The sequence below is a fragment of the Microbulbifer maximicatervae (SeqCode) genome (genome assembly GCF_052467615.1).
This window is the reverse complement of record NZ_CP174319.1, coordinates 4549204-4664546: the sequence shown is the minus strand read 5'-3', so window position 1 is coordinate 4664546 and position 115343 is coordinate 4549204. Positions and strand designations below refer to the sequence as shown.

Genomic DNA, 115343 nt, shown 5'->3' with positions numbered 1-115343 from the left:
TAAAAGTAAAGTTCCTGCAAAGTATCGATGAACCATTTCCGGCCAAGTTTTACTAACATCTACCGGAGAGTCCGGAAAAATCATATTGGCCGTTTTAATTTCTTTTATATCATTCGGCCAGGTGAGATGACCATAACAACCAGGCCAGTCTGGACAGCCCAAACCGGCATCCACCAGCCTAGTAAATGCACCTAGAACAACAACTACGACAGCTAGTATACAGGCCGCCCAGGTAATGATATGTCGCCAATTCTTAGGGGTTTTTTGTTTAGACACTACTGAAAATCTCCGAATAATAATCTTATTGCTCGTAGGAGTACTTCAATAATCTTTTTATATCTTTAAGTAATTGGTTTCCGCTATGCTGCCGATCATAGGCCATCATTGCATAACCCTCCTGATCAACCAGCAATGCCTTGGTTGAAGTTACACCGCCATGATCAGTTTTCTGTACCAACTGCTTAAAGTTTTCATCATCCAAATTCACTATTTTTAGTTTCGGATGCTCAGTTTGTATTTGTTCTTGTCGTTTTTCATCCAAACTATCACCAACCACCAGTAACCTCTCAACCCTATGAGCTTTTTCCCCCAGCCGAATATGAACCTGCCTACTTATATACAAGAGATCTTCACAATCTTTACCACAATCACTGTCACTTAATATTAGATATCGCCATTTTGATTCTCCCTCTTGTGCCAGGGATTGCTGTTGTCCTTGAAAGGTGATTTTTATTTCAGTGATATCAAATGGGGGCTGCAATAATTCACCTTGATTAATCGTCTCTTTAGGCATGCCTAAGCCCGTATAGTAAACGACATAGGCAGCTGTAATTGGGAGTACGACGGATGCTAGCACTGAGAGTCCTTGAATGATTTTATTCGCTGGCTTCCTTTTGCTCAGATTTCTTTCAGGTGAAACTGGCTGACTATTTGATTTCATTTTAAAACTCCTTTTTCAAACTTCTACTCAATCTACGACGTAATCTAAAAATAATATTTGTGGCTGAATAAGCCCATAAAAGCCAGACAGCTATTGCCATCGTGAACCACTGGAAAGCATACGCTTGATGTTTTTCAGGGCCACTATTGAAAAAATTCCAATCAGTAATTAAAGCTGCACCTGAATCCGCAAACAAACGGATCGACCATCCACTGTTAACTAAGCCTATAGTCTCAATGAAATTTGAATTTATTTGTTGAATTCTATTATTAAAAACCGGGTCTAGACTAACACTCAAGGAGGTTTCAGTATCGATAGGGTATAAGTAGCCCTGAAGTGATTTCACATCAAGTGAAGCTGTTACTTCAGGTAAGCTATCTCGGTCGCCAGTAGAGGGAATCCAACCTCTATTGATAAGCCAATCAGTACTTTCTGTTGAAAATACTTGTAGTACTTCATATCCAACACGACCGTTTCTTGTTCTGTTATCCAGAAAATATATTTCCTTCTGGAAAACTCCCGCTAAAGTTACAGACGCATACTCTTGATAAGAGCTTAGATTTGAGATTTCCTGCGGTTGCAGAGAGAGCCTACTCTCTACCTTTTGTATAAGTTCGACTTTCTGCTTTGCTCTATCAAGCTGCCACAATCCTAAAAAGATAAAAAGGATGAATGCACCCAGAGAAAATATCGTGATGGGCCAATTGCGAATCAGTGGTAAACTGATATCTTTCGCAGAAGCTGATGGAATATCTACTATCATGCGCAACTACATAAATAATGGAAAATAATAAAATGTGGCTAAAGATTGTTATTGTTGTCCTATTCCTTTCCGTACTTGCCAGTCTTTCAAGTGCACTTTTTTTTCTACTTAGAGATATGGGAACACCTCAATCCAAGCGCACACTCTACGCATTAGGTATTAGAATACTCCTAGCGTCACTCTTACTTCTTGCCATTTGGTACGGCTTTGAAAGTGGCATTTTGGCAAAAACGGCACCTTGGGCTGATAAATATTAAGAAAACAAAGGCTTTCTATTAATACGATAGAAAGCCTTGCCCACATTAAGCACCTAGAACATATACAAATATAAACAGCCCGACCCAAACTACATCGACAAAATGCCAATACCAACTTGCTGCTTCAAAGCCAAAGTGATCATCAGGTCTAAAATGATTGGCTATCACAGACCTTAACAACATGATCAACAACATAATTGTACCGAGTGTGACATGGGCACCATGAAATCCGGTCAGCATAAAGAATGTTGTACCATAGATTCCTGACTCAAGTGTTAACCCCAGGTGTTGATAGGCTTCGTAATATTCTTTACCTTGTAGAAAAATAAACGCCCCACCCAATACTACAGTGATTGCCAGTAATATATTGAAATTTTTTCTTTGATTCTTTTTCAGGAAAACATGTGCGAAGTGTACAGTTACACTGGAAGTGAGAAGGATGATGGTGTTCCATAGTGGTAAGTGCCATGGGTCTATCACATCTTTAGGCCCCATAAATTTTGCCGTTTCTCCGTTTGCTGCGGCGTCAGGAGTCACATATAGGGGCCAGCTACTTTCGAATCCCTCCCAAAGCATATTGGAAATTCCACGATCACCTTCACCACCTAGCCAGGGAACTGTAAAATTGCGTATGTAATAAAGTGCTCCAAAGAATGCAGCAAAAAACATCACCTCAGAAAATATAAACCAGCCCATCCCCCAAACATATGATCTCTTTAACTGTTCACTGTTGAGCCCTGCCATATTCTCCTTGATTACGGCAGCAAACCAAAACCACAAAACTGCGGCCATCGCTAACGCACCGGTGAAGAAAATATAAGAGCTTCCTCCATTAATCCAATTTGCTGCGCCGAACGCTATTAGGAATAGACCTATCGTCGCAAAAATTGGCAGCCTGGATTGTTCGGGCACGTAATAACTGCTTTCACTAGCCATAATTTTTATCCCTCTCGCTCGGGGTCGATATCATTCTTATCGGTTTTATTGGCAAACCTTTCCGTTACATCAAACAACGTATAGGAAAGCGTTACAGTATTAACACTTGCGGGAAGATCTGGATCCACAATAAAACGTAGTGGTAATTCTGCAGTCTCTCCCGCTTTTAATTCTTGCTGGTTGAAGCAAAAACACTCTGTTTTATGAAAGTACTCAGCAGCTTTGAAAGGAACCATACTGGGAATTGCCTGACCAACCATATCCCTAGATGTCTTATTTTCTGCAATAAAAACAGTATCTTTAATTTCTCCAGGGTGTACTTTCAAAGACATCACACTCGGGCGAAATTCCCATGGCATATTTTCATTATTGTTTGCCACAAATTGCACTGTGACCAGCCTATTTTTATCAACCGCAGCTGGCACAGCTTCATAACGACCACCGGTTTTACCATTGAGTCCTGTGATTTCACAGAAGACATCGTAAATAGGCGGCATAATGAAAATTGCAAATACCAGCATGCTGGTCGCCACGGCCAGCAGCTTGATAGTTACCTTTGCATTTGCTCCAACTTTCATAGGTTAGCGTACAACCGGTGGCGTACTAAACGTGTGATATGGGGCAGGGGAAGCAACCGTCCATTCCAGTCCCTCAGGATCATCCCAAACCTGATCGGATGCTTTTTTCCCGCCCATTACAGTTCGTACCACATTAAACAAAAATACTATTTGTGCAGCGCCAAACAGGAAGGCACCGATACTGGATATTTGATTGAAATCCGCAAATTGCAGTGCGTAATCAGGTATCCGACGTGGCATGCCGGCCAAGCCAACAAAGTGCATTGGGAAGAAAGTTACATTGAGACCAATAAATGCCAGCCAGAAATGTACCTTGCCCATAACTTCGCTATACATATGGCCAGTCCATTTGGGCAACCAATAGTAAACACCAGCAGTAATTGAGAAGATTGCACCAGGAACCAGCACATAGTGGAAATGGGCAACCACAAAGTACGTATCGTGATATTGGAAGTCTGCAGGCGCAATCGCTAGCATCAGACCAGAGAATCCACCGATGGCGAAAAGAATGATGAATGCAATTGCAAAAAGCATCGGGGTTTCAAATGTCATGGATCCCCGGAACATGGTGGATACCCAGTTAAAGATCTTCACTCCTGTAGGTACAGCGATCAGCATTGTGGCGTACATAAAGAACAGCTCACCAGCAATCGGCATTCCCACGGTAAACATATGGTGCGCCCATACGATAAAGCTCAGGAATGCAATTGCTGCGGTGGCATATACCATCGAGCTGTATCCAAAAAGAGGCTTACGAGCGAAGGTGGGAATAATTGCAGAGATAATGCCAAAGGCCGGCAAAATCATGATGTAGACTTCCGGGTGTCCAAAGAACCAGAACACATGCTGGAATAAAACCGGATCACCGCCACCGGCTGCACTGAAGAAACTTGTGCCAAAATGAATGTCCATCAACATCATGGTCACTACTCCGGCTAACACCGGCATTACCGCAATCAAAAGGTAAGCAGTGATCAGCCAGGTCCATACAAACAACGGCATTTTCATCAAGGTCATACCAGGAGCACGCATATTCAAAATGGTAGCGATAATGTTGATCGCACCCATGATGGACGAGGCACCCATAATATGAATGGCAAAAATGAAGAAAGTTACGCTGGGTGGTGCATATTCCGTTGAAAGTGGCGCATAAAATGTCCAGCCGAAATTAGGCGCTCCCCCTTCCATAAATAAAGTCGATGCCAACATTGCGAAAGCAAAGGGCAAAATCCAAAAACTCCAGTTATTCATTCTTGGCAGTGCCATATCTGGCGCACCAATCATCATCGGTATCATCCAGTTAGCCAACCCCACAAAAGCCGGCATAACTGCACCAAATACCATGATCAGACCATGCATAGTGGTCATTTGATTGAAAAATTCCGGCTGTACAATTTGCAAACCGGGCTCGAATAATTCAGCGCGTATAACCAATGCCATACATCCGCCGAGCAGGAACATCGCAAAACTAAACCACAAATACATAGAGCCTATATCTTTGTGGTTGGTCGTATAGAGCCAACGCTTTATACCGGGCTGAGGACCATGTGCCATTCTTAAATTCCTCCGGGCGCTTACTGCTTATTCTTAAAGTTGAGGATATCTACGGGTTGGACGGTATCACCCATCTCATTGCCGAAAGCGTTTCGCTGGTAAGTAATTACCGCAGCCAGATCCACTTCTGATAGCTGCTCACCAAAAGCCTGCATTGCGGGGTTTACCGTAGAACCGTCGATAACGATATCTAAGTGGCCATTGAGGGGACCGGTAGCAATTTTTGATCCAGCAATTGCCGGGAATACTCCGGGTACTCCCTGCCCGTTCGGCTGGTGGCAGGCGGCACATGTGCGTGTATAGACTTTTTCACCCTGAGCAAAAAGCTCTTCGAAGGTAAATGTCTTCGCTGTAAGTTCACGCATTTTCATGGCTTCTGCTGCACGAGAACTTAACCAGGCATCGTATTCCGCCTGTGGCACAGCTTTCACAACAATAGGCATAAATCCATGGTCTTTTCCGCACAATTCAGCACACTGTCCGCGATATATTCCCGGCTCCTCAATACGCGTCCAGGCATCATTGATAAAACCGGGGATAGCATCTTTTTTAACGGCTAGATCTGGGACCCACCACGCATGTATCACATCATTGGCAGTAATCAGGAAGCGGATTTTTTTCTTGATAGGAACAACCAGGGGCTCATCGACTTCTAGGAGGTAGTTAGCACCCTTAGGCTGGAGGTTATCAATTTGAGCTTTTGGAGTGGACAAGCTGGAAAAGAATGAAACATCAGTGCCCCGATATTCATATTTCCACTTCCATTGATAACCGGTGATTACGATATTGAGATCTTCTTCCTCAGTATCGTAAATATCATAGAGCGTTTTGGTGGCCGGAATCGCCATCAGAATCAGGATGACGGTGGGAATAATAGTCCACACCAACTCCACAACCGTGCTCTCATGAAATTGGGCCGCTTGGTATCCCTTACTTTTGCGGTGCCGCCACATGCTGTAGAACATGATGCTGAACACCAATGCCCCTATAGCCACACAAATCCAAAAGATCAGCATGTGTAGCTCGTAGGTGGTCTGGGCGACTTCTGTCACCCCCTGGGGCATATTAACCCCCCAGCGCTCAACGTCCTGCTCATTCGCTAACACCGCTTGTGCAGACAGCGAAGTAGCCAGCAAGGCGAACAGCCGATCAAAGCCTTTCAACATCGCCTACAGATCTCCGTGGTTGCGGGTCTCTCAGGGAAACCCGTAATTTTTATTTTGGCCACTGGCCTTCACGGATAAGCGAATTTTACCTGTATCAACTGCCTAACAGGATTAATTCCACACAAAATTTGTGGACATACTGTAGTAACACAAGACTACATACACTGGGCGAGGAGACCACCTCGCGTTACTGCCGTCAGTGCAACTTGTTATTCTTAGTAAAAGATTTTTTACTCCAGATGCCGTCGTCCGGAAAGGTACAACCAACAACCAGTTTCTTTATTTGTCGCAACTACTGCAGGTACAAAAGGAACACATCGACACGAAAAAGTCAATCGGGATCATTTTTGAATAACGTTGCTGCTTTGTGAAAAAATTCGGTGATTAACAAATAAATTTAACCTCTTTGATAGGATACTTTTCCACAAGTAGAAAAAATATCGCTCCAAATAGAGACATCGCAATTTATTTGGTGAAAGATGACAACTAATCAAGCATTAATAATGCTGCCAAGAGAAGTATAAATTCTCGGGTTCAAGTGCCCCTGATTGCTTTTACACAGATTGACAACGATTTTAATCTCTAATACTAAATTCTGACTGCTTCACACAACCAAGGCAGATTAGTTTCAATAAGCTTGAGGATTATCAGGCAGATCAATACAGAATCCTGTACTATCTACACTCAATCAAAATGATTTTTCCGCCAAATATTTCGTTTCGATTTTGTAAGCGTTACGAAATGAATTGCTAATAGCAGTATTGGGAGACCGATTTAGGAAAAGGATCTTATCAGCTCTGTACTGTTACCATTGGTAGAATCCGCCTGCACAGCTTTTCTTTTTCCGATTTTGGCTAGAAGCCAATCTATCCGTTAGTTGTTATGACTTATGCCTTCTTCTACAAAACTTGAATCCCAACCCATGTCTCGCGTCTGGAATCTGGCTTGGCCAATGATACTGAGTAATATTTCAGTGCCCTTACTCGGGATAGTAGATACCGCAATTCTTGGTCACCTCCCATCTGCAGAGTACCTATCCGGTGTAGCTATCGGGGCTAGCGTAATGTCGATGCTTTTATGGGCATTTGGGTTTCTGCGCATGGGTACTACCGGACTGGTGGCTCGGAGTACAGATCTTGGGATTCAATGGTTAGTACGTGCACTAGTATTAGCCATGGGGTTGGGAATCATTCTGTTTATTGCTGCCTCTCCTTTAATCTACTATATCGTTGAGTGGATGAATGCCAGTCAGGAAGCACAACCCCACGCACTGGCCTACCTACAAATACGTCTGTTATCTGCCCCCCTGGCTCTGGCAAACTTTGCCATTCTGGGTTTTTTTATTGGTCGACAAGATAGCCGTGCGCCTCTATATATACTTTTCGCTGCCAATCTACTGAACATAGCCCTCGATTTCCTATTTATTCTTGGCCTGGGCCTAGGGGCAAAAGGTGCAGCAGCGGCAACCGTACTCGCTGATATTTTTGCATTTCTACTGGGTCTATATCTTCTTTCCAGGGTTCATGTTGATATCTGGTCTTATATACGCAAAGAAATTGGGCAGAAGAAACTTCTCCCCTGGATCGATTCATCCCCATGGATCAATCTTTTAAAGATAAATACAGACTTATTTATAAGAACCTGTTTGCTCTTGCTAACACTCACTTTTTTTACTGCCCAAGGGGCAGCCCAAGGTGATAATGTACTTGCTGCAAATGCTATTCTTATACAGTTATTAATGATGACTTCCTATGCACTGGATGGTTTTGCTCATGCTACCGAGGCCTTGGTTGGGGAATCCATGGCAAAGAGATCAACGGCTCTATTCAGAAATACCGTTCGCAGTGCAGGTTTGTGGGCCCTGGGAAGCGCTGTCCTGATTACGCTGGTACTAGTTTCAGGGAAACCCTTGATTCTATCCTTATTTACAGATATCAAACCAGTAATCCACCAAGCGGAACAGGTATATTGGTGGCTCTGTGCACTACCTTTATTAGCGGTTTGGAGCTATCAGCTCGATGGTGTTTTTATCGGTGCTGGGAAAAGTCGCGATATGCGTAATACTATGTTTATAGCCTCAGTACTGGTTTTCTTTCCCGCCTGGTGGTTTACAAGGAATTGGGGGAATACAGGCATATGGTTCAGCTTGTTTTTGTGGATCGGAGCACGATCTTTAGGACTCGTAGTATATTTTCAATACTACACTGTAACCAATTCCTGGATACGTAAATTACAGTAAAACTGTGGCAGGATATTTAGAGTTATTTTTTAATGTATAAATAACAGAATATGACAAATTTTGCGATTGAGAAATTAACTATTTCAGTCAGGATTACTCACTATCAAAATAGTAAATCTCTTATGATGCTACAAACACATTTAAAGCTATAATCTCAGGTTGGTAAATAATGAGCGGGCAAAGCAACAAATATTAAAACCCGCTCATATTTTTAATAGCTTGAAGACTGTACCTGTTTTTGCACTAGAATTTGCTTAAAATTTCCATAAAACGCTCCCTCTCCCTGTATAACAGCGCCATATAGGTCTTCAACCTTCTGCTTTAATTCTTGGCTATAAAAATATAGGCTGCCGTTTCGGACACTGTAGGACTTTGGATTCTCAGCCATGGTTTTGTAAAAAAGGGATACTCTTTCCAGATAGGTATCTGCCTGCTTTTTGGAAAAATTACCTTGTTGGTAATTATCTAAAACCTGCGAACTGATTTTTTGAAGAGTTAATTCGCGCTCTTTATCTGAAAAACGAAAGGCTTTTAATTGCGTGTTGATATCTCGCTTTAGGTCTTTCATATAGCGAGCTGCAGCTTCTGCTGATTCATATAGTGCGTGAATAGTCTTTTCCCGCTTCCGCAGAGCACCGCGATCTTTCAAGGTATATATATTGGAGATCTCCTTTTCGGAGAAATCGCCCAGGGGGCGAAAAATAGTGACATGTTGCAAATTACTATTTCTTGTGAGCTTGTCACAAATCTTTATTGCATGTCTCCACTTTTCAAAAGACTCCCCTTTAAGGATTTGATCGGGTAGGGCTTTTACCGCAGCTCCCAGTCTATTTTCCTCTTCAATGTAATAATCTGGATGGGCTTTCCAGTCATTAGCCTGTAAACGGAATAACGTAAGTATCCCCTGATTCACACAGCTCGTTAGTAGATAGGCAACTTGTTCTCTCTGCCGTTCTGTATTTTTTCGATGGCGATCAAGGCCATAGAGACCTATGATCGCAACCGCAATAAAAACCACCAGTATAAAAAATATTTTTTTCACTTTTTACGGCTACTTGTGGGTTGGATAAGTTTCACTGGCTCCTCGTGAATATCTTTCTCTGTATCTTGGTTAACACGAGTAGACAGTTCTGTTGGCGCTGACTGCAATCGAATTTCATCCTTAAACCCACAGGCAACACATTCCCTATAATTTTTCCCATCCTTGTGATAGTTAATAATTTTATCCATTTCGCTACAGCGGGGGCACACAGCCCCTGCAATAAAGCGTTTTTTAACGATCTTACCAGACTCAGCCGAATCTTCTTTCTTCATCATGACTACTACTCAATATTTCATGATTGACTTATCCGTTACACAGGACTGATATTCAGCTCTTGCTGCTCGATACCAGAGTGACGCAATAGGGCATCAATTTGCGGCTCTCGTCCACGGAATTGAACAAACAGCTCCAACGCATCACGGCTACCACCCTGTTCCAAAATACTGTGCAGAAATTTATTTCCCGTCTCTCTATTAAAGATACCATCTTCTTCAAATAGAGAAAAAGCATCTGCCGAAAGCACTTCTGCCCATTTATAGCTGTAATATCCTGCGGCATAACCACCAGCAAAAATATGGCTAAAAGCATTTTGGAAGCGGTTTTCTGCGGCGATAGGCACAACAGCAACCTCTGCTCGTACCTGATCCAGTAAAACCTGAACTTTATCGGCGGTCAATGCCTCTTCGCAGGCATGGAGGCGAAAATCAAAAAGTGCAAACTCCAACTGGCGTACTGTAAACATGGCAGACTGGAAATTTTTCGCTGCCAGCATTTTATTCAGTAAAGCTTCGGGAAGAGCCTCTCCAGTTTCGAAATGTGCAGAAATTATGGAAATAGCCTGGGGTTGCCAACACCAATTTTCCAGAAATTGGCTGGGCATTTCCACCGCATCCCAAGCAACACCATTAATACCAGAAACTGCTGCCACATCAATCTGTGTCAGCATATGGTGGAGGCCATGGCCGAATTCATGGAATAAAGTGGTTACTTCCGTGTGGGTTAAAAGTGAGGGGATATCACCTGCAGCCGGACTGAAATTACATACTAGATAAGCTATAGGCAACTGGAGTCCGTTGAGCGTGTGGCGACGACTACTTACTGTATCCATCCAGGCCCCGCCACGTTTTTTCTCACGCGCGAACGCATCCAAATAGAAACCAGCTATCTTTTCGCCATCTCTCAGCAGCCAAAAGAACTGCACGTCGGCATGCCAAGTAGCAACGCTGGTATCTTCTTCAACTGTGATTCCGAATAATTTGTCCACCACAGTAAAGAGGCCGTCAACGACTTTGGCGTAAGGGAAATAGGGCCTCAATTCCTCTTGGCTGATGGCGTATCGCTGCTGTTTGAGCTTTTCTGCGGCCCAGGCCACATCCCATGGTTGCAACTCTTCAATACTGAGTTGGTCTGCAGCAAACGCTTTCAGCTCAGCCATTTCTCGTTGGGCAGCTGGCCTGGCTCGTTCTGCCAGATCCTGTAGAAATTCCAAAACCCGCTCTGTATTTGGAGCCATTTTGCTGGCCAATGACAACTCCGCATAGCTGTTCATTCCCAGTAAACTGGCCTGTTCAGCGCGCAATGCGAGAATTGCCTCCATCACTTCGGAGTTATCGTATTCACCTGCCTGGGGACCAACTTCGGATGCTCGACAAACAAAAGCCAAATGGACATCCCGACGCAGAGATCTATTTTCAGCGTGGGTCATAACAGCGAGAAAGCTGGGCCCCTCTAAGGTAATCAACCACCCATCGAGGCCTTTTGCCTCAGCTGCATTCCGTGCAGCGGCAAGAGCAGTTTGAGGAAGCCCCTGAAGCTGAGCTTCATCATTCGTATGCCAGGTCCAGGCATTAGTTGCATCGAGGACATTGTTGGCAAATTGGCTGGATAACTCCGCCAAACGCTGACTGTTAGCGGCAAACTTTTCACGGGCCTCTCCTTCAAGGCCTACACCACCAAGTTCAAAGTCTCTGACTCCCAGCTCCAAAGACTTCTTGCGTGCCTGTGGCCAGTTTGCAAATTCGGGCGACTGCATTAATTGGAGGTACAGGTCGTAAAGTTCGCGATTTTGCCCTTGCTTTGTCCAGTAAGCCGTCACTTTGGCTAAAGCGGCCTCATAGGGCGCCCGCCAGGGGCCACTTAGAACGCTATTCAGGTGACTGACTGGGGAGAAGGCTCGATTTAGCTGGTCTTCCGCCTGTTCCAGAGGCACCAGCGTATTATCCCAGCTGGGGGTCTCCAATCCCTGTTGAAGGGTTTGCTCACACGTTTTAATCAGTTCGGCGATGGCGGGTTCCACCTGCTCGGGCTCGAGATTATCAAAAGGCGGCAGCAGCGGGATATTCAACAGTGGATTGGACATATAAGACTCTGTGCTCGAATTAGGATAAAGCTATGATAGAGGATTCATTGTACAGGAGCTTATTTATGTCCCCACTGCGCAGCCACGATGATTCCCACGGCGAGAAGTTTCCAGAACTTGGCGACAGCGTATATATCGATCCGCAATCCGCAGTCATTGGTGACGTTACCTTGGGGGATGATTGCTCCGTATGGCCCATGGCCGTTGTGCGCGGTGATATGCATAAGATCCGAATCGGCGCGCGAACCAGTGTACAGGATGGGGCTGTTCTCCATATCACCCATGCGGGACCATTCAACGCCGACGGTTGGCCGCTGACTATTGGCGAAGATGTCACTATCGGTCATAAAGCCTGCCTGCACGGTTGTACCATCGGCAACCGGATCTTAATTGGTATCGGATCTATTGTTCTCGACGGAGCCATTATTGAGGACGATGTCGTACTGGCAGCCGGAGCACTGGTTCCGCCCGGTAAAACCCTGGAGAGTGGTTATCTCTATGTAGGCGCCCCCTGCAAAAAGGCGCGCCCCCTGTCTGACAAGGAAAAGGCTTTCTTTAAGTATTCCGCTGAAAACTACGTGAAACTGAAAGATCAGTATCTCCTTAAACAGCAACCATAGTGACAGCCGGCTCCCCGCTATGCTTAACCTGAATATGGACCAGCTGCATATTTTTGTGCGCTCCTGTGAAGTCGGATCTTTTTCGGCGGTTGCTCGCGAAGTGGGCCGGGCTCAGTCTTCTGTAAGCAGCTTGATTCAAAATCTTGAACTCGACCTGGGGCTGACTCTCTTTAACCGCGAAGGGAAATATCCCCAACCCACCGACGCCGCTTTGGCATTACTGCCATTAGCACGTCAATCGTTGGGGCAGTTGCAGCGCTTCCAACAGGCGGCAAATTCCTTCCAGCGGGGAGAAGAGCCCCAGCTCAATATATTATTTGAAGAGCTGGTAATGCCGGATCGACTCAACGATATGCTGGTAACTTTCAGCGAGCGCTTCCCGCATACTGAGCTTCAGCTCGGCAGTGTTACTGGGAAGGAAGCGGTCCAGCAGGTGGCACATGGTGGAGCCGATTTTGCCTTTGTCACCTCCAGGGATTCCTATCCCAGCTCGCTGGATACCAGTAACCTGGGACAACAGCGGGTACTTAGCCTGGCCTGTCCGGAACATCCCCTGGCCCGGAAAAAACAATCCTCATTGAATGAAGCGGCCCAGCACCGACAGATCACCACAGCACCAGAATCCCAAAGGTACCGTTGGCAGCTCTCTGCACAGACTTGGCGAAGTGATTCTCTGCTACAGGCCCTGGATCTGGCATGTAAGGGGGTTGGGTGGGTCAATGCGCCCTACGAACTGGCCCGCCCCTTTTTAAAAAGCGGCAGGTTGGTTGAGCTCAACTTAACCGGTTCTCTCAATACCTGGAGCCTCGGTGTGGATCTGCTCTGGTCCAAGCAGACGCCACAAGGCTTAGCTGCGCAATGGTTCGCCCGAGAGGCCCGGCGACTCTACGGTAACTTTTACAGCCCACCTATCGAAATATCCGATAGAAACTAATTTTTACCTATCAGGCTTTTACATAAGACTTGGCGTTGTAGGCCGATGGTCTGTGACTCAATCCGACTTGATTAGGAGCCAAACTATGTCCAAACAGCAATATCTCCAAGAAATGGAGGCCTTCTCCCAAAAGTACCGCTATGACATGGACTACTTGCGCGAGTTTCTTCAGGGCTCTCCTGAAGGCTTTGAAAAATTTAGAAATTTTCAGCCCCTATCCATGCACAGGGAGTTTTTACCTATTGATGTTTTTTGGGTGAGTAAGATAGCGGCAATGCAAGTAGCTGATTGCGGCATGTGCCTGCAACTGAATGTGCGTATGGCCCTAGAGGCTGGTGTTGAACCCCACTTGGTGAAAGCTTGTATCCAAGGCGGCAGCGGCCTGCCTGAGAACTTGCAGGACATTTTTGATTTTGCAACAGCCGTGGCCAGCTACAAAACAATCGACCCGGTTCTCAACGAACGGATAGGTGCACAACTGGATAACCGGCAGAGAATCGAGCTGGGGGTCAGCGTCGCTACCGCGTCAGTCTTCCCCACGATCAAGCGGGCTATGGGATATACCCAAAGCTGCAGCTTGGTTGAGATCGAATTTAAACAGTGATGTGGTAGGCCTTGGCAACCAAGGCCTCCTCACTATTTACCCTGTAGACGCAGCAGTGCCGATGCACCTATGCCGCCAATGGCACAAGCCAAAACGATAACCAGGGGCGTCATTTGTCCCAGTACCAGAGCACCGTAGTCATAACCTCTCTGCGGCAGAAGATACAACAACATCAACCCTGCCGGCACCAGGGATAAGAGGAAGCCCCGTATTAACCAGGCGTTGCGCAAAGGCAACAAAAACAGCAACCCGAAAACTCCACCCCAAACTACGCGCTGGTACAGGTAGGCATTGCTCAGGGATGGCGCCAAATCTACCCCTAGAAACTGGGTAAAGCCATACCGCCCCATGGCCCATAGCCCCACGGCATAGCAGAGCCCACCGAAACACCCCACAGCAAAACAAATCGACAGGTTTCGCACAATATCACGCACAACGCTTTCTCTCTTTTAATTATCGGTTGTCTGATTGAGGTCCCGGCGCAACTTGGCCATGATCGGCGCTGTTTCAGGACGTACACCACGCCACAGTAAAAATGACTCAGCGGCCTGCTCTACCAACATCCCAAGGCCATCAGCACTCTCTGCGCCCTGTCCACGCGCCCATTGTAAAAAAGGCGTTGGCTCGGCGGCGTACATCATGTCGTAAGCTTTACCAAGACTGGCGACACAGCCTTCAGGAAGCGGCGGCAGCACACCGCCAAGGCTTGCGGAACTCGCATTGATAATCAGGTCGTAGCAGCCTCTCAATTCCTCCAGGCCGCCACCACTTAATTCTCCCAACTGGGAAAATTCTGCCGCAAGCTGTACCGCTTTTTCTGCGGTGCGGTTGGCAATATGTAAATGTGCTGGTTTTTCCGCAAGGATTGGCAGCAATGCTCCCCGGGCGGCTCCGCCAGCTCCCAGCAAGAGAACTTTCCGATCCTTGATTTTCCAGCCCAAGTTGGTGCAAATATCAAATACCAGGCCGGCCCCGTCGGTGTTATCGCCGAGAATCTTTCCACCTTCAGTCAGTGCCAAGGTATTCACCGCTCCCACTGACGCAGCCCGCTCGGTCAAGTTATCCGCCATCTCAAATGCTTGCAGCTTGAAGGGCACCGTCACATTAAGGCCACAACCACCCTCAGCAAAAAAAGTTCGCGCGTAATTAACAAAGCCATCCAGGGGGGCAAGCAGTTTACTGTAATCGATATCCTCGCCTGTTTGCGTGACAAAGGCTCGGTGTATCTCCGGTGAGAGGGAGTGCTCTATAGGGTTACCCACCACCGCATAGCGGTCACTCATGATTCCGCCCTTTTGCGCTCTCTCGCTGCCTCACGAATCTTGGCACTTTCATCGACAATTATTAAACCGTCAATTTTGAGGCCGTCGGCAGCTTCGGTGACTAAATAGCGGGTTTGTGAGCTGTACAGCTCTACCGCCTTTTCTTCCCCCTGCGGGTGTAACAAGGTCCAGCGCAAGCTCGCAAGGGTGCTGTAATTATTCAGCTCTATCACCTCGGTAACAGTGCCGAGAATCTGACAGACACCAAGGCGTCGATAAGCATTGAGGAGCTTAACCACCTGCTGGATAAATTCATCCCGTTCTACAGTGAGCTTTACGCCATCTTCCCGGTAGTAGTGCAGTGGGAAACGATAAAAGTCAGCAATCTGCTCAACATCTCCCGTTTCAAAATGCCGCCTGTAATCGAGAAACAGGGAGTTGATTCCTTCCAATCGCGATGGGTGCACAACAAACCTCCATTGTGACAAATTGCTTGGCTATACCCAGTCTCTGTGTGGCAGAAAATCAGTGTATAGCTTCTCTTCCGCAGATCCCGGCTCTGGTTGCCAGTCATACTTCCAACTCACCAGTGACGGCAAGGACATCAGAATGGATTCTGTACGCCCACCACTTTGCAATCCGAACAGAGTGCCACGATCAAAGACCAGGTTGAATTCCACATAGCGCCCACGGCGGTAGAGTTGGAATTCACGCTCGCGCTCACCGTAAGCAGCCTCTTTGCGCTTCTGTACAATGGGTAGATAAGCCTCCAAGTAACTATCGCCAACAGCGCGCATAAGCGCAAAAGCATTGTCGTAGCCACCTTCGTTAAAATCATCGAAAAAGAGTCCGCCGACTCCCCGAGCTTCATCCCGATGCTTCAGGTAGAAATATTTGTCACACCACTGCTTAAAGCGAGGGTATACCTCGCTGCCAAAAGGGTCACAGGCCTGCTTGGCCGTTTGGTGCCAATGTACGACATCCTCGTGATAGCCGTAATACGGGGTCAAATCATAGCCACCACCAAACCACCAGATGGGCTCAGCTCCTGGCTTTTTCGCCACAAATAGACGCACGTTTGCATGGCTAGTGGGCACGTAAGGGTTGCGCGGGTGAATGACCAGGGAGACGCCCATTGCTTCAAAAGAACAACCGGCCAGTTCGGGGCGATTAGCCGTGGCCGAAGGCGGGAGTCCATCCCCATAAACATGGGAAAAGTTCACTCCGCCTTTTTCGATCAGATTCCCCTCTTCCAGCACTCGAGTTCGACCACCGCCACCACCGGGCCTGTCCCAGTTGTCCTCACGAAATGACTGACCGTCTTCTTCGCTCAGGGCATTGCAAATACGGTCTTGTAGGCCGAGTAGATAGGCCTTTACTTCCTTGGTATCGATATCACTCATAGGCGAAAACTACGTCTCTGTTTGAGGTTAGGCACCCGCCCTCAGCACACGGCCGCTTTGCAGATCGCGAATTTCACTGGGGGCGCTGCGGCCGCCGGTCGAGCCGCCTCCGACAAAGTCGAGGTCGCGGCCGAAATAGCGTAGTACCTGGTACTTATTACGGGCGGGCTGAGACCCGGCCGGGTTTGCTGAAGTGGATACGATAGCACCGCCAAAGGCGCGTGTTAACGCAGCAGTAAACGGGTGATCGGTGCAGCGCAGGGCCACAGATTTATGTACCCCACAGACCCAGGCAGGAATTAAGCCCCGATGGGGTACGAGCCATGTCACCGGTCCCGGCCAGCTGCAATCCAGCTGTTCCTCTTGCTGATCACTAAGGTTTCTAAGGAGCGGATCAAAATGTCTTCTGTCACCGGAGACCAGGATCAAACCCTTCTCAAGTGGGCGATGCTTGAGTTGTAGCAAGCGCCTGACAGCCAGCAGGTTATTGGGGTCGCAAGCCAATCCCCATACAGATTCAGTGGGATGGGCAATAACACCACCCGCTGCCAGGGCGCGGGCAGCCTGTTTTACGGAAAGCGGTGAGTACTTCATTTTAACGCTAGTCTTACTTCCCTTTACGCAGTTGCAAATCTTGTTGATAGGGAATGTCGAATGTCTCCAGAACAACTTCCACTACAGGCAGATGGGAGTCCGAATCCATTGAAGTCGCAACACAAGGCTCACTCAATTCAACTCTCTTTACTATCGAAGCGGAAGGACGCTGGCAATCTAGCGGATTGCATTGATTGACACAAGATATTGCTTTATGACCTAGCCAAGTTGCTCAAAAAAAATCCATCCGCTTTTTTCCAAGCTTAAGTACTTCATGGTTCTCGCTGGCATATTGGCGCCTAACCTTCAATTCAGCCACCACCAGCTTCCCAGCACTATCAGTCGCCGACGCTCCCGAAATCTAGTCCTCTCCAGCTCGGGGATACCTAACGATTTTAGCTTCCTCCTATACTGGTCTTGATCTCGACTATTCTCAGATAGCGCCAAAGCCTTCTTAAAACTACGCTGATAACCCTTGGCTCCGGACTTTAGGCGCGCCATTCCCAGTAGAAAATGAAAACGATGGTCTTCCTTCTTTATCGAAATTGCATCTTCAGCCTTATTGGCCGCCAATTCATACAACTCATCTTCGTAAGCTGTAAGCGCTTGACCGTACCAATAGTAGGGGTCCTCCTGCCTATAATCATGTAGTTTTGCTGACAGAACATTTGCCATTTGAAGGTCACCCTGAGCTCGGAGAACTTTCTCCAGATTGCTCAACGAAACCAAGTTTGCTCCATCAAGCTTCAACGCTATAGCGTAAGAACTAATTGCTTGTTTGACCAAACCCGCTGAACGATATATAGCCCCCAAATTATTCCAAAGATCTGCTTCCTCTGGCGCCAGTAACATTGACTTTCGAATATAAAGAAAGGCGTTTTTAAAATCTCGATCCGCAAGAAACTCCATAGCCAGGTTACTATAGAATTTTGCAAAGGCTGCCTTATCTTCCAGCTCTTTTTGATTATATTCTGGATTGTAATCCGTAAAGTTAAAATCCAATATGCGTTGTCTACTACCAGTATCAGCTACAACATTAATGTGCTGGTAAATAAAGGTCTGTTGGCTCTCCAAATATCTCACTTCTGGAACAAAAACCTCATTGAATTTAGCATCCACCCCAAGTTCACGAATCATTGCAACTAAAAAGGCACTAAAAGCCATGCAATTTCCTCTCTGCTGATCAAAAACTTGTGCAGCATTGAGCGTGGCATCTGCATCGTAGAGAATTGAAAAATATTGGCTCTGCAATTTATTTATCAGAGCATCCAACCTATCACTTTTTTTTCTGGTACTTATCGATTTTAAAAACAACCTCATATCATTATTCAATGCCAGGATATCAATATCAGGCAAATCAGAGTTAGTTATAGGGGAACTCCAAAAATATATACCACTAAGCAACTGTTCATCTGAAAATTCTTGAGAAATAGATATATCTGTTTTTTTTATTTGTGTAGAGCAGCCTCCCAAAACTAGAAAAATAAGGGTTAAAGCTACTTTGATCTTTTTCATAAGCATGCCTTTAATACAGTATTAAATACCAATCCAGCAGGATATATTTTTAACACAAAAGGCAAGCAAATGAATTACGTATCAAAACAGCAGATTCAGTTGCTGACCATCGCTAACTTGACGCCCGCGGCATAGTCCGGATGCACCTTGGAAAAGTGTGCCAATTGTCGCTGAATTATTTCATCCGATACACCCGCCATCGCTTCTGCAATATTGTTATATAAGCGCTGTTTTTGTTCATCGTCGAACAAATCAAAGAGCGCTCGAACCTGACTGTAATCGTCATTACCTTTGCGGTGGTCATATCTATCTGCCGCACCGGATATTGGTAACGGGGGTTCTTTCGCTTTTGGGTCCTCCTCTGGCCCAGAAAAACTATTCGGCTCATAAAAAGCATCCGGATTGCCACTGCGGATACCCGTACTATTCATTTCACCATCCCGATAATAATTATGGACAGGACAACGCGGTGCATTCACTGGAAGACTCTCATAGTGAGTTCCCAAGCGGTGACGATGTGCATCGGCATAAGAGAATATACGCGCCTGCAGCATCTTATCCGGCGAGAAACTGATACCCGGTACGATATTGGATGGAGAGAAAGCTGCCTGCTCTATTTCTGCAAAATAGTCTTGCGGGTTGCGATTCAACTCCATGGTTCCCACCTCGATAGGTGGGTAATCACCGTGGGGCCAAACCTTGGTGAGGTCAAAGGGGTTGTAGCTTGTTTTGCCAAGGTCTGCCTCGGGCATGACCTGAATTTGGAATGTCCACTTCGGACATTCCCCATTTTCTATCGCGCTGTACATCGCCTCCTGGTAACTCTCCCTCGAGCGTCCAATCACAGCTTCAGCTTCCGTATTGGTAAAATACCTATGTCCCTGCTGAGTCTTAAAATGAAATTTGACCCAGAAGCGTTCTCCACTGTGATTCCACAGGGAGAAGGTATGGGAGCCATAACCGTTCATATGCAATGGAGATATGGGCAAACCACGATCGGAGAATAGTATGGTCACCTGGTGAAGGCTTTCAGGGCTCAACGACCAGAAATCCCACATGGCCGTGGGGGAGCGCAAGTGAGTGCGTGGATGCCGTTTTTGTGTGTGAATAAAGTCCGGAAATTTGTAGGGGTCTCGTACAAAAAAGACCGGCGTATTGTTGCCGACCAAATCCCAATTGCCCTCCTCCGTATAAAACTTCAGTGCAAAACCACGAACATCCCGTTCCGCATCAGCTGCACCCAATTCACCGGCCACGGTTGAAAAACGGGCCAACAGTGGGGTCTCTGCCCCCGGCTGCAAAACCCGGGCACAGGTGTAGTTAGAAATATCAGCGGTTACCCTCAAAACCCCATAGGCGCCCCAACCTTTGGCATGTACCGCCCGCTCGGGTATACGCTCACGATTTTGATGCGCCAGTTTTTCGATAAGCTGATAATCTTGAATCAATAGCGGGCCATCTGGCCCCGCTGTAAGGCTGTTTTGATTATCGGGAACCGGAGCGCCGGCATCAGTGGTGAGTTTGGGTTTATCCGCCATAATTAGACTCCACTTTTGGAATCCACTGAGTATTAACGCTGCTCCAGAGCAGCGCGAATTGATCGGCGGCTACACCATCAACAAGGAGTTTCTGGTTAACTCTCTTCGTAACTTCCCAGTAAGACCTTTAGAGACTCACTGACTCCTCACAGGTTTTAGCCAGTTTTTTCCCATCCATATAACGGCTGCCCTTCATTGTTAACTGGTAAGACCCTGTGAGTTGCTCCACCAGGCCCTGTAACTCCAATTCCATCAATACAGCCATCAATTCACCCGCCTCAACCCCGGTATCACGAGACAATAGCTCGATACTCCGAGGCCCTCCGGCAAGCGCCCTGATGATATGTTGCTGAAGCTCGGGCAGTGGTTTACCGGGGGGGAGTTCAGTGGGTGTGGGCTCTGCCAGTAAACCGCCGAGCTGGCCGGCTACATCTGCGCTGGTTTCAACCAGTGTCGCACCTTCTTTAATCAGGTGGTGGCAACCCCTGGCCATTGGATTGTGGATAGAACCTGGAATCGCAAAAACCTCTCGATTCTGCTCCAGCGCCAAACGCGCCGTAATCAGAGAACCTGAGCGCATCGCTGCTTCTACCAGTAATACCCCCATTGAAAGGCCACTGATAATCCGGTTCCTCCGAGGAAAATTCTTTGCCTCAGCATTGCTGCCAAGAGGCAATTCGCTTATTAGAGCACCGCCTGCAGAGAGAATGTCCTCCGCCAGGGGGCGATTGTGTTTTGGATAAATGCGGTCAACTCCACTACCCAAAACTGCGATCGTGGAGCCCGCTCCCTGCAGCGCCCCTCGGTGGGCTGCGGCATCCACACCCAAAGCCAGCCCGGAAGTGATAGCAAATCCGGAACTTGCCAATTCCGCGGCGAAGGCCCGGGCATTATCCAGACCCGCCACAGTCGCCCGACGGGCACCCACCATCGCTACCTGTGGTAGATTTAGAGCACTTTTTTCACCACGGATATAAAGCACAGGCGGGGGGCGCGAGGTCTCCGATAAAAGGGCGGGGTAATCGGGATCGCTGTGACAAACCAGCTGCACGCCCAGGTCTGCGCAGCGGGCTCGCTCACGCTCAACCCAATCAGCGAGCTCACTGACGGCAGATCGACTGGAAAATTCCCGCCACTGGTTTTGGGCCCGCGGTGATAACTTTTGCAGAAGAGGTTGAGGAAACTGCTGGAGAGCCTCTTCGGCAGTGGCAAAGTGCTCCAGTAATTGCCAGTAGCGAGCCGGGCCAATTCCCTCGAGACGCAGCAACGCCATAGTAGCGGTCAATGCATCCATGCAACTTACCATTTTCTGTTTTGATAGTTGTGCGGCAGGGCAAACAGCAACACCTGCCACGAGATTTTCTGGGATCGCTTAGGGGTTGCGCACCATATCCATCACTGCCAGCGGGCGACGAGCGTCCAGTACCAGGGCTAGGCTCATTTTTTCAAAGGTGCGGAACACCATCAACTCACCAGCGCGGGTATCCGGAAGCTTCACTACGTCACCAGCAATACGGTCACGCACTGTTGAACCCGCTTTGTATATCGCCAGGACATTACCCGGCAGCAGTCCATCCCGATCACCGACATTGAGAATTACGACATCAAATTTACCAATTTGAGTAACCCCTTCATCGACTCCTAGAATCAGGCTATCGATAGCGATAGTGGGCGCGCTGGGGTGGAACAGGGCTTCAATTGAGCGCTCCTCCACCGGCATCAACCGATCATCGAGGCGAACCTCACGGGCAGTGCTGCGCACGCCCATAGTCGCAACGGAAAAGTTCGGGTTGTTGTCTGGGTCCAACTGCAGCAAGTCGACAGAACCTACACCGAGGGCTTGTCGACCGAGGACTTCACCGGATACAGGGTCTGTATAGACCGGGCCGGGGCGATAAATGCCATAAGACGGCAGTGGAGCACCAAAATTACCGCGCGCATAGATGGTGTCACCCGCTCCCATCAGAATGTGGTCATCGGAGCCGGAAACAATGTAAGGAGTACCTTCAAAAGCACCGGGCTCCACAATACGGGTACGGGATAAGAAAGCATTAATCGCATCCAGCGGAATCGCCGAGATCGCGTCTTCTACCGCCTCGCGACGGATCGAGGGCGACAACCGATTACCATCAATCCCCGGGGATAGTTGATACGCCCGGGGGCCGCGCTGCAGTTGTAATTGTGGCTGGCCATCGATGTAAACAAGGCGCAGGCTATCTCCTGGATAAATCAGGTGGGGGTTTTCCACCTGTGGGTTCACTTGCCAAATCTCCGGCCAGTACCAGGGTTGCACCAGAAACTGACTGGAAATATCCCAGAGCGTATCGCCCTTTTGCACCACATAAGCGTCGGGGTGACTGGGGTTCAGGCGAACCTGATCCTGTGCTTCGACACCAAGGGCAACCGCTAACATCGAGATCGCGGCCAGGATAATTTTTTTCATGGAAGCATTCCTATGCTCTTTATCGCTATAATTCTCAGCGCCGGGCCACTCCCGTGAAGGGAGCGAGACCGGACCCGGGCGCATAGCGCCAGCAAAAACAGGGGTCCACTCGGTAAATTTTGAGCGCGATCATAATGTTATCAGCGCACGTTCAACGAATACTAGAAGTTTGTCACAGGTGTTATGGCTAAACTCGAGATACTGGAATTTCCCGACCCGCGCCTGCGCGAGGTCGCTAAACCCGTCGCTGAAGTGACCGACGCCCACCGCCAATTGCTCGACGACATGTTTGAAACCATGTACGCCGCGCCCGGCATCGGCCTCGCCGCCATCCAAGTCAATGTGCAGGAGCGCATTGTAGTGGTGGATATCTCTGAAGACGGCAATGAACCACTCGGGTTTATCAACCCCGAGATCGAAGTGCTGGACCCGGAGATCCACCAGTACGACGAGGGCTGCCTGTCAGTTCCCGGTTTCTACGAAACGGTGGAGCGCCCGCGCAAAGTGCGTGTTAAAGCCCTGGACCGCAATGGCGAACCTTTTGCCCTTGAGGCCGAGGGATTGTTGGCGGTCTGTATCCAACATGAAGTCGATCATTTGGACGGCAAGCTGTTCGTGGATTATGTCTCGCCACTGAAGCGCAACCGCATCCGCTCCAAGCTGGAAAAATCCCAGCGCCGCCGCGCCTGATCTGCGCCAGCCGCAGGAGCCTGGAGCTGCCGCCTTACGGCAGCTCTCCCACCCCCATTACCTGAGAGCAAGTCAGTGAATATTATTTTTGCCGGCACACCGGACTTTGCCGCCGTGCACCTGCAAGCGCTGCTCGACAGCGAGCACAATGTCATTGCCGTTTACACCCAACCGGACAGGCCGGCTGGGCGCGGTAAGAAATTGCTCGCCAGCCCGGTGAAACAGCTGGCACTCTCCCACAATATCCCGGTGTACCAACCCCTGAGCCTGCGCGACGAGACGGCCCAGGCGGAGCTCACTGCCCTTGGAGCGGATATTATGGTGGTGGTGGCCTACGGCCTGATACTACCGCAGGTGGTGCTGGATACCCCGCGTCTGGGCTGTATCAATGTGCACGCCTCTTTGTTGCCGCGCTGGCGCGGTGCGGCACCGATCCAACGCGCGGTGGAAGCGGGTGACAGCGAGAGCGGTGTCGCCATTATGCAAATGGAGGCGGGCCTGGATACCGGCCCAGTTTTGGTGGAAAGCCGCTGCGCGATTACTGAGTCCGATACCGGTGGCAGTTTGCACGACAAGCTGGCGGAACTCGGCGGCCCATCCCTCCTCCAGGCCTTGGCTCTACTGGAAAGTGGCAGTGCCAACCCTCAGGTACAAGACGATACCCAGGCTAACTACGCCAACAAAATTACCAAGGAAGAGGCGCAGATCGACTGGCAGCGTCCCGCTGCTGAACTGCATCGATTGATACGCGCTTTTAACCCCTTCCCAGTGTGCTGGAGTACTTATCGGGACAAGAAGGGCGAGCAGCGCCTGCGTATCTATAGCGCCGCCATCGAACAAGGCTGCCACAGTGATCAGCCCGGTACCATTCTCTCCAGTGACGACGAAGGTATTTTAGTGGCCTGCGGCCGCGAGGCCCTGCGCCTCCAATTAATACAGCTACCGGGTAAAAAAGCGCTTCCCGCAGCAGAAATTTTGAAAGGCTACCGGGAGCAATTCGCCCCGGGTACCAAACTGGGATAATTATGAGCAGAGATGTACGCGCCGAGGCCGCCCGAGTTATCGCCTCACTGCTGGAAGAACGTGGCTCGTTGGCAAGACTTCTGCCTGCCGCCGAGGACAAAGTCGAGGAGCGCGACCGCCCTCTGTTGCGGGAGCTCTGTTACGGCAGTGCCCGCACGGCACCGCGCCTGCAATTGATCGCCGCCAAGTTACTGCGTAAAAAAGTCTCGGATATTGAGATCAATGCACTGATCCTGCTGGGCATTTACCAACTCGAGTACACTCGCATACCCGATCACGCCGCCATATCTGCAACCGTCAATGCCGCGCGCAGCCTCGGTCTGGACAGAGCGACCGGGCTGATCAACGGGGTGCTGCGCAACGCCCTGCGCAACAGTGAGCAGCTTCAGCGCAAGCTGTCCGGCAATCCACAGTTCAGCTCTATGCACCCGGCCTGGTTACAGCAGCAGATTAAAGCCGCCTGGCCTGAGAAGGCGTCAGACATCTTCCGCGCCAACAATGCCAACCCACCCATGACCTTGCGGGTAAATACTGCCAAGATCTCGCGCGAGGACTATTTACAACAGCTCGATGAAACCGGCCTCTCCGCCGAGCCCTGTACTATTTCCCCGGTCGGTATCACCCTGGTTGAGCCGGTTTCAGTCACAGTGCTACCGGGCTTTGCCGAGGGCTTGGTCAGTGTTCAGGATGAGTCCGCACAATTAGCGGCGCTGCTGTTACAGCCGCAGGAAAATGCCCGGGTGTTGGACGCGTGTGCGGCACCTGGAGGCAAGAGTTGCCACTTATTGGAGCAGGAATCCAGCATTCAGCTGAGCGCGTTGGATATTGAGGAGGACCGCCTTGTGCGGGTCGAGGAAAACCTCGAGCGCAACGGGCAGAGTGCCGAGCTTATTTGTGCCGATGCCACGTCTCCGAATGAGTGGTGGAACGGGCAGCAATACGACCAGATACTACTGGACGCACCCTGTTCGGCAACCGGGGTAATTCGCCGTAACCCGGATATCAAACTATTGCGCCGGGAAGAAGACATTGCCGAGTTAGTGGCTTTGCAGGGCAAGATCCTGCGCGCTCTGTGGCCCCTGGTTAAACCGGGTGGGCAGTTGCTTTACGCCACCTGTTCCAGCCTACCGACGGAAAACAGCGAAGTCGTCGCAGCGTTCATTGCGGAGACAGAGGATGCGAGCGACAATACCCCTGAACTGCTAAACGATAAGCCCTGGGGCGAGAAACAAGTTGCCGGTATGCAGCTTCTACCCCAAACCGGCGGCGGTGACGGTTTCTACTACGCTCTGCTGAGCAAAGCTGAATAACGACGTCGCTAGTCGCGAGTCTCATCCGATATGAAAATTGTCATTCTCGGCGCCGGCCAGGTGGGCGGCTCTCTAGCGGAGGCCCTGGCCTCCGAGCGCAATGATATTGTCCTGGTGGACAGCGACGAGAAAACCCTGCGCGAACTGCGCGACCGCATCGATATCGGCGTGGTACTGGGCCACGCCTCTCACCCGGATATTCTGATGGAAGCCGGGATTGAGGATGCGGATATCCTGGTTGCAGTCACCAATAACGATGAGACCAATATGGCGGCCTGCCAGATTGCGCACTCTCTGTTTCGCGTCCCCACCAAAATCGCCCGGGTACGGGCCTCCTCCTACCTGCAATACCCGGAATTATTCGATACCCAGGCCATCCCTATCGATGTACTGATCAGCCCGGAGCAACTGGTTTCAGAGTATATCTCCCGCCTGATGGAACATCCCGGAGCCTTGCAGGTATTGGATTTTGCCGGTGGTCGCGTACAGCTGGTAACTGTTTTAGCCGTTCAGGGCGGGCCTCTGGTTGGGCACCAACTGCGCTATTTGCGCGAGCATATGCCCAAGGTAGATACCCGGGTTGCTGCGATTTATCGCCGCAACCGGCCAATTATTCCCCAGGGTGATACAGTGATTGAAGCCGGCGATGAGGTGTTCTTTATTGCCGCGCGAGCAGATATTCGCGCGGTAATGAGCGAACTGCGTCGATTGGAACACGGTTATAAACGAGTGGTGATCGCCGGCGGCGGCAATATTGGTTTGCGCTTGGCCACCCGGCTGGAGAATCGCTATTCGGTAAAAATTATTGAGCAGAGCCACGAGCGCTGTGTATTTTTATCCGAGGAGCTGTCCCACACCATTATCCTGCACGGCAGCGCCTCCGATCAGGAGTTGCTGCTGGAAGAGAGCATCGAAGATACCGATGTTTTTCTTGCCCTGACCAATGACGACGAGGCTAATATCATGTCGTCACTATTGGCCAAGCGTCTGGGCGCACGCAAAGTGATGACGCTGATCAATAACCGCGCTTATGTGGACCTGGTACAGGGCGGTGAAATCGATATTGCCATCTCACCGCAGCAAAATACGATCGGCAGCCTGCTCACCCATGTGCGCCGAGGGGATATGGTCAACGTCCACTCCCTGCGTCGAGGTGCAGCTGAAGCCATTGAGGTTATCGCCCACGGTGACGAGCGCACATCCAAGGTGGTGGGGCGCAAGATCGAAGATATCGACTTACCCGAGGGCGCCTCGATTGGCGCCATAGTACGGGAAACGGAAAATGGCAGCGAAGTTTTGATGGCACACGATGATGTCATTGTGCAAAGCGATGACCACGTGATTGTCTTCCTTATCGACCGCCGCCAGACCCGCCATGTAGAACAGCTGTTCCAAGTTGGTTTTGGCTTTTTCTGAGCAAATAATATTTTCGTTTTCCGGCGATAACGGTCTCCGCCGTCCAGATAACATTGCAACAAATAACGATAGGCTGATAGGCGCCAATGCGAATTGCGGTAATTGCGCGAGTTTTTGGAATTCTCTTGACGGTGTTCAGCCTGACTCTGCTGCCGCCGATTGGCGTATCCCTTTGGTATGAAGATGGTACTCACAGTGCATTTGTCGCAGCTTTCGTCATCACTCTGATCACCGGCCTGTTCATGTGGCTGCCAGTGCACGATTTGCGCGAAGACCTGCGCACCCGGGACGGGTTCGTAGTGACATCTTTGTTCTGGCTGGTACTGGGCAGCTTCGGTGCCCTGCCCTTTATTATCAGCCCACAGCCTGACTTGAGTATCACCGACTCTATTTTTGAATCCATCTCGGGGCTAACAACCACCGGCGCCACGGTGATTACCGGGTTGGACTCACTGCCTCCTGCCATTCTCTACTACCGCCAGCAGTTGCAGTGGTTTGGCGGTATCGGCGTAATTGTTATCGCCCTGGCCATCCTGCCGATGCTGGGTATCGGTGGTATGCAGCTGTATAAGGCAGAAATTCCCGGCCCGGTAAAAGATACCAAATTGACTCCGCGTATTGCCGAGACAGCACGGGCACTAATTGTTATTTATGTGATTCTTACAATCCTCTGTGGCATCGGCTACTGGTGGGCCGGCATGACGGTATTCGACGCCGTTGGCCATGCGTTTTCCACTGTGGCCAATGGAGGCTTTTCCACCCACGATGCCAGTATGGGTTTCTACGCCCACAACCGCGCGATCATGATTATTTGTATCGTGTTTATGTTTACTGCTGCCATTAACTTCGGTCTGCATTTCTTCGCATTTCGCAACAGGACCCTCAGCCACTATTGGCGCGACTCAGAATTCCGCTTCTACGTTATGTTGATTCTCGGTGCCGGCCTGTTGATCAGCTGTTACCTGTGGATATTGAATATCTTCTCCCCCGGCAACAGCCTGCTACACGGTTTCTTCCAGGTGGTCTCGATCAGCACCACTGCCGGATTCGCCTCGGAAAATTTCTCAGCCTGGCCAGTATTCTTACCCTACGTCCTCTTGCTGTTAGGTATTCTCGGTGCCTGCGCCGGCTCAACCTCGGGGGGCATTAAGGCGGTGCGGGGTATGCTGATTATGAAGTCCGGTATGCGCGAGCTGAATCGCCTGGTACACCCCAATGCGGTTATCCCTATCAAGATCAACCGGAAAATTGTCCCCGATCGAGTTACCGACGCTGTGTGGGGCTTCTTTGCGGTCTATGTTTCATCCTTTTTTATCCTCGCCATTATCGTCATCGCCACCGGTGAGGACTTTGTCACCTCCGTCACGACAGTAGCCTCCTGTCTGAGTAATATCGGACCCGCCCTCGGCGAAGCCGCTGCCCACTATGGTGCGGTTAATGAAGTCGCCAAATGGTTTCTTATCCTGGCGATGCTGATGGGACGCCTGGAAATATTTACCCTGCTAGTACTACTTACCCCGGCTTTTTGGCGCCACTAACTACACAAGATGTCATGGCCACGCTAACGCGTGGCAATATTTTTTAATTTCTGCCACAGTTGCTGTTTACAGGAAGTAACTAATAAAAACAGGCTGTATGAGCAGAGATACTAGTGCGCTGCTCGGTCAACTCAAAATTGATCGGGAAACAGCGCCCGAACCCAGTTCCCCATCGCGCAAAGTTATATTGGCGGCATCTGTCGGCCTAGTTACTGGCATAGTTATAGGCCTTGCCGGCGCTTCTCTATTTGCAGAAGACAGTACACCAGTGCTCCCCCAAAGTAGCGAACCTCAAGCCAAGACTCTCAGCTTAATTCCCAAGGAGGAGAAATTTCACGAGACCATTCTTAATGCTTCCGGCTATATCACACCGAGGCGCATGGCTACGGTCTCTGCTGAAGTAATGGGCCTGATCAGTAGTGTGGATGTCGAAGAGGGAATGCAGGTCGAGGAGGGGCAGGTTCTGGCCCGCTTGGATGATGCCAAAGCGCGGGTCGCGCTGGATTTTGCCCAGGCACAAATTCAAGTGCTTCAAGCCAAGGAAGCGAGTATTCACGCGAAGTTAAAAGAGGCTGAACGCCAATATCGGCGTTTTGCCGGACTTCGAGACAAAAATTATTCCAGCAAAGCGCAGCTCACCCAAAGTGAATCCTCGGTAGAGGGGTTACGGGCAGACTTAAAAAGTGCCCGCGCCAATATTCAAGTCGCCATTCTTGAAGCTGAGAGGCAGCGAGAACGCCTGGCAGATCATATTATCCGCGCGCCTTTTGCCGGCGTAGTCACGACAAAAAATGCACAACCTGGCGAGATAGTTGCCCCCAGCTCTGCCGGCGGAGGTTTTACCCGTACTGGAATCTGTACCATCGTGGATATGAATTCACTCGAAATCGAAGTGGATGTGAACGAGGCCTTTATCGGCCGGGTCGCCAAGGGACAGAAAGTTAACGCAAACCTGGATGCCTACCCGAACTGGGACATTCCAGCTACCGTTATCGCCATCATTCCAACGGCCGATCGAGCCAAGGCGACTGTCCGGGTGCGAATCGCTATCGACGACAAAGATGCTCGAATCCTGCCGGATATGGGCGTTAAGGTGGGCTTCCTCGCAGGCGAGGCCGCAGCTCCCTAGCAAACACCAATAAAAACACAACAGTATTTATAAGAGGGAATTTGAGATGTCAGAGGAAGTGTTGTTTCAGCTGAAGGATGTCAGCAAAAGTTTTACCAAGGGCAAAGAGACCATTTCCATTTTTGAATCCCTGAATATGGAAATTGATCGCGGTGATTTCGTTGCCATTATGGGGCCTTCGGGCTCCGGTAAAACAACGCTGTTAAATATGTTGGGCGGCGTCGATCAACCCAGCGGTGGAGAGATATGGTTTGACAGCGAGCGCATTGACTCCCTCAATGAAGGCGCCCTAACCCGCTGGCGAGCGAGAAATATTGGTTTCATTTTCCAATTTTACAATTTAATGCCGATGCTCAATGCCCAGCGTAATGTAGAGCTGCCGCTACTGCTGACAAATCTCTCCAAATCTCAACGCCGCCATAATGTGGAAACCGCACTGGCCCTGGTGGGATTAAGTGATCGGGCAAAACATATGCCCAGTGAAATGTCCGGCGGCCAACAACAGCGTGTTGCCATCGCTCGCGCCATCGTTTCCGATCCAAAACTGATTCTGTGTGATGAGCCCACCGGTGACCTGGATCGGGCCACAGCAGATGAAATACTGGAAATGCTGCAATTGTTAAACCGCGATCACGGCAAAACCATCGTGATGGTTACCCATGATCCCGCGGCTGCAAGATACGCCAAGCGCACCCTGCATCTGGATAAAGGACAATTTGTGCAGAGGGAAATAGTGGCATGAGTGATTTTTATTTGGTTTTTAAAAATATGACAAGGAAGCCCTTGCGGCTATTCCTTACTTGCTTTGCTATTTTTATTGCCTTCTTGATTTTCGGTGCGGTTACCAGCCTCAAGTCCGCATTAAATTCCAGCGTGGAATTATCCGCTGATAATCGCCTGGTGGTATTCAATAGAATCAACTTTACCCAGTCACTACCCATTGCCTACGTGCAAAAGGTTGCTGCCGTTGAGGGAGTGAGACATGTAACTCATCTCAACTGGTTTGGCGGTTATTTTCAGGAACCCAGCCGGCAGGTCGTTTCAATGGCTGTGGATCCAGAATCCTATTTAAAAGTCTATGAAGAAATTGTTATTCCCGAGGAACAAAAGCAGGCCTGGTTTAACAATCGGCAAGGGGCCTTGGTTGGGGAAAAACTCGCGCAGATTTACGGCTGGAAAGTGGGCGATAGGATTCCTTTATCCTCCAATATTTTTTCACACAAAGATGGTGGCTACACCTGGGAATTTGTGATTTCCGGGATTTTTAAAGGGGATACGGAACAGTACGATACACGCCAATTATTGTTTCATTATAAATATTTTATGGAGACACAGACTTTCGGTGGCGACTGGATTGGCTGGATGGCACTAACAACCGATGATCCCGCCATCAATGAAAACGTCGCAAAAACTATCGATGACAATTTTGCCAACTCACAGAGTGAAACCGATACCAGTACCGAAAAAGCCTTTAATAAAGCCTTTATTGAACAAATCGGAAATATTGGCTTAATTATTTTTTCTGTGGTGTTTACTGCCTTCTTCACCATATTGGTAGTGGTTGGCAACACTATGGCGCTGGCTATTCGCGAGCGTACCGGGGAAATCGCCGTATTAAAAACCCTGGGTTTTTCCAGCACCCGTATTTTCCGAATGGTGCTGTCGGAGTCCCTGTTAATTGCCTTTGTCGGCGGCCTTTCCGGCCTGGCCGCAGCTTGGCTGCTGGTCGAAGGAGTAAAAACCTTCCTTGCCCGCTTTTTGCCCAACTTGATTTTGGATGGGGATATCGCCCTGCAAGCCATTCTATTTATGTTGTTGTTGGGTCTGATTACCGGGCTGATGCCAGCCTTTCAGGCTCTGCGACTTAACATAGTAACTGCATTTAACCGACAACAATAAACTGGTGCCCCACTGAAACTACACAATGGTTTTCACTGGGGAAACCTTAAAGGAGAAGAAATTATGGGTTCTCTTATTGCACAAATTGTTTCGGTAACCCTGATGAATCTGGGCAGCCTGCGTCGGCGCCTGTGGATGTCACTGGCCATGGTATTTGCCTCGGCAGTTGTCGTCGCAATCCTGCTGGCGTTTCTCGCTATGGCCAAGGGCTTTGAGGCAACCATGAGTGGGGCCGGCTCCAGCCAGATCGCAATCCTGATGCGAGAGGGGGCTGCCAGTGAAATCAACTCTGTAATCCTGCAGGACCAGGTCAACCTGATTGCGGAATCGGCCGGTGTTGCCAGGGATACGAACGGCCCGCTGGTATCACCGGAGCTCTACGTTATTGTCGATGGCCTGAAGAAATCCACCGGCACCGAAGCCAATATCCCCCTGCGCGGTCTCAATGAAACCGGCATGGCCATGCGCAATAACATGCGTATGGTGGAGGGGCGAATGTTTACTCCCGGCACTAACGAAATGATTGTTGGTGAAGGGGTATTGCGTGAATTTAATGGTTTCGAAATCGGTAAAGAAGTGCGTTTTGGCAAAAACTTGTGGACAGTTGTTGGGGTCTTTTCCACAGGGGGTAATATATTTGAGAGCGAGCTGTGGGCAGATATCAAAATTATCCAAAGTCACTACAACCGCGGCAACAGCTACCAGTCAATCCGTTTGCAATTGGAGAATAACGGCGATCTCAAGCCCATTCAGGAAACCATCAAACGCGAGCCCCGCCTGAACCTGGAAGCGCAAACCGAACAGGAGTACTTCGCCAGCCAGGGTAAACAACTGCAATATATCGCTACTTTTGGCTGGATTATCAGCTCTGTGATGGCGCTAGGCGCACTGGCCGGGGCGCTCAACACCATGTATACCTCGGTAGCGGATCGGGCTCGTGAAATCGCTACTTTGCGCGCGTTGGGATTCAGCAACTTCTCCGCGTTCTGCGGCACTATTGCTGAGGCAATGGTTTTAGCTGTTGCCGGCGGGCTTTTGGGTTCCCTGGCTGCTTACCTGTTTTTCGACGGTCTCAACACCTCAACTCTGGGAGGCAGTTTTACCCAGGTGGTGTTCAGTTTTGAGATGTCCCCAGACCTGTTTGTGCAGGGCGCCGTATTGGCGCTGGTGATCGGTTTTATCAGCGGCTTCTTCCCAGCCTGGCGCGCGGCACGCATGCCGGTTGTGGTCGCTTTCCGGCACGCGACTTAAATAATTTTATGTGGGGGCTTCTATGAAGAGCCCCTACTTTTTCTTGCGGTAAATTTTACTCTTGCCTTCCGGCTGTTTCCTGAAGCGCTTGTATTCCCACTGATATTGCTCTGGTGCCTGGGCAATACAGGCCTCCACTCCCCGATTCATCGCCGCCAGGGAAACTTTCTGCTCATCGCTATAAATGGCCTTTTCCGCAGGGACAAATACCAGCTCAAAACCACCTTCAACGCGCTTGCCGAAACCAAACACCACATGGCAATTAGTGCGCTGTATCAAATTGTGAACCAAGGTCATCGTCAATGCCGGGCGCCCAAAGAAAGGGACAAAATCACCGCCCATATCCGGCTCCTGATCGGGAAGTATCAGGGCAAAATTACCGGCTTTGAGAGCCTTAAGTAGCGAGCGAACCCCATGTACGTTGGTGGGAACCATCTTGCCACCGGTCACTTCCCGCCCATTGCGAATAACCGGGTCCAAAGCTTCAATTTTGGGAGGCTGGTATAGCACTGTGCAGGGAGCCAGGGTGCCTACATGCAAGCCAAAAATTTCCCAATTGCCCGTATGCGGCATCAGTACAATTGTGCCGGTCCTGCCTTCTTCACTCCCGTCGAGCAAGTGCTGGTTGCGCACTCCCACAATCGCATTCTTACTTTTGGCCCAGGGGGTGTTCCATAGGGTCGCCATCTCAAAGCCGGTCATTGCAGTACTGATCACGCTCTCTCTGGCGAGCCGTTCGCGCTGCTTTGGGTCCATGGCCGGATAGCACAACTCCAGGTTTATACGGCTCAGACGCAGCCCCTCAGAGCGCGTCCACACAGCAATTTTGCCAACGAGTAAACCGAGGCGTCGCGACCAAGACAACGGCAGTTTGCCAATGATTTTCAGTGCCCCTACTGCAAGGCGCCCTTTAATATCCACTGAATTACTTCCTATCCACAAAAGCCATTTTGAGACGGCTATCTAGTTCGAGAATGAACATTGACACCTCCGAAGCGGCTATAGCGCTTTAAGCACAGGAGCCGCTGCCGCTATAATTGCGTCCCTTTGCCCACAGCAGATACTGATCCGGAGATAGCGGTGTCCAAGCAATACGATCTCAGTACCTTTCAGGGACTCATTTTTGCCCTGCAGGATTATTGGGCGCGCCAAGGGTGCGTCATTCTACAGCCTCTGGATATGGAAGTGGGCGCCGGCACCTTTCATCCAGCGACCTTCCTCCGTGCCATAGGCCCGGAAAACTGGAATGCGGCCTATGTACAGCCCTGCCGCCGCCCTACCGATGGCCGCTACGGTGAGAACCCCAACCGCCTTCAGCACTACTACCAATACCAGGTAGTAATGAAACCATCCCCGGACAATATCCAGGAATTGTACCTCGATAGCCTTCGCGCCATGGGCGTAGATCCCGCTGTCCACGATATTCGCTTTGTTGAGGACAACTGGGAATCCCCAACCCTGGGCGCCTGGGGCCTCGGCTGGGAAGTTTGGCTGAATGGTATGGAAGTTACCCAGTTCACCTACTTCCAGCAGGTTGGCGGCCTCGAGTGCTACCCAGTTACCGGCGAGATCACCTACGGTCTTGAGCGTATCGCCATGTACCTGCAAGGTGTCGAGTCTATCTACGATTTAGTGTGGACCCGCAACCCGGATGGCAGCCCCGTCACCTACGGCGACGTTTTCCATCAGAACGAAGTGGAAATGTCCCACTACAACTTTGAACACGCCGATGTGGAGTTCCTGTTCGCGACCTTCGATCACTGCGAGCGCGAGAGCACACGCCTGATTGAGCTGGGCCTGCCGCTCCCCGCTTACGAGCAAGTTATGAAGGCCTCCCACGCCTTCAACCTTCTGGATGCCCGCCACGCCATTTCAGTGACTGAGCGCCAGCGCTATATCCTGCGCGTACGAACCCTGGCCCGCGCCGTGGCACAGGCTTACTACGATGCGCGCCGCGCCTTAGGCTTCCCCATGGCCGATGAAGCACTGCGGGCAGATATTTTGGCGGAAGACATCGAGCAAGAGGAGAAGCAGTAATGGCTCAGGATTTTCTGGTAGAGCTGGGCACCGAAGAGCTGCCGCCCAAGGCGTTACACAAATTAATGAACGCTTTCGCCGATGGTATTACCCAGGGCCTCAAAGGCGCCGAGTTGTCTTTTGGCGAAGTTAAAACCTACGCAGCCCCCCGTCGCCTGGCCGTAGCAGTATTCGGTTTGGCAGATAAGCAGCAAGACAAACAAATTGAAAAGCTGGGCCCGGCTGTCAAAGCCGCTTTCGATAAAGAGGGTAAGCCCAGTAAAGCCGCTGAGGGGTTCGCCCGCAGCAACGGCGTAGCTGTTGAAGAGCTGGGACGCAAAGAGACCGACAAAGGCGAGCGCCTGGCCTTTATCAGCGAGCAAAAAGGCGCTGAAACCGAATCCCTGTTAGCGGGCATTGTCGAGAAAGCATTGGCGCAACTGCCAATTCCCAAGCGTATGCGCTGGGGGGCGCGCCGCGAGGAGTTCGTGCGCCCGGTGCACTGGCTCGTCATGCTGTTTGGCAACAAGGTAGTAAACGGTGAAGTGCTCGGCTTAAAAGCCGGTAACACCAGCCGCGGTCATCGCTTCCACTGCAATCGCGAGCTGGAGATCCACTCCGCTCACGACTATGCACAGGTTCTGCGCGAACCCGGTTACGTAATGGCCGACTTCGCCGAGCGCCGCGAAGCCATTCGCGCCCAGGTGATCGCCGAAGCCAACAACGTCAATGGTGAAGCGGTCATCGATGACGATCTGCTCGACGAAGTGACTGCACTGGTTGAATGGCCTGTCGCCCTCACCGGTCGCTTCGAAGAGCGCTTCCTGGAAGTACCTGCTGAAGCCCTGATCTCCTCCATGAAGGAGCACCAGAAATATTTCCATGTGGTAGATGAAGATGGCCAATTGCTGCCTTTCTTTATCACCGTGTCCAATATCGAGAGCCAGGATGCCGCTCAGGTTATCCACGGCAATGAGCGCGTAATCCGTCCACGCCTGGCGGATGCCGCCTTCTTCTTTGAGACAGACAAGAAGACCAGCCTGGAATCACGCCGCGAGAAACTGCGCCAAATCGTGTTCCAGCAGCACCTGGGTAGCGTCTACGACAAGACTGAACGGGTAGCTGCCCTGGCCCGCACCATCGCTGAGAAAACCGGAAGCAACGGCGACTGGGCCGAGCGCGCCGGCCGCCTGTGTAAGTCGGACCTGGTTACCGAGATGGTGTTCGAGTTTGCCGATATGCAGGGCATCGCCGGCTACTACTACGCCGAAAATGACGGCGAGCCGTTGGATGTGGCCAAGGCCATGTACGAGCAGTATATGCCCAAGTTTGCCGGTGACGAGCTGCCCGCCAGCGATACCGGCACTGTAATCGCCCTGGCGGATCGCCTAGATACTTTGGTCGGCATCTTCGGCATAGGCCAACCCCCCAGCGGCTCTCGCGACCCCTTCGCCCTGCGCCGCGCCAGTCTGGGTATCATCCGCATCCTCGTAGAAAAGCGTCTCGATCTGGACCTGCGCAAATTGCTGGAATTGGCCCGCGACAACTATCCGCGCACCGCCCTGGGTGAATATGACAAGGTGGTGGAACAGACTCTGCAATATGTACTGGAGCGCTTCCGCGCCCGCTACGAAGACCAGGGTATCGCCACCGAAGTATTTATGTCCGTTGCCGCGCGCAAGCTGTCCCGCCCACTGGATATCGACAACCGCGTGCACGCGGTTAACGCGTTTAGCCAGCTGCCGGAGTCCGGTGCTTTGGCCGCCGCCAACAAACGCGTTTCCAATATCCTCGCCAAGTTAGACAGTGCTGTACCCAGCAGTGTCGATGAAGCTCTGTTGCAAGAAGAGGCGGAAAAGGCTCTGTTCGCCGCAGTACAGGTTGCCCGCACAGAAGTCGAGCCTCTGTATAGCGATGCGCTCTTCGCCGAGGGTCTCGCAGGCCTGGCGGGCCTGCGTGAAACCGTAGACAGCTTCTTCGACCACGTGATGGTAATGAGTGACGACGAGCAACTGCGCAACAACCGCTTGGCCCTATTAGCCCAGCTGCGCGCACTGTTCCTCGAAGTTGCCGATATTTCCCTGCTGGTTCCTGCCAAGTAATGACTTGCAGAGGCGGGGTGTTAAACCCCCGCCTCGCAAATCAGGGAGATACGAATATGGCAATTATCATTCTCGGCCGCGACGGGGTGATCAACGAAAACCCCGATAAATTCGTCAAATCCGCCGACGAATGGCAGCCCCTGCCCGGCAGTATTGAAGCGCTGGCAGCGCTCAGTCAGACCGGCCATCAACTGGTGATAGCCACCAATCAGAGCGGCCTGGCGCTGGGCCAATTTGACCTGGATGACCTGGAAGAAATGCACGCTAAAATGCGTACTCAGGTGGAGGATGCCGGTGGCGAAATCGCCGCTATTTTCTACTGTCCCCACGGCCCTGAAGATAATTGCCGCTGCCGCAAACCCCTAGCGGGTCTGCTGGATGCCATCGAGGCTGAATTTGATACCAGCCTGCACGACTGTTATTTGGTCGGAGACAAGCTGGCAGATCTTTATCTGGCGTTGGAGAAGGGGTGTAAACCCGTTCTGGTAAAAACCGGTGCAGGTGATCAGACGTTACAGCACCTGATCGAGCAGCCCGACCCCCGCCTGGCTAACACTTCAGTATTTGTTGATCTTTCGCATTTTTCTCAGTTTTTATTATCCTCCTAAACCGCTCCCTCTCTTTTTTCGCTAGATGATTCGAGCGTCCAATATCTAACCTGGCGCACTATTTTTGCGATCAGTTGTTCACCCAGGCGCCAACTTATTGAGCTGTATGGCGCATTCCTTTAAAAGCAACTAGCGGGAGGGCGAGCCCATTGTTGTATCAGCGATTCGTGCCAAGCCAGGGATGGGTGAGGCTTAAATGACGCTCTGAACATTCCTGTCGGGGAAAAGGAGTAATGCCCCCAGCGACGAGCTCTTTTAAGCCTTTTGTTGCCGCCTGCACAAAACAATAAAAGGGATACTCCAATGAAAAGACAAATTCTTACTGCCCTGACAGCCGGTATGTTGTTATCCAACAGCCTATTTGCTGAGTCAGCCACAAGTAAGTTTGCCCCCAGTCAGGAAAAACCAAAAAAAGTTTATATTGTTCAATTAGATAGCGAGCCTCTGTCTTCCTATAGCGGTACCATCCCCGGTTTGTCGGCCACCAAACCGTCCAACCGTGGCAAACTCGATCCCCAAAGCAGCAGCTACCGGCACTATTCCAATTTCCTTCGGTCGCGGCGGGAACAAGTTCTATCCACCGTTCCCAGCGCACGCACTGTTCATGAATACGACACCGCTTTTAATGGCTTCGCCGCCGTAATGAGCGAAAAGGAAGCGGCTGCTCTGCGCGGTCGCGCCGACGTTAAAGGTGTTTGGGAAGATGAATTACTAAAGCCCCATACTGACTCCACTGCGGACTTCCTCGGCATCACAGATATGCCCAGCCCATGGCTCTGGGGGATTACGGGTGAGGATATTGTTGTAGGTGTTATAGACACAGGGATCCACCCTGAACACCAGAGTGTCGCAGACATAGCTACACCGTTACAGGGCAACCTGGGGCCCCAAGTTCCCTACGGTTCAATACCGGAGAGCTTTACTGGTGACGGTTGCGAATTTGGTAACAGTGACCAAAACCCCAACGACGCTGCGTTTACCTGTAACAATAAGCTGATCAAGGCCAAGTCATTTTCCGATGCCTTCCTGACCAACAACGAATTGGCAGATTACGAATTCCTGTCAGCCAGGGATGCAGACGGGCACGGTACCCACACCGCGACCACTGCCGCCGGTAACTATGGCGTTATTACCCCGGATGGAAAAACCCTTACCGGAATGGCGCCACGAGCCCGCATCGCGGTGTATAAAGTCTGCTGGGACGCCCCAGATCCCGACGATAGTGGTTGTTCGTCGGCCGACTCCATGGCGGCTATTGATGAAGCCGTGGCCGATGGTGTGGATGTTATTAACTTCTCGATAGGTGGCGCCAGCACCACCTTTAGTGGTGCCGATGACATCGCATTTTTATTTGCCGCCGATGCCGGCGTTTTTGTCGCCACATCTGCAGGTAACAACGGACCCGGACCCGAGACTATGGGCACTCCTTCGGGAGTACCCTGGATAACCGCAGTCGGCGCCTCAGAGGATGACCAAAGCTTCGGTTTAGCCCTACAGATATCCTCGCCAGAATCCATTTCCGGAATTTATGAGGGGCGTGAGGGCAACAGCACCGTAAGCCTTGAAGAGGTTGGAGCAGTCTCTGCTGAGGTTGTTCTCAGCGAGCCGTTAGAAGCCTGTAGCGAAGTCACTAACAGTGAGTCTTTGGAGGGCAGTATTGCTCTAGTAAAACGTGGGGGTTGCTCCTTTACCGATAAATATAATAATGCTGCCGATGCCGGAGCCTTGGCTATCGTTGTTTACAACGACGGTACTGCAGACGATCGCATCAACCCGATTACCATGTCAGCCCCTGATACCCGCATCCCCGGAATGATGATCTCGTACTACGAGGGTGAAACTCTCGCAGCCAGCAGCGAAGTTTCTGGAGTTATCGATCCGTCTCAATTGATCCCAAGGGAAGACCGCGTCGCAAACTTTTCATCTCGCGGTCAAAATGGTGGTGCGCCGGATATTATCAAGCCGGATATCAGTGCCCCGGGGGTTGGCATTATCGCGGGAATTTCTCCGGTACTGAGTGGAGGAGAACTGTTTGGGGCTCTGAGTGGCACCTCTATGGCGAGTCCGCATGTGGCCGGTGTGATGGCGCTGCTAAAGCAGGCTAACCCGCACTGGAGCCCGGCAATGGCCAAGTCCGCATTGATGACGAGTGCGCGCAATGACCTGCGCAAGTCTTACGGACCAGCGGATGCAACACCATTTGATATTGGTGCCGGTGCCATAGTGCCCCGTGACGCCTTCAAACCGGGGCTGGTTTACGATGCGGGCTTCAATGATTATCTCGCCTTCCTATGTGGCGCTGAACTCCAACCCGAGATGGTTGATAGCGCAACCTGTGATGCGTTGACGTCCCTGGGATACTCTAGCGACTCCAGCGACTTGAACCTCGCTTCTATGGGGGTCGCAGACCTCCTCGGCAGCCAGACTATCAAACGCCGGGTCACTAGCGTCGCCCCCGGCCAGCGTTGGTATTGGGCATCTATCAACGCCCCACTCGGTATCGATGTAGATATCAATCCGAAAGTACTGCGCCTCAGGGAGGGAGAGAGTGCTGAGTTTGAGGTGACCTTCACCGCCACAGAGTCCGCCGAAATGAATACCTGGGTCTTTGGTGACCTCACCTGGCAATCTGTAGGCTCTCAGATCAGTGTGCGCAGCCCAATTGCTATTCGGCCTGTTCCTCTAGCTGCACCACAGCAATTAACTGGCAGCGGCACCGATGGCAACCTCGAACTCGATGTGGGCTTCGGCTACAACGGTGATTTCCAGGTGAATGTCACTGGCCTGGCGGAGGGTGAGGCCACTACAACCACTGTTGAAGATGGCGATGTTCAAGTAATTTTCTTTGATATCCCTCAGGGAACAGAGCTTGCGCATATCGCTATGTATGATGCCGATGTGGGCGACGGTAGCGGAAATGACGACCTGGACCTGGAAGTTTATGGCCCAGCGCCAAATTATCCCGAAGTCGGTACCAGCGGCAGCGCCACTTCTGCAGAGTCAGTTTCCCTGGCTAACCCCTCTCCCGGTCAATATGCAGCCGTTGTTGTCGATTATGCGACATCCGCCGGCCCCACCAATTTCAGCTTGTTCAATTTTAATCTGAACGGGGACAATGGAAATACCGCAGTGGATGCGCCGGCTCAAGCACAGATTGGCGGAACTGGGGTAGTTTCTTTGGAGTGGATGAACATTACTCCCAATACCCGCCATCTTGGTATTTTGACTCATGGTGACGGAGAAAAAGATTTTTCCAAAACCCAGGTCATGATTAATACTCAATAGGCCTCACACGCTGATAATTGATGGTAGGAAGTGAAAGTCAAAACCGGCCGGAGTTTGGCCGGTTTTTTCATTCGCAATTGAGTGCATTCTGCTGATGAATTAAAGCGCTCGCTATGTCTGGGGATAATCGACCAAAGTGCCAAAAATTTTTTGTCTTTCGATTGATATTCACAGCAGCAGAAAGCTTATACTCCGGTAGTATCATCAATCCAGAAAATTCTTCCTAAGCTAAAAAATAAGCTTCGGTAAAAAAGAATGAGTAAGTTCAGTTGATATGCGACTTAAAACATCAATTACGTTTTACTGCACTAAATATAAATCTCCCAAATTAAATATTAACAATTGTCTGCAAGTAATTAATAACTATATTTTTAGTGAAAACGCTTTCGATATTCACTAGGCAAAATACCCTTGTGCTTTTTAAAGGCTCTTCTCAATTGCTCTTGGGATTGAAACCCACAGAGTTTTGCCACTTTATCCTGTGACTGATTTTGTTCGGAAAATAATTGGCAAGCTCGTTCCACTCTTATTTGCTCTAGAAAACGAGCAGGCGTTACGCCAAGTTCTCGCACAAAGCTCCGGGCAAAATTCCGTGGGCTCATAGCCGCTTCCTGAGCCAGCCTCTCCACCGTTATAGGTTTCTTAATATTCTGGTACATCCATTCAATCAAAGTTGCAAAACGATCGCTGTTTATCTGATTTTCCAATCGCACACTAAATTGCTGCTGTCCTCCATCTCTCTTTAAGTAAAGAACAAGAATTCGAGCCAGGTTGAGTGCCAAGCCCCTCCCATGGTCCTCCTCGATCATCGATAGAGCCAAATCAATTCCAGCAGTAATTCCGGCCGACGTATAAACATTACCGTCGCGGACAAAGATGGCATCCGGATCCACTTCTACCTGGGGGAACCCCTGCAACTCAGGAACATCCGCCCAATGCGTTGTAGCACGCCGTCCATTAAGAATGCCTGCGTTGGCGAGCATCAAGGCCCCACTACAGATTGAACCAATACGAGCAACTTTTTTCTGCTGCTCAGCCAGCCACTCCAGAACAGAACTATTGGCACAAGCGCGCTGACAGGAGTCCGGTGGCATGCCGCTCACTAACAGGGTATGAATCCCCTCAGCTTCATGAAACGGAAGGTCTATAAAAACCTTAACCCCTGTCGAAGTCGTAACCGGACCAGACTCAAGTCCCACCAACTGAATATCATAGAAATCCTGGTTGAAACGCCCTTGTTTGCGCAACTGGTCATTTGCCAAGGCAAAAACCTCTAGGGGACCTGTGATATCCAGGCTAGTTGCACCCGGGCAGACCACCATGGCGACTTTCCTAGCTCCATTTTGTGTTTGTTGGTGCTTATTCATCTCGGCAGTTTTCCACAACGGCTGGGGATAAGAATGACTTACAGGCGCCAGATTCTGCCAGTTATAGCCAGCTTAGACACCCTGTTACACCAAATTGATAGTCATTTTCTCCGGTACTGACGTATAAACTTTGACGGATATGAGTAACCCTCGGGTGACTATTGGTTCTCAAAGCTCCGAACGAGCCATACATCAGCTTGCAGGCTTGACCTTCACTTAGCTGTCCGCACAATTGGCCCCTAATTTGTACACATCAACGGAGATCCCCTTTTGGTGGAGTTAATACTGAATCGAGGCGCAGAGCGCCGACTCAAGCGTGGCCACCTATGGATTTACAGCAATGAGGTGGACACTAAGCGCTCTCCATTAAAGGGAATTGATGCGGGTAGTCAGTGCCAAGTTCACGATAGCCAGGGCAAGCTGCTCGGCACAGCCTTTGTAAATCCGAGCCAACTTATTTGTGGGCGAATAGTCAGTCGCAATTCTGACTTTTCCACAGATACTGTTTGTGAGCGCATACAAACTGCATTTGAACAGCGCCAACGGTACTTTTCCCACCCCAGCTACCGGATGGTATACGGTGACTCTGACTGGCTTCCGGGCTTGGTAGTGGATAGGTTTGGGGATTATTTAGTAGTCCAGGTCAGCAATTGGGGAATGGAGCGCTACCAACAAACGATTGTGGATAAGTTGGTAGAGATGGTTAACCCCAAGGGCATCCTGCTGCGTAATGATCATCAGGGTCGCGCAGTTGAAGATATGCCGCTGGTACACACCGTAGCCTTTGGAGATGTACCCGAGATGGTCCCGTTCGAGGAGAACGGCGTTCCACTTCTGGCCCCGGTACACCAGGGGCAGAAAACCGGTTGGTTTTACGATCACCGGGAAAACCGCAGGCTATTGAATCGCTGGGTCAACGGCAAAAAAGTATTAGATCTGTTTTCCTACGCGGGCGGTTGGGGTATTCAGGCACTGGCCAATGGTGCGGCAGAGGTAGTGTGCGTAGACGCCTCACAGCAGGCCTTGGACTGGTGTTTGCTCAATGCGGATCACAATGGATTCACCGACAAGCTCAAAACCGTCCAGGGTAAAGCACTGGATGTCCTCAAAGGGTTGGTCGCAGAGGGGGAGAGGTTTGATGCGATTGTGCTCGACCCACCCGCTTTTATTAAGCGGAGGAAAGATCATAAAGCCGGCTTGGCAGCCTATCGCCATATCAATGAACTCGCAATGCGTTTGTTGGCAAAGGATGGGCTGTTAGTAAGCGCTTCCTGCTCTATGCATCTGCAATCTGATGAGCTTCTCGACTGTATCCGTGGCGCCGCTCACCGCTTGGGGCGCCCAGCCTCAATTCTGGCCAGTGGTGGTCAAGGGGCCGATCACCCTGTGCATCCAGCAATTCCGGAAACCAACTACCTAAAAGCTCATTTTGTACATCTCGGGGGAAACACCAATAAGTAGGTGCTCATGAACCCCACAAGGCCCCGGTAATGACCGGGGCCTTGTTCTCAGATCGATGAGCCTACTTCAGGTCAAAAGACATACTTCATGCCTAAAGTGGCAGTGCGGGGTCGATTTGCACGGGCGCCATCTGGACTGCGACTAATAATAACCTGCTCATCCAACAGGTTATCCACTTTCAGGTAACCGGTCAGGTCAGCCATGAAATCATAATGCGCAGCAGCATCTACAACCCAAAGTGACTCGGTATAATCAAATTGGTCGGTATCTCCCCGGTTGCATTGGGTATTAACACACATCTCGTCCTGATAGGCTGCAGTCAGGTTCAAACGCCAAGCAGCGCCGCTATCCAGACCCGCAGATATCGCAAAGACATTTTCTGGGAGGTATTCGAGGTTGTCGCCGGCAAGCAATTCGCCATCATCACCGTCCTCTGTTATTTCTGCCTTAGTAAAGGTGTAACTAGCCCTGACCGGCAGCATCCAGCCGTTTGTGAGTACCCACTGACTACTGATGGATGTTTCTACTCCCTTGATTTCAGCCTCACCTAATTGGTAAGTACCTGTCTCAGCACCATTTGGGCATTGCACCGCCACCGAGCAATTCTGTACAGCATTTTCATAGTCACTGTAGAAGGCAATCACGTCGGCTGTTAGGTTGCCACTATCGAAGCGTGCACCCCATTCATAGTTTGTGGACAGCTCGGGACCCTGACCATTTTCCGCTCCGGCTCCAGGAGGAGCGAAGCCGCGGTGAATGCCAGCCAGAAGGCTCCACTGCTCGCTAGCCTGATATACCACCCCCGCGCCAGGAAGTAGTTTATCCACTTGATTGGAGCGGTAACTTCCCTTTTCTGTACGTTCTGTATCCTCGTAGCGCTGCTGTTCAGTCTCTATATCCTCATAGCGGAGTACGGCTGTCAGAGTCAGTTTGTCACTCAGCTTGATATCGTCATAGAAAAAGAGGGAGATAGCCTCAGCTTCTTCAATACGGTTGTTACTTGAGCTTGGCAATTCAATACGATCAAATACCAACTGGCCATCAATCTGATTATAAATTTCTACTGGCTGGTATCTGTCCACCTCGTCTTGGTGTTGGCGTACCCCAAGTGTCAACTCATGGGCTACTGGACCGGTATTAAATAGCCAGTCAGCACTGATCTGGATACCTTTAGCTTCATACTCGCGATTATTGTGCTTAATACCAAAATCAAGATAATCCTGCTGCCCATCAAGTATCGCCTGAGCATTAGCAGCTTCGGCTTCATCATCACTATTTGCTTGTTCGATTAAACTTCCAAGACTGACTTTAAACCAGTCGCGCTTGAACTTGTTGTAGTAAGCCTGGGTATGCAAACTAAAGCTTTCGCTCAGTTCAATACTGTGATTCAGCTGAATAGAGCTGTGGCGGTTCTGCATTTCATCTAGCGCGCTAATACCATAACGGCGATTTGGATCATCATTAAAGTCCGCATCACTCAGCCCCAGATAGCTCATGCCAGACTCTTCTTCAGAGTACTGCAGCTTGATGTCCAACTGCTGGCGATAAGTTGCGTCTCTATCGGAACTGATACGACCCTTTAACAGATAGTCTTCTTTAGCAATATCTGCGCTGCCGGCACTATCGATTTCTCTGAATCCATCTGCATACTGCTGCTGTGTTTCCAACAACCAGCCAGTATTTTCTGTACTGGCGCCATAATGAGCATGCAAACGGGTCTCTCCGAATTCTCCGGCCTCTAGTTGCACCATACCTTCACTGGCAGTGGGAATAGGTGTGCTCAACATATTGACTGCACCACCCACGGTGAATGGGCCATATTGCAGAGATCCGGGGCCTTTCAACACCTCAATCGCATTCATGCGGCCCGCACTGGGGAAATAATAAGCTTCTGGTGCAGAGTAAGGAGCCGGAGCCACTAACACTCCATCTTCCATCAAGGAAATTTTGGCGGAGCGTCCCCCTTGGGCACCGCGAATCCCGATATTCGGACGCAATCCGTAGCCATCTTCTTCAAGAATGTAGACCCCAGGAACTGAGCGCATCATGCGATTTATATCTACAAACTCGAACTCGGCTAACTCATCAGCATCAACCAAGTGTGCAGAGCCAGGCAATTTGGAAATAGATGAGGATTCGCCGATTACTGTTATGCTCTCCAACTGTTGCTCGGCTAAGGTCGGCGCAGCAATAGTAGTGGCTATCGTAAAGGCCAGGGGTGTAAATGGAATGTGCTTCATGAACCCTCCAAGGATTATTAGTAACCTTGAGTCATTGTTTTTATAAATACGAATGATTGTATTTTAACATTCCCATTACACTTTATTTACACTCTTATTTTTGTTGTTTAGCGCCACGAACTTCATTGGAGTGCCTGCAACTTTAAGGTTTTCTTATAAGCAGATGTTTTCTAGGATCTACTCTTCGATCTGACTAGCATTGGGCTCACGTATCCGCTTCGGGTGTGCCCATGATTAGAAAGGCAAAACTCAAAGAGCTGGACAGGTTGGAGCAACTTTGGCTACATGCATCAGCGAACTCCCACCCCTCCATACCCCGCCAGTTTTGGGTGGACCGTATAGCTCAATTTCGTAAAGACTGCCGTAATGCCACTCAATGCCTGGTTTATACCGGTCGCAACAACGCTGTCGCGGAAGCCTTTATCACGCTGCTTAGTGACGGTACCGTCACCCACCTCTGTGTCAGTCCTTTATTTACCGGTTGTGGAATCGGCACTAACCTTATTTCTGCAATTCGTGAGCGGCGTTATCCACTAAAGGCTGAAGTACTTCGTGAGAATCTTCGCACTCGATACTTTCTACAAAAGCATGGTTTTGTAGAGGTGGAGCGCAGCTATAACGTGGAGTATGGCCAGCATTCAATCTCCATGCAGTGCCCGAGGGCATCTGCAAGATAAAATTTGCAGCATTATTCCCATTTAATAGGCTTTCCCTTATAACTGAAGCTTATTGAATCACTTCTTTTTATTGTTTCTACGCGACTCTTGAACCGGGTAGCATGCCTCCCATCATAATTTTCCTGAGCGCTGAATTTTTATGGGACGCAACGCTTCCAGCCAAACTTTACAGCCTATTCCAGAACGCACCTTTCATCACGATGCGGATCTGGAGTCCATGAACCTGCGTTTCGCTGGCGCCAAGCCAAGCGAAATTATGCAGTTCACTATGGAGCACGCTCAGAACCCGGTGGTTTTTACTAATTTCCGCCCTTTGGCGATAGCCTTTCTCCACTTGGTTACGCGCGCCAAACCGGATATCCCGGTAATTTGGGTGGATCATGGCTATAACACCCCGGAAACCTATCGCCATATCGAAAACGTGGTCAAATCTCTCGATTTGAACCTGCGCACCTACTCACCGAAGATGTCCGCGGCCCACTACAACGCTGTGTACGGGGGGATCCCGCAGCTGGACACCCCAGAGCATGACTTCTTCTCCAGGACCGTTAAATTGGAGCCGTTTAACCGCGCTATGCAGGAATTGCAGCCGGATGTATGGCTAAACGGTATCCGCCACGATCAGAATTCGCACCGCAAAAACCTGGATATTTTCACCCAGGGCAACCACGGTACTATTCGAGTGGCACCGATGTTCCACCTCAAGGAAATCGATGTGGAAGAGTATGTTTACGAGAATGACCTCCCCGATAACGATATTTACTTTGATCCAACTAAAGGTGAGGAGCACCGGGAGTGCGGATTGCTGTTGGAAAAATAGAATGGACTACTCGGCGAGGACTAGCGTACTTCGCCTATCTCTTTAACAAGACCTTCTATCCCAGCCGTTTTTAAAGTAAATACTTTTTACGTATTTACCGAATAATAAAATCTATTACAAAAGGCGAGTCTCGACTCGCTGTATTTTTTTTAAAAGGGAGACTCTTCTATTTACTTCCGCGTAAATCCAGAAGAGTCTTTAAATTACTTATCATGCGATAGGCTAGGCAACTGCCCCTTTTGCAAGATGACCTCCTTTTTCCATGTAAATTTTCAGGTCCTTCAGCATTTGCTCAAATTGAGAGCCAGTCATCTTCTTCACCACAGGACTCAACACGCCTCCTAAAGCATTTAACTCCATATTTGCGGTGAAATTCACTGTTGTGCCTCCACCAACAGAGGGGCTTAATTTAAATTGAGATAAACTCTTTTTAACGGGGAATCCCGGTGGCGTATTTTTGGTTTCAACCGAGACATCCAGTTCATAGTTTTTCTCATCAAACCTTGTAATAGTTTCATCTGCGACAAGACCCGACGGTCCCTTATTTGTCAGGACACAAACCCGGCCTTCTACACTCGCATTTTCAACAGGTTTTCCTTCCTTAGCGAAGGAATGAGGGATTAACGTCATCCACTCGTAAGCTGTATCAAAATCAACGGCGAGGACTTTCCAGACCTCATCAATTGGGCGGTTAATTGCGATTTCTCGGTTTACTTGGGCTTCTTTCATCTCTGATCTCCTGGGTTTCTCTACGGAGTGCTATTGACGGGAGACAGATTAACTGGACACTATATGCAACGGAATACAGCAAAATAGGACAGTGTGTTGCATAAAGAGTCCATTGATTGGGGAGATATCCAGTTCTTTATCGCGGTAGCCAGGAGTAAGAGCGCTCGCAGCGTTGCTGACGACTTTAAAGTCAGCCATTCCACAGTTTCTCGCCGTATTGATGCCCTGGAGGAAAAGCTCCAGGCCAAGCTGTTTTATCGCAGCTCCAAAGGCTATCAGCTGACGGAGGATGGCAAGGCGATGCTCGACTACGCCCAATCGGCAGAGCAGTATCTAAATGCCGCGCAGAAGCATTTACAGGGGGGGAGTAACCAGCTGTCCGGGGAAGTTCGCATCACTATGCCGGATGTAGTCGCATCGCACTTAATTATCCCCTACCTAAATGACTTCTCACGTACGTATCCAGAGATCAACGTACAGCTACTGGTTACTAGCCACGTTCTCGATTTGGAAAGTCACCAAGCCGACATAGCACTTCGTATTCTCCCCAAAGGCGACGTCGATGTTTCGGATCGACTTGTTGCTCGCAAGCTCGCCGACCTACCCAGTTGCTGTTACGGTTCTCCGAAGTATATCGAGAAATCTGTACCTGACGATGGCCACTGGCTCGGCTGGAGTGGCGATGACGCCACATTGAATTGGGCCAAAGACACGCCCTATCCACAGATGCCTTATCAGCACCAGATTAATCACGGCTTGATACAGCTAGAGGCAGTTAAGAGTGGACTGGGGCTGGCCAGGCTGCCCTGCTTTCTTGCAGATGGTGCTGAAGGAGTCATTCGGGTCCCTGGGGCAGCCCCATCCAGCCTGCATGAACTGTGGCTAGTCTCCAACCCAGAGCACCGCAATGTTATGCGTTTTAAGGTTTTTAGAGAGTTTATCGTGGAGTTGTTTAGCCGCCTGAATGATAAGTTAATAGGCAAGGCTTAACTGCATCGACTGATATTTTTCTAAAAGTGATGGGATGTATTGTGACTTTAGTGATAACTCAATACTGATTTACACGCTTTTTGGCCATAATTTTTGCCGACCAATACCCAATTTTCTGGGAGCTGATTGTCAGAGTGGATACTTGGTAATGGGGTAATCGGCTCATCCACTCTCATCACCAAGCTTAATATTGTCGCAAAGCAAGTTCTATTACAGCCTACTTTGCGCCTTACCTAACGCCCACTGGATAATTACATCCTCGTAGTTGAATTCACCAATGCTTCACCTTCCGCGTAGAGTTCACAGCGATCCCTTATCTGGTACTGCTTTCGCTGTTCCTCACAGGCCTGAAGAGCGCTTTGACTCGCCTCAGCTTGGGTGCTTCCACCATCTTCGTTAAAACCGGCCACAAATGCGCCACGATAGTCCACAGCCATTGCCAGGGCCTTGTTTCCTGAGTACTTCCTGTAAGTTGACATTAGTTGGCCCAAACCACTGATCTCAGGCTCGAACTCCAATCCCTCTTCCTCCTCCAACTCATCCAGCATCGACTGCAACTGTGCCCGCGAGCCTTCTTCTGCAATTTGCATGAATAGCGGTTGGGAGACTTTTGCGAAGAGATCTTTATCTCGGTCCAGGTAAAGCTCCAGCACATACCACCAAGCGATTCCTGTTTCTCTCGGTGCGCGTAAATACGCCTGCTCCAACATTTCCGTATACTTCTGGCGGGGATACCCCAAAACTTGCATTGTGATCGCCAGTTCATGCCAGTACGCCGGTACTTCCCCATTGGCATTTACCAATTGAACATATTTATCCCGGATACGTTTCATGTTTCTGGGACTGGGGTGTCCCTCCTCCGCCAAGGCTGCCGATAAATCATTTTTTGCCTGGGCTTCAAGATACCAGGTTTCTCCCTGGTACTGCGCCGGAATAGAGTTCAAGACTTCCTCAGCGCGGGAATAGTTTCCTTCACCTGTCAAGGCAATGGCCAGTGCGGACTTTAACGATGGGCTAGAAGCCTGCTTTTTATCTGCATAGGCAATATATCTCTCTAGTGCTTCGGAACCCTGCTCTGAAATTGCCATAAAGTAGGCCAGTTCTGCGACTGCGTTACTACTTTCCATCAGGTTAACGGTGGGGGACTCAACAACACCATTATCGGAAAGCTCTCCCACGTAATAATTGAAATGGCTTTTCGGCAATTTCTTATACTGCTCATTGAGTTCTTCAAAAGTCATTCCCAGAGCTTCAGGTAGGCCCGCAATTGGATCATCGCCGGTATTGAAAGCCTCCAAATATTCATTTAAGGCTTTATTTCTATCCGTATCAAAAATCATCCAGTGAGCTAACATCCATCCACTGGCATAAAGTGCCCCGGTATCTCTTAAATTCAGTGAACCAGGAGTGGCTGAAAGCAGCTTATCCAGTGGTAACTCTCTCGCTCGAGTAAGACTAATCGCTCGATCAACAGGTATTTTTCCAAAGCTGTACTTTTTATTTTCCTCAAAATCTACTGTGGAAAATACTTCAGCAATACCTTCACTAAACCAGTAGGGGTAGAGGTGCTGGCTTCCGCTGTAGGTCAAAAAATGCGTATATTCATGAAACAACGTCTGACGGGCCGGGTTGTCAGGAAGGAGGCGATTTCCGTTTAGGTTCAATAATGCAAAACTCCCATACGCAGTATTATGGAATTGTCCAATGACAGTTCTAGACGACTCACTACCGCTGACTCCTTTAAAACTGAGCCGATCATCCAGGGCGTATATCGTCAACTTCTGTTGATCTGCTGAATACCTGATATATTGTTTTGCAAAAATCCGAAATCGTTCTAAGTCTATTGCCAGTTTTTCAACTTGCTTGGGGTTGTCATTGGTAACGATCCGAAAATGCTCGGTTTCGATCTCATACCATTCGGAATTCACTAATTTCTGCGTGCTTGTGCAACCGTATAAAGCTAGTGCAATCACACCACAAGTAGCTACAAAACGACGAGCATTGCCGAGAATAGAAGAGATTAGGTTCCCCATAAGCCTTATGGTCCGTTTAATTTTATTTTTTCGTAGAAATAGATAGGTAGGAAGGTTACCTATAATTTTTTCTTTTTAAAAATACAACAAAATTATTGCTTGGCCAGAATTTACTAAAAATTTTACTGTTTACTTTGATTGTTTGTCAGTAATTTCAGGCTTTAAAGGAAGAGCAGGTACGGATCGGCGTGACGCTTTTGATAGGGGAGAAAAAAAGATCGTATTTATCGCAAGTTATTTTTAAGCGGAAAAATATCCACAGTAATTCCCCCTTTTGGGGAATTACTGTGGGATTTTCGGAAAAATGGCAATTAGACGTCGAGGTTTTCCACCGCCAGGGCGTTGGTCTCGATAAAGTCACGGCGTGGCTCTACCTGATCGCCCATCAGGGTGGTAAAGATCTGGTCTGCTGCGATAGCATCTTCAACAGTTACCTGCAGCATACGGCGGCTCTCTGGGTCCATGGTGGTTTCCCAAAGCTGCTCCGGGTTCATTTCTCCCAGTCCTTTATAGCGCTGGATACCGTAGCCTCTGCGGCTCTCGCCCATCAGCCAGTCCATCACTTCAGGGAAGGTACCAACAGGGTGCTGCTTCTCGCCGCGCTGGATAAAGGCACCCTCTTCCAATAGACCCACCATTTTCTCACCCAGAGCGCAGATAGACGCGTACTCGGCGGAATCGAAGAACTCATGGTTAATCAGGTAGTCGCTGCCGACACCGTGAGCCACGATATGGATATGGGGCAGGAATAGGCCGCGCTCGGTGTTCTCCTGAACCGTCACTTCGTGACGACGGGTTCCACCACTTTCTTCGTCACCAAGTTTCTCCTGGAGCTTCTCACTCCAAGCTGCGACTTTCTCCTGGGACTGTAGGTCTTCCTGAGACAAGCTGGGCAGGTAGATCATGCTGCGCAGCACTTCCTCGGGGTACAGACGCGACAGGCGGTCGATTGTCGCCAGTACGCTGCGGTATTCGCCTACCAGGCTCTCCAGGGAGGCACCAGAAAGCCCTGGGGCGTCCGGGTTCACAAACAGCGTGGCGCCTTCCAGGGCGGCGTTGGTGAGGAACTGGGTTAGAGCGCCCTCATCCTTCAGGTACTGTTCCTGTTTACCCTTGGAGATCTTATACAGCGGCGGCTGGGCGATGTAGATGTGACCCCGCTCGATCAGCTCCGGCATCTGACGGAAGAAGAAGGTGAGCAACAGGGTGCGGATATGGGCTCCATCCACGTCAGCATCGGTCATGATGATGATGCTGTGGTAACGCAGTTTGTCCGGGTTGAACTCGCTCTTGCCGATGCCACAGCCCAGTGCGGTAATCAGGGTACCCACTTCGGCACTGGAGAGCATTTTGTCGAAGCGCGCTTTTTCCACATTGAGGATCTTACCTTTCAACGGCAGGATCGCCTGGGTGCGGCGATCGCGTCCCTGCTTGGCAGAACCACCGGCAGAGTCACCCTCCACCAGGTAAATTTCAGATAGTGCCGGATCTTTTTGCTGGCAGTCTGCCAGTTTCCCGGGCAGGCCGGCAATATCCAACGCTCCCTTGCGGCGAGTCATTTCGCGGGCCTTGCGGGCCGCCTCACGGGCTTTGGCCGCGTCGATCATCTTGGTGACGACAGATTTGGCTTCCTGTGGGTTCTCCATCAGGTAGTCTGTGAAGTGGTGGCCCATCTCCTGCTCTACTGCGGGTTTCACTTCGGATGAAACCAGCTTGTCTTTGGTCTGGGAGGAGAATTTCGGGTCCGGAACCTTCACAGAGATAATCGCGGTGAGACCTTCCCTGGCGTCATCGCCAGTGGTGTTCACCTTGTCTTTCTTGCCCAGGCCTTCCCGCTCGATATAGCTGTTCAGGCCACGGGTTAGGGCTGCACGAAAGCCCGCCAGGTGGGTACCGCCGTCGCGTTGGGGAATATTGTTGGTGTAGCAGAAGATGCTTTCCTGGAAGCTATCGTTCCACTGTAATGCCACCTCTACTGCAATGCCGTCTTCACGCTGGCTCTGGAAGTGCAGAACCTTGTTAATCGGGGTTTTGTTCTGGTTGAGGAACTCCACAAAGGCACTCAAACCACCTTCGTATTCATAGACCTCTTCCTTACCACTGCGCTCGTCCTTCAAGACAATACGCACACCGGAGTTCAGGAAGGACAGCTCGCGCAGGCGCTTGGCCAGCACGTCGAAATGGAATTCGATATTGCTGAAGGTGTCCTCTGAGGGTTTGAAGTGCACCGTGGTGCCGGTGGTATCGCTGTCACCCACGACTTCCAGGGGTGCCTGGGGCACACCGTGGTGGTAGGTCTGCTCGTGAATCTTGCCACCGCGACGGATAGTCAGCTTCAGCTCCTTGGACAGAGCGTTTACCACCGATACCCCTACCCCGTGCAGACCGCCGGATACCTTGTAGGTGTTGTCATCAAATTTACCGCCCGCGTGAAGGACGGTCATAATCACTTCTGCTGCAGAAACCCCCTCTTCCGGGTGAATCTCTGTCGGGATACCACGGCCATTGTCCGATACGGAAATGGACTCATCCGGATGGATGGTTACACGGATCTCATCACAGTGGCCGGCCAGTGCTTCATCGATGGAGTTGTCGACCACCTCGAATACCATGTGGTGCAGACCGGTGCCATCGTCGGTATCACCAATATACATTCCGGGGCGCTTGCGCACCGCATCCAGGCCTTTTAATACCTTGATACTGCTTGAGTCATAGCTTTGCTGCTCTGACATTTATTCGCTCCATTAAACTTATTGTGCGGCCGAAGCTTCGGCACTGATCTTCCCATGTTCCACGTGGAACACTTTCGGGCAATTCCAAGGGGCATCTAGTTGCCGCCAGGGGCGACTTGTAGTGCCCTCCTCAATTCCGGTTACAAGCACCTGGCTGGCACAACGCCCAACCCAATGCGCAAAAATCTGTTGGTTACTGTCATCCAACTCTGCCGGCAAGTCATCTACCAGGAATACTGGCATATCCCCCTGCCTACAGACTACCTCCGCCATGGCCGTGCGCACTGCACACACCAACATCTTCTGTTGGCCTCGAGATAGGATATTGTGGGCCGACTCACCGGCTACGGTAAAACGAATATCTGCCCTATGGGGACCAATACGCGTATGCCCCTGTGAAACATCTGATTCCCGTGATTCAGATAGAGCGCTACGCAGGTCAACTTCTTTACGCCAACCGCGACGGTAACTCATATCGACACGGCTCAATAGGCTCTGTGGTAACTCATCGAGAAGTTGCGAAACAGCGGTCTGCAATTGAGAAAACTGAGCTAATCGCAGATCGTTTACACGCTCGCCACTAAGGGCCAACTGCTCTTCCCATACGCCGATGTTGGCCTCATCGATTTTACCACGACGCAGGAGAGCATTTCGCTGCCGCAGTGCGATTTGATAATTTTTCCACTCCTGGGCAAATAAATGTTCCACGTGGAACACTGTCCAATCCAGCAACCGGCGCCGAACACCGGGGCCACCATCAAGTGCGGAAAAACTTTCACTGTTTATCAATTGAAGTGGCAGGCAACTAGCAAGCTGTGAGCTGGATTCCGCTGGAGCCTGGTTAACCCTGATTCGGCCCGAGCCATCTGTGAGGCGCTCTACCCCCAAGTTAAGACCTGTATCGAGCTGGGCAAAAACCGTAAGCCCACCAGTATCATGCTGAATAACCGATTTGTGCTGACGAGAGCGAAAGGAACGACCGGTTGCCAGCATATGTACCGCCTCTAGCAGTGAAGTCTTGCCACTGCCATTCGCACCACAAAACACATTAACACCAGGACCCAGCTTGAGATCAGCAGAGCAGATATTTCGAAAATTAGATAAGAGAAGACGGGTCAGCGCCACAGACACCTCCCCCAGAGTGAAGAGCGCGATGCACAGGCATCGCTTTGTTTATCGGCTACCCCACCGAGCGGGGAGGTAGCCTCAATCCATTCAGAAAAGAGCAATGGGTGGGCTGCCTTACAGGCGCATAGGCATAATCACGTACAGAGCATCACCTTCTTCAGGTTGCTGCAGCAGAGCACTGCTATTGGCATCCGCCAGACTGATACGGATCTGGTCACTGTGAATAGCACCAGTGACGTCCAGCAGATAGGAAACGTTAAAGCCAATCTCCATTGGCTCACCCACGTAATCCACCATCATCTGCTCTTCCGCCTCTTCTTGCTCCGGGTTGTTGGCAACAATCTGCAGCAGCCCCTCAGAAACCTGAAGGCGCACCCCACGGTATTTCTCGTTGGAGAGAATCGCCGCTCGGGAGAAGGCCTGGCGCAACCCCTGGCGATCCGCATAGACCACATTGCCCGCACCTCGCGGCAACACGCGCTCGTAGTCAGGGAATTTGCCGTCTACCAATTTAGAGGTGAAAGTAAACTGACCACTAACCACACGAATATGGTTGTTACCCAGCACTACCTGTGCCTGTGCATCGCTGTCTTCAAGCAAACGACCTAGCTCGAGTACGCCTTTGCGCGGCACAATAGCCTGGATAGGCGTGGCGACATCCAGGCCGGGGGCATCGCGATCGCAAAGCGCCAAGCGGTGGCCATCAGTAGCAACCGCGCGCAGCTGCTGCGGGCGACACTCTAGCAGTAAACCATTCAGGTAATAGCGCACATCCTGCTGAGCCATAGCAAAACTGGTGGCTTCTATCAGGCGGCGGATCTCGCGCTGGGAGATATCAAAACGGGTCTGTGCACTGGCCTCTTCCTGGTTGGGGAAGTCCGCTGCGGGCAGAGTCGACAGCTGAAAACGACTGCGACCACTGCGCAGTATCAGGCGCTCGCCATCGCGCTCAAACTTTAGTTCAGCACCATCGGGCAAAGAGCGACAGATATCCAGCAGCTTGCGTGCGGGAACGGTCACCTCACCTTCCATTTCTACACCGTCTACACCGAGACGGCCGACAATTTCCACTTCCAGGTCAGTACCGGTCAGGGAGAGTTCCTGGCCCTGTAACTGCATCAACACATTGGCCAGGACTGGCAGTGTTTGGCGTTTCTCAACAACACCGGCCACCAGTTGTAACGGCTTCAGAAGGGCGTCCCGGCTCACATTGAATTTCATCGGTAGTTTCGCCTTGTTTTGTCAGTTATTCGATTAAGTGGTCAGCGACCGTGTCAGCAATTTAACGTCCTCGCGAATATCCGCGTCGGACTCCTGCAACTCACGTATTTTGCGGCAGGCATGCAGTACTGTTGTGTGGTCGCGACCACCGAAGGCATCGCCGATCTCCGGCAAGCTGTGATTGGTCAGCTCCTTGGCCAGGGACATAGCGACTTGGCGGGGACGGGCCACCGAGCGACTGCGCCGCTTGGAGAGCAAATCCGCCACCTTAATTTTGTAGTATTCAGCGACAACCCGCTGGATATTATCCACACTGACCAGTCGATCCTGTAGGGCCAACAGGTCTTTTAGTGCTTCGCGCACAAGGACATCGTCAATAGCGCGGCCGGTAAATTGCGAATTGGCAATTACGCGGCGCAGTGCACCCTCGAGCTCCCGCACATTGGAGCGAATACGCTGCGCAATAAAGAAAGCGGAGTCGTGGGGCAAGTCCACGCCCACCTGCTCGGCCTTCTTCATCAAAATAGCTACCCGGGTCTCGAGCTCCGGAGGCTCTACAGCCACCGTTAATCCCCAGCCAAAGCGGGATTTCAAGCGCTCTTCCAAGCCGTCGATCTCTTTCGGATAGCGATCACAGGTTAGGATAATCTGTTGACCACCCTCCAGCAGGGCATTGAAGGTATGGAAAAACTCCTCCTGAGAGCGCTCCTTACCGGCAAAAAACTGGATATCATCAATCAAAAGGGCGTCAACAGACCGGTAATAGCGCTTAAAGTCGCTGATCGCATTCAGCTGTAGTGCTTTCACCATATCTGCAACAAAGCGCTCGGAGTGCAAATACACCACCTTAGCATTGGGGTTGCGCTCCAGCAGTGCGTTGCCAACCGCGTGCATCAAGTGAGTTTTCCCCAGACCCACGCCCCCATATATAAAGAGGGGATTGTAGGCGCCGCCCGGATTGTCAGAAATCTGTTGTGCCGCAGCGAGGCCCAGCTGGTTGGACTTACCTTCAACAAAGGATTTGAAAGTAAAATTGCGATTGAGTGAGCTACCGTGCTTGATGGCCCCCTCCACCTCAACCTGCCTGGCCGGCTGCTCCGGTACAGGGCGAGCCATACCATTCATAGCCGGTGGTCGCAGATCTGTCAGGGCCAGTTCGCCTGTCGTCATTTGCTCGGCAGTAACCTCCTCAGCCATCGCGGGATGAGGCACCGGCCTGCTGGCACCAAACCCAGACCCCAGCGGTGAAGTCACCGGAGGTGGCGCAGTGGCAACAGGTGGTACAGATACCTGTGGCGGTACTACTGCCGGCTGCACCGGAGGTGGTGGCGGAGCTGGCGCCGATGGTGCGGGTGTCGGTACCGGTGTCGGAGGGGCATTATTTGTTACATGGCTGCGCTGGAAGCGAGCCGGCCGGCGAGCGGTAATCTCGAGTGCCACTTGCAGAGGGCGCCCCGGTGCAAACTGTTGCACCAACTCGCGAATGCGGTTCAGGAATTTATTGCCAACCCAGTCCAACACAAAGCGGTTCGGTGCGATCAGGCGCAACTCGCCCTCCGCACTAACGGGATTGACGCGCAACGGCCTGATCCAGGTATTGAACTGCTGAGACGGCAGCTCGTCCTGTAAACAGCTCGCGCACTGCTTCCATACGGATTCAGTCAAGAAACCCCCCAAAAAACCCCAAAATGGTAAGACCAAGGAGAGACGGCAAGGCCGGATTAGAAATCACCCGGGACCGTCAAATAAGATCGGCGCAGTATACCTTTCCACCTTTAGGTTATCCACAAGAAAGACTGCATCTGTTGAAAAAACTGCGCAAAAAGATCCACACAATCAAGGATTTGCACAACAATTAGACAGTTGAGGTGGAAACCCTTCGAAAGTTATCCACAGAAAGCTGTGGGTATCTTGGGGTCAATCAGTGGGCATTCAGAGATACCCCTGATGACTCAACGACTTGTCTAGTTGGCGTAAAAAATTACAGTAAACTCGCGCACCAATAAAAAGAATTTCCCTGATTAGCGCGTTGCTTTCGCTGCTGGCTTTCTATACAATCCGCGGCCTTCGCAGCGCGTAGCTCCGTCTGCACCGGCTTTGTGCCGGACCGGAGTCCAGGCCGCGGCCGGGAAAGGTCCCGAGAAATTTTGAACACAAAGTCTCAGGTAGCAAGACTATGAAACGCACATTTCAACCAAGCAACTTGAAGCGCAAGCGCACTCACGGTTTCCGCGCTCGCATGGCAACCAAAAACGGCCGTAAGATTCTGGCCCGCCGTCGCGCTAAAGGCCGCAAAGTACTGTCTGCATAAGATCTCTTCCCTTTTAGAGATATCTCTTTATGCAGCAGGTGCGCAGCAGCTTCGGATTTGCCAAGACGCTGCGCCTGCTTAATGCGGCGCAGTATCGCTTGGTATTCAATGAAAACCAGGTGCGCGCCGCACACCCTCATCTGTTGATCCTCGCCCGTCCCAACTCCTTGGAACACCCGCGTCTCGGCCTCGTTATTGCTAAAAAGCATGTACGCAACGCCTCCGACCGCAATCAAATCAAGCGTATAACCCGGGAAACCTTCCGTCTGCAGCAATATGATTTGCCGCCGCTGGATGCCGTGGTGCTCGCGCGCCCTGGGGTCGCAGATCTGGATAAGGCCGAGTTGGCGAAACTACTGAATAAACTCTGGCGTAAACTGGCCAAGCGGGCTCGACAGCCGCAACCCCAACCATGAAGTGGATACTGATCAAGCTGATCCATGTATACCGCTACCTGGCCAGCCCCTGGGTAGGCAACCAATGTCGCTTCTACCCCACCTGCTCCCGGTACTCTGAAGAGGCCATTGAAACTCATGGAGCGATAAAAGGGGGTTATTTAACTCTGCGCCGCCTTATAAAATGCCACCCCTGGCACCCTGGTGGATTGGACCCGGTTCCCCCCACCAGACACAAGAACACGCTCTAGGTAACAAGATGGATTGGCAACGCTATACGCTGCTCGGCGGAATTCTCGCGGTTCTCCTGGCACTTATCTTCCAGTGGAACGCATTTCAAGAGCAACACACTCCTGAACTCGACCGCGAAACCGTCGTGCAGACTGGCGGCGAGATTGTCAGCCAAATACCCGCCGAAACACCCGCGAGCACCGGCGACAGTGATGTTCCCCAACTTCGCTCCCAGGTGCCCGCATCCGATGAAGGCAGCAGTACTGAGAGCAAGCTGATCAGTGTCACCACCGACGTTTTTGATCTGCTCATCAATCCTCGTGGCGGCGATATCGTCAAAGTGGCGCTGCGCAAACAGCAAGAGAAGTTGGATACCCCGGACCAACCCCTGATCCTGTTGAACCAGACCCGCAACCATACCTATATTGCCCAGAGTGGCCTTATCGGTAAAAACGGGACCGACAGCGCCGCTGGCCGCCCGGTTTTCAAGGTGGCAAAAACCGAATATGCGATGGTTGAGGGCGACGATACCCTGATAGTAGACCTGACTCTGCAACAGGAAGGCGCCAATATAACCAAGCGCTTCACCTTCAAGCGTGGAGACTACCTGATCCAAGTGGCCTACCTGGTGGATAACACCAGTGACAAACCCTGGTCCGCGGCCATGTTTGGTCAGATTAAGCGCGATGCCAGTGAACCCGCAACCGACACCGGTTTCGGTATGTCGCCTTTCCTCGGCGCTGCCATCCGCACCAACGAAAAGAACTACTTCAAGCAGGACTTCGAGGAGATTGCTGAAAGCCCCACCCGCGAAACCATCGAAGGTGGTTGGGTAGCTATGGTTCAGCACTACTTTATCAGTGCCTGGATTCCCCCCCAGGACGAGCGCAATACCTTTGAATTGAAGGAGCTATCCAACGGCCTCTTCCGCATGGGCTTTACCGCACCTCAAGTGCAAATCCCCGCTGCCACCCAAGGCGAGCTGAGCGCTTCTTTCTACGCTGGCCCCAAAGATGTCTACCGTCTGGAAGAAATCTCTCCCGGCCTCGACCTGACCGTAGATTACGGCTGGCTCTGGTGGATCGCCAAACCGCTGTTCGGTGTCCTGCACTTTATCCAGGAACATATTGTCAGCAACTGGGGCTGGGCGATCATCCTGCTCACCGTATTTATCAAGACGCTGCTTCTGCCTCTGTCCGCCGCTGGCACCAAATCCATGGCGCGTATGCGCAAGTTTGCGCCGCAGATGAAAAAGCTGCAGGAGCAGTACAAGGATAACCGGCAAAAGCTGGCGGAAGAGACGATGAAGCTCTACCGCCGCGAGAAGATCAATCCGATGGGTGGCTGCCTGCCGATCCTGTTGCAGATGCCGGTATTTATCGCGCTCTACTGGATGCTCACCGAAACCGTTGAGCTGCGCCACGCGCCCTGGATCTTCTGGATTCACGATCTGTCGGCGAAGGACCCCTACTTTATCCTGCCGGTATTGATGGGCCTGTCTATGTGGTTTATGCAAAAGCTGAACCCGGCGCCCACCGACCCAACCCAAGCCCGCATCATGCAGCTGATGCCGGTGATGATGACAGTGTTCTTCCTGTGGTTCCCAGCGGGTCTGGTTCTGTACTGGATCGCCAACAACCTGATTACCATTGCGCAAACCTGGTATATCAACAAACAGGTGGATGCCGGTAAGTACTAACCAGTACCGATCTACAGCAACACAATAAACAAGGGCCGCAAATGCGGCCCTTTTCCGTTCTGTCGAGTAAACTCAGCCGATGACACAAGAAAGCCTCAATCGCGACACTATTGCCGCTGTTGCCACCGCGCCCGGGCGCGGCGGTATCGGCGTTATCCGACTGTCGGGCACAAGAGCCCTGCAAATTGCCCAACAAATCTGCGGGGAAAAATCCCTCCAGCCCCGCTCTGCCCACTACCGGAACTTTACCCACAAAGAGCAGTTAATCGACCAGGGATTGGCGCTCTTTTTCCCCGGTCCCAACTCCTTTACCGGGGAGGATGTGGTGGAGCTCCAGGGACACGGCGGTCCGGTAATTCTCGATCAGTTACTTCAAGCCGCTATCGAGTTGGGCGCTCGACAAGCCCGCCCCGGAGAATTTTCCGAACGGGCTTTCCTCAACGACAAAATGGATTTAACTCAGGCCGAAGCGATCGCCGATTTAATCGACGCCGGCAGTGCCCAGGCAGCGCGCAATGCCATGCGCTCACTGCAAGGCGCGTTTTCCGAGAAAATCGAAGACCTGGTGGAAAACCTTACCCATCTGCGTATCTACGTGGAGGCCGCCATTGATTTCCCCGAAGAGGAAATCGACTTCCTCGCCGATGGCAAAGTGGCAGCTGATATAGAAACCCTACTGGCACAAATGGTGGGTGTGGAAACCCAGGCGCGCCAGGGCGCAATAATGCGCGAGGGAATGCGAGTTGCTATCGCAGGACGCCCCAATGCAGGGAAATCCAGCCTTCTCAACACACTGGCCGGACACGACGCCGCTATTGTCACCGATATCGCCGGTACCACTCGGGATATCCTGCGTGAACATATTCATATCGACGGTATGCCGCTCCAGTTTGCCGATACTGCGGGATTAAGGGATGCCCCGGATAGAGTCGAACAAATTGGTATCGAACGCGCCTGGGAGGAAATCCATGGCGCAGACCGGGTATTACTTGTCATGGATGCAGAGCAACTCCACTCCCTGGACCCCACACAAGTTTGGCCAGAATTTACCAGTAAGCTGAGAGATCTCAACAAACTGACATTAGTACTGAACAAGATCGACCTCACCGACTACAGCGCTGGCCTTCAGGCACACACTGAAGGCGTGCCAGTGATTGCCATCAGTGCAAAAACAGGTGCCGGGCTCGATGCGTTAAAAGAACATTTAAAACAGAGTATTGGTTTCAGCGGCGCTGGAGAGGGAACATTCAGTGCCAGGCGCCGACACCTGGACGCACTGGGCCGGGCACAAGCTTTTATACATCAGGGCCAGCGGCAACTTCACACTAGCGGTGCAGGCGAACTGCTCGCCGAAGACTTACGCCAGGCCCAGCAGGCTCTGGGAGAAATTACTGGCACCGTCAGTGCCGATGAATTACTCGGCAAGATCTTCGGCAGTTTTTGTATCGGTAAGTAAACGCCCCATCCCAACTTCCAAGTTATCCCAAGGGGGAGGCTACTTTATCCTCCCCCGCTTCTCTCCTTCCAGCTTCCCAACATATTTCTCACTTCTTTTACACAGGCTTAACCCCGACTTTCAGGGCGGGTAAATTAAATCCCCAATTTTTCCCGATCTTATTAAATAGATTCGCGAAAAAATCTGGCAAAAAACTCTGCAAAATAAGATATGGCGCCGATCGAGTTATACATGTCCACGGGAATTTCCCGTGGATATCTTTTCACTTGCTTCAATCACCTATAAATCACATAGATACAGCAACAAAACTCACAGACTTATACAATATTCACTCTTACGCACAATTAACCCCCAAGTCTTGTCACCCTCTACGCACAAGCTAAAACCTGAAATTGCCAGGTGTGAGTAAAAAAGGGGATAAACACCTGCGTAAGCAACGAATGCTATGATGATAACTTTCCCGCCAGCACGAAGCGCGCAAAGTTGTCCCGGCTTTCCACAATCGTCTACCGGGGTTGCCCCCCCTTCAGCCAAGGGGTTATTGCCCATGTTTTCATCAGTGTAACCTGTTGATTTATAAGACTTTTTTTTGCTTATACATGATTTGCCGGACACTAATAAAAACAACTAAATCAAAAACCTCTCTCTAAGAAATACATTTATTCATTTATATAAACTTAAGAAAGCCAAAAAATAATTTGCTCTAAAGCTAGCTCTAGAAAGTTTCCTTGGAGAGAGAGCCCCAATAGCATGGAACTGGATAGTCTCAGTTTTTACAGCTTTACAAGCGTCTACCAACTAGAGTGCAGGAATATGCTTGTAGCCAATTGCTGACTTACACCTACTGCCTATAAAATGTGCGCCCCCAGTTGTAACCAGTAGCAGCCACTATGGAATTCCCTAAGACCTATGATGTGATCGTGATCGGCGGAGGCCACGCAGGTACCGAAGCCTCACTGGCAGCGGCACGTATGGGAGCTTCCACTCTGCTGCTGACCCACAATATCGAGACCCTTGGACAAATGTCCTGCAACCCGGCGATCGGCGGTATCGGCAAGAGTCATCTCGTGAAGGAAGTCGATGCCCTCGGTGGCGCTATGGCAACGGCAACAGACCTGGGCGGAATTCAGTTCCGGGTCCTCAATGCCCGCAAAGGCCCCGCAGTAAGGGCAACTCGTGCCCAGGCCGATAGAGCCCTGTATCGCGCCGCTATCCGTTCAATCCTGGAAGCACAGGAAAACCTGGAGATCTTCCAACAAGCGGCGGATGACCTGATTGTCGAAGGTGAACGGGTTGTGGGCGTTGTCACCAATGCGGGGGTGCGCTTTCGCGCCAAGACAGTAGTACTGACCGCAGGGACTTTCCTTGGTGGGCGTATACATATCGGCTTGGATAACCACGCCGGCGGCCGCGCTGGAGACCCGCCCTCGATTGCCCTTGCAGATCGTCTGCGCGAACTGCCTTTCCGCGTCGATCGCCTCAAAACTGGCACCCCTCCCCGTATTGATGCCCGCTCGGTAGATTTCAGCGAGCTGGAGGAACAGTGGGGAGATAGCCCCACACCGGTGATGTCCTATTTGGGCAGCCGCGATCAGCACCCGCGCCAGGTCTGCTGCTGGATTACCCACACCAATGCCCGCACCCATGAAATTATCCAGGGGGGGCTCGATCGCTCGCCCATGTATTCCGGCGTGATTGAAGGGATTGGCCCGCGCTACTGTCCCTCCATCGAAGACAAGGTGCACCGCTTTGCGGACAAAGATAGCCACCAGGTGTTTATCGAGCCTGAAGGGTTGACCACCAACGAGCTGTACCCCAATGGTATTTCCACCAGCCTGCCCTTCGATGTACAGATTGAGCTGGTGCACTCCATCAAAGGCTTTGAAAAGGCGCATATCACCCGCCCTGGCTATGCAATTGAGTACGATTTCTTCGACCCGCGCGACCTTTTGCCGTCCCTGCAAACCAAATTTATCCAGGGGCTCTACTTTGCCGGCCAGATCAATGGCACCACCGGCTACGAGGAAGCGGCTGCCCAGGGACTCCTGGCTGGCGCCAATGCCGCCCTACAGGCCCAGGAGCGCGAAGCCTGGGCCCCGCGTCGGGATGAAGCCTACCTGGGCGTGCTTGTGGATGATTTGATCACCAGCGGCACTAAAGAGCCCTACCGCATGTTTACCAGCCGCGCGGAATATCGCTTGCTGCTCCGTGAGGACAATGCTGACCTGCGCCTGACCGAAAAAGGTCGCGAATTGGGCCTGGTCGACGATACCCGCTGGGCAGCGTTCAGTGAAAAGCGCGAGGAGATCGCTCGGGAGACCCAGCGACTACAAGATACCTGGGTGCACCCAAAGACGCCCCAGGCCGCCTCTGTAGAAACCAATTTGCCGCAGCCATTGGCGCGGGAATATAGCCTGATGGACCTGTTGCGCCGTCCGGAACTGGGCTATCAGGATGTGGCGGGCCTCAAAGGGGAAGCGGTAACCGACGAGCAGGTTGCCGAACAGGTGGAAATTTCGGCCAAGTACGCCGGTTATATCGATCGCCAGCGCGAGGAAATTGAGCGTTTGCAGGCCTACGAAGATACCCCGATCCCGGCGGACTTCGACTACAGCGATATTTCTGGTCTGTCCAATGAGGTTAAGCAAAAGCTGGGAGAGACCCGCCCAGATACCCTGGCGCGGGCCTCGCGAATACCGGGCGTGACGCCCGCATCCATATCCCTGCTGTTGATCCAGTTGAAAAAGCGCGGGCTGCTAAAGCGCAAAAAAGCGGTATAAATCGGTTTTCCACAGGGTATCCCGCGAGGCCCTGCGGGGTTTGAATTTCGCGGGACTACTGGGGGATAGACCCATTTCTCACTCAATGGAACAGTTTCGTCCGCGCCTGTTAGAGGCGGCGGCACAGATGTCGGTGGTACTCAGTGACCGGCAGCAGGATCAGCTACTGGAATACCTGGCGCTTTTTGCCCGCTGGAACAGTGCCTACAACCTGTCCGCCATACGCGACCCGGAGCAGATGCTGGAGCGCCATATTATCGACAGCCTCAGTGTGGTAAATCTCTGTGGCGAAGGCTCTTTGATCGATGTGGGTAGCGGTGGCGGCCTGCCAGGGATTCCTCTGGCAATTGTGCATCCGGAGCGCGCCATTACCCTGCTCGACAGCAACGGCAAGAAGACCCGCTTCCTGTTCCAAGTCGCCAGCACCCTGCCCCTGCCCAATATCACGGTAGTCAATGAGCGGGTAGAAGCCTTTGTGCCAGAACAGCCCTTTGCCGGTGTGGTGTCCCGCGCCTTTGCCTCCATCGAAGATATGGTCAATGGCAGTGAGCACATGTTGGCACCTAGGGGTCGTTTTTATGCCATGAAGGGCAAGCTGCCTGAGGATGAGTTGAGCGCTCTGCCAAAAGGCATTAAGGTCGAGCAGGTGCACCGGTTGTCGGTGCCTGGCTGCGACGGTGAGCGACATATGATTCAGCTCTGTCGCACAGAATAAGATGATAGTTTGGCGGGTTTGTCGCACGCCCAATCCTGCTCCCCTATCGTGGGGCACAACAGCCGCCGCCCGAAGCCGAGCCGGCGTCGGGGCAAACGCACCCGGAAACAACAAAGGACAAGAATCTTGAGCAAGATATTTGCTGTGGCCAACCAGAAAGGCGGGGTTGGCAAGACCACTACCTGCGTCAACCTGGCCGCATCTTTGGTTGCCAACAAGCGGCGCGTATTGCTGATCGACCTGGACCCCCAGGGCAATGCCACCATGGGCAGCGGTGTGGATAAAAGTGACCTGGAGGTGTCCGGTTACGATGTGCTGGCCGCTGAATTACCCGTTGAGCAGGCCATTGTATCCACCGAGAGCGGTTTTGATTTGATCCCGGGCAACGGTGATTTGTCTGCGGCAGAGGTGGAGTTGCTGAATCTGGAGGGGCGCGAATCTCGCCTGCGCCGCGCCCTGGCTACGGTGAGTAATCGTTACGACTACGTGATTATCGACTGTCCGCCATCGTTGAATATGCTGACCGTAAACGCCCTCTGTGCAGCCCACGGCGTATTGATTCCCATGCAGTGTGAATACTATGCCCTGGAGGGGTTGTCAGCACTGGTGGATACCATCACCCAGATCCAGCAGGCCGCCAATCCGGACCTGAAAATCGAGGGCATCTTGCGCACTATGTACGATCCGCGCAACAGCCTCACCAGCGAAGTGTCGGCGCAGTTGCAGGAGTTTTTCGGCGATCGCCTGTATCGAACCTGTATCCCGCGCAATGTCCGTTTGGCAGAGGCTCCCAGCTTCGGCAAGCCGGCGCTGGATTACGACCGCCACTCGAAAGGGGCTATTGCCTACCTGGCACTGGCTTGCGAAATCAATCGCCGCCATCCCGCCAATCAATCTTCCAATAAGAAAAGCCGCCCTGTGGCGGAAGCCGTATAAGGGGTAATTACTATGGCCGCCAAACGCAAAGGACTGGGCCGGGGTTTATCCCACCTGATCAGCAATAAAAACAGCACCGCGATCGCCGAGGCTACCGGTGAAGCTGAAACCGAAACCGCCGTGGTCGACGGTGAGCTGAAGGAGTTGCCGATAGAGTTTTTGCAGCGCGGCCGCTACCAGCCACGCCGGGATTTTCCACAGGAATCCTTGCAGGAGCTGGCGGACTCGATACGCGCCCAGGGCATTATGCAGCCGATCGTCGTGCGCGGTATCGGTGAGCAGAGCTATGAAATCATCGCCGGTGAACGGCGCTGGCGCGCGGCCCAATTGGCGGGACTGGAGAAAGTGCCGGCACTGGTGCGCAGCGTTTCCGATGAAGCTGCCATCGCTATGGCGCTGATTGAAAATATCCAGCGTGAAGACCTGAATCCGGTAGAGGAAGCTGTAGCCCTCAAGCGTTTACAGGATGAGTTCAAGCTGACCCAGCAGGAAGTGGCCGATGCGGTGGGCAAATCCCGTACCGCAGTAACCAACCTGTTGCGACTGTTGAGCCTCAGTGAAGAGGTGCGGACTTTCCTGGAGCGTGGCGATCTGGAGTTGGGGCACGCCAAAGCCCTGCTCGGCCTATCCGGTGCCACCCAGCGCTCTGCTGCGCGCCAGGTGGTCGAGCGCAGCCTTACTGTGCGCCAGACAGAGGCGCTGGTGCGCCGTTTACAACAGCCGGCTGCCCCCGCACCGGAAAAACCGAAGCCCGACCCCAATATCCGCCGCCTGACTGAGCGCCTGGCAGAAAAAGTCGGAGTGCCCGTATCTATCGATCACAACGATAAAGGCAACGGCCGCCTGGTACTCAAATACACCACTCTGGAAGAGCTGGATGGAATCCTGGCCCACCTGGGTTACGCCGAGGACTGAGGCCACAGGGAAATGCGCGTCCTAGTGGCGCGCGCAATAACTGTTGGCAAATACTCACTGCGGCGAGTAATTCCGTGCAAAACCTCCTGAAAATCAAATAAGTTGACGACATTTGCCGGTTGAATCGGCGATGCTGTTGCCGCATAATTCGCACGCCCAAATTTTGGGCGGACAGCGCAAAAAAAGTCGGCTTATCCCGTCTATGACAAAACCCCCGGTATTACGAATAGCCGCGGTACAGCTTCTGCTGATATCGGTGGCCAGTGCGGCACTGCACTTGAGCGGTAAACCGGTGACTGCGCTCTCCGTATTTATCGGCGGTGCCCTGTGTGCACTGCCCGGAGCATATTTTGGCAGGCGCGCCTTTCGCGATAGCGGTGCGCGCGCGGCCCATCGCGTGGTAGGCAATTTCTACCGCGCGGAAACCGGCAAATTTATATTGACCATGGCAGGTTTTGCAGCGGTGTTTGCCACCGTCAAACCACTGAATGCCGCGGCGCTTTTTATCAGCTACGTCCTCTGTGTAATCGTGCAGTGGATTTTGGTAGCGCGCATGGTCCGCTAGCCGGTGGATAAGAAAAAAGAATTCTTACTTTTACGATTGTTGAGGAACTATGGCAGGCGAAGCTCAAACCGCGACGGGGTATATCCAACACCACCTGCAAAACATGACTTACGGCAAGCTGCCGGCCGGGTATACCCGCGCCGACGGTACTGTGCTGAATGAGTCTACTTGGACTATGGCGCATTCCTCCCAGGAAGCTGCGGATATGGGCTTTTGGGCCCTGCACGTAGATACCCTGGGCTGGTCTATCGGCCTCGGTCTGATTTTTTGCTTCCTGTTTGCCCGCGCAGCCAAGAAGGCCAGTGTGGACAAGCCCACAGGCTTCCAGAGCTTTGTGGAGCTGGTTACCGACTTTATCGACAAGCTGGTTAAGGAAACCTTCCCCCACCGCAACACTATGGTTGCCCCGATGGCTCTGACCATCTTTGTGTGGGTTTTCCTGATGAACCTGATGGATTTGGTACCGGTGGACTGGCTGCCGATGGCTGCCGCCAAGATCTCCGGCAACGATCACCTCTTCTTTAAAGTGGTCCCGACTACCGACCCGAACGCCACCCTGGGTATGGCCCTGGCGGTGTTTGCGCTGATGATTTTCTTCAGTATTCGCGAAAAAGGTGCCATCGGCTTCCTTAAAGAGCTGACTCTGCACCCTTTCCATACCGGCAAGTTGTTCTTTGACATCCTGCTGATCCCGGTGAACTTCCTGCTGGAAGCAGTATCCCTGATCGCCAAGCCGATCTCCCTGGGCCTGCGTCTGTTCGGAAACCTCTACGCCGGTGAAATGATCTTTATCCTGATCGCGATTGTCTTTGGCGTTGGCGTTCTCGGCTTTATTGGTGCGGGCCTCCTGCACATGGGCTGGGCGATCTTCCACGTACTGGTAATCGTGCTGCAGGCGTTCGTATTTATGGTATTGAGCACCGTGTACATGGCGATGGCACACCATCGCGACGATGAGCACGAGCACGATCAATAAGTTTTTAACCCTTTTTTCGACCTTTACAACAACTCTTTAACTTTGATTTGGAGAACACAATGGAAGCATTAGGTCTGGTTTACATCGCAAGTGCACTGCTGATCGGTCTGGGCGCCCTGGGCACCGCAATCGGTTTCGGTACTCTGGGTGGCAAGCTGCTGGAAGGTTCCGCTCGTCAGCCTGAACAGGCTCCGGCTCTGCAGGGCAAGATGTTCCTGATGGCTGGTCTGCTTGACGCGGTTCCGATGATCGGTGTTGGTATCGCTATGTACCTGATCTTCGCCGTAGCTCCTGGTCTGGTTTAATTACGCCGTTCCAATTGCCCTTAACCCTATTTAAAGAGCAAGAGGTGTCGGAGTGAATATCAACCTGACTCTAATCGGCCAGTCGATTACTTTCCTGTTTTTCGTCTGGTTTTGCTGGAAGTTTGTTTGGCCGCCGCTTTTGGGCGTGATGAAAGAGCGTGAGCAGAAGATCGCAGATGGTCTCGCTGACGCCGAACACGCACAGAAAGACCTGGAACTGGCCAAGCGTAAAGCTGCCGAGCAGTTGAAGGAAGCCAAAGATCAGGCTAACGAGATCATTGATGGTGCCAACAAGCGCGCCAACCAGATTCTCGATGAAGCCAAGCAAGCGGCTCAGTCTGAAGGCGATCGTCTGAAAACTGCGGCCAAAGCTGAGATCGACCAGGAAGTGAATCGCGCTAAAGAGCAACTGCGCAGCCGTGTGGCAGACCTGTCTGTCCTGGGTGCGGAGAAGATTCTCGCGGTCAATATCGACGCTAAGGCGCACGACGACCTGATCGATAAACTGGCAGCCGAGCTGTAAGCGAGGAACCCAATGGCGGAACTCAGCACACTGGCCCGGCCCTACGCTAAAGCTGCATTCTCTTATGCGCAGGAAGCCTCCCACTTAGGTGGTTGGAGCACTGCGCTGAGCACTGCGGCAGCGGTCAGCCAGAACGAAAAAGTGCGTGAGCTGCTGGATAACCCCCAGCTCACCAGTGAAGAGCGCGCAGATAAATTCCTGTCGATCTGTTCAGACGAACTCGGCGAGCACGGAAGGAACTTCATCCGGTTGCTGGCGGAAAACAACCGCCTGCAGCTGCTGCCGGAAATTTCCGAACTGTTCGAAGAGCTGAAAGCGCAAGCGGAAGCCACCCTCGAGGTGGAAGTTGTTTCCGCGCACGCCTTGAGCGATGCACAGGCGCAAGCACTGGGCCAAAAGCTCAGCGCGAAGTTTGAACGCGAAATACATCTGCACAGCTCGGTGGACGAGAGCCTGCTGGGCGGCGCGATCATCCGCGCCGGTGATACAGTCATCGACGGTACCGTACGCGGCCGTCTGGCCAAGCTCGCCGAGGCGATGAACTCCTAAATTACTCTCCCCTTTGGCGTTAGCCGGCGGGGACTTGAGGAACAGAGCATGCAGCAACTGAATCCCTCTGAGATCAGTGAAATCATCAAGAGCCGCATCGAAAATCTCGATGTGAGCACTGAAGCCCAAAATGAGGGCACCATTGTTTCCGTATCCGACGGCATCATCCGCATCCACGGCCTGGCCGATGTGATGTACGGCGAGATGATCGAGTTCGAAGGCGGCGTTTACGGTATGGCGCTGAACCTGGAGCGCGACTCCGTTGGTGCTGTAATCCTGGGCGACTACAAGGCGCTGGCTGAAGGCCAGAAGTGCCGTTGTACCGGCCGCATCCTGGAAACCCCCGTTGGCCCGGAATTGCTCGGCCGCGTTGTAGACGCGCTGGGTAACCCGATCGACGGCAAAGGCCCGCTGAACAACAAGCTGACCGATGCGGTAGAAAAAGTAGCGCCTGGCGTTATTGCCCGTCAGTCCGTTGACCAGCCTGTACAAACCGGTTTGAAAGCGGTTGATACCATGATCCCGATTGGCCGTGGCCAGCGTGAGCTGATCATCGGTGACCGTCAGATCGGTAAGACTGCTGTGGCGATCGACGCCATCATCAACCAGAAAGGTACCGGCGTTAAGTGTGTCTACGTTGCCGTGGGCCAGAAGCAGTCCTCTATTGCCAACGTAGTGCGCAAGCTCGAAGAGCACGGCGCTATGGATCACACCATCGTAGTAGCCGCTGGCGCCGCCGATCCGGCAGCGATGCAGTTCCTGGCTCCCTACGTCGGTTGTACCATGGGTGAGTACTTCCGCGACCGCGGTGAAGACGCCCTGATCGTATACGATGACCTGACCAAGCAGGCTTGGGCCTACCGTCAGATCTCCCTGTTGCTGAAGCGTCCGCCTGGACGTGAAGCCTACCCCGGTGACGTTTTCTACTTGCACTCCCGTCTGCTGGAGCGCGCAGCGCGTGTAAACGCCGACTACGTAGAGAAGTTCACCAACGGTGAAGTGAAAGGCAAGACCGGCTCTCTGACCGCCCTGCCGATCATCGAAACCCAGGCCGGTGACGTATCTGCGTTCGTACCGACCAACGTGATTTCCATTACCGACGGCCAGATCTTCCTCGAGACCGATCTGTTCAACTCCGGTATCCGCCCAGCGATCAACCCGGGTATCTCTGTATCCCGTGTAGGTGGTGCAGCGCAGACCAAGGTGATCAAGAAGCTGTCCGGTGGTATCCGTACCGCTCTGGCTCAGTACCGCGAACTGGCGGCATTCTCCCAGTTTGCCTCTGACCTGGACGAAGCTACCAAAGCCCAGCTGGATCACGGTGAGCGCGTAACCGAGCTGATGAAGCAGAAACAGTACTCTCCGCTGTCTATCGCGGACATGGCTGTTTCCGTTTACGCCGCCGACAAGGGTTACCTGAAAGAAGTAGAAGTTGCCAAGGTTCTCGATTTCGAAGCCGCCCTGCTCGCTTACATGAACAGCGAACACGCAGAGCTGATGGAGAAAGTGAACAGCACTGGTAACTACAACGACGAAATCGACGCAGCTTTCAAAGCCGCTATCGAGAAGTTCGTCGCTACTAGCAGCTGGTAAGAACTCCCTGGAGAGCGCGAGAGAGCGGCGTGTCCGCTCTTTCGGAATCTAACTTCCAGCGAACAAGGTAAATCACTATGGCAGGCGGAAAAGAAGTACGCACAAAAATTGCCAGCATCAAGAGCACGCAGAAAATTACTGCCGCAATGGAAATGGTTGCAGCCAGTAAGATGCGCAGGGCTCAGGATCGCATGGCACTGGGGCGTCCCTACGCCCAGCGCATACGCGCAGTGATCGGCCACGTCGCCAACGCTTCGGCCGAGTACCAGCATATTTACCTGCAAGAGCGCGAGGCCAAGCGGGTCGGTTTTATCCTGGTATCCACTGACCGCGGACTCTGTGGTGGCTTGAACGTCAATATGTTCAAAGCCGCTATTCGCGAGATGCAGGCGTGGTCCGAGAAGGGTGTCGACGTCGAAGTCTGCGCGGTAGGTAACAAGGCGGCCAGTTTCTTTAATGCCATCGGCAGCAAGGTTGTCGCAGCGGTGCGCGATCTGGGCGATGCGCCCCAGGCCAACCAGCTGATTGGCTCAGTTAAGGTAATGCTGGACCGTTACGCAGAAGGCGATATCGATCGCCTGTTCCTGGTATCCAATGAGTTTATCAACACCATGTCCCAGAAGCCGCAGGTTGAGCAATTGCTGCCGCTGCCGAAGGACGAAGATGAAAAACTCATGCACGAGTGGGACTACCTCTACGAGCCGGATCCGGTTGAATTGCTGGATGGATTGCTGGCTCGCTACATCGAGTCCCAGGTATACCAGGCAGTAGTTGAAAACAAAGCCTGTGAACAGGCAGCGCGTATGATCGCGATGAAGAGCGCCACCGATAACGCCGGTGAGCTGATCGATCAGTTGCAGCTTGTCTACAACAAGGCGCGCCAGGCGGCCATTACCCAGGAACTGTCCGAAATTGTCGGCGGTGCGGCGGCGGTTTAATCCGCTGCCAGTAATGGTCAGCCTAGAAAGAATTTAAAGCTGAGGATCCGGAAATGAGTAACGGGCAAATTGTGCAAGTGATCGGAGCGGTCATCGACGTGGAATTCCCACGCGATTCTGTTCCGAATGTATACGACGCACTGGTGGTTGAGGACAAGAACCTCACCATGGAAGTGCAGCAGCAGTTGGGTGACGGCGTGGTACGCGCTATTGCCATGGGTTCATCCGAAGGTGTCAGCCGCGGTCTGTCCGTGCGCAATACCGGCGCTCCGGTTTCTGTACCGGTTGGCCTGGAAACCCTCGGTCGCATCATGGACGTGCTCGGCAACCCGATTGACGAGTGTGGCCCTATCGGTGAGAAAGAGCGCTCCTCTATCCACCGCGCTGCACCGACCTACGAAGAGCAGTCCAGCTCTACCGAACTGCTGGAAACCGGCATCAAGGTAATCGACCTGGTTTGCCCGTTCGCCAAGGGTGGTAAGGTTGGTCTGTTCGGTGGTGCCGGTGTAGGTAAAACCGTAAACATGATGGAACTGATCAACAACATCGCTACCGAGCACTCCGGTCTGTCCGTGTTCGCAGGTGTTGGTGAGCGTACCCGTGAAGGTAACGACTTCTACTACGAGATGGCTGAATCCGGCGTTGTTGACCTGGAAAACAAAGCCAACTCCAAAGTGGCGATGGTTTACGGCCAGATGAATGAGCCGCCCGGCAACCGTCTGCGTGTAGCCCTGACCGGTCTGACCATGGCGGAGAAATTCCGTGATGAAGGCAAAGACGTACTGTTGTTCGTCGACAACATCTACCGCTACACCCTGGCCGGTACCGAAGTATCCGCACTGCTGGGCCGTATGCCTTCTGCGGTAGGCTACCAGCCGACCCTGGCGGAAGAGATGGGCGTTCTGCAGGAGCGTATTACCTCCACCAAGACTGGCTCTATCACCTCTATCCAGGCGGTATACGTACCGGCGGATGACTTGACTGACCCGTCTCCGGCGACCACCTTCGCGCACTTGGACTCCACTGTAGTACTGAGCCGTGATATCGCCGCTAAAGGTATCTACCCGGCTGTTGACCCGCTGGACTCCACCTCTCGTCAGTTGGACCCACAAGTAATTGGTCAAGAGCACTACGAAGTGGCTCGCGGAGTACAGTCTGTACTGCAGCGCTACAAAGAGCTGAAGGACATCATCGCGATCCTGGGTATGGACGAGCTGTCTGAAGAAGACAAGCAGACCGTAGCCCGCGCCCGTAAGATCGAACGTTTCCTGTCCCAGCCGTTCCACGTTGCGGAAATCTTCACCGGTGCACCAGGTAAATACGTTTCCCTGAAAGAAACCATTCGTGGCTTCCAGGGCATCCTGAATGGTGAATATGACCACATGCCGGAACAGGCCTTCTACATGGTGGGAACCATCGACGAAGCTGTGGAAAAAGCCAACAAAGCCAAGGGCTAATCGAGAGAGGCATATACTATGGCCATGACAGTACATTGTGACATTGTCAGCGCCGAGCAGTCTCTCTTCTCCGGGCTGGTAGAGATGGTGATTGTGAGTGGTATCGAAGGTGAGCTGGGTCTCTCCTACGGTCACGCTCAGTTGCTCACCGCTCTGAAAGCCGGTCCGGTGCGCATCATCAAGCCCGGTGGTGAAGAGGAAGTACTGTTCGTCAGCGGTGGCTACGCCGAGGTACAACCTAATATGGTGACTATCCTCGCCGATGTAGCCGAACGTGAGATCGATGAAGACGCCGCGCAGAAGGCCCGCGAAGAAGCGGAACACGCCCTGCACAAGGCGCCGTCCGAAGTCGACTACGCGCGCATCTCAGCCCAGCTGGCCGAAGCCGAAGCGCGTCTGCGTACCCTGCAGGCAATTCGCAAGGCGGCCGGTAAGTAAGCAGTTCTTACCTTCTCGTAAGGCCTGTTTTCAGGCGACAAAAAAGCAGCTTCGGCTGCTTTTTTTTTATCTATTTTTTCGAGTGACTCCTCTACGATAAAGAGCATTTATGTTGAAAACCTCTATTAGAAACTACTTATTAATAACCTTCCTGATGTACTTAATGGTTGGATGCGGAGGGGGTTCTTCTTCAGGCGGCAATGATTCTTCGATACCGAAAGAGGAAACCGATAGTGAATACCCAAGCGCAAGTATTATCTTTCCCGCTAGCGACGGGCTATGGAGTGATAAAGAGCAGCTGGTTGTGCGTGGTAGCGCAAATGATAATGTTGGTGTTGCCAGGGTATCTGTAAATGGAATTGACGCAACATCGGATGATGATTTTGCAACCTGGCAGGCAGAAATAACGCTTGAGGAAGGCACTACGACTAGCATTAACATTGAGGTAACAGATATTAATGGGAATACCTCCCCAGCTGCTGCCTCAGTGAGTGTTAATAGCTATGACGGATTTAATAGCTACAGATTTTGCGGTCCGTTGGCATTTGATAGCGATAGAAATCTAGCGTACGCCTTTAACCCTACTAGGGTATTAAATCTGGAAAGCATGCAGGAAGATTATATTTCCTCAGAGTTCTCCGATGTGGTCGGAGCTGAATTTGACCACACTACGGGTAATTTCTTAATAATCCAAAATGACCAGCTAATTTCTATCGATCGTGAATTTAATAGCTTAAATATCATTTCCGAGTCAGGGGATGATTCACTGTCATTTGGGAGAAGACCACAAATTTCTATTGATATCAGTTCTGGTGATATCTATGTGCAAAATTATTTTCCGAGCTATTTAATAAAAGTAGACCCTATCACCGGGGACCGTGAAAAAATATCCTCTTTTAATTATGAAGACGGAAGTTCAGTAGGCTATTTCAATCAAGGATTCGAAATTGTCGACGGACGATTTTTTGCTGTAAGTGAGGATGGATTACTGGAGTTAAACCCTGCTACTTGGCAAGCAACCGAATTATCAGGAGTGAGTGTAGGCTCGGGAGAGTCTCTACAAAACTTGACAGGCTTAACGATTGATTTGGAAGTCAACTTAGCTTATGTCAGTGATACCCACAGCAGATTGATTGAGATCGACCTAATTAGTGGTGATCGAAAGCTAGTGTCGTCAGAATTAGACATCGGTGATGAAAATCTGAATTTTGATGAAGCGAAAAATGGTATCATTGATACGGGTGAATCAATTCTAATTAGTGCATGCTCAACAGGGCATACTCTTTTGGTTAATAAGGAAAATGGAAGCCGAACACTAGTATCAAAAAGAATAAGAGGAAAAGGTCCCCTACTCTCGACAAATTCTGACCTAACATATGATGAGTACAATCAAAGACTTATTCTACTCAATCATAACTATGCAGAATCCCGATACTCTAAATATGAATATGATAATATTCACCAAGTAATAGCGATAGATCCACAAACCGGTGATCGGGAGATTATATCTGGTCCAAATAATGGAGAAGGGCTAGTCGAGGGTCACTTTCAAGATTTGGCAGTAGATAGTCGAAACGGAAATATCTACGTACAAGAAATAAATTCTCAAAGTATAATTAAAGTAGATCCAGAAACAGGGGAAAGATTGGTTATTTCTGGTCCTGGTGTCGGTATTGGAGAGAATTTTAATGGCCTTACAGGACTATCTATAGATACTACTCGAGATAGAATACTCGCTATTTCTAGTAGCTCACTGATATCGATAGACTTACAGTCTGGAGATCGAACTGAAATCAATTCTTTCCCCGATATGGGGTTCTGGTATCCAAACCATATCTCAATAAATGCAGAATCTACAGAAATATACATTTCAGATATTCATGGGAAAGTTGTCGAGTTTAATCTGGAAAATGAAATAACAAAAATCATATCAAGTAATGAAATTGGTGCTGGAGAAAGTGTCCATGAATTAGGGGATTTGGCGTATAGCAATGAAGGTAATCTAATATATGTAGAAGATTACAATCACACAGACAGCGATGATGAACCAGTTAACATGGAACTTTTGGCTATAGATAGAGAAACCGGAAATAGAACCCTGCTTTTAAGTGCCATACAACAAGAGTGGGAGGATATGCTGCTTACTCCAGCAGTAGATCAAGCTAAAAATGTTCTGTATGTCTCTATGCCAAATCGAGGCGTAGCTGTTTTTGATGTAGAAACAAAACAATATTTGATGATATCACAGTAATATCTCAATTAGGTATCGGCCCTGGAAGCTGATGCCTAATTGTATAAATTGGCAACTTCACTGCCATGCATCTATTTTAGACAATTGAATAAGTTACTACTTAGTAATAGCGGTTGCTACAATAATCACTAGAGATGACTTAATTCTTTGTTTAAAAAGTTTTATACGATGAAGTGTTTAGCGACTGGCGTATTTATCTCCTTTATTATTACTCTAATTTTCTTGCCTGAAAAATCTAACGCCATTGGTATTCTAAAATCCAGTAATAAAGCCACTTTAGCCGAAGACTTAAAACGTCCGAGACATGTTTTCTTACATGGAAATATAGTTACTCCCTCGTTAATACATAATGACATTAAAGTTCCAGAGCATTTAACAGAATTTGGATTCTTTCACTCTGGATGGACCATAGATGAAATCAGTGAGGTGTCGCAATTTACAACTTTTGTTGACGTCTATTACAATGAAATAGATATCATGAAGGCCGCAAGGAATCATGGACTAAAGATATGGGTACAAGTAGCACCAATATTCTTTGATGGTTATCCGACCTATAGGAAACGAGCGGATTATTTGGAGCGGTGGGAACTAGCAAAGAAACGATTAGAGCCATTTAGTGACATTATTATAGCGTTTGATCCATTAGATGAACCCTTCCATCGCTCAAAATTAAATAATCAAACACTAAAGCTATATCTAGAAGAAATTGCTCAATTAGTTAAAGAAAGCTTTCCTAAAGCAAAAAGAGCAATTACATTTATGAATGGAACAGTTAGAAAGTCAAATTTCAAAAAAATAATTCCTAAAAAGTATAATTTATTTGCTGTAAATTACTATGTAGGAGAGAGTTTTCAACAACAATTAGTAGAAAAGCTAATGGTTAAAACATCACATTTAGATGTTAATTATTATTTAATACCGAGGGCATTTAAAACCTCCAACAGAGGTTTCGGTAGTATTTCTGAATCAAAATTAATCAGCCAGGCAAAGCAAGCTTATGATTTTGCGATAGCAAACCCCAAGGTAATTGCCATTTATCCCTTTGTTTGGGAGAGTATTTTTGGCAAAGACGACTACTACCTTGGGGTTGATAATCTAGAGCGAGTACAAGAAGAGTATCGAAAAATAGGTCACGCGATATCAAATACCAGATAAACTATTTTTTATCACCCATTATATATGTGCTGTATATAGCTCTATCATCACCAAGAACCTGCAGGGCAAATAGTTTTTCTTCAAGTGTCTTTACAGACTTCATTCTAAACTTCATTAAATCAGTTGACTCTAAATCAATAACAATAAAATCTGCCTCCTTTCCTTTTTCAAAATTTCCAACTCTTTTATCGATATCCAGTGCTTGTGCAGATCCTAAGGTCGCAAGATAGAAAGCTTTAAGTGGAGAGAGTGTCTTTATACCACTGGCATCTTCAATCGACTTCTGTAGCTGAACTACCTTATAGGCCTCATCCATAGTCTCTAACATCGAGAAACTGGTGCCGGCCCCCACATCGGTTCCCAGGCCCACACTAACATTAATTTCTTCAGCTCTATTAAGCGGGAATAATCCGCTCCCTAGAAACAGATTAGACGTTGGGCAAAAAGCTATAGCGCTACCTACCGAAGCCATAGTTTCCATCTCTTGGTCATCCAGGTAAATACCATGAGCAAACACTGAATGGTCGCGATTTAATCCATATATGTTATAAACATCAAGATAACTATTTGCTTCTGGAAACAATGATTTTACCCAATTAATTTCATCCTTATTTTCGGAAACATGGGTATGCATATACACATCGGGATATTCATCTAGTAACTTAGCTGCCTGCTTAAGCTGTTCAGGAGTACTTGTCGGGGCAAATCTTGGAGTAATGGCATAGCTCAATCGATCCTTATTATGCCAACGTTCGATCAGCTTCTTACTATCGGAATAGGCACTTTCGGGTGTATCCTGTAGGTATTCTGGGGCATTGCGGTCCATCAGTACCTTACCTGCAATTAGTCGCATGTTCTCCCGTTGAGCAACTTCAAAGAGAGCATCTACAGACTCTGGGTGAACGGTACCAAACACAAGTGCTGATGTTGTGCCATTCTTAAGTAACTGACTAATAAAGAACTCTGCAACTTCCTTCGCGTGTACTTTATCGGAAAATTTACTTTCAGTTGGAAAGGTGTATTCTTTAAGCCACTCTAATAATTGCTCGCCATGAGCCGCAATCATCCCTGTTTGTGGATAGTGAATATGAGAATCGATAAAGCCGGGAAGTATTAACTTGCCGCGATAATCTACAATCTCTGCTTCTTTTTGTTTTTCCGAAATTTGTTGTTCAGAAATTATCCCTGCAATTATTCCATCTTTGACAATTAATCCGCCATCCTCAATATACTCATAAGCTTTATTGGTCTTCGCCGGGTCGGCTGTAAAATGAAGTATGTCACCTTGAAATATAGTTGTCTCTGCATAAACAAAGTTGCTAGAAGCTGAGAGTAATAAAAATAATTTAGCTATATTGGACTTTATACTGCTGCTTAGGGATAAAGTTTCGACCACCAGTTCACTCCGTTAAAACAATAAGCAAACCTATATATTTAGCATTTGAAAGATAATGTGACAAATTTATTTCGGTACTCTCTAGAAGAACTGGAATATAAAACAACAAATTAACTTATATATTGAGTAATAACCTGCTTAAAAATACAGAAATTTGATTTGTATATTTTGTATTTGGAAAAAACTTAATCAATTACATCTAAACTTGTACTTAAATCCAGATTGAAGGCTCTCAATCCATGTTTAAACATCCAGATCACGTAACAGTAGTTGTTACGAAACTAGAGGAAAGTGTCAGTTTTTTTGAACTGCTGGGTTTTGAGCTTCTACTCAAAAATTTTCTAACTGGAGAGAAAGCGTCGCAGTATCTTCAGGTGGATAATGTAGAAGCAGATCACTTTACGATGGTACTAAAGCAGTCATCTCCGAAGTTTGAGATACAGCTACTTCACTACCGATATCCAGCGGTTAAAACTAATCCATCACTAATTGACTTGGCAAGGCCCGGTTATAACCATCTGTGTTTGAAGGTAGATAATTTGAATGAGGCTTTAGAATATTTATCGAAGCAAGGAATCAGCACAAGAAGTGGAATATTGGAATATCAAAATAAAAAATTAGCTTTTCTCTTGGGGCCAGAGAATATAACTGTTGAATTAGCCGAGTGAATTGTCCAAGCAAATAGATAGTATTTTTACTTAATAACTTGACATGTAAATCTCTCGAAGAAATGATACTTGCCTAGCTAAAATTTATATTTCCACATAAATTCGAGATATTGACATGGCAAATTAAATCATCTTTTATACGAATCCTCAGTCGAGAGGCTGTATTGTTCGATGGATGTTAGAGGAGATATCGGTACCCTATCAAACCAAAGTACTTGAATATGGCGAAGACATGAAATCGCCAGAGTATCTTGCTTTGAATCCCATGGGGAAAGTTCCAACACTAGTGCACGACAACAAAATAATAACTGAAGCAGCAGCAATATGTATCTACTTGGCAGATGTATTTTCCGATTCAGGTTTGTCTCCGATAAATAACGAAGAGCGTGCCAATTATTACCGATGGATGTTTTACTCAGCTGGACCATTGGAGTCCGCCATCGTGAATAAATATATCTTTGATGAAGATGAGGTTAAAGATAAACAGCAAATGTTGGGTTACGGTAATTATAAACTTGCACTAGATACGCTATCTGGTGCAATAAAATCAAACCCGTATATTATTGGAGAACGTTTTACAGCAGCAGATGTATATATTGGTGCACAGCTGGGGTGGGGGTTACAGTTTGGAACTATAGATGGACGTGAAGAGTATCAGGAGTATGTAAATCGTTTAGCTTAACGTAAAGCATTTCAACGAGCTCAAGAACTTGATGCAGCTTTGAAAAAAGACATGAATATAAGCCTAGCTTAAATTTAAATACATTTTGTTTGAACAAAAAGGTCAGAAACTATATTCCTGACCTTTTTGATTTATCCCAAATACTAGTTTTCAACTAAAAATTCCGCTTTTTATTTGCCGGACAGCTCTGTTGAATCGAAAACGATCATTTCTGTCTATAGAAGTATTTTCATCCATCATATGCTCATAATCACTTTCAACTACTTTGAGATAATCTAGTGCTTCATCTTTATCCCCCTTCATTGCAATAAGGTATGAGCGAGACAAGCACATTCTTAATTTATGAGCATCTGTTAGATGTTCTTTAGGATGATTATCGTGGAGCTTCAAGCATTCCTCTAGGCTAGCTTCGGTGAATGGGTCGTATTCAGCTACTTCCTTAGGAATTGGTTTTTTACACTTATAGATTGAGCTTGAGAATACTTGCCCATACCAGTCGAAATAATCTTCAAGATATCCCATGGTTACTTTAATCCATGGTAAACGATCAAAGAAAAAATCTTGATTAATGAAAAATGATTCGCCCTCAATCAGCTTTGGCATAAACTCTGCTGAAACATGTTTATTTAGGTCCTGAGTTTTACATACATCAATAAAACAAATTTCAATTGGATTATCAGGCCAGGAAAACTCATTAAAATCACCGATATTTAGTTCAATCAATGACTGAAATGGAGAAATACTATTTTCTAGTATTGGAACAAAAGATTCACCAAACTTATAGGTTAGTGAGTCACACTCCCAAACACGATCCGAACCATTTGCTGGTTTAGGTAGAAAACCCAATTCATAACTACTAATAGGTTTACTATCCAATATATTTGAGTTTCTGTTGTTTGAAAAATCTGAGTTACTCATCAACCCATGTGCGAGAGAAACCACAGATGCTCCCATAAAGCTTCCAGCATCAACAATATATCCTTTTTGCTGGAAGTTTTTTGACGCCAATGAATAGAGTAATTTACGTTCCGCAATCGAAACCATCCCTGGTGTCTCAAATACGCTCTGGGGAACTTTAGTTTTAGAGAATGAAATTTCTGGGTGTACATAACAACCCCTTGCAATTTCCGCATCATCAATTTCGTACATTATTTTGCTCCGGAAAAAATTGATTACTTAGCGTAAGCTACACAAAAAACAACATTTGTCTTCATTTCATCCAGTGTAATATCAGGAATTTCTTCTCTTACTCTGGTCTCTATTTCCGGAGTTAAACGCTCTAAAACATTACTATGGGAAGGTTGTAGCTCCCAGGTTTCGATATTAAAATACTTACGTGTTAATGCGCGTAATTCATCGATTCGAATTCGATTTAGATGTGTGTGTAAATAGTGATCGTGTGGCAAATGGCGAACGATATTAATATGGTTCCAATCACAAAACTTAAGATGATCTGGATTTCCCTCGTCTAAAACCGATGGATTATGAGGAGGCATATGGTGCCCACTCCAGCCATAAAAGTTGTGATGCAGAAATATAATTTTCCCTCCTTTGGTTAACAGCCCCGCAATATCCTCGAATACACCCTCAATTTCCAATAGGTGCTCAGTGACATTGTGAAGACAAACCGTATCAAAGGTCTTTATACCGACGAGATCGCGGGTAGAGCACTGGCGTAGATCAATATCCGGGATCAAATCCATGATGTCCTGGCCGGACATTGGAGCGTTAACCCACTTTCTTATCCTTTTATTGCGAACCCTCCTGGAGTCTAAAGACATTGCAGGGTCTACACCGGTATAACTGTTCGCCCCAGCACAGAGGTAGCCCATGGCATAGCCGCCAAAACCACAACCGACATCTAAAACATTGCACCCTTGTACATATTTATGTAATTTTCTTGGCCATGAGCAGTAGCCGAGTTCAACGGCACTAGTGATGAGATCCGAATCAAAATTCTTTAGTGCGTGGCGTATATTAGTGCAGTTGTGGAAAAATGCGATTTTAGCTTGCAATTCATGATTGTCCCAATCTTCTAAAGGTTCTATTTTCTTCAGTTGTTTTGCTGCCTTTGAGCGGGAAAGTTTTGAAAATGCAGGGTGAGAACGGGAAGTGTCTAAAATTTCAATCGCTTCCCTGGCGTTATTTTCGATTCGTATCAGTTTGACTTGGTCAAAGACTTTCAGAGCTCGTTTATGTTCTGGGTTGCACTTGATTGCTATTTTTATATCTTTTTCAGCTTGATCTATGTCTCCTTTAGCTATATTTAGCATAGCGGAGATTATTCTCATGCCTACATGGTGTGGATGTCTTGAGATGAAGGTCAGCGCATACTTATCACAATTTAGAATCGAACCATTTTTTGATTCGGCATAGCACAGAAAATAAGTAGCCGGATGAAAAGGGTTGAGATCGGCAATTGGACGCAATAACTCTCTCGCCAGGTCTATTTCTCCAGCTAATGCAGCTTGCTTCCCTTGTTCAAAGTTATCCAGCTGATTGATTTCTAAAGTAGACATTTAATTTTCCAAGTAATGGTAACCAGGTTTTTTGGCGTGGATATTGACTTGCATGCTGCAAATAGGTGCAGTTGCGCTCGATTTAAATCAAATATAATAAGATTGCTTATTATTGAGTACATGCTCGCAGCTAGCACTGATTTTCTTAAGCTATGAAAATATTCATAAATGTGAAAGTTGGAGCTGTCAAATAATAAATTTATTTTCTCTGAGAAAACTATTCAAGGTGCAATCTATAAAAGTTGGCGCGGATGCTAACTCGTATAATCGGTAAAGCTGGAAAGCCTGTGTTATAAATTGGATTTTGTAAGATTCACGTTATCCAATTAAGCAGCAGACGATAACACCTCAATCCTGAATAAATTGATCTGCCAACGACCTGGTTGGCAAAACTTGTGGAGGTGGCTCTTTGAAACTGATAATAGTCGGTGGCGATGGCTTTTGTGGATGGCCAACCTCATTACATCTGAGTAATTTAGGTCATGAAGTTATTATTATTGACAATTTTTCTAGAAGAAAAATTGATAGTGAGCTCAATGTAGAATCATTAACACCGATTCGAGAACTGAAAGAGCGTATTGATACCTGGTTTGAATTAACGGGAAAGGTTATTCGCTTTGTGGAGTTGGATGTTTCCCAGAAATTTAACGATCTTGTAAATCTCCTAGAGGAGGAAAAGCCAGATAGTATAGTTCATTTTGGTGAGCAGCGCGCTGCGCCCTATTCGATGAAAAGCAGCTCTACTAAAAATTATACGATCGCTAATAATATTTGTGGTACTCATAATATTCTCAATGCGATTGTAGAGACGCAGCTTGATATTCACTTGGTTCACCTCGGTACAATGGGAGTGTATGGTTACGGCCATGAGGAGCCCATACCAATACCTGAAGGTTACTTGGATGTAAAAATAGAGACAGTTGATAATCGTCAAATTTCAGACTCTATCGTTTATCCGCCTAATCCCGGCTCCATTTACCATATGACCAAGACGATGGATTCGCAAATGTTTCAGTATTACGCGAAAAATGACAGGCTTCGTATTACTGACCTTCACCAGGGTATTGTTTGGGGAACGCAGACTGAACTCTCTAGTTTGGATGAGCGTCTGATAAATCGTTTTGATTATGACGGGGACTACGGCACAGTCCTAAATAGATTTCTAATGCAAGCGACTGTCGGTTTCCCACTTACTGTTCATGGCACAGGTGGTCAAACTCGCGCATTTATCCATATCTCTGATACTTGCAAATGTATTGAGCAGGCACTTTTACATCCACCGGAGCTCGGTGAACGGCCACTGATTCTCAATCAGATGGCGGAAACGCAAACACTTTCCGATCTTGCACAATTAGTTCAATCACTGACAGACTGTGAAATAAGTTATCTGCCAAACCCGAGGAAGGAGGCAGAGAGAAATGATCTCAATGTAAAAAATGATTTACTTCGTTCATTTGGATGGCAGCCGATTCTTATTAAAGATAGTCTTCTACAAGAAATTACAGATATAACAATGCAATATCAAGATCGGGCTGATCATACAAAAATACCTTGCGTTTCTTATTGGACAAAGGGTAATAAACTTGCCGATATTTCCTATCGGGAAAAAACTAGTGAAGTTACTGAAACCATTTCCTAGTGGGTAGCTTTAGCTATGTCTACGCGAATCCTTATTACTGGTGGATGTGGATTTATAGGTTCAAATTTAGTCAAATATCTCAGTACTTTGAGTTTATATGACGAAATTTTAGTTTTAGATAATGAGGTCACTGGCACTACCGCAGCATTAGCCGGAATACCTCACCAATTTATTAGAGGAGATGTTAGAAATCAACGGGATGTAGATGAAGCTGTAAAGCAAGCTGATGCTGTTATACATTTAGCTGCAGATACACGTGTTATTAATTCAATAAATAACCCCGTCTATAATTTTGAAGTAAATGTACAGGGGACTGTCAATCTTCTGGAAGCAATGCGAAGGTATGAGGTTAAACATCTCATTAATGCTTCTACAGGTGGGGCGATCATTGGAGAAGCTGATCCACCAGTACACGAATTAATGCCAGTGAATCCCGCATCGGCTTATGGTGCGTCTAAGGCTGCAGCAGAGGCCTACTGTTCTGCATATTCTCAAAGTTATGGATTATCAATAACTTCTTTACGATTCTCTAATGTTTATGGTCCGCTTTCCTTTCACAAAGGAAGTGTTATAGCAGCCTTTATTAAAAATATTCTGAAAGGACAGGTCTGTGATGTCTACGGAGATGGCTATCAGACTAGAGACTTTATTTTTGTAGGCGATCTCTGCCAGGGAATAATTAGGGCTCTGGAAAAGAGAGAAAATGGGGTATTTCAGCTGGGTAGCGGCCAGCCGACGTCAATTAACGAAGTAATTAGTTTACTAAGGGATGTCTCGGGCTGCCATGAAGATCTTGAAATAGCTAACCACCCTTTCAGGGCAGGTGAAGTGCGCCATAACTATACGGATATTACTAAAGCAAAACAGTACTTGGGCTTTAGGCCGGAGGTATCATTAAGAGACGGTATTCAAATTACATGGGATTACTTTGTCAATAAGGAGGATGTTCTGAAGCCTAGCCTCTCGCAGAGGGCCCTACAGAATGCAGATTGACAAATTTTCAGTAGAATCATTCCCTGATTTAAATACTTATGCAGGTTTTGAGTCGGACCAGAAGCTCAGAGTTTGTATAGCCACAGAAGAAATCCTAGGTCCGGTGAGAAATGGAGGGATTGCTTCAACCTACTATCACCTAGCGAAAGGACTGGCAGCACATGGGCACGAAGTACATGTGCTCTACTTAAAAGGTGAAACAGTTGAGAATGAAACACCTGAGTATTGGGTTGAGGAATATTCCAATTTTGGTGTTTCACTGCACTATTTGGTGCACACGGATGAAACAATAATCGGCCCCTCACAGAGTTGGCAGCGACGATATAGTGCTGCATACCGCTGGTTAATTGAACAGAGATGTTTTGATGTTATCCACACTTCCGAATGGCGAGGTGGATTAATTTATGCGTTGATGGTTAAGAAGTTGGGTTTGGCGTTTAAAGATACATTATTTATTGTAAAGACATCGTCCCCGCACCTCTGGAATCGTCATTATCAAATGCAGCCATTGGTAAAAAGGGAGCTGTTACCAGCGAGTTTTGCTGAGCAGAAATGTGTTGAATTTGCCGATATGGTAATTGGTGGTAGCGCACATCTACTTTGCTTTATGCGCTATGTCGGCTATAAGCTGCCAACATCAACTTATGTTCAGCCAAATATTCTCGATTTTTCTGAAGTTTCCGTTGATGATAAACGTATTAATCGACAGCCTGGTGATGTAGTTCGCACTAACGAATTGACCTTCTTTGGTCGTTTGGAAATGCGGAAGGGATTGGAGCTCTTTTGTACCGCTCTGGATTTACTTGAGCGGACGGGGAATTGTCCTACCAGAGTTAATTTCCTAGGTAAATATGGTGAAGCCTTACCTAATCAAAACAATGAGAAGGTTGCGGACTATATTGAGCGAAAAGCATCTACTTGGAGTTTTGAAGTCAATTGCATCACAGATTATAACCAGCCGGAAGCTCTCTCGTTTTTATGTTCCAGGGATATGATAGCGGTAATGCCCTCCCTGATTGAAAACTCCACCATGGCAGTATATGAAACACTAGAGAATAATATTCCTTTTATTGCAACGCGAGTAGGGGGAACTCCAGAGCTTATCGCAAAAGAAGACCACGAAAGTTGTCTTATCGCACCCTACGCATTTGAGCTTGCGAAAAGGCTAGAAGAGGTACTGAAGAATGGGCATAGGATTGCGCATTCCAGTTTTGATAACAATTATAACCTTCAAGTTTGGTATGGTTTTCATGCCTACTTAGCAGATCTTTTTAAGCAGTATAGTGGCGCTGAAGCTATCACCAAGATTACAGGCTCTCCCACCTTAACAGCTTCTAATGAGATGGAGCTACCGACCCTAGAAGTGGTTGTTCTATTGCGGGATACTGAGAGTGTTATGGAGTTTTCTGAGGCGCTTTTAGTTGATAGACCAGACTCCATCAAATTTTTATTAATTGATCCCTATCTTGAAAATATTGCTGAGAGAGCTTCTAACTTTCTATTGGAAGCCGGTCTCAATTGTAGTTTGGTGGATTTCATTGGATTTCCAGCAGGGATTGCACTGGCAAAAAGTCTTTCTGAAAGTACTCTAGATGCTTGCATTCTCTGTGATGGTACATCCTCTCGATTAGGTGGAAAATTTTGCGGTGAGTTACGCAAAACTCTTCAAATAAATCATGAATTCATAATCACTAGCTTTTTATCTCTACCTGAAAACAAGGTGGTAATGCCGATAGGTGGAGATATCGTCTCTGAGATCAGTTTTGGAAATGCAATAGGCACAAATATTATTTGTATCCCAAAACTGGTATCAAGCAAGGTGGGGTCAATACTCCCTTATGATATTCGCTACGGTTTGGTACAAGAATATATTTTAAGGGCGAACAAAGAATTTGGGTTTGAATTGATGGTTATTCCTGAGTGCCATCTTCGGAGTGATTACTACTTGGAGGAATTGGAAGAATCTCGAAATAACGCTAACTCAGTCTACCTTCGCTCAATGTCGTTGATTGAAAATGATAATATTGCCTATCGTAAACTAGCCCTTCTTCCTTCAGCTCAGCCTATTGGAGCTAAATTAAGACCAGCACTTTATCGGGATAAGAATCGTTTGGATGAGGAACCTGTGTGGCTTTTACATGCCGACCGGCCTCGTAAAATGAAAAATCGTAATCCGAGGGTAGTTGTTGGTTTGGACGAGAGAAATTCCCATTTGCTCTGTGTAGCCAAAGGTCCGGGAAATAGACAATTAATTGTTAATGGTGAGCCCCAGTCAATTTCTTTGGAGCTACAAGATAATGAACTTACTTTACATAGATTCCCAATTCCAGATAAATGGGAAGAAGGTGAAAAATTTAATATTAAGTTTCTGTTAGAAGATCAAGAAATGACTTACACTCGTTTTATACGGGTTATAAAACTATCTAAAAATGTATTTGCAGCTATCTCTGGAAGTCCAATACTTAATGAGGTAGCTGTTGAGGAGATATTTAACCAAAAATATACCTGGAGTTTCTTCTCTAAATCAGAAAATAACACACCTGAAAACATTCAAGAGATAGATACTGAAGATACCACTTTATATGGGCAAGATCACGCAGAGGTAGGAGAGTTTGTAGACAAGGATTATACAGTAGAAGGTAAGGATGAGCCTGAACATGATATTGCAAAAATTATCCATGAGCAGGGAAAAATCAATGAAACTGAATTTAAACCCAAGTTTAGTTTTCAGGCTGTGATTCAAAAATCAGGTACTACCTTGCAACGTATATTTAAGGGATATACTGGCTCACCTATTAAGGGGTCAATTCCACCACGAGAGCTTTTTGCACTCGATCCACGGGTTCTTGAGGGATGGGCATGGGATAGAAGCAATATAGCTAAAAATTTAGTGATTGTCTTAGAGGTAAACGGAAACATTGTAGCTGAAGCCACGGCGAATCGTTATGTGGAACGTTTCGGTACTCGAAACCCGAAACTAGCTTGGTATGGATTCCGGTTCTCATTAACCCCTGAAATAAAGCAGGAAAACTCAGAGATTACCGTACGTGTTAAGGAAAATGGACTTGTCTTACGAAATGGCCGATTGCGTTATCTTAAACAAATGCTAGTTGCGATCTAAGGTGGCTTGAATAATGAAAGAGCTTCACGAGGATTTACGCCTTGAAGCTGTTCAGAAACCTAAACGTATATGCATCCTAACGGAGGATATGTTTGGTCCAATAAAAAATGGTGGCATTGGAACGGCTTACTTTCATTTGGCTGTTTTTCTACAGAGATCTGGTCACAAAGTCACCATCTGTTTCGTTAATGGTTTAGCAAAAAATCCTGTGAAAATGAAAATCACAAAAAATTTTTTTGCAAAACTTAATGTTGAATTTCATGGTGTTGCACCGCAGGCACTAGCTAAAACGACAATGGCTCGCACTATGGCAATGCCCTATGCAGCCTATGAGTGGCTCAAGAGAAATGATCGCTTTGATATTGTCCATGTTTCAGAATGGCGTGGAATGGGTTATATAGCATTACTTGCCAAGAGTCTTGGTATTGCATTCCAAGATATACATTTTGCTGTTAAAGGTTCTTCCCCAACACTCTGGTCTGCCGAAGGTAATCAACAATTCCTTAAAGAGGAACGGCAATTGGGGTGGGTATTTATGGAGCGTAGAAGTGCTGAGATGGCAGATACTCTGATCTGTGGGAGTCAGCATTTAGTCTGCTGGATGAAAAATAATAAATACCGCCTGCCTGAGCGCAGTTACTATTGGCCAAATGTTTTTTTGGACGATCTATTACCTGATAATGAAGCCATAAAAAATAGTAACTTAGAGACAAAAGAATGGGTGTTTTTCGGGCGTCTTGAGCCTCGTAAGGGGATTATTCTTTTTGTGAATGCATTAAACACTCTTGCTAAAAGAGGAGTTAGATTGCCATCGATTACTTTTTTGGGAGGGTACTCTTATCGATTTGATGCTCGAAAATTCATAGAGGAAAACCAGAAGCATTGGAGTACAGATGTCTCCTTTATAAGTAATTGTAATGCTATACAGGCTGTAGAGTATTTGAGTGGAGAAGGACGTTTGGCTGTGATCCCAGCTTTGTTAGAGAATTCTCCGATTTCTGTCTACGAATGCCTTGCAACTAAAGTACCATTTATTGCTGCTGATACTGGTGGTACTCGAGAATTACTTGATGACGAAAATGGAAAAAAAATCCTCTTCAAGCCAAATCATATTGCTTTAGCGAGAAAGTTAGAATTACATGCAAAGAAACTGCCTGCGCCGGGTATAAAACACCAGAGGCTTAAGAAGTCGTTAGATGTATGGAATAAATGGCATGGCCAAGAGCATTCAATTATTAAAAACGCCCGATCTTCCAATAGACATGATCCCTTGGTTTCTATATGCGTAACTCATTTTGAGCGTCCAGACTTTCTCTATCAAGCGTTAAAAAGCATTGAAGATCAGACTTATAAGAGCATAGAAGTTATTGTGGTTGATGATGGTAGCCATTCACAAGAAGCGCTACACGCGCTGGAAATTTTAGAAAGTCACTATCAGAAGAATGGCTGGCAGTTTGTATACCAAGAAAACCGATATGTAGGGGCTGCTAGAAATACTGCAGCACAAAATGCAAGCGGAGATTATCTACTTTTTTTTGACGACGACAATGTCATGATGCCGGAAATGGTAGATAAGTTGGTTAGCGCGGCAACTTTTGCAGATATTGATTGCCTGACTTGTAGCTCTATCCGATTCAGCGGCAGGGGCGCACCTAATACTCCAGAAGGTAAGCTCGGAACTCAAATTCGTTTTATGGGGCCAGCTAGAGCTTGGGCAACGAAAGTAAATATAGTCGGTGATGCGACGTGTCTGATAAAAGCTACTAAGTTTAGAGATCACGGAGGTTATACAGAGAGATATAGAACAGGTAAGGATGATATTGAATTCTATAGCAAGCTAATTTTAGCAAAGGAAAATGTATCCTATTATCCTGATCCTTTATATTACTATCGCACCGGTGACAACTCTATGAAATCCAGAAATCACCTTCAAGAAGAAGGAGATTTCAGGCAAATAAGTCCTTACCTTGAAGGGCTCGACTCGGAAGAGAAAAGCCTCCTACTACTAAGAAAACAGCAAAAAGAAGCCAAAAAAAATAAAGGGGGAAAATATAAGCCAGGGTTTTTAAAGCGAACGATTCGAAGGCTGCGTAAATTCGCTAGGGTGAAAGTTTGAAAGTAGTTAAGTACATTGAAAGTGCTAGTGAAACACGCTTCCCTCTTATTTGTATCTTCCGAGATGAATTGGATATTCTCCCAGCTTTTCTTGACCATTACCGGTCTTTAGGTGTGACATGTTTCCATTTGGTGGATACGGGAAGTAGCGATAACTCGGTAAGCTATCTACTGAAGCAGAATGATGTCCAGCTATACGAAGTTGATTGTGGCTACCCCCAGGCAAACGCAGGTGTAGATTGGGTTAACCGAATTGCCCGGAATTATTGCCAGGGAAAATGGACTCTTGTGGTTGATGCTGATGAGTTTCTCTGGTTACCTGAAATTTCAGGTAAAACTTCCCTGAAAGTTATGACTCAGCTTATGCAGGGTGAATTAGCTTTTGCTCTATATACTCCACTAATAGATTTCTTTAGCGACAACCTTCAAGGGAATACATATGATATAAGAAATCTTTCCGAGTTAATGGAATCAACGCCTAACTATGTATCTTATAAAAGCTTTAAGAAAAAAAGCATATTAGCTTTTCCTTTTTTTGAAATTCGCTCCAAAGCCAGAGCGCAAATATCTGGTATTTCTGATTACTTTGTTAAATCCTATAAAATTCCGCTTGTTTATTGGCGGACGGGTTTTCAATATTTACGTTCAACCCACTCATGTACGCCGGTTCCTCTCAGTAAAAATTGCGCTCATCTTCTCCATTTCAAATTTCGGTCAGGCTTTCAGCAAAGGCTTAGTCGGGAATTGCAGAACCCTGACCGGATGAATGCTGATGTATATCGTATTTCCAAGGCCATCATTAACAATCAGATAACTATCCCTCAATACACATCGGATCTGCGCAAGATAGATGGATTCGGGGAAAGCGATTGGCTAACAAAGATGGATTTTGATACTGATTGGCAGAATGAAAATAAGTCCAAAAGCCACTATTTCGAACTGCTCACACAGCAAAAGATAGCCTCGGAGAGCTTTCTCGCCGATAACTTAAACCGTATAACCAAGTCTTTTAGTTGGCGACTGAGCCGGCCTTTACGCAGATTTCTGTTTCATCGGGGCATATTGCGACACGATCACTATCCAGAAAGGCTCGACCAGGATCATCCATTAGTGGATCAGACGATTGCCATCTATGAGTCATTTTGGTGGCTGATTACGGGAATCTTTAGACTGCCTGTCGCAATCTATCGTGCCATTCTCTGGCATAAGCTGGGAGGACGTCGCCGGACCAGGTAGGGCTTTAAAATAAAAAAGGCCGGGGAGGTTTGTCCCCGGCCTTTTGTTTACATCTCAGTTTGTGCCTGAGGTTAGTGTACCCAGTGGTGGCGTTCCATCTTCTCCTGTACCGCTTCTGCCGTAGGAGCGGGCATAGCGCTGATAGGCAGGCGTTCGTGGAAGAATGCCAAGCGTTCGCCAGCCCCTACTTCATTCATGGTCTCCGCCTCAAACACACGGCCATTAATTACCGTGTAGGTAATGTTCTCTGACAGGCGGAGGTTATCCAAGGGGTTGCCGTCAACCACGATCAGGTCAGCCAGCTTACCAGCTTCAATACTGCCGATATCACCGTCCATACCCAAGTAGCGGGCACCATCGATAGTACCGGCACGGAAGGCTTCCCAAGGAGTAAAACCGCCCTGCTCCATCATCCACATCTCCCAGTGGGCTCCAAGTCCTTCGCGCTGGCCGTGGGCGCCGATATGTACGGTGACACCTTCGTCGCGCAGCTGCTTGGCCTGACGGGCCACATTAAAGTGGTTGTAGTGGGCATCCGGCGCAGTGGGGCGACGGATAGAGCGGGGGTTAACGATAAAATCGGGGGTAAAGCGGGTCAGGCGCTCGTTCTTCCATACCTCGGTGCGGTCATACCAGTACTCCTCACCCCAGAGACCGCCGTAGGCCACGACGAAGGTCGGTGTATAACCCACTTGGGTTTGGCTCCACAGCTGCTCCACATCGCCGTAGACATTGGCGATCGGCAGTGAGTGCTCAATACCGGTGTGCCCGTCCACAATCATGTTCATATTGTGCTGGTACTTACCGCCGCCCTCGGGCACTACCATAATGCCGGCTTCGCGGGCTGCCTGCAGTACTTGCTGGCGCTGGTCGCGGCGGGGCTGGTTGTAGCTCTTCACCGAGATGGCGCCCATTTCCTTGAGGCGGTTCACGTGGAACTGAGCGTCCTCCAGGGAGTTGATCTTGGCTTTGTAGCCTGGACCTTTGGCGCCATAGAGGATGGTGCCGGTGGAGAAAATACGCGGCCCAGTAATCAGGCCGGCCTTTTGCATTTCAGCGGCGGAGAAGATCTCGCTGCTGTCATTGGAGGGGTCGTGAATAGTAGTCACTCCAAATGCCAGGCTGGAGAACAGGTTCCAGTTCTGCTGCGGGATAATCTCTTCGCGACCCTGAGCACCGTGGGCATGAGCGTCAATAAGCCCCGGTAAAACGGTTTTGCCGGTGATATCGATACGCTTCGCTTCGGTGGGAATCTCCACTTCCGCTGCGGGTCCCACGGCGACAATACGGTTGCCCCGGAACAGAACCACACCATTGTCGATAATTTCACGGGTGTTTTCCGCATCGCGCATAGTGACAACCTTGCCGCCTGTGAGGGCAACGAGACCTGCGCGATTGTCAAAGGACTGTTCAAAGCTCAGGTCGATGCCTTCAGAAACTGGCTCTGGCAGTTCCTCCGGAGCGCCGGCGACAAATTCGAAGGCGTCCTTCAGTTCACGCTCGAACAGTTTGGGGCCGTGTGCCCAGCCCAAAGTGTCGCTATCGGCAGACCAATGCAGGTTTTCACCGGCTCGCTTGGATACCTGGGTGACTTTGACTGCTTTGCTATCGGGGCCGATAACCTCGGATTTGCCAGTATGCATAAAGGGCGCGACAAAAGCTTTGAAGTCCTGGGTGAAGGCAACCCACTTGCCGTCTGGAGACAGGCGGAAGGAAGTAATCTCAGCGCCGTGCAGGTGCTCGCGCTCATCCTTGCCTTCCAGGTTGGTGCTCTTCAGCACGCGCTTGCCGCCGTCAGCGTTTTGGTACTCGGAGAAGTAGATACGATCTTCGCTGGCGCCGAAATGAGGCTCATAGCCAGACTTCACGACCCGGCGCTGCCAGTCGCCGTCGGCGTCTGCCAGGTAAATGCCCGGTTCCAGGGAGTACTCGGGGCTGAGCAGATAGCCGCCGGTAAAGCGACGGTAGGCCACTGCGTCACCACTTGGAGAAAAGCTTGGTTCAACGTACAGGCCCGGCTGCTTGGTGATGTTTTTACCGCGACCGTTGCGAGCGGAAACTACCCTCACATGGCCCAGGTTTTGGTCGTCCCAAGATACATAAGTGATCTCGCGACCATCGCGGGACCAGCTGGGATAGAACTCAAAGTGGTCGTCCTGGCGGGTCAGACGACGACGCTCACCACTGGCGACATCCTGAATATAAATCTTGCCCAATGCCTGGAAAGCGACCTGCTTGCCGTTGGGGGATTTCTGCGCCCAGCGAATCATCTTCACATCGAAGGTTTCCGGCGCTACGTCTACCGGGAAGCGCACCGCATCCGCTACCTGTTTCTCAACTTTCACATGGGCCGCAATCGGTGCGACGCTGTCGCCGTTGATGGAGATGCGCAGGAATTTACCGCCAGTCCAAACGACCAATGATTCACCATCGGGCATCCAGTCGTATTGAACGTAGTTGCCATGGGGGCCAAAGATTTCCTGCAGGTCGCGTTCGAGGCCGGAGTAAACCGGTGTTTCCAGTCCTGTATCCAAATCTTTCAGGAATAGGGAGGTCTGGTTGTCCTGGCGGCGAATGAAGGCCAGTTTACTGCCATCCGGGGATGGTACAGGCGCCACTGCGCCACCGGGACCGGAGACAAAGGTCTCCTCTTCACCATCCTGGAGGTCATAGCGGTTGATGGCAAAAATTTCCTGGGTGGAGTTTTTGTTGTACTTCCACACGGTGCCGGGGGTGGTATCGATGGAGTAATAGACATAGCGTCCATCTGGAGAGAAAGCTGGATCGGCAATATTTTTCTGGGCGATATCGCCACCGATGCGCTCTTTCAGTTGGCGACCTTCACCCCCACCGTAGTGGTACATCCAGATTTCACCGGCGGGGATACTGCGGCCAGACATAAAGCCTTTACGCGCTACCAGGTACTGGCCATCGGGGCTCCAGTTAGGTGAGTGCAGCAAGTTTTCCTTCTCTGTCGTGAGCTGGCGAAGGTTGTCGCCATTGCGATCCATCAACCAGATGTTGTCGGCGCCGTCACGGTCGCTGATAAACACGATGGTCTTGCCATCCGGGCTGAAGCGCGGCTGCATATTCCAGGCGATTTCATTGGTCAGGGCTACCGCCTCGCCGCCTGCTACCGGCACTGTGTAGATATCGCCGAGCATATCGAACAGGATGGTTTTGCCATCTGGGCTGATATCCAGGTTGCTCCAGGTGGTCTCGCGGGTGTCTAACTGGATCGGTTTGAATTCGTAGGGTGGCTTGTTGATATCCCAGGATTGGGCTTCCGCCTTTTCTACTTCCTTTTCTTTGGTAGCTTCGAGAGCGCTTTCGGCTTCTGCCACAGCACCCATCGGCAGGGTCAGTGCCAGGACAGCCAGAGCCAACAAATGGTGGCGCGGCTTGTTCTGCTTGGTGGTGTTCATTGAAATATCCCTCCGCCCGATTCTGTGTTTGGCGGCTATATTTGTTTTGTTGGGTTGAGTAACCGGTTGATTTCACAGGGGGTAAATTACCGGGATCAAAGCGGCGCAGCAATCTTAATGCGTTGAATACCAGGGCCCCGGGGCGAACTGTTGTTCGCTTGAGTAAACCGGGTCTAGTGGCCACAATGCACTCAAATTTTGTAGACGATTGGAATATCCACCCGTTATGACTATCGATGTTGTGATTTTGGCCGCCGGAAAAGGCACCCGCATGCACTCTGACCTGCCTAAAGTGCTGCATCCTATTGGCGGTATTCCCATGCTTGAGCGGGTAATTGATACCGCCATGTTGCTGGGAGAGGTGCAGATTACCGTGGTCATCGGGCATGGCGCAGACCTGATACGTGACCGCTTTGCTGATCGTGGTGTCAGGTTTGTGGAGCAGGAACAGCAATTGGGTACCGGGCATGCCGTGGCCCAGGCCGTGCCCTATTTCCGCGAGGGAGCCACCGTTTTGGTGCTCTATGGTGATGTGCCTCTGGTCAGGGCTGGCAGCTTGCAATCACTGCTATCGGCAGCGGATCACGGACCTGCCCTGCTGTCAGTTGAAATGGCAAATCCCGCCGGTTACGGGCGCATCGTGAGGGATAACAGCGGCTGTGTGCAGTCGATCGTTGAGGAAAAGGATGCCGATGCGGATACCTTGGCTATCCGTGAGGTTAATACCGGCATTTTGGCGACTCCTGGAGCACTGTTGGCTCGCTGGTTGCCGGAGTTGTCCTGTGACAATGCTCAAGGTGAGTACTACCTGACCGATATTATCGGTCGTTCGGTCAGTGAGGGTATTCCTGTAACGGGCGTAATTGCCAGTGATCCACTGGAAGTGGCGGGAGTAAATAGCCGTGCGCAGCAGGCACAGATGGAGCGCGCTTTGCAGCATAACCATGCGACCAGTCTTATGAATGCGGGGGTGACTTTATTGGACCCCATGCGTATAGATGTTCGCGGCAGCCTGGAGTGCGATACCGATGTCTCTATTGATATCAATTGCATTTTCGAAGGGACAGTTTCACTGGGTAAGGGGGTACAAATTGGACCTAATTGCCTGCTAAAAAACTGTCGTCTGGCAGATGGCACCAAGGTAGAGGCCAATTCCATTATCGAAGGCGCTGAGATTGGTGAGGCTTGCACTATTGGTCCCTTTGCACGTTTGCGTCCGGGCACAGAGCTGGCCACCGGTGCCAAGGTGGGTAACTTTGTCGAAACCAAAAAAGCCAAAATTGGTGAGGGCAGTAAGGTTAATCATCTCTCTTATGTCGGTGATGCCCTGGTGGGCGAAGCGGTCAATATCGGTGCTGGCACCATTACCTGTAATTACGACGGTGTGAACAAGTCCCTGACCGAGATCGGCGACAATGCCTTTATAGGTTCTAACACAGCTCTGGTAGCCCCAGTAACTGTGGGCGCCGGAGCCACAGTGGGTGCTGGCTCCACCATTACCCAGGCTGTGGGGAGCAAAGAGTTGGCGGTAGCGCGTAGCAAGCAGCGCAATATTAACGGCTGGCAGCGTCCGACCAAGAAAAGCTAAATAACCCTTACCGTAATTGGGTTGCCCCTCGGAAACTATAATTCCGGCGGGCCTTCCCTCTCCACGCCTGTTGATAGCCACCCTATCCATTAAACTTGCGCTTCGGGAACAAAAGGAATGGCCCGATGCACAAGCCCAGATTACAGCTGCTTGCCAGTTTTGATATTACTTCGCTGCAATATTTGGATGAACAGGGACAGACGACCCAAGCCCTACCGGAATTTGCCACCCCGGATACCCTGATTGCTTACTACCGCCAGATGACGTTGGCTCGTATGGTGGATGATCGCGCGGTAAAAATGCAGCGTACCGGTCAACTTGGCACCTATCCCTCCAGCCTCGGCCAGGAAGCTATTGGTGTTGGTCTCGCAGCCGCCATGGCCAAAGAGGATATCTACTGCCCCAATTACCGGGAGACAGGCGCTCTTCTGGAGCGGGGCGTTACTATCGAGGAGATCTACGCAATCTGGGGGGGCGATGAGCGGGGGCAGAACTTTCGCCATAGCCGCGAAGATTTGCCCTTGAGTGTGCCTATAGCCACCCAGATGTTGCACGGTGCCGGTGTAGCCTTTGCCCTGAAATATAAACATGAGCATTTCGGTGAACCCATGCGCGTCGCTGTTTCGACCGGCGGCGATGGATCTACTTCGCGGGGAGACTTTTACGAGGCGATAAACCTGGCTGGGGATTGGCACCTGCCTTTGGTGATCGTTATCAACAACAATCAATGGGCTATTTCCCTACCGCGAGATGAGCAAACTGCCTGTAAGACCTTGGCACAGAAGGCTATTGCCGCCGGAATACCTGGCTTGCAGGTAGACGGCAACGATGTGATTGCCGTTCGTGAGGCGGTGGGTGATGCCGTGGAGCGGGCGCGCAGTGGTGCTGGCCCAGCTCTGATCGAAGCGATCAGCTATCGCCTGTGTGACCACACCACCGCCGATGATGCCAGTCGCTACCAGCCCAAAAAAGATGTCAGTGAAGCCTGGTCCCGGGAGCCTTTGCGGCGCCTGCGATCCTACCTGGAAAACTGCGGTGCCTGGGATGATGCGCAGGAAGAAGAGATGCAACGGGAGCTGACACAGAAGCTGGAGAGAGCGGTCCACATCTACCGGGAAACCCCCAGAGATGTCGCCACAGCAATATTCGACCACCTCTATGCAAAGTTGCCGGAGCCTTTTCTGGAGCAGTATCAACAGTTGCAGGGAGATAGCTAATGGCTGAGATAACTTTGGTCGAGGCTGTCACCCAGGCTCTGGCTTACGAGATGCAAGCAGACCCGATGGTGGTTCTATTTGGTGAAGATGTTGGTCTGAACGGTGGCGTATTTCGCTCTACCGAGGGGTTGCAGGCCAGATTTGGCCGGGACCGGGTGATGGACACCCCCTTAGCCGAGACCATGATTGCCGGAATGGCTGTCGGTATGGCGGTGCAGGGACTGCGACCGGTGGCCGAATTCCAGTTTATGGGTTTTATCTATCCCGGTCTCGATCAGATCCTCAGCCACGCCTCGCGCTATCGCAATCGCACTCGCGGCCGCCTCTCCTGCCCGATTGTCTACCGGGCCCCCTATGGAGGTGGAATCCATGCACCGGAGCATCACTCTGAGAGCACTGAGGCCCTGTTCGCCCATATTCCAGGTCTGCGCCTTGTGGTGCCCTCCTCTCCTGCACGGGCCTACGGTTTACTATTGGCGGCAATTAGAGACCCGGACCCGGTAATTTTCCTGGAACCCAAACGTATTTACCGAGCCGTTCGCCAGGAAGTGCCCGACACTGGCGAGGCTCTGCCACTGGATCGCGCCTTTGTGTTGCGGGAAGGCCGCGATATTACGCTTATCGCCTGGGGCGCTTCCCTCAAAGAGACCCTGCAAGCCGCAGAGCAGCTCGCAGAGGAAGGGGTAGAGGCTGAGGTTATCGACCCGGCCACTCTGAAACCCCTGGATATCCACACGGTAATAGACTCCCTGGAGAAAACCGGGTGCTGTGTCGTTGTGCACGAGGCGGCCAGGTTCTGTGGCCTGGGTGCCGAGTTGGTCGCACAGATTAATGAGTATGCCTTCGATCTTTTAAAGGCACCGGTACAGAGGGTGACCGGTTTCGATACGGTGATGCCCTACTATCAACTGGAGGATGAGTATCTACCCGGAGTGCCGCGTATTTTGTCGGCCGTACAGGAAGTGCTGGACTACGCCAACGGAGGGCCACAATGAAGACTTTTACCCTTCCGGATCTCGGCGAAGGTCTGCCCGATGCGGTAGTGCGGGAGTGGCATGTCAAAGAGGGAGACACCATAGCCGCCCATGAAACTCTGGTGACAGTGGAAACCGCTAAGGCCTTGGTGGAAGTGCCGGCTCCTTGGGGCGGCACTATTGAGAAGCTATTTGCGGCAGTGGATGAGACTGTGAATGTTGGCGATCCCCTGGTGGGATTTATGGCCGAGGGAGAAGTCGCAGTTGAAAGCCCGCCCACTAAAGCTGAAGAATCGGAACAAGAGATTAGTCCTCGGGCCGACAGCGGCACGGTGGTGGGAAAAATAGAGCAAGGGCAAGGTGTGTTGGGGGCTGAGCGGGGGCCGGAGGTGGGCTTGAAGCGACTGGCCACCCCGAGAGTACGGGCCCTGGCCAGGCGTTTGGGGGTAGATTTACAGTCAATATCACCTGCGGGTGCAATGGTAACGGAAGCTCAGGTACGCACTGCGGCGGGGCCGGGAGCAAAGGCCAAAACTGTGGCGAAGGGGCAGCATCCATCACCTGCCCGCGCTTCTGCCGAACAAACTACAGCCGTTGCACCCCAATTCGACTCTGAGTCTGAAGTCATGACGCCTGCACGTCGCGCAATGGGTTTGTCCATGAGCCGAGCGCGGGATGAGGTAAAGCAGATAACGCTGTGTGACGATGCGGATATTTCCAACTGGTGGGGTAGTGCTCCGGCGCTGCTGCGATTGATTCGTGCAGTACAGGAAGCTTGTGAGGCGGAACCTACCCTCAATGCCCTGTATCAGGATGATAAGCTGGCGCCGCAGGGCAGTATCAATATTGGCTTGGCAGTGGACTCTCCGCGAGGGCTCTATGTGCCGGTACTCAGGGATGTTGCCCAGCGTACTGATGAAGATCTGCTCCAGCAGGTGGCGGACTTTAAACACCAGGCCCGCGAGACCGGGATCGCCCAGCGAGACCTCCAGGGGGCAAGCATACTTCTCTCCAACTTCGGCTCCATAGCCGGTCGTTATGCCACTCCGGTAGTCATGCCGCCCACTGTTGCCATTGTCGGTGCCGGGCGGGTGTGCCAGGGAGTTGTGGTGGTAAATCGATGGCCCGCACTTCGCCCCCTACTCCCTCTCTCTATCAGTGCCGATCACCGGGCCGTTACCGGTGGAGAGTTGGCGCGCTTTCTTCAGACAATGTTGGAAACTTTGTCTCTCTAGCAGACAGTCTGAGTGAGTCCTATACCGGTATCTAATCTGTTGAGTAGTGGTTGTTGATAAAAGTTGTGGGAACTTTAGTTTCGTTTTGCTATCTTTAAGTTTCGAAATGAAACTTATCTGCCTATGTCCAAACGTAACACCCAACAGCGCCGCCACGGTATTCTCCACTTGCTAAATGAAGTAGGAGAGACCACTGTCGAGCAATTGGCGCGGCAGTTCGGAACTTCGGAAGTTACGATTCGAAAGGATCTGACGGCAATGGAAAATCACGGCTTGTTGCTGCGCCGCCACGGTGGTGCTATCCCTGTGCCGAGGGAGTTGGTCAATGAAGAAGGGCCCTCAGGGAGCAAGCGGGCCATTGGCCGAGCCGCTGCTGAGCTGATACCGGATCACCATCGAATTGTGATCGATTACGGTCGCACCACGGCGGCAATGATTCCTGAGCTTGAAAGCAAGCGTGGCCTTGTGGTGATGACCAACTCGCTGCATGTGGCCAATGCACTGCGTGAACTTGAAAACGAACCGACGCTGTTGATGACCGGAGGCACCTGGGACCCACACTTTGAGGCCTTCCAGGGGCAGGTTGCAGAACAGGTACTGAGAGGGTACGACTTCGATCGCGCTTTTATTGGTGCCGATGGAATCGATTTGCAACGCGGCACCTGTACATTTAATGAACAAATTGGCCTATCCCGTGTAATGGCGGAAGTTGCGCGGGAAGTGGTTGTACTGGCGGAATCCAGTAAAGTGGGGAAGCGGATTCCCAATCTGGAATTGTCCTGGGAGCAGGTCGATATCCTGGTAACTGATGATGGCCTGGCGGATGCCGTGGGCCAAAAACTGGAGCAGCTGGGTATCCAGCTCATTTGTGCCGCTGAAGATGGGAGCAGAGGCTCTCAGCCTGAAATGTTAATGGGCGGCGAGACTCCCGGGTTAATGAGGAAATAATTATGTGCGGAATCGTAGGTGCGCTGGCACAGCGCAATGTGACGGGGATTCTTCTGGAAGGGCTGCGCCGCTTGGAGTATCGCGGTTACGACTCAGCCGGAGTCTGCTTAAGCAGTGGAGATGGCCAGCTGCAATTGCGCAAAAGCCTGGGCAAGGTCGCAGATTTGGAGGCCAAATTAAGTGAGGAGAGCGCCGAGGGCCATATTGGCATTGCCCATACCCGTTGGGCTACCCACGGTGTTCCCTCCGATGAAAATGCCCATCCCCATCTGTCAGGCCATATCGCTCTGGTTCACAACGGCATTATCGAAAACCATCAGGAATTGCGTTCAGAGCTTCAGGGAAAAGGTTATGAGTTTGAGTCTGAAACCGATACTGAAGTTGTGGTTCACCTTATTCACTCATTAAGTTCTGAGGGCCGCAGCCTGGTCGACTCTGTGACTGAAGCCACGCATATTCTGGAAGGTGCCTACGCCCTCGCGGTTGTTAGTCATGAAGAGCCAGAAGTTTTGGCCTGTGCACGCTCTGGTAGTCCCCTGGTCCTGGGGGTGGGTATTGAAGAGAACTTTATTGCCTCTGACCCTATGGCCCTGCGCCAGGTGACTGATCGCTTTATATTCCTCGAAGAGGGCGATGTGGCGGAAGTGCGTCGCGGTGGCATCGCAGTTCGAGACAAGTTAGGAGAGGAAGTCAGTCGCCCGGTGCACAAGCTGACCGGCGGTCATGAAGCTACCGATAAAGGGCGCTACCGCCACTTTATGCAGAAAGAGATTTTCGAGCAGCCCCAGGTGGTCGCAGCCACTCTGGCGGGCCGTATCGGTGAGCGCTCGGTGTTGGCCCAGGCCCTTGGTGCCCGCGCCCAGGAGATTTTGCCCAAGGTGCAGCAGGTACAGATAGTAGCCTGTGGCACCAGTTACCATGCGGGAATGGTAGCCCGCTATTGGCTGGAGGACTGGGCCGGTATTCCCTGCTCGGTGGAGGTGGCCAGTGAACTGCGCTACCGCAAGAAAGTGGTGCGCCCGGGAACCCTGTTTGTGAGTATTTCCCAATCCGGGGAAACTGCCGATACCCTCGCCGCCCTGCGCCAGGGCAAGGACCTGGGCTACCTGGCCTCCATGACCATCTGCAATGTGCCCAACAGTTCATTGGTGCGAGAATCTGAGCTATCGCTAATGACTGAGGCGGGCCCTGAGATTGGTGTGGCCTCGACCAAGGCCTTTACGACCCAATTGGTAGCATTACAACTGTTCTGTATCGCCCTCGCCAAGGTCAACGGCCTGTCGGCGGAGCGTGAAGCCGAGCTGGTCAGTGCCTTGCACCAGTTACCTGAGCTAATGGAGAGTTTTACCGGTCTGGATAAGGTGGTTAAAAACACCAGCAAGGCCTTTGCAGAGAAGAACCACGCGCTTTTCTTAGGGCGTGGTGTCGAATTCCCCATTGCTCTGGAGGGCGCTCTAAAGCTGAAGGAAATTTCCTATATCCACGCGGAGGCCTATCCCGCCGGCGAATTGAAGCATGGCCCCCTGGCACTGGTGGACGGCGATATGCCCGTGGTTGTCGTTGCCCCCAATGATGAGCTGCTGGAAAAACTCAAATCCAATTTGCAGGAAGTGCGTGCACGGGGTGGGCAACTGTTTGTTTTCGCCAGCCCCAAGGCCGGATTTACCAGTGAAGAAGGTATTACCGTGGTGGAAGTTCCAGATTCCCCAGAGAGTCTGGCGCCGATTCTCTACACCGTGCCGCTGCAGCTATTGAGTTACCATGTGGCGTTGCTGAAAGGTACTGATGTGGATCAACCCAGAAACCTGGCTAAATCAGTCACGGTTGAATAACTGTTCACCTGCCGCAAAAGGTTTATGCACAAGCGAGTAAAGCTGTGTGAATTTACTACCTCTGATAGCGTCACCCTGCGCTATCTAGAGGCCGGCAGCGGCCCCATATTATTGATGCTACACGGCTGGTCCCAGGGGGCGGTGTTGTATAAACATCAGCTTGCTGGGCTCAGCGATCAGTTTCGTGTGATCGCGCTGGATATGCGTGGTCATGGTCAGTCTGACAAGCCCAATCATGGCTATCGAATTTCCCGCCTCGCCAAGGACTTGCAAGAGCTGATCTCAAGTCTGCAACAGGAACCCCTTCATTTACTCGGCCACTCCGCCGGCTGCTCGGTGATATGGAGCTACCTGGAAATGTTTGGTGGGGATAGGGTCAGTGCACTAGTGCTAATCGATGAACCCCCCTGTCTACTGGCAGATCCCGCCTGGAGTGAAGCGGAGCGATTGGCAGCTGGAGGCATACTGACCCCGGAGAGCCTCTTCCAGTTTGTGGATAACTTGGTTGGAAAAAAAGGTGCTGAGGCCACCCGCCAAATTCTTATGTCTATGGTCACGCCTTTAATGGGGAAAACCCAACGGGATGAGCTGGTTGCGGTTAACCTGCAGTGTCCCCGTCGCTGGGCTGCAAAGCTTTTTGTGGATAACGTAACAAAGGACTGGCGGGATTTTATCCCCAGGATTGATAAGCCGACGCTAGTGGCTTTCGGTCGTGCCAGTCCACACCCAGTAGAGTGCCAGCAGTGGATTCACCAGCAAGTTGCGGGTTCCAGGCTTGAGATCTTTGATGTGGCGGAAGGAGGAAGCCATTTCCTGTTTCTGGAAGCAGCGCAAAGATTTAATGCCTTGGTGAGTAAATTTCTTCTCAAGTTTTCCACAGATAGCCATTTCCCCGTTCCCTAGTTCAGCTTTGTGGATAACTGTGGATAGAGTTATCCATAGTTACTGGAATTTAAAAAAATAATTGAAACAGCTTCTGCGAGAAGGCAGTTTTTCCTGTGGATATTCCTTTTTAAGATACCTTCACACTAGTTACCCCATTTGGAAAAGGATAAAACTGATGATGAAGGCCGTCGGTTATCAACAGTCTCTGCCAAGCAGTGATAAAGAAGCGCTACAGGATATAACCCTCCCCATACCGCAAGTCTCCGGCCAGGATCTGCTTGTAGAAGTACAGGCCGTTTCAGTTAACCCGGTAGATACTAAGGTGAGGCAGCGGGCCAGCCCGGATACCGGTCAGTGGAAGGTACTTGGCTGGGATGCTGTGGGCATAGTGAAAGCGGTAGGCCCGGAAGCGGGACTCTTTAAGGTTGGCGATAGGGTTTGGTATGCGGGCGATATCTCCCGTTCGGGCAGCAATGCCCAGTACCAGCTGGTGGATGAGAGAATCGTTGGTACTGCCCCCAAGACGGTTGGCTGTGCCGAGGCAGCGGCGCTGCCTCTCACTGCGATTACCGCTTGGGAAATGCTATTCGACCGCCTGCAAGTTGCGGTGGGTAAAGGGGCAAACAACAAGTCACTGCTGATCATTGGTGCCGCTGGTGGCGTAGGTTCGATTATGGTCCAGTTGGCCCGTCGTCTGACCAATTTGACTGTGATAGGTACTGCCTCCCGCCCCGAAACCAAAAGCTGGCTTGAAGAGCTTGGAAGCCACCATGTGATCAATCATCGGCAGTCTCTTAGCGAACAGTTAAGTCGCGAGGGTATCGATGGCGTCGACTATGTTGTTAGCCTCACTAATACCGAAGAGCACTTGACGGAAATTATCAAAAGTATCAGACCTCAAGGCAAGTTTGGTTTGATTGACGACCCCGCCTCCTTGGATGTTATGGCACTGAAGCAGAAGAGTCTGTCCCTGCACTGGGAGTTTATGTTTACTCGCGCGCTGTTTTCTACCGAGGATATGGTTGCCCAGCATGTTCTGTTGAATGAACTTGCGGAATTAATTGACCAGGGATTAATTAAAACCACTATGGGGCAGAATTTTGGGAAAATAAATGCAAATAACCTTTTAAAAGCACATCAGCTTATCGAATCCCAGGCTGTAAAAGGAAAGATAGTCCTGGAAGGTTTTTGATAGAGTAAACTCTCTCCTACTCAGAGTCATATCTATGACATCTGGGTGGGAATTTACTTTGAGTAAACAGTCCTAATTATTCAGTAAAAGAAACTAAGTGCAAGATACTAATTTTTCATTATTTGGCAGTAAATTTTTGCTTATATTTCTACCGCGCGAAAATAAACTGATAGAAAAGACATCAAAGTCACTTTTATATTTTTCCGCATTAAGCAGTCACCATTTTATTAAGTTATTAATCCTCGCATAGAAAATAAAAGTCATGCTATAACCATGCCTCGGCATTTTCCAAAGATGAGAGGGCCGCTAGGTGGCTACAACAGAAAAAAATAAAACAAAAACCGGTATTGATGCTGCTGTTATGAATGGCGACATCAATATGTTGCTTGGCGAGCCAACCCAGCCGCCAGAACAAGTTCGTGAAGAGCGTAAGAGGAAGCTGACGGCGGCTTTTCGGCTGTTTGGAAAATTTGGTTTTGATGAAGGCGTAGCCGGTCATATCACTGTCCGTGACCCGGAATATGACGATCATTTTTGGGTCAACCCCATGGGGGTTTCCTTTAAACAGATGACGATGTCACAACTGTTGCTGGTCAATCATCAAGGAGAGGTGGTTGAGGGGGATGGTTACCTTAATGGCGCAGCCTTTACTATTCATTCTCACATCCATAAAACCCGCCCGGATGTGGTAGCCGCTGCGCACGCTCATTCCCTTTATGGGAAAAGTTGGTCTACTCTCGGGCGCCTTCTGGATCCCATTACCCAGGATGCTTGTGCCTTTTATCAGGACCACGGTTTGTTGGATACTTTTTCCGGCGTGGTATTGGAAATGGGAGAAGGTGCGGCCCTTGCTAAAGCCTTGGGTAACCACAAAGCACTGATATTGCAGAATCACGGCTTACTGACGGTGGGTAAATCCGTTGATGAAGCTGCCTGGTGGTATATCACTATGGAAAAAAGCTGCCAGGCTCAGTTACTGGCGGAAGCAGCTGGGCAGCCTATTTTGATCGATCCAGAGGTGGCAATACGAACCCGGGCGGTTGTGGGAACTGAACTGGCGGGATTATTTAGCTTTCAGCCTCTTTACAATGTAATTACAAAAGAACAGCCGGATATGTTTGAGTAAAGAAACTCCAAAAACTCTGCCAAATTTGCAGAGTAATTTTTTGGAGCGCTGCAAAGCGCCGGCACTTTTTCTCAGAATTTATTCCCTGTTTTCTATTCTCGCATAAACTTCCTGATATTGAGTGAGCAGCAATAGTTGCTCGATAGAGATCTATTTCAATAAGGCGTCACAGGGAACTGTAGCGAGTAATGCACTATCTGGTTATTGCGCTGGTGCTGTTGTTAGTTGTGGCCATTACCCTGGTTATTGCGCGCCTGTTGCCTTTACCTATTCCACTGCCTCTATTGCAAATTGCTGCGGGAGCAATACTGGGTAGCTTTTTGGGAATAGAAATACCCCTCGAGCCAGAAATTTTTTTCCTGCTGTTTGTTCCGCCCTTATTGTTTATTGCCGGTTGGCGAATACCGAAAGGCGCCCTGTTTCGTGATATCGGTGCCATTGTTACCTTGGCTATTGGCTTGGTGCTTTTTACCGTTGTGGGTATGGGATATTTTATTTCCTGGTTGGTGCCTGTCATGCCACTGGCGGTGGCTTTTGCAGTAGCGGCAATTTTGGCACCGACCGATCCCGTGGCGGTATCGGTGGTCCACGGTGGAACTTCTATGCCACCACGGCTGGAGCATATCCTCGCCGGAGAGTCCCTGTTTAATGATGCCTCGGGATTGGATATTTTCCGTTTTGCAGTGATTGCTGCCCTCACCGGGACCTTTTCATTTCCCCACGCACTGGCTGGTTTTTTCTGGGTCGCTATCGGCGGTGTGGTTATTGGTGCTGGAGCGGCATTTGCCTGTGGATATATTTTGCGTCTGCTGGTCAGAATTGGCGGTGAGGACACTACTGTACAAGTTCTAGTGAGCTTATTAGTGCCCTTTGCGGCATATATCGCCGCCCATACTTTACAGGTATCGGGTATTTTGGCGGCTGCCAGTGCTGGAATTGCGACTCACTATACCACCTTACACGGCGCGGAAATGTCGACTACACGGATGGACCGCCGTGCAGTATGGAAAACAGTACAAGCAGTTCTTGACGGTATTATTTTTGTTTTGTTGGGAGAGCAATTGGTTCGAATTACCGGAGCGGATTTCTCCGGCGCGCGCCACACTGGTGACTTAACAATTATTTTTTATGTCCTGGCAATATTTGTTGTACTACTTCTCCTGAGATTTGTGTGGGTATGGGTCTCCCTATATCTCTCACGTTTTGGGCAGAAAGTAGAATCTTTTGGTACCCATTTTTTATTGGTTAGCGTGTTGACCATCGCCGGGGTAAGAGGGGCGATTACATTGGCGGGAGCCTTTTCCCTTCCCCTCGCTATGACAGATGGAAAGCCGTTGCCCGGCCGTGATTTAGCCCTGATTATTGCAATGGGCGTTATCTTGCTTTCCTTATTGCTGGCAAGTTTTTTATTGCCTGTTCTATTGCGCCGTTTACCCGAAGCCCCCAATTTTGCCGCTATTGGTGATGAAAAAGGTGCGCGAATATCTGCTGCCACAGCGGCAGTGAATCAGCTGATGAATATGCGTCATGATATTGATCGAGGCGAAAAAGATCGCGATCTTGCTTTTGAGGCGGTGGATCACCTTTTGGCGATTTATCGGCGGCGCATAACCCTAGGAGAAGATGAAAGCGAGGATATTATCTGGATGCGTTCCAGGGTTGAGCGTCATTATCACCTTGCCGCACTTTCTGCTGAGCGCGAACAACTGTTGGAATTGCGAGTCTCCAGGAAGATTGATGATGAACTCCACCGCAAATTGGTTTTGGAGGTTGATCTGGTAGAGGCGAGCTTAATTAATAAAGAATAAATTTTCTCTTGTAATAGACACGCTTAAATTGGTGAAAACTTGATATGGAGTTTGTAGAGCTGTGTTCAGTTAATGGGGTTTCCCTTTTTCAGAAAAGAAAAATAGACAGTCCCCAGCGCGAGCCCCTGGGTAATTACTCAATCCCCTATCCCGCCAAGCAGGTGCAGTTCCGGGAGTTTAGTGAGGGACAGCGTTTTGATTGGCACTGTGCCCCGCAGGCGCAGTTTATTCTTTATCTTGAAGGCAGGGTGAAGCTCACAACCAGCTCCGGTGAACAATATACCTTTGCTCCCGGAGATATCTTATTAGCCAATGATTTGCACGGAGAGGGACATATCAGCGAGAGTCTGAGTCCTGGCAGGGCTGCCATTGTCGTGCTTAATGACAACCCCTAGGGCCAATAACCGGCTTACTGTTTTTCCATCTCGGGCTTGGCTTCTTCCCAGTAGTGATCCAGATGCAGGTCCTTGTCGCGGCGGTCTTGTTGTAACGCCTGTAAAAGCTGCTCGCGATAGATTCGGCTTTGTGCAATATGCTGGGACTCATCGCGCCAGTAGGGGAAAAGTGCCTCCAGCATACGCTGGTCGTGCTGCTTGAACTTCAAGGCGGCGCGGCGCGCCTGTATGGGACTGAGCCCCAATAGTTCCAGCGCCTTTTCGCCGATGGTCAGGGCCGAGTCCACGGTCTCGCGGAAGATATAGCGGACCCCGGCTTCCATCAAAGCATATTGGTGCATACGGTTGCGGGCCCGGGCGAGGATGGTCACATTGGGGAAGTGTTTTTGCAGCTGGGCCACAATTTCCAAACAGGCGGCCTGGTCGCTCAAGGTCAGGATAACCAGCTTTGCATTTTGGGCTCCGGCGGCGCGCAGTAGATCCTCTCGCGAGGCATCTCCGTAGTAAGCCTTGATACCATAGCGGCGCACCAGGTCCAGTTGTTCTGCATTGCGTTCGAGTAAAGTGGTATTGAAACCGCAGGCATTTAGAAGTCGCCCGGCGATCTGCCCGAAGCGCCCGTAACCAATAATGATTACCGGAGAGCCGGAATCCACAGGCGGTGATGTATCTATGTTGGCGGGAACCTCTGGGCCGGTGACAAACCGCGGCTGGATAAACTGTTCGTAGATCAGCAGCAGCACTGGTGTCAGGGCCATGGTCAGAGCAATTTGAGCTACTAACAGGTTGCCGATGTCCGCACTCAGGACCTGAAGCTGGGTAGAGAACGCTACCAATACAAAACCGAATTCACCGGCTTGCGCCAATGACAGAGCGAACAACCAATCCTCGCCCTTTGACATTCGCAAGGTGCGCGCCAGGGCAAACAGCACGGTAAATTTAACCAGCACCAACGCCAATGCTAATCCGATAAGCACCAGCGGGTTGTCCGCGATCAGGGAGAAATTCAGGCTGGCACCCACGGCGATAAAGAAGAGACCCAACAGCAGGCCCTTAAAAGGCTGTATATCCGCTTCCAGCTCATGGCGGAACTCGCTCTCGGCCAGCAGTACCCCGGCGAGGAAAGTACCCAGTGCCGGCGATAGGTCCAGCCAGGTCATTACCGCAGCTGCGGCAAATACGATCAGTAGCGCGCTCACGGTAAACAGTTCGCGCACTTGGCTGCCTGCCATTAGACGTAGTAAGGGACCGAGGAGGTAACGTCCGGCGAAAATAAAAGCCAGCATGGTGCCGATAACTGCCGATGCGTAATACCAACCACTCAAGCCACTTTCATGGGGGCTGGCAGCGGTACCTGCCAGCAGTGGCAATAGCGCGAGGATGGGAATAACAGCGATATCCTGGAACAAAAGTACCGCAAATGCAGCGCGCCCGCCCTGGCTTTTCAGCAGGCCCTTTTCACTGAGGGATTGCAATACAATCGCAGTTGAGGATAGTGCCAGGATCAGCCCAATAGCTACCGATGAGCGCCAATCCATCTCAGAAAAGGCGAGAACCAATCCAGCGATGGCCGCAGCGGAAAACAGTAGTTGGGCACTGCCGGTGCCGAGGATAGCACCGCGCATTTTCCACAATTTCTTCGGCTGCAGCTCCAGGCCGATCAGGAACAGCATGAGTGCAACACCAAACTCGGCAACGTGCATTTCATCGCTGGCATCGCCGACCAGGCCTAGGGCACTTGGGCCAATGGCCACACCGGCGAGTAAGTAACCGAGGACTGAGCCCAAGCCCAGGCGTGTGGCAATGGGTACCGCAATCACTGCGGCAGCCATGAAAATTACTGCCTCAATAAGGAAGCCGGAGTGTTCCATTTAATCGTTATCGCTATTTGGCTGTCGGTTGCTGGGGCTCGTCGCGTTCGGGCTCAGAAAACTCCCGGCTGCGACGAATCAATGGCGCTATGGTAGAGCCCTGTACGACGATAGAAAAGAGCACCACGCCATAGGTCATGACCACCCACAGGTAGCGAAGGTCCTGTCCCTGGACGAAGGCACTGCCGGCGGGAATAGACATCGCCAGCGCCAATGCCAGACCACCTTTCAGCCCTCCCCAGATCAAAATCCGGTTGGTATAGGGGTGGTACTTGCGGCGACTTTTTAAATACAGGAAGGGTATGCCGACAGCGAAAACCCGGGCGGTAAGAACAATGACAATGCCCACTGCCATCAGCAGGTAGTCGGAAGGGCGCAGGTCGATTGTAATCAGGAACAGGCCCACCAGCAGGAAGAGCAAACCGTTGAGGAAGTCCTCGGTGATGCTCCAGAAATTATCCAGCTCGTGTTGGCTCACCCGGGAAAAGCCGCGCTCTCGGGTAAAGTTGCCAATAATAATACCACTCACCACCATTGCCAGGGCGCCGGAGACCCCGAGTACATTGGCCAGGGAAAAACCGGCAGTGGGAATAACCATGGTCAGCATCAATTCCAGGCTGTGATCATTGGTACAACAAATAGCCCAGTGGAAAACGCCACCAATGATCAGTCCCAGCAATATGCCCCCCAGTGCCTCGATGGCGAATAGCTCAGCCACTGCCGGTACCGTAGGTTGGCCGCCTTCGAAAGCGAGTGCGTAAATCACCGCGAAGATCACGATACCGAAGCCATCGTTGAACAGGGACTCACCTTCCACCTGAATGGAAACCTGCTCCGGGGCCTTCAGGTTTTTCATAATTGCCAGTACGGCGATAGGGTCGGTGGGAGAGATCAATGCACCAAATAACAGGCAGTAAACAAAAGCCACCGGCATATTGATCAGCATCAGGAACCAGTAAAGAAGGGCCCCGACCACAAAGGTGGAAATGAGGGTACCGACAATGGCGAGAAGACCGATCTCCAGTTTCTGGTTGCGCAGCTCCAACAGATCGATATGCAAACTGCCGGCAAAAAGCAGAAACCCGAGCATTCCCTTGAGCAGAATATCCTCAAGGTTGAGCAGCGGCAGAAGCTGATCTGCCCAGGTGCGCAACTCCACCACCCCCAACTTTCCCAGGGCGGTGACCAATAGTGATAGGGCCAGGGCACCGGCGGTAATAGCGATCGTGGTTTGGGCGCGCAATACGTATTGGTTCAAGAAGCCCAGAAAAACTGATACGGCGGCAAGAAAACAAAAGGTGTAATAAACTTCCATGCCGTGTGTGGACTCCAGCGCTGAAATATTCTCGGATGGTTTAATGCCATTTTGGGGAGCGCCCCGGCGGCAATTTATATGATGGTGAGTGTGCCGTTATTGTAGTCGTGCAGAGGCTGCTCGATTTCCCTTGGAGTGGATCTAGGGCAACAGGATTACACCGGGGCGGGCCGCGCAGGCACAAGCGGCCAACTCCCTTTTATATGGGCGCGCAATTGTAGCGGCTCTAGGGCGCCACACAACTGCATTTTTCAGTTTTGCGCTCAAACGGATCGACTTCCCCTACCCACTAAAATTCATTAATGCCTTAGCTTTTTAAACATTACGTCATTACTTTCTAACTGCCAATTAGTAGATTCCTACTGACTATTGAAAATAAAAAGGATGATTATCACGCCAATCTAGTGGTTTTTATCCCTCCTGAGTAAAGGCAGCTACCGACTATCTCATGAATTTTCACGACAGTGTCTACACTGGTTGATAGTCCATACCCATAAATGCGCAATTGAGGAAGTAGTAGTGAAGCATTCGATGTTGTGCGACACCTCAAAGCTGATCGGTCGGGTACTGATGTCGCTGATCTTTATATTTGCCGGCTGGAATAAAATTGGCGGCTACGAAATGACAGAGGCCTTTATGGTTTCCATGGGGATACCCGGCTTCATTTTGCCCCTAGTCATCGTTATTGAGTTGGTGGGAGGACTCGCGGTGTTACTGGGGATATTCACCCGGATTTCTGCTTTTGTCCTTTTCCTGTTCTGTCTCGCTTCGGCCTTCCTGGTACACCTGTCCCCTGGTGATGCAACAGAAATGACCAGCTTTATGAAAAATATCACGATTGCCGGTGGTTTCCTGATTCTGACCTGTGCCGGTGCCGGTCGCTTTAGCCTGGACCATTGGATACGCGGTAAGTAGATTTCAGCAACAGTTGTAGAGAGGAATTGAAGCCAGTTTCAGTCGAGCTTCAGTGGGGAGAAATTAGCCGGGCCTATACTGCCTGGATACAGGTAATGACTCTACAGGATTACCATGAAGCTTTTTTATGCACCAGGTGTTTGCTCTCTATCGCCTCATATTGTCGCTTGTGAAGCAGGGATCAATCTGGGCCTGCAAAAGGTCAATCTAAAAACCCATGAGCTGGAAAACGGCGACGACTTTACAAGGATTAGTCCTAAAGGGTACGTGCCGGCACTGCAACTGGAAGGCGGAGAAGTACTGACAGAAGGTCCGGCAATCGTCCAGTTTTTGGCGGAGCAAAAGCCCGACGCGCAACTGGCGCCACCAGTGGGCACCCTGGCCCATTACCGGCTTCTCGAATGGCTCAACTTCCTCAGTGCTGAAGTCCACAAGCTATTCAAACCACTGTTTTGGCATGGTACAGAAGAAGAACAGGAGGATTCCCGGGTTAGGCTTATCCGCTGGTTTGACTATATCGAAGGACAGCTTGATAAAGACTACTTAATGGGAGACGGTTTCACGGTTGCCGATGCCTACCTGTATGTTCTCTCTCGCTGGCTGAAACATCAGCAGTTTGATATGCCCCGGTGGCCCCGGCTTCAAGCATTCCAAAAGAGAATGGAAGAAAGGCCCGCAGTGCAGCGGGCGCTTCAGGAGGAAAGTTTAGAGCCGGTGTAAAGAGCTGTCGTTAACGCGGGGTAAAGCGCCGGGTCGCAGGGATATCGGACTCGATCGGTTGGCGAACCTTCGCGACAAATAGTGCAGAGAGTAGTGCCACAAAAGCACAGCCCGCCATAGATCCTGCAATAGGTGTCAGGGTTCCGGTGTGCAGGCTGCTCGCCAGTCCACCCAGTATCCCCCCGGTAATAAACAGAGCGGCGCCGTATAGCGCGTTGGCACTACCGCTGATTTTGGGGAAGAACTCCAAATAACAGGCGGCGGCATTGGGGCCGGTAATACCGATACAGCTCATCACCAGTACCAGGGGAATCATCCACAGGGTCAGTTCTTTGACTCCCGTCATAGTTCCCAGCAGCAGCAGGCCGCAACCCAACAGCTGCAACACAATACCCGCCAGCAGGATATTGCGCGGCTCAAAAAAGTTCAGTAAGCGGATATTCACCTGAACCATGCAAATTAGCCCGAGCACGCAGATACCAAAAAACAGTGGGAACTGATTCGCGCTAACACCGAAGTAATCCATAAACACAAAGGGCGCGGTGGTGATGTAGATAAACATCGAACCGCTGACACAGGCCTGTGCAATCAGGAACCCAATAGCGCGGGGATTGCGCAAAACCTGGCCGTAGCTGCCCACGAGAGACTTTAGCGGCATCATCTGGCGGCGTGCGCGGGTAAAGCGGGAGACGGTCTCTGGTAGCAGCAACTGTACTAGTACGAGCATTGCAAGAGCGTACAGTAACAAAAAGACGAAAATACTTTGCCAGCCGCCAACGGCTAGTAGTGCAGAGCCGATCACCGGGGCGATCAGCGGTGCAATCAGCATGATGGTGCTAATCAGGGAAATAATTTTTGCCGCCTCGCGGCCACTGTGTAGGTCGCGCACAATTGCAGCACAGATTACTGTGGCAAAGCCGCCGCCAAC

98 protein-coding genes (2 of these 98 only partly in view) are annotated in these 115343 nt (G+C 50.0%); 62 read left to right on the top strand and 36 right to left on the bottom strand.

Translation table 11 applies throughout. The features are described 5' to 3' along the window. The 3 genes in view from ACJJIM_RS20565 to ACJJIM_RS20555 are tightly spaced (at most 25 nt apart) and all read right to left on the bottom strand, a layout consistent with a single transcriptional unit that may run on beyond the window. Window positions 1-276: the beginning of a COX15/CtaA family protein gene (locus tag ACJJIM_RS20565; protein WP_444906766.1), read on the bottom strand. Its footprint begins 816 nt before the window's first position; the window shows 276 of its 1092 coding nt (coding positions 1-276); the start codon lies at window positions 274-276; its stop codon lies off the left edge, out of view. A gap of 25 nt (window positions 277-301) precedes the next feature. Further along, window positions 302-940, bottom strand: a complete 639-nt coding sequence (locus tag ACJJIM_RS20560) for a hypothetical protein (RefSeq protein ID WP_444911857.1) — start codon at window positions 938-940, stop codon at window positions 302-304. A gap of 1 nt (window position 941) precedes the next feature. After that, window positions 942-1703, bottom strand: a complete 762-nt coding sequence (locus tag ACJJIM_RS20555) for an SURF1 family protein (RefSeq protein ID WP_444911856.1) — start codon at window positions 1701-1703, stop codon at window positions 942-944. Window positions 1704-1720: 17 nt separating this feature from the next. Here ACJJIM_RS20555 and ACJJIM_RS20550 point away from each other — a divergent pair, with 17 nt between their 5' ends. Then, window positions 1721-1960: a DUF2909 domain-containing protein gene (locus tag ACJJIM_RS20550; RefSeq protein ID WP_444911855.1), complete on the top strand. Its 240-nt coding sequence runs from the start codon at window positions 1721-1723 to the stop codon at window positions 1958-1960. Window positions 1961-2005: 45 nt separating this feature from the next. Here ACJJIM_RS20550 and ACJJIM_RS20545 read toward each other — a convergent pair whose 3' ends face one another. Genes ACJJIM_RS20545 through coxB form a run of 4 tightly spaced genes read right to left on the bottom strand, consistent with a single transcriptional unit; the run spans window position 2006 to window position 6194 of the window. Then, window positions 2006-2896, bottom strand: coding sequence for a cytochrome c oxidase subunit 3 (locus ACJJIM_RS20545; RefSeq protein ID WP_444911854.1), 891 nt, complete (start codon window positions 2894-2896; stop codon window positions 2006-2008). Window positions 2897-2901: 5 nt separating this feature from the next. Further along, entirely contained in the window at window positions 2902-3474 is a 573-nt protein-coding gene (locus ACJJIM_RS20540) for a cytochrome c oxidase assembly protein (protein WP_282930523.1), read from the bottom strand. A gap of 3 nt (window positions 3475-3477) precedes the next feature. Continuing rightward, window positions 3478-5028, bottom strand: a complete 1551-nt coding sequence (ctaD, locus tag ACJJIM_RS20535) for a cytochrome c oxidase subunit I (RefSeq protein ID WP_282930524.1) — start codon at window positions 5026-5028, stop codon at window positions 3478-3480. 20 nt (window positions 5029-5048) lie between these two features. Beyond that, complete coding sequence (coxB, locus tag ACJJIM_RS20530; protein ID WP_282930525.1) at window positions 5049-6194, bottom strand: cytochrome c oxidase subunit II; 1146 nt, start codon at window positions 6192-6194, stop codon at window positions 5049-5051. A 952-nt stretch (window positions 6195-7146) separates the two neighbouring features. On the opposite strand from coxB, the gene ACJJIM_RS20525 reads away from it, so the two are divergent. Then, on the top strand, window positions 7147-8433 hold the full coding sequence (locus tag ACJJIM_RS20525) for an MATE family efflux transporter (protein ID WP_444911853.1): 1287 nt from the start codon (window positions 7147-7149) through the stop codon (window positions 8431-8433). 211 nt (window positions 8434-8644) lie between these two features. On the opposite strand, the gene ACJJIM_RS20520 is transcribed toward ACJJIM_RS20525, so the two are convergent. The 3 genes from ACJJIM_RS20520 to ACJJIM_RS20510 are packed head-to-tail and all read right to left on the bottom strand — an operon-like array spanning window position 8645 to window position 11834. Beyond that, window positions 8645-9475: a hypothetical protein gene (locus tag ACJJIM_RS20520; RefSeq protein WP_444911852.1), complete on the bottom strand. Its 831-nt coding sequence runs from the start codon at window positions 9473-9475 to the stop codon at window positions 8645-8647. Further along, the gene (locus tag ACJJIM_RS20515) at window positions 9472-9750 is read right to left on the bottom strand and encodes a YheV family putative zinc ribbon protein (RefSeq protein WP_282930528.1); all 279 of its coding nucleotides are present in this window, start codon (window positions 9748-9750) and stop codon (window positions 9472-9474) included. The genes ACJJIM_RS20520 and ACJJIM_RS20515 overlap by 4 nt, the downstream gene beginning before the upstream one ends. A gap of 35 nt (window positions 9751-9785) precedes the next feature. Then, the gene (locus ACJJIM_RS20510; RefSeq protein WP_444911851.1) at window positions 9786-11834 is read right to left on the bottom strand and encodes a M3 family metallopeptidase; all 2049 of its coding nucleotides are present in this window, start codon (window positions 11832-11834) and stop codon (window positions 9786-9788) included. Between the two features lie 65 nt (window positions 11835-11899). Between ACJJIM_RS20510 and ACJJIM_RS20505 the strand changes: the two genes are divergently transcribed. The 3 genes from ACJJIM_RS20505 to ACJJIM_RS20495 all read left to right on the top strand — a co-directional run bounded on the left by ACJJIM_RS20505 (window position 11900) and on the right by ACJJIM_RS20495 (window position 13992). Continuing rightward, window positions 11900-12454, top strand: a complete 555-nt coding sequence (locus ACJJIM_RS20505; protein WP_444892455.1) for a gamma carbonic anhydrase family protein — start codon at window positions 11900-11902, stop codon at window positions 12452-12454. Window positions 12455-12473: 19 nt separating this feature from the next. Continuing rightward, window positions 12474-13388 carry a LysR family transcriptional regulator gene (locus ACJJIM_RS20500; protein ID WP_444911850.1) on the top strand — a complete coding sequence of 305 codons (915 nt, stop codon included), beginning with the start codon at window positions 12474-12476 and terminating at the stop codon, window positions 13386-13388. Between the two features lie 85 nt (window positions 13389-13473). Beyond that, on the top strand, window positions 13474-13992 hold the full coding sequence (locus ACJJIM_RS20495) for a hypothetical protein (protein ID WP_413663903.1): 519 nt from the start codon (window positions 13474-13476) through the stop codon (window positions 13990-13992). 32 nt (window positions 13993-14024) lie between these two features. Here the strand turns inward: ACJJIM_RS20495 and ACJJIM_RS20490 are convergent, their stop codons facing one another. From ACJJIM_RS20490 to ACJJIM_RS20445, 10 genes are all read right to left on the bottom strand, one after another. Next, window positions 14025-14426 carry a hypothetical protein gene (locus tag ACJJIM_RS20490; protein WP_282930533.1) on the bottom strand — a complete coding sequence of 134 codons (402 nt, stop codon included), beginning with the start codon at window positions 14424-14426 and terminating at the stop codon, window positions 14025-14027. Window positions 14427-14441: 15 nt separating this feature from the next. Next, window positions 14442-15275 (bottom strand): shikimate dehydrogenase, encoded by an 834-nt coding sequence (aroE, locus tag ACJJIM_RS20485; RefSeq protein ID WP_444911849.1) that lies wholly within the window; start codon window positions 15273-15275, stop codon window positions 14442-14444. Beyond that, on the bottom strand, window positions 15272-15721 hold the full coding sequence (locus ACJJIM_RS20480; protein WP_413663901.1) for a hypothetical protein: 450 nt from the start codon (window positions 15719-15721) through the stop codon (window positions 15272-15274). The genes aroE and ACJJIM_RS20480 overlap by 4 nt, the downstream gene beginning before the upstream one ends. A 30-nt stretch (window positions 15722-15751) precedes the next feature. After that, window positions 15752-16657 carry an oxygen-dependent coproporphyrinogen oxidase gene (gene hemF / locus ACJJIM_RS20475; protein ID WP_444911848.1) on the bottom strand — a complete coding sequence of 302 codons (906 nt, stop codon included), beginning with the start codon at window positions 16655-16657 and terminating at the stop codon, window positions 15752-15754. A gap of 27 nt (window positions 16658-16684) precedes the next feature. Further along, entirely contained in the window at window positions 16685-17251 is a 567-nt protein-coding gene (locus ACJJIM_RS20470; protein WP_413663899.1) for an L-threonylcarbamoyladenylate synthase, read from the bottom strand. 13 nt (window positions 17252-17264) lie between these two features. Continuing rightward, the gene (locus ACJJIM_RS20465) at window positions 17265-17387 is read right to left on the bottom strand and encodes a hypothetical protein (RefSeq protein WP_444895577.1); all 123 of its coding nucleotides are present in this window, start codon (window positions 17385-17387) and stop codon (window positions 17265-17267) included. A gap of 170 nt (window positions 17388-17557) precedes the next feature. Further along, entirely contained in the window at window positions 17558-18766 is a 1209-nt protein-coding gene (locus tag ACJJIM_RS20460; RefSeq protein ID WP_444895578.1) for a transglutaminase domain-containing protein, read from the bottom strand. A gap of 95 nt (window positions 18767-18861) precedes the next feature. Further along, entirely contained in the window at window positions 18862-20304 is a 1443-nt protein-coding gene (locus ACJJIM_RS20455; RefSeq protein ID WP_444911847.1) for a catalase, read from the bottom strand. Between the two features lie 127 nt (window positions 20305-20431). Further along, the gene (dprA, locus tag ACJJIM_RS20450) at window positions 20432-21598 is read right to left on the bottom strand and encodes a DNA-processing protein DprA (RefSeq protein ID WP_444911846.1); all 1167 of its coding nucleotides are present in this window, start codon (window positions 21596-21598) and stop codon (window positions 20432-20434) included. Window positions 21599-21676: 78 nt separating this feature from the next. After that, window positions 21677-22747, bottom strand: coding sequence for a LysM peptidoglycan-binding domain-containing protein (locus tag ACJJIM_RS20445; RefSeq protein ID WP_413663895.1), 1071 nt, complete (start codon window positions 22745-22747; stop codon window positions 21677-21679). A 183-nt stretch (window positions 22748-22930) separates the two neighbouring features. On the opposite strand from ACJJIM_RS20445, the gene def reads away from it, so the two are divergent. The 9 genes from def to ACJJIM_RS20400 all read left to right on the top strand — a co-directional run bounded on the left by def (window position 22931) and on the right by ACJJIM_RS20400 (window position 33003). After that, window positions 22931-23437 (top strand): peptide deformylase, encoded by a 507-nt coding sequence (gene def / locus ACJJIM_RS20440; protein WP_282930542.1) that lies wholly within the window; start codon window positions 22931-22933, stop codon window positions 23435-23437. Window positions 23438-23512: 75 nt separating this feature from the next. After that, window positions 23513-24460, top strand: coding sequence for a methionyl-tRNA formyltransferase (gene fmt, locus ACJJIM_RS20435; RefSeq protein ID WP_413663894.1), 948 nt, complete (start codon window positions 23513-23515; stop codon window positions 24458-24460). A 2-nt stretch (window positions 24461-24462) separates the two neighbouring features. Further along, the gene (rsmB, locus tag ACJJIM_RS20430; RefSeq protein ID WP_444911845.1) at window positions 24463-25770 is read left to right on the top strand and encodes a 16S rRNA (cytosine(967)-C(5))-methyltransferase RsmB; all 1308 of its coding nucleotides are present in this window, start codon (window positions 24463-24465) and stop codon (window positions 25768-25770) included. Window positions 25771-25800: 30 nt separating this feature from the next. Continuing rightward, entirely contained in the window at window positions 25801-27186 is a 1386-nt protein-coding gene (trkA, locus tag ACJJIM_RS20425) for a Trk system potassium transporter TrkA (RefSeq protein ID WP_282930545.1), read from the top strand. Window positions 27187-27272: 86 nt separating this feature from the next. Beyond that, window positions 27273-28724, top strand: coding sequence for a TrkH family potassium uptake protein (locus ACJJIM_RS20420; protein WP_282930546.1), 1452 nt, complete (start codon window positions 27273-27275; stop codon window positions 28722-28724). 97 nt (window positions 28725-28821) lie between these two features. Continuing rightward, window positions 28822-29853 carry an efflux RND transporter periplasmic adaptor subunit gene (locus ACJJIM_RS20415; protein WP_444911844.1) on the top strand — a complete coding sequence of 344 codons (1032 nt, stop codon included), beginning with the start codon at window positions 28822-28824 and terminating at the stop codon, window positions 29851-29853. Window positions 29854-29899: 46 nt separating this feature from the next. Continuing rightward, window positions 29900-30595 carry an ABC transporter ATP-binding protein gene (locus tag ACJJIM_RS20410; RefSeq protein ID WP_282930547.1) on the top strand — a complete coding sequence of 232 codons (696 nt, stop codon included), beginning with the start codon at window positions 29900-29902 and terminating at the stop codon, window positions 30593-30595. Next, the gene (locus ACJJIM_RS20405) at window positions 30592-31752 is read left to right on the top strand and encodes an ABC transporter permease (RefSeq protein ID WP_413663892.1); all 1161 of its coding nucleotides are present in this window, start codon (window positions 30592-30594) and stop codon (window positions 31750-31752) included. Before ACJJIM_RS20410 ends, ACJJIM_RS20405 begins: the two co-directional genes overlap by 4 nt. Window positions 31753-31815: 63 nt before the next feature. Next, window positions 31816-33003: an ABC transporter permease gene (locus ACJJIM_RS20400; protein WP_413663891.1), complete on the top strand. Its 1188-nt coding sequence runs from the start codon at window positions 31816-31818 to the stop codon at window positions 33001-33003. A 33-nt stretch (window positions 33004-33036) separates the two neighbouring features. Here the strand turns inward: ACJJIM_RS20400 and ACJJIM_RS20395 are convergent, their stop codons facing one another. Next, entirely contained in the window at window positions 33037-33924 is an 888-nt protein-coding gene (locus ACJJIM_RS20395; RefSeq protein ID WP_413663890.1) for a lysophospholipid acyltransferase family protein, read from the bottom strand. Between the two features lie 159 nt (window positions 33925-34083). Between ACJJIM_RS20395 and glyQ the strand changes: the two genes are divergently transcribed. The 4 genes from glyQ to ACJJIM_RS20375 all read left to right on the top strand — a co-directional run bounded on the left by glyQ (window position 34084) and on the right by ACJJIM_RS20375 (window position 41014). Then, window positions 34084-35040, top strand: coding sequence for a glycine--tRNA ligase subunit alpha (gene glyQ / locus ACJJIM_RS20390; RefSeq protein WP_282930551.1), 957 nt, complete (start codon window positions 34084-34086; stop codon window positions 35038-35040). Beyond that, a complete protein-coding gene (glyS, locus tag ACJJIM_RS20385; protein ID WP_444911843.1) occupies window positions 35040-37121 on the top strand; it encodes a glycine--tRNA ligase subunit beta in 2082 nt (693 codons plus the stop codon). The genes glyQ and glyS overlap by 1 nt, the downstream gene beginning before the upstream one ends. Before the next feature lie 56 nt (window positions 37122-37177). Continuing rightward, window positions 37178-37729, top strand: coding sequence for a D-glycero-beta-D-manno-heptose 1,7-bisphosphate 7-phosphatase (gene gmhB, locus ACJJIM_RS20380; protein ID WP_444911842.1), 552 nt, complete (start codon window positions 37178-37180; stop codon window positions 37727-37729). A gap of 303 nt (window positions 37730-38032) precedes the next feature. Continuing rightward, the gene (locus tag ACJJIM_RS20375) at window positions 38033-41014 is read left to right on the top strand and encodes a S8 family serine peptidase (RefSeq protein ID WP_444911841.1); all 2982 of its coding nucleotides are present in this window, start codon (window positions 38033-38035) and stop codon (window positions 41012-41014) included. 371 nt (window positions 41015-41385) lie between these two features. Here the strand turns inward: ACJJIM_RS20375 and ACJJIM_RS20370 are convergent, their stop codons facing one another. After that, complete coding sequence (locus ACJJIM_RS20370; protein ID WP_413663886.1) at window positions 41386-42381, bottom strand: GlxA family transcriptional regulator; 996 nt, start codon at window positions 42379-42381, stop codon at window positions 41386-41388. A gap of 273 nt (window positions 42382-42654) precedes the next feature. Here ACJJIM_RS20370 and ACJJIM_RS20365 point away from each other — a divergent pair, with 273 nt between their 5' ends. Continuing rightward, window positions 42655-43842 (top strand): class I SAM-dependent rRNA methyltransferase, encoded by a 1188-nt coding sequence (locus ACJJIM_RS20365; protein WP_413663885.1) that lies wholly within the window; start codon window positions 42655-42657, stop codon window positions 43840-43842. Between the two features lie 71 nt (window positions 43843-43913). Here ACJJIM_RS20365 and ACJJIM_RS20360 read toward each other — a convergent pair whose 3' ends face one another. Further along, the gene (locus tag ACJJIM_RS20360) at window positions 43914-46082 is read right to left on the bottom strand and encodes a TonB-dependent receptor family protein (RefSeq protein ID WP_444911840.1); all 2169 of its coding nucleotides are present in this window, start codon (window positions 46080-46082) and stop codon (window positions 43914-43916) included. A 230-nt stretch (window positions 46083-46312) separates the two neighbouring features. On the opposite strand from ACJJIM_RS20360, the gene ACJJIM_RS20355 reads away from it, so the two are divergent. Continuing rightward, window positions 46313-46759: a GNAT family N-acetyltransferase gene (locus ACJJIM_RS20355; protein WP_413663883.1), complete on the top strand. Its 447-nt coding sequence runs from the start codon at window positions 46313-46315 to the stop codon at window positions 46757-46759. Between the two features lie 139 nt (window positions 46760-46898). Further along, on the top strand, window positions 46899-47579 hold the full coding sequence (locus ACJJIM_RS20350) for a phosphoadenosine phosphosulfate reductase domain-containing protein (RefSeq protein ID WP_444911839.1): 681 nt from the start codon (window positions 46899-46901) through the stop codon (window positions 47577-47579). A gap of 222 nt (window positions 47580-47801) precedes the next feature. Here the strand turns inward: ACJJIM_RS20350 and ACJJIM_RS20345 are convergent, their stop codons facing one another. After that, a complete protein-coding gene (locus ACJJIM_RS20345) occupies window positions 47802-48308 on the bottom strand; it encodes an SRPBCC family protein (protein ID WP_282930559.1) in 507 nt (168 codons plus the stop codon). 96 nt (window positions 48309-48404) lie between these two features. On the opposite strand from ACJJIM_RS20345, the gene ACJJIM_RS20340 reads away from it, so the two are divergent. Then, complete coding sequence (locus ACJJIM_RS20340; RefSeq protein WP_444911838.1) at window positions 48405-49298, top strand: LysR family transcriptional regulator; 894 nt, start codon at window positions 48405-48407, stop codon at window positions 49296-49298. 251 nt (window positions 49299-49549) lie between these two features. Here the strand turns inward: ACJJIM_RS20340 and ACJJIM_RS20335 are convergent, their stop codons facing one another. The 5 genes from ACJJIM_RS20335 to dnaA all read right to left on the bottom strand — a co-directional run bounded on the left by ACJJIM_RS20335 (window position 49550) and on the right by dnaA (window position 58077). Continuing rightward, complete coding sequence (locus tag ACJJIM_RS20335) at window positions 49550-51331, bottom strand: hypothetical protein (protein ID WP_444911837.1); 1782 nt, start codon at window positions 51329-51331, stop codon at window positions 49550-49552. Window positions 51332-51642: 311 nt separating this feature from the next. After that, on the bottom strand, window positions 51643-54063 hold the full coding sequence (gyrB, locus tag ACJJIM_RS20330; protein WP_444911836.1) for a DNA topoisomerase (ATP-hydrolyzing) subunit B: 2421 nt from the start codon (window positions 54061-54063) through the stop codon (window positions 51643-51645). Between the two features lie 18 nt (window positions 54064-54081). Further along, window positions 54082-55188, bottom strand: a complete 1107-nt coding sequence (gene recF / locus ACJJIM_RS20325) for a DNA replication/repair protein RecF (protein WP_413663878.1) — start codon at window positions 55186-55188, stop codon at window positions 54082-54084. Window positions 55189-55305: 117 nt separating this feature from the next. Next, window positions 55306-56412: a DNA polymerase III subunit beta gene (gene dnaN, locus ACJJIM_RS20320; RefSeq protein ID WP_108731194.1), complete on the bottom strand. Its 1107-nt coding sequence runs from the start codon at window positions 56410-56412 to the stop codon at window positions 55306-55308. Window positions 56413-56445: 33 nt separating this feature from the next. Then, window positions 56446-58077, bottom strand: coding sequence for a chromosomal replication initiator protein DnaA (dnaA, locus tag ACJJIM_RS20315; protein ID WP_444911835.1), 1632 nt, complete (start codon window positions 58075-58077; stop codon window positions 56446-56448). A 511-nt stretch (window positions 58078-58588) separates the two neighbouring features. Between dnaA and rpmH the strand changes: the two genes are divergently transcribed. From rpmH to ACJJIM_RS20215, 20 genes are all read left to right on the top strand, one after another. Further along, on the top strand, window positions 58589-58723 hold the full coding sequence (rpmH, locus tag ACJJIM_RS20310) for a 50S ribosomal protein L34 (RefSeq protein WP_020413885.1): 135 nt from the start codon (window positions 58589-58591) through the stop codon (window positions 58721-58723). A gap of 29 nt (window positions 58724-58752) precedes the next feature. Continuing rightward, window positions 58753-59139, top strand: a complete 387-nt coding sequence (rnpA, locus tag ACJJIM_RS20305) for a ribonuclease P protein component (RefSeq protein WP_282930565.1) — start codon at window positions 58753-58755, stop codon at window positions 59137-59139. Continuing rightward, on the top strand, window positions 59136-59369 hold the full coding sequence (gene yidD / locus ACJJIM_RS20300) for a membrane protein insertion efficiency factor YidD (RefSeq protein WP_108735100.1): 234 nt from the start codon (window positions 59136-59138) through the stop codon (window positions 59367-59369). Before rnpA ends, yidD begins: the two co-directional genes overlap by 4 nt. Window positions 59370-59377: 8 nt before the next feature. Next, entirely contained in the window at window positions 59378-61048 is a 1671-nt protein-coding gene (gene yidC / locus ACJJIM_RS20295; RefSeq protein WP_444911834.1) for a membrane protein insertase YidC, read from the top strand. A gap of 79 nt (window positions 61049-61127) precedes the next feature. Continuing rightward, entirely contained in the window at window positions 61128-62504 is a 1377-nt protein-coding gene (gene mnmE / locus ACJJIM_RS20290; RefSeq protein ID WP_444911833.1) for a tRNA uridine-5-carboxymethylaminomethyl(34) synthesis GTPase MnmE, read from the top strand. An 890-nt stretch (window positions 62505-63394) separates the two neighbouring features. Beyond that, window positions 63395-65284: a tRNA uridine-5-carboxymethylaminomethyl(34) synthesis enzyme MnmG gene (gene mnmG, locus ACJJIM_RS20285; RefSeq protein ID WP_444911832.1), complete on the top strand. Its 1890-nt coding sequence runs from the start codon at window positions 63395-63397 to the stop codon at window positions 65282-65284. 85 nt (window positions 65285-65369) lie between these two features. Continuing rightward, complete coding sequence (gene rsmG, locus ACJJIM_RS20280; RefSeq protein ID WP_252083956.1) at window positions 65370-65999, top strand: 16S rRNA (guanine(527)-N(7))-methyltransferase RsmG; 630 nt, start codon at window positions 65370-65372, stop codon at window positions 65997-65999. A 126-nt stretch (window positions 66000-66125) separates the two neighbouring features. Next, window positions 66126-66935, top strand: a complete 810-nt coding sequence (locus ACJJIM_RS20275; protein WP_444911831.1) for a ParA family protein — start codon at window positions 66126-66128, stop codon at window positions 66933-66935. 12 nt (window positions 66936-66947) lie between these two features. Next, window positions 66948-67850, top strand: coding sequence for a ParB/RepB/Spo0J family partition protein (locus tag ACJJIM_RS20270; RefSeq protein ID WP_282930568.1), 903 nt, complete (start codon window positions 66948-66950; stop codon window positions 67848-67850). A gap of 202 nt (window positions 67851-68052) precedes the next feature. Then, window positions 68053-68415, top strand: coding sequence for an ATP synthase subunit I (locus tag ACJJIM_RS20265; protein ID WP_282930569.1), 363 nt, complete (start codon window positions 68053-68055; stop codon window positions 68413-68415). 49 nt (window positions 68416-68464) lie between these two features. After that, window positions 68465-69391, top strand: coding sequence for a F0F1 ATP synthase subunit A (gene atpB / locus ACJJIM_RS20260; RefSeq protein WP_282930570.1), 927 nt, complete (start codon window positions 68465-68467; stop codon window positions 69389-69391). A gap of 59 nt (window positions 69392-69450) precedes the next feature. Further along, complete coding sequence (atpE, locus tag ACJJIM_RS20255) at window positions 69451-69696, top strand: F0F1 ATP synthase subunit C (RefSeq protein WP_020413895.1); 246 nt, start codon at window positions 69451-69453, stop codon at window positions 69694-69696. 52 nt (window positions 69697-69748) lie between these two features. Continuing rightward, entirely contained in the window at window positions 69749-70219 is a 471-nt protein-coding gene (locus ACJJIM_RS20250; protein ID WP_282930571.1) for a F0F1 ATP synthase subunit B, read from the top strand. Between the two features lie 12 nt (window positions 70220-70231). Then, window positions 70232-70768 (top strand): F0F1 ATP synthase subunit delta, encoded by a 537-nt coding sequence (locus ACJJIM_RS20245; RefSeq protein WP_108735091.1) that lies wholly within the window; start codon window positions 70232-70234, stop codon window positions 70766-70768. Between the two features lie 48 nt (window positions 70769-70816). After that, complete coding sequence (gene atpA, locus ACJJIM_RS20240) at window positions 70817-72361, top strand: F0F1 ATP synthase subunit alpha (protein ID WP_108735090.1); 1545 nt, start codon at window positions 70817-70819, stop codon at window positions 72359-72361. 77 nt (window positions 72362-72438) lie between these two features. Further along, entirely contained in the window at window positions 72439-73299 is an 861-nt protein-coding gene (gene atpG / locus ACJJIM_RS20235; RefSeq protein WP_282930573.1) for a F0F1 ATP synthase subunit gamma, read from the top strand. A 53-nt stretch (window positions 73300-73352) separates the two neighbouring features. Continuing rightward, the gene (gene atpD, locus ACJJIM_RS20230; protein ID WP_282930574.1) at window positions 73353-74756 is read left to right on the top strand and encodes a F0F1 ATP synthase subunit beta; all 1404 of its coding nucleotides are present in this window, start codon (window positions 73353-73355) and stop codon (window positions 74754-74756) included. An 18-nt stretch (window positions 74757-74774) separates the two neighbouring features. Further along, window positions 74775-75194, top strand: a complete 420-nt coding sequence (locus tag ACJJIM_RS20225; RefSeq protein ID WP_108735087.1) for a F0F1 ATP synthase subunit epsilon — start codon at window positions 74775-74777, stop codon at window positions 75192-75194. 109 nt (window positions 75195-75303) lie between these two features. Further along, a complete protein-coding gene (locus ACJJIM_RS20220; protein WP_413663872.1) occupies window positions 75304-77445 on the top strand; it encodes a hypothetical protein in 2142 nt (713 codons plus the stop codon). Between the two features lie 168 nt (window positions 77446-77613). After that, a complete protein-coding gene (locus ACJJIM_RS20215; RefSeq protein ID WP_444911830.1) occupies window positions 77614-78600 on the top strand; it encodes a hypothetical protein in 987 nt (328 codons plus the stop codon). Between the two features lies 1 nt (window position 78601). On the opposite strand, the gene guaD is transcribed toward ACJJIM_RS20215, so the two are convergent. Then, complete coding sequence (gene guaD / locus ACJJIM_RS20210; protein ID WP_444911829.1) at window positions 78602-79996, bottom strand: guanine deaminase; 1395 nt, start codon at window positions 79994-79996, stop codon at window positions 78602-78604. Window positions 79997-80235: 239 nt separating this feature from the next. Between guaD and ACJJIM_RS20205 the strand changes: the two genes are divergently transcribed. Both ACJJIM_RS20205 and ACJJIM_RS20200 read left to right on the top strand, forming a co-directional pair. Beyond that, window positions 80236-80664 (top strand): VOC family protein, encoded by a 429-nt coding sequence (locus ACJJIM_RS20205; RefSeq protein WP_413663869.1) that lies wholly within the window; start codon window positions 80236-80238, stop codon window positions 80662-80664. Window positions 80665-80791: 127 nt separating this feature from the next. After that, complete coding sequence (locus ACJJIM_RS20200) at window positions 80792-81346, top strand: glutathione S-transferase family protein (RefSeq protein WP_444913408.1); 555 nt, start codon at window positions 80792-80794, stop codon at window positions 81344-81346. Between the two features lie 150 nt (window positions 81347-81496). Here the strand turns inward: ACJJIM_RS20200 and ACJJIM_RS20195 are convergent, their stop codons facing one another. Together ACJJIM_RS20195 and ACJJIM_RS20190 are read right to left on the bottom strand one after the other, a co-directional pair. Then, window positions 81497-82495, bottom strand: coding sequence for a hypothetical protein (locus ACJJIM_RS20195; protein ID WP_444911828.1), 999 nt, complete (start codon window positions 82493-82495; stop codon window positions 81497-81499). A 23-nt stretch (window positions 82496-82518) separates the two neighbouring features. Continuing rightward, window positions 82519-83865 carry a methyltransferase gene (locus ACJJIM_RS20190; protein ID WP_413663866.1) on the bottom strand — a complete coding sequence of 449 codons (1347 nt, stop codon included), beginning with the start codon at window positions 83863-83865 and terminating at the stop codon, window positions 82519-82521. 409 nt (window positions 83866-84274) lie between these two features. Here ACJJIM_RS20190 and ACJJIM_RS20185 point away from each other — a divergent pair, with 409 nt between their 5' ends. The 5 genes from ACJJIM_RS20185 to ACJJIM_RS20165 are packed head-to-tail and all read left to right on the top strand — an operon-like array spanning window position 84275 to window position 92969. Then, a complete protein-coding gene (locus ACJJIM_RS20185) occupies window positions 84275-85504 on the top strand; it encodes an NAD-dependent epimerase/dehydratase family protein (RefSeq protein WP_413663865.1) in 1230 nt (409 codons plus the stop codon). A 15-nt stretch (window positions 85505-85519) separates the two neighbouring features. Beyond that, entirely contained in the window at window positions 85520-86497 is a 978-nt protein-coding gene (locus tag ACJJIM_RS20180; protein WP_444911827.1) for an NAD-dependent epimerase/dehydratase family protein, read from the top strand. Further along, on the top strand, window positions 86487-89618 hold the full coding sequence (locus tag ACJJIM_RS20175) for a glycosyltransferase family 4 protein (RefSeq protein ID WP_444911826.1): 3132 nt from the start codon (window positions 86487-86489) through the stop codon (window positions 89616-89618). The genes ACJJIM_RS20180 and ACJJIM_RS20175 overlap by 11 nt, the downstream gene beginning before the upstream one ends. Before the next feature lie 13 nt (window positions 89619-89631). Beyond that, the gene (locus ACJJIM_RS20170; protein ID WP_444911825.1) at window positions 89632-91734 is read left to right on the top strand and encodes a glycosyltransferase; all 2103 of its coding nucleotides are present in this window, start codon (window positions 89632-89634) and stop codon (window positions 91732-91734) included. Next, window positions 91731-92969, top strand: a complete 1239-nt coding sequence (locus ACJJIM_RS20165) for a glycosyltransferase family 2 protein (RefSeq protein WP_444911824.1) — start codon at window positions 91731-91733, stop codon at window positions 92967-92969. Before ACJJIM_RS20170 ends, ACJJIM_RS20165 begins: the two co-directional genes overlap by 4 nt. 71 nt (window positions 92970-93040) lie before the next feature. Here the strand turns inward: ACJJIM_RS20165 and ACJJIM_RS20160 are convergent, their stop codons facing one another. Next, on the bottom strand, window positions 93041-96394 hold the full coding sequence (locus tag ACJJIM_RS20160) for an amidohydrolase family protein (protein ID WP_413663860.1): 3354 nt from the start codon (window positions 96392-96394) through the stop codon (window positions 93041-93043). A 226-nt stretch (window positions 96395-96620) separates the two neighbouring features. Between ACJJIM_RS20160 and glmU the strand changes: the two genes are divergently transcribed. From glmU to ACJJIM_RS20105, 11 genes are all read left to right on the top strand, one after another. Next, window positions 96621-97982 (top strand): bifunctional UDP-N-acetylglucosamine diphosphorylase/glucosamine-1-phosphate N-acetyltransferase GlmU, encoded by a 1362-nt coding sequence (glmU, locus tag ACJJIM_RS20155; RefSeq protein WP_413663859.1) that lies wholly within the window; start codon window positions 96621-96623, stop codon window positions 97980-97982. 125 nt (window positions 97983-98107) lie between these two features. Further along, window positions 98108-99199 (top strand): pyruvate dehydrogenase (acetyl-transferring) E1 component subunit alpha, encoded by a 1092-nt coding sequence (pdhA, locus tag ACJJIM_RS20150; RefSeq protein ID WP_444911823.1) that lies wholly within the window; start codon window positions 98108-98110, stop codon window positions 99197-99199. After that, entirely contained in the window at window positions 99199-100194 is a 996-nt protein-coding gene (locus tag ACJJIM_RS20145; RefSeq protein ID WP_413663857.1) for an alpha-ketoacid dehydrogenase subunit beta, read from the top strand. The genes pdhA and ACJJIM_RS20145 overlap by 1 nt, the downstream gene beginning before the upstream one ends. Further along, window positions 100191-101408 (top strand): dihydrolipoamide acetyltransferase family protein, encoded by a 1218-nt coding sequence (locus ACJJIM_RS20140; RefSeq protein ID WP_413663856.1) that lies wholly within the window; start codon window positions 100191-100193, stop codon window positions 101406-101408. Before ACJJIM_RS20145 ends, ACJJIM_RS20140 begins: the two co-directional genes overlap by 4 nt. 123 nt (window positions 101409-101531) lie before the next feature. Next, window positions 101532-102356, top strand: coding sequence for a DeoR/GlpR family DNA-binding transcription regulator (locus ACJJIM_RS20135; RefSeq protein ID WP_444911822.1), 825 nt, complete (start codon window positions 101532-101534; stop codon window positions 102354-102356). Window positions 102357-102358: 2 nt separating this feature from the next. Further along, the gene (gene glmS, locus ACJJIM_RS20130) at window positions 102359-104188 is read left to right on the top strand and encodes a glutamine--fructose-6-phosphate transaminase (isomerizing) (RefSeq protein ID WP_444911821.1); all 1830 of its coding nucleotides are present in this window, start codon (window positions 102359-102361) and stop codon (window positions 104186-104188) included. A 24-nt stretch (window positions 104189-104212) separates the two neighbouring features. Further along, complete coding sequence (locus ACJJIM_RS20125; RefSeq protein ID WP_444911820.1) at window positions 104213-105091, top strand: alpha/beta fold hydrolase; 879 nt, start codon at window positions 104213-104215, stop codon at window positions 105089-105091. A gap of 157 nt (window positions 105092-105248) precedes the next feature. Continuing rightward, entirely contained in the window at window positions 105249-106265 is a 1017-nt protein-coding gene (locus ACJJIM_RS20120) for a zinc-binding alcohol dehydrogenase family protein (protein WP_444911819.1), read from the top strand. 310 nt (window positions 106266-106575) lie between these two features. Then, on the top strand, window positions 106576-107391 hold the full coding sequence (locus ACJJIM_RS20115; protein WP_444911818.1) for a class II aldolase/adducin family protein: 816 nt from the start codon (window positions 106576-106578) through the stop codon (window positions 107389-107391). Between the two features lie 188 nt (window positions 107392-107579). Next, on the top strand, window positions 107580-109199 hold the full coding sequence (locus ACJJIM_RS20110) for a Na+/H+ antiporter (RefSeq protein ID WP_413663851.1): 1620 nt from the start codon (window positions 107580-107582) through the stop codon (window positions 109197-109199). 44 nt (window positions 109200-109243) lie between these two features. After that, a complete protein-coding gene (locus ACJJIM_RS20105) occupies window positions 109244-109594 on the top strand; it encodes an AraC family ligand binding domain-containing protein (protein ID WP_413663850.1) in 351 nt (116 codons plus the stop codon). A gap of 14 nt (window positions 109595-109608) precedes the next feature. Here ACJJIM_RS20105 and ACJJIM_RS20100 read toward each other — a convergent pair whose 3' ends face one another. Then, window positions 109609-111426 carry a monovalent cation:proton antiporter-2 (CPA2) family protein gene (locus ACJJIM_RS20100; protein WP_444911817.1) on the bottom strand — a complete coding sequence of 606 codons (1818 nt, stop codon included), beginning with the start codon at window positions 111424-111426 and terminating at the stop codon, window positions 109609-109611. Between the two features lie 52 nt (window positions 111427-111478). Next, on the bottom strand, window positions 111479-112780 hold the full coding sequence (locus ACJJIM_RS20095; RefSeq protein WP_282930598.1) for a cation:proton antiporter: 1302 nt from the start codon (window positions 112778-112780) through the stop codon (window positions 111479-111481). Between the two features lie 519 nt (window positions 112781-113299). Between ACJJIM_RS20095 and ACJJIM_RS20090 the strand changes: the two genes are divergently transcribed. Together ACJJIM_RS20090 and gstA are read left to right on the top strand one after the other, a co-directional pair. After that, window positions 113300-113695: a DoxX family protein gene (locus tag ACJJIM_RS20090; RefSeq protein WP_413663848.1), complete on the top strand. Its 396-nt coding sequence runs from the start codon at window positions 113300-113302 to the stop codon at window positions 113693-113695. A gap of 114 nt (window positions 113696-113809) precedes the next feature. Further along, window positions 113810-114415, top strand: a complete 606-nt coding sequence (gene gstA / locus ACJJIM_RS20085) for a glutathione transferase GstA (RefSeq protein ID WP_413663847.1) — start codon at window positions 113810-113812, stop codon at window positions 114413-114415. 10 nt (window positions 114416-114425) lie between these two features. Here the strand turns inward: gstA and ACJJIM_RS20080 are convergent, their stop codons facing one another. Beyond that, window positions 114426-115343: the 3' portion of a multidrug effflux MFS transporter gene (locus ACJJIM_RS20080; RefSeq protein WP_282930601.1), read on the bottom strand. Its footprint extends 342 nt past the window's final position; the window shows 918 of its 1260 coding nt (coding positions 343-1260); the start codon falls outside the window, past its right edge — the gene reads right to left on this strand; its stop codon occupies window positions 114426-114428.

Bases quoted from the DNA above. Each gene is read 5' to 3' on its own strand.
- ACJJIM_RS20265 (WP_282930569.1), top strand. From the start codon at position 68,053: ATGACAAAACCCCCGGTATTACGAATAGCCGCGGTACAGCTTCTGCTG.
- ACJJIM_RS20175 (WP_444911826.1), top strand. From the start codon at position 86,487: ATGCAGATTGACAAATTTTCAGTAGAATCATTCCCTGATTTAAATACT.
- ACJJIM_RS20350 (WP_444911839.1), top strand. From the start codon at position 46,899: ATGGGACGCAACGCTTCCAGCCAAACTTTACAGCCTATTCCAGAACGC.
- ACJJIM_RS20410 (WP_282930547.1), top strand. From the start codon at position 29,900: ATGTCAGAGGAAGTGTTGTTTCAGCTGAAGGATGTCAGCAAAAGTTTT.
- ACJJIM_RS20110 (WP_413663851.1), top strand. From the start codon at position 107,580: ATGCACTATCTGGTTATTGCGCTGGTGCTGTTGTTAGTTGTGGCCATT.
- ACJJIM_RS20100 (WP_444911817.1), bottom strand. From the start codon at position 111,426: ATGGCTGCCGCAGTGATTGCGGTACCCATTGCCACACGCCTGGGCTTG.
- mnmE (WP_444911833.1), top strand. From the start codon at position 61,128: ATGACACAAGAAAGCCTCAATCGCGACACTATTGCCGCTGTTGCCACC.
- ACJJIM_RS20455 (WP_444911847.1), bottom strand. From the start codon at position 20,304: ATGGCGGATAAACCCAAACTCACCACTGATGCCGGCGCTCCGGTTCCC.
- ACJJIM_RS20170 (WP_444911825.1), top strand. From the start codon at position 89,632: ATGAAAGAGCTTCACGAGGATTTACGCCTTGAAGCTGTTCAGAAACCT.
- ACJJIM_RS20125 (WP_444911820.1), top strand. From the start codon at position 104,213: ATGCACAAGCGAGTAAAGCTGTGTGAATTTACTACCTCTGATAGCGTC.
- ACJJIM_RS20335 (WP_444911837.1), bottom strand. From the start codon at position 51,331: ATGGGGAACCTAATCTCTTCTATTCTCGGCAATGCTCGTCGTTTTGTA.
- ACJJIM_RS20360 (WP_444911840.1), bottom strand. From the start codon at position 46,082: ATGAAGCACATTCCATTTACACCCCTGGCCTTTACGATAGCCACTACT.
- atpE (WP_020413895.1), top strand. From the start codon at position 69,451: ATGGAAGCATTAGGTCTGGTTTACATCGCAAGTGCACTGCTGATCGGT.
- ACJJIM_RS20270 (WP_282930568.1), top strand. From the start codon at position 66,948: ATGGCCGCCAAACGCAAAGGACTGGGCCGGGGTTTATCCCACCTGATC.
- gmhB (WP_444911842.1), top strand. From the start codon at position 37,178: ATGGCAATTATCATTCTCGGCCGCGACGGGGTGATCAACGAAAACCCC.
- ACJJIM_RS20245 (WP_108735091.1), top strand. From the start codon at position 70,232: ATGGCGGAACTCAGCACACTGGCCCGGCCCTACGCTAAAGCTGCATTC.
- mnmG (WP_444911832.1), top strand. From the start codon at position 63,395: ATGGAATTCCCTAAGACCTATGATGTGATCGTGATCGGCGGAGGCCAC.
- ACJJIM_RS20550 (WP_444911855.1), top strand. From the start codon at position 1,721: ATGGAAAATAATAAAATGTGGCTAAAGATTGTTATTGTTGTCCTATTC.
- ACJJIM_RS20135 (WP_444911822.1), top strand. From the start codon at position 101,532: ATGTCCAAACGTAACACCCAACAGCGCCGCCACGGTATTCTCCACTTG.
- ACJJIM_RS20500 (WP_444911850.1), top strand. From the start codon at position 12,474: ATGCTTAACCTGAATATGGACCAGCTGCATATTTTTGTGCGCTCCTGT.
- ACJJIM_RS20105 (WP_413663850.1), top strand. From the start codon at position 109,244: ATGGAGTTTGTAGAGCTGTGTTCAGTTAATGGGGTTTCCCTTTTTCAG.
- ACJJIM_RS20215 (WP_444911830.1), top strand. From the start codon at position 77,614: ATGAAGTGTTTAGCGACTGGCGTATTTATCTCCTTTATTATTACTCTA.
- ACJJIM_RS20145 (WP_413663857.1), top strand. From the start codon at position 99,199: ATGGCTGAGATAACTTTGGTCGAGGCTGTCACCCAGGCTCTGGCTTAC.
- ACJJIM_RS20400 (WP_413663891.1), top strand. From the start codon at position 31,816: ATGGGTTCTCTTATTGCACAAATTGTTTCGGTAACCCTGATGAATCTG.
- yidD (WP_108735100.1), top strand. From the start codon at position 59,136: ATGAAGTGGATACTGATCAAGCTGATCCATGTATACCGCTACCTGGCC.
- ACJJIM_RS20345 (WP_282930559.1), bottom strand. From the start codon at position 48,308: ATGAAAGAAGCCCAAGTAAACCGAGAAATCGCAATTAACCGCCCAATT.
- ACJJIM_RS20545 (WP_444911854.1), bottom strand. From the start codon at position 2,896: ATGGCTAGTGAAAGCAGTTATTACGTGCCCGAACAATCCAGGCTGCCA.
- ACJJIM_RS20140 (WP_413663856.1), top strand. From the start codon at position 100,191: ATGAAGACTTTTACCCTTCCGGATCTCGGCGAAGGTCTGCCCGATGCG.
- ACJJIM_RS20160 (WP_413663860.1), bottom strand. From the start codon at position 96,394: ATGAACACCACCAAGCAGAACAAGCCGCGCCACCATTTGTTGGCTCTG.
- dnaN (WP_108731194.1), bottom strand. From the start codon at position 56,412: ATGAAATTCAATGTGAGCCGGGACGCCCTTCTGAAGCCGTTACAACTG.
- glmU (WP_413663859.1), top strand. From the start codon at position 96,621: ATGACTATCGATGTTGTGATTTTGGCCGCCGGAAAAGGCACCCGCATG.
- ACJJIM_RS20220 (WP_413663872.1), top strand. From the start codon at position 75,304: ATGTTGAAAACCTCTATTAGAAACTACTTATTAATAACCTTCCTGATG.
- ACJJIM_RS20415 (WP_444911844.1), top strand. From the start codon at position 28,822: ATGAGCAGAGATACTAGTGCGCTGCTCGGTCAACTCAAAATTGATCGG.
- glmS (WP_444911821.1), top strand. From the start codon at position 102,359: ATGTGCGGAATCGTAGGTGCGCTGGCACAGCGCAATGTGACGGGGATT.
- rnpA (WP_282930565.1), top strand. From the start codon at position 58,753: ATGCAGCAGGTGCGCAGCAGCTTCGGATTTGCCAAGACGCTGCGCCTG.
- gstA (WP_413663847.1), top strand. From the start codon at position 113,810: ATGAAGCTTTTTTATGCACCAGGTGTTTGCTCTCTATCGCCTCATATT.
- ACJJIM_RS20510 (WP_444911851.1), bottom strand. From the start codon at position 11,834: ATGTCCAATCCACTGTTGAATATCCCGCTGCTGCCGCCTTTTGATAAT.
- ACJJIM_RS20190 (WP_413663866.1), bottom strand. From the start codon at position 83,865: ATGTCTACTTTAGAAATCAATCAGCTGGATAACTTTGAACAAGGGAAG.
- pdhA (WP_444911823.1), top strand. From the start codon at position 98,108: ATGCACAAGCCCAGATTACAGCTGCTTGCCAGTTTTGATATTACTTCG.
- rsmB (WP_444911845.1), top strand. From the start codon at position 24,463: ATGAGCAGAGATGTACGCGCCGAGGCCGCCCGAGTTATCGCCTCACTG.
- ACJJIM_RS20095 (WP_282930598.1), bottom strand. From the start codon at position 112,780: ATGGAAGTTTATTACACCTTTTGTTTTCTTGCCGCCGTATCAGTTTTT.
- atpA (WP_108735090.1), top strand. From the start codon at position 70,817: ATGCAGCAACTGAATCCCTCTGAGATCAGTGAAATCATCAAGAGCCGC.
- ACJJIM_RS20355 (WP_413663883.1), top strand. From the start codon at position 46,313: ATGATTAGAAAGGCAAAACTCAAAGAGCTGGACAGGTTGGAGCAACTT.
- ACJJIM_RS20225 (WP_108735087.1), top strand. From the start codon at position 74,775: ATGGCCATGACAGTACATTGTGACATTGTCAGCGCCGAGCAGTCTCTC.
- ACJJIM_RS20445 (WP_413663895.1), bottom strand. From the start codon at position 22,747: ATGAAAAAAATTATCCTGGCCGCGATCTCGATGTTAGCGGTTGCCCTT.
- ctaD (WP_282930524.1), bottom strand. From the start codon at position 5,028: ATGGCACATGGTCCTCAGCCCGGTATAAAGCGTTGGCTCTATACGACC.
- yidC (WP_444911834.1), top strand. From the start codon at position 59,378: ATGGATTGGCAACGCTATACGCTGCTCGGCGGAATTCTCGCGGTTCTC.
- coxB (WP_282930525.1), bottom strand. From the start codon at position 6,194: ATGTTGAAAGGCTTTGATCGGCTGTTCGCCTTGCTGGCTACTTCGCTG.
- ACJJIM_RS20525 (WP_444911853.1), top strand. From the start codon at position 7,147: ATGATACTGAGTAATATTTCAGTGCCCTTACTCGGGATAGTAGATACC.
- ACJJIM_RS20120 (WP_444911819.1), top strand. From the start codon at position 105,249: ATGATGAAGGCCGTCGGTTATCAACAGTCTCTGCCAAGCAGTGATAAA.
- ACJJIM_RS20205 (WP_413663869.1), top strand. From the start codon at position 80,236: ATGTTTAAACATCCAGATCACGTAACAGTAGTTGTTACGAAACTAGAG.
- ACJJIM_RS20460 (WP_444895578.1), bottom strand. From the start codon at position 18,766: ATGAAAAAGATCAAAGTAGCTTTAACCCTTATTTTTCTAGTTTTGGGA.
- trkA (WP_282930545.1), top strand. From the start codon at position 25,801: ATGAAAATTGTCATTCTCGGCGCCGGCCAGGTGGGCGGCTCTCTAGCG.
- atpG (WP_282930573.1), top strand. From the start codon at position 72,439: ATGGCAGGCGGAAAAGAAGTACGCACAAAAATTGCCAGCATCAAGAGC.
- atpB (WP_282930570.1), top strand. From the start codon at position 68,465: ATGGCAGGCGAAGCTCAAACCGCGACGGGGTATATCCAACACCACCTG.
- atpD (WP_282930574.1), top strand. From the start codon at position 73,353: ATGAGTAACGGGCAAATTGTGCAAGTGATCGGAGCGGTCATCGACGTG.
- def (WP_282930542.1), top strand. From the start codon at position 22,931: ATGGCTAAACTCGAGATACTGGAATTTCCCGACCCGCGCCTGCGCGAG.
- gyrB (WP_444911836.1), bottom strand. From the start codon at position 54,063: ATGTCAGAGCAGCAAAGCTATGACTCAAGCAGTATCAAGGTATTAAAA.
- ACJJIM_RS20495 (WP_413663903.1), top strand. From the start codon at position 13,474: ATGTCCAAACAGCAATATCTCCAAGAAATGGAGGCCTTCTCCCAAAAG.
- ACJJIM_RS20405 (WP_413663892.1), top strand. From the start codon at position 30,592: ATGAGTGATTTTTATTTGGTTTTTAAAAATATGACAAGGAAGCCCTTG.
- ACJJIM_RS20505 (WP_444892455.1), top strand. From the start codon at position 11,900: ATGTCCCCACTGCGCAGCCACGATGATTCCCACGGCGAGAAGTTTCCA.
- aroE (WP_444911849.1), bottom strand. From the start codon at position 15,275: ATGAGTGACCGCTATGCGGTGGTGGGTAACCCTATAGAGCACTCCCTC.
- ACJJIM_RS20540 (WP_282930523.1), bottom strand. From the start codon at position 3,474: ATGAAAGTTGGAGCAAATGCAAAGGTAACTATCAAGCTGCTGGCCGTG.
- ACJJIM_RS20375 (WP_444911841.1), top strand. From the start codon at position 38,033: ATGAAAAGACAAATTCTTACTGCCCTGACAGCCGGTATGTTGTTATCC.
- dprA (WP_444911846.1), bottom strand. From the start codon at position 21,598: ATGGATGCATTGACCGCTACTATGGCGTTGCTGCGTCTCGAGGGAATT.
- ACJJIM_RS20180 (WP_444911827.1), top strand. From the start codon at position 85,520: ATGTCTACGCGAATCCTTATTACTGGTGGATGTGGATTTATAGGTTCA.
- ACJJIM_RS20370 (WP_413663886.1), bottom strand. From the start codon at position 42,381: ATGAATAAGCACCAACAAACACAAAATGGAGCTAGGAAAGTCGCCATG.
- ACJJIM_RS20420 (WP_282930546.1), top strand. From the start codon at position 27,273: ATGCGAATTGCGGTAATTGCGCGAGTTTTTGGAATTCTCTTGACGGTG.
- rpmH (WP_020413885.1), top strand. From the start codon at position 58,589: ATGAAACGCACATTTCAACCAAGCAACTTGAAGCGCAAGCGCACTCAC.
- ACJJIM_RS20515 (WP_282930528.1), bottom strand. From the start codon at position 9,750: ATGATGAAGAAAGAAGATTCGGCTGAGTCTGGTAAGATCGTTAAAAAA.
- ACJJIM_RS20195 (WP_444911828.1), bottom strand. From the start codon at position 82,495: ATGTACGAAATTGATGATGCGGAAATTGCAAGGGGTTGTTATGTACAC.
- ACJJIM_RS20560 (WP_444911857.1), bottom strand. From the start codon at position 940: ATGAAATCAAATAGTCAGCCAGTTTCACCTGAAAGAAATCTGAGCAAA.
- hemF (WP_444911848.1), bottom strand. From the start codon at position 16,657: ATGAGTGATATCGATACCAAGGAAGTAAAGGCCTATCTACTCGGCCTA.
- glyS (WP_444911843.1), top strand. From the start codon at position 35,040: ATGGCTCAGGATTTTCTGGTAGAGCTGGGCACCGAAGAGCTGCCGCCC.
- ACJJIM_RS20555 (WP_444911856.1), bottom strand. From the start codon at position 1,703: ATGATAGTAGATATTCCATCAGCTTCTGCGAAAGATATCAGTTTACCA.
- rsmG (WP_252083956.1), top strand. From the start codon at position 65,370: ATGGAACAGTTTCGTCCGCGCCTGTTAGAGGCGGCGGCACAGATGTCG.
- ACJJIM_RS20470 (WP_413663899.1), bottom strand. From the start codon at position 17,251: ATGAAGTACTCACCGCTTTCCGTAAAACAGGCTGCCCGCGCCCTGGCA.